At 57.5% G+C, this 110546-nt stretch carries 120 protein-coding genes and 1 pseudogene (2 of these 121 running past the window's edge); 53 read left to right on the forward strand and 68 right to left on the reverse strand.

Annotation, left to right across the window (positions count from 1 at the left end; genetic code table 11):
• Positions 1 to 794, forward strand: partial view of a two-component system response regulator RssB gene (gene rssB, locus JMV15_RS03950; protein ID WP_014717527.1) — the 3' portion only. Its footprint begins 388 nt before the window's first position; only the last 794 of its 1182 coding nucleotides appear in the window; the start codon falls outside the window, past its left edge; its stop codon occupies positions 792 to 794.
• Positions 794 to 1276, forward strand: coding sequence for an anti-sigma factor antagonist RssC (rssC, locus tag JMV15_RS03955; protein WP_010212025.1), 483 nt, complete (start codon positions 794 to 796; stop codon positions 1274 to 1276). The genes rssB and rssC overlap by 1 nt, the downstream gene beginning before the upstream one ends.
• 196 nt (positions 1277 to 1472) lie before the next feature.
• Here the strand turns inward: rssC and tal are convergent, their stop codons facing one another.
• The gene (tal, locus tag JMV15_RS03960) at positions 1473 to 2399 is read right to left on the reverse strand and encodes a transaldolase (protein WP_019818234.1); all 927 of its coding nucleotides are present in this window, start codon (positions 2397 to 2399) and stop codon (positions 1473 to 1475) included.
• Between the two features lie 614 nt (positions 2400 to 3013).
• Positions 3014 to 4024, reverse strand: coding sequence for a tRNA dihydrouridine(20/20a) synthase DusA (gene dusA / locus JMV15_RS03965; RefSeq protein WP_201491274.1), 1011 nt, complete (start codon positions 4022 to 4024; stop codon positions 3014 to 3016).
• Between the two features lie 103 nt (positions 4025 to 4127).
• Here dusA and JMV15_RS03970 point away from each other — a divergent pair, with 103 nt between their 5' ends.
• A complete protein-coding gene (locus JMV15_RS03970) occupies positions 4128 to 5279 on the forward strand; it encodes a site-specific integrase (RefSeq protein WP_201491307.1) in 1152 nt (383 codons plus the stop codon).
• Here JMV15_RS03970 and JMV15_RS03975 read toward each other — a convergent pair.
• From JMV15_RS03975 to JMV15_RS04040, 14 genes are all read right to left on the reverse strand, one after another.
• Entirely contained in the window at positions 5254 to 5529 is a 276-nt protein-coding gene (locus tag JMV15_RS03975; protein ID WP_201491275.1) for a pyocin activator PrtN family protein, read from the reverse strand. The two genes, JMV15_RS03970 and JMV15_RS03975, sit on opposite strands and share 26 nt — an antisense overlap.
• A 10-nt stretch (positions 5530 to 5539) precedes the next feature.
• On the reverse strand, positions 5540 to 5791 hold the full coding sequence (locus tag JMV15_RS03980; protein ID WP_201491276.1) for a hypothetical protein: 252 nt from the start codon (positions 5789 to 5791) through the stop codon (positions 5540 to 5542).
• Positions 5788 to 6414, reverse strand: a complete 627-nt coding sequence (locus JMV15_RS03985; protein ID WP_201491277.1) for a hypothetical protein — start codon at positions 6412 to 6414, stop codon at positions 5788 to 5790. The genes JMV15_RS03980 and JMV15_RS03985 overlap by 4 nt, the downstream gene beginning before the upstream one ends.
• Positions 6407 to 8161, reverse strand: coding sequence for a class I SAM-dependent methyltransferase (locus JMV15_RS03990; RefSeq protein ID WP_201491278.1), 1755 nt, complete (start codon positions 8159 to 8161; stop codon positions 6407 to 6409). The genes JMV15_RS03985 and JMV15_RS03990 overlap by 8 nt, the downstream gene beginning before the upstream one ends.
• Positions 8154 to 8621, reverse strand: a complete 468-nt coding sequence (locus JMV15_RS03995; protein WP_201491279.1) for a DUF2528 family protein — start codon at positions 8619 to 8621, stop codon at positions 8154 to 8156. The genes JMV15_RS03990 and JMV15_RS03995 overlap by 8 nt, the downstream gene beginning before the upstream one ends.
• Before the next feature lie 58 nt (positions 8622 to 8679).
• Positions 8680 to 8886 carry a hypothetical protein gene (locus tag JMV15_RS04000; RefSeq protein WP_080519936.1) on the reverse strand — a complete coding sequence of 69 codons (207 nt, stop codon included), beginning with the start codon at positions 8884 to 8886 and terminating at the stop codon, positions 8680 to 8682.
• Positions 8883 to 9230, reverse strand: a complete 348-nt coding sequence (locus tag JMV15_RS04005) for a DUF7673 family protein (RefSeq protein WP_201491280.1) — start codon at positions 9228 to 9230, stop codon at positions 8883 to 8885. The genes JMV15_RS04000 and JMV15_RS04005 overlap by 4 nt, the downstream gene beginning before the upstream one ends.
• Positions 9231 to 9255: 25 nt before the next feature.
• Entirely contained in the window at positions 9256 to 10074 is an 819-nt protein-coding gene (locus JMV15_RS04010) for a DUF5906 domain-containing protein (protein WP_201491281.1), read from the reverse strand.
• 25 nt (positions 10075 to 10099) lie between these two features.
• Positions 10100 to 12817: a toprim domain-containing protein gene (locus JMV15_RS04015; protein ID WP_201491308.1), complete on the reverse strand. Its 2718-nt coding sequence runs from the start codon at positions 12815 to 12817 to the stop codon at positions 10100 to 10102.
• Between the two features lie 12 nt (positions 12818 to 12829).
• On the reverse strand, positions 12830 to 13063 hold the full coding sequence (locus tag JMV15_RS04020; RefSeq protein WP_201491282.1) for a hypothetical protein: 234 nt from the start codon (positions 13061 to 13063) through the stop codon (positions 12830 to 12832).
• Between the two features lie 71 nt (positions 13064 to 13134).
• On the reverse strand, positions 13135 to 13506 hold the full coding sequence (locus tag JMV15_RS04025; protein WP_019818221.1) for a hypothetical protein: 372 nt from the start codon (positions 13504 to 13506) through the stop codon (positions 13135 to 13137).
• Complete coding sequence (locus JMV15_RS04030; protein ID WP_201491283.1) at positions 13506 to 13802, reverse strand: ogr/Delta-like zinc finger family protein; 297 nt, start codon at positions 13800 to 13802, stop codon at positions 13506 to 13508. The genes JMV15_RS04025 and JMV15_RS04030 overlap by 1 nt, the downstream gene beginning before the upstream one ends.
• Positions 13799 to 14272: a YmfL family putative regulatory protein gene (locus JMV15_RS04035; protein ID WP_154906836.1), complete on the reverse strand. Its 474-nt coding sequence runs from the start codon at positions 14270 to 14272 to the stop codon at positions 13799 to 13801. Before JMV15_RS04035 ends, JMV15_RS04030 begins: the two co-directional genes overlap by 4 nt.
• A 29-nt stretch (positions 14273 to 14301) precedes the next feature.
• Entirely contained in the window at positions 14302 to 14514 is a 213-nt protein-coding gene (locus tag JMV15_RS04040; protein ID WP_092231667.1) for a DNA-binding protein, read from the reverse strand.
• 84 nt (positions 14515 to 14598) lie between these two features.
• On the opposite strand from JMV15_RS04040, the gene JMV15_RS04045 reads away from it, so the two are divergent.
• The 3 genes from JMV15_RS04045 to JMV15_RS04055 all read left to right on the forward strand — a co-directional run bounded on the left by JMV15_RS04045 (position 14599) and on the right by JMV15_RS04055 (position 16124).
• The gene (locus JMV15_RS04045; protein ID WP_198832802.1) at positions 14599 to 14952 is read left to right on the forward strand and encodes a helix-turn-helix domain-containing protein; all 354 of its coding nucleotides are present in this window, start codon (positions 14599 to 14601) and stop codon (positions 14950 to 14952) included.
• Positions 14953 to 15030: 78 nt separating this feature from the next.
• Positions 15031 to 15825: a zinc ribbon domain-containing protein gene (locus JMV15_RS04050; protein ID WP_201491284.1), complete on the forward strand. Its 795-nt coding sequence runs from the start codon at positions 15031 to 15033 to the stop codon at positions 15823 to 15825.
• Positions 15826 to 15959: 134 nt separating this feature from the next.
• Positions 15960 to 16124, forward strand: a complete 165-nt coding sequence (locus tag JMV15_RS04055; RefSeq protein WP_198832804.1) for a hypothetical protein — start codon at positions 15960 to 15962, stop codon at positions 16122 to 16124.
• 32 nt (positions 16125 to 16156) lie between these two features.
• Here the strand turns inward: JMV15_RS04055 and JMV15_RS04060 are convergent, their stop codons facing one another.
• The 29 genes and pseudogenes from JMV15_RS04060 to JMV15_RS04190 form a co-directional block, all read right to left on the reverse strand.
• Positions 16157 to 17428 (reverse strand): phage late control D family protein, encoded by a 1272-nt coding sequence (locus JMV15_RS04060; protein WP_201491285.1) that lies wholly within the window; start codon positions 17426 to 17428, stop codon positions 16157 to 16159.
• On the reverse strand, positions 17425 to 17865 hold the full coding sequence (locus tag JMV15_RS04065) for a phage tail protein (RefSeq protein WP_201491286.1): 441 nt from the start codon (positions 17863 to 17865) through the stop codon (positions 17425 to 17427). Before JMV15_RS04065 ends, JMV15_RS04060 begins: the two co-directional genes overlap by 4 nt.
• Positions 17866 to 17870: 5 nt before the next feature.
• Positions 17871 to 21185, reverse strand: coding sequence for a phage tail tape measure protein (locus JMV15_RS04070; protein ID WP_201491287.1), 3315 nt, complete (start codon positions 21183 to 21185; stop codon positions 17871 to 17873).
• Positions 21175 to 21294 carry a GpE family phage tail protein gene (locus JMV15_RS04075; protein WP_082430453.1) on the reverse strand — a complete coding sequence of 40 codons (120 nt, stop codon included), beginning with the start codon at positions 21292 to 21294 and terminating at the stop codon, positions 21175 to 21177. Before JMV15_RS04075 ends, JMV15_RS04070 begins: the two co-directional genes overlap by 11 nt.
• Before the next feature lie 8 nt (positions 21295 to 21302).
• Entirely contained in the window at positions 21303 to 21641 is a 339-nt protein-coding gene (locus tag JMV15_RS04080; RefSeq protein WP_201491288.1) for a phage tail assembly protein, read from the reverse strand.
• Between the two features lie 47 nt (positions 21642 to 21688).
• Positions 21689 to 22204, reverse strand: coding sequence for a phage major tail tube protein (locus JMV15_RS04085; RefSeq protein WP_201491289.1), 516 nt, complete (start codon positions 22202 to 22204; stop codon positions 21689 to 21691).
• Between the two features lie 57 nt (positions 22205 to 22261).
• Positions 22262 to 23431, reverse strand: coding sequence for a phage tail sheath protein (locus tag JMV15_RS04090; protein ID WP_201491290.1), 1170 nt, complete (start codon positions 23429 to 23431; stop codon positions 22262 to 22264).
• Positions 23432 to 23533: 102 nt separating this feature from the next.
• On the reverse strand, positions 23534 to 23959 hold the full coding sequence (locus tag JMV15_RS04095) for a tail fiber assembly protein (protein WP_200657477.1): 426 nt from the start codon (positions 23957 to 23959) through the stop codon (positions 23534 to 23536).
• A gap of 8 nt (positions 23960 to 23967) precedes the next feature.
• On the reverse strand, positions 23968 to 24630 hold the full coding sequence (locus JMV15_RS28865; RefSeq protein WP_456239185.1) for a gp53-like domain-containing protein: 663 nt from the start codon (positions 24628 to 24630) through the stop codon (positions 23968 to 23970).
• A gap of 306 nt (positions 24631 to 24936) precedes the next feature.
• Positions 24937 to 25413 (reverse strand): annotated as a pseudogene (locus tag JMV15_RS28660) (phage tail protein); the annotation flags it as partial.
• Positions 25410 to 26027 (reverse strand): phage tail protein I, encoded by a 618-nt coding sequence (locus JMV15_RS04105; RefSeq protein ID WP_201491291.1) that lies wholly within the window; start codon positions 26025 to 26027, stop codon positions 25410 to 25412. The gene JMV15_RS04105 and the pseudogene JMV15_RS28660, both read right to left, overlap by 4 nt.
• Positions 26027 to 26938 carry a baseplate assembly protein gene (locus JMV15_RS04110; RefSeq protein ID WP_019818205.1) on the reverse strand — a complete coding sequence of 304 codons (912 nt, stop codon included), beginning with the start codon at positions 26936 to 26938 and terminating at the stop codon, positions 26027 to 26029. The genes JMV15_RS04105 and JMV15_RS04110 overlap by 1 nt, the downstream gene beginning before the upstream one ends.
• Positions 26935 to 27279 carry a GPW/gp25 family protein gene (locus JMV15_RS04115; protein WP_014717558.1) on the reverse strand — a complete coding sequence of 115 codons (345 nt, stop codon included), beginning with the start codon at positions 27277 to 27279 and terminating at the stop codon, positions 26935 to 26937. Before JMV15_RS04115 ends, JMV15_RS04110 begins: the two co-directional genes overlap by 4 nt.
• Positions 27276 to 27854, reverse strand: coding sequence for a phage baseplate assembly protein V (locus JMV15_RS04120; protein WP_201491292.1), 579 nt, complete (start codon positions 27852 to 27854; stop codon positions 27276 to 27278). The genes JMV15_RS04115 and JMV15_RS04120 overlap by 4 nt, the downstream gene beginning before the upstream one ends.
• A 61-nt stretch (positions 27855 to 27915) precedes the next feature.
• Positions 27916 to 28374 carry a phage virion morphogenesis protein gene (locus tag JMV15_RS04125; protein ID WP_153870516.1) on the reverse strand — a complete coding sequence of 153 codons (459 nt, stop codon included), beginning with the start codon at positions 28372 to 28374 and terminating at the stop codon, positions 27916 to 27918.
• Positions 28364 to 28846, reverse strand: coding sequence for a phage tail protein (locus JMV15_RS04130; protein WP_201491293.1), 483 nt, complete (start codon positions 28844 to 28846; stop codon positions 28364 to 28366). Before JMV15_RS04130 ends, JMV15_RS04125 begins: the two co-directional genes overlap by 11 nt.
• Entirely contained in the window at positions 28843 to 29037 is a 195-nt protein-coding gene (gene lysC / locus JMV15_RS28255; protein WP_235991930.1) for an Rz1-like lysis system protein LysC, read from the reverse strand. Before lysC ends, JMV15_RS04130 begins: the two co-directional genes overlap by 4 nt.
• The gene (gene lysB / locus JMV15_RS04135) at positions 28943 to 29386 is read right to left on the reverse strand and encodes an Rz-like lysis system protein LysB (protein WP_201491294.1); all 444 of its coding nucleotides are present in this window, start codon (positions 29384 to 29386) and stop codon (positions 28943 to 28945) included. Before lysB ends, lysC begins: the two co-directional genes overlap by 95 nt.
• The gene (locus JMV15_RS04140; protein ID WP_201491295.1) at positions 29383 to 29862 is read right to left on the reverse strand and encodes a hypothetical protein; all 480 of its coding nucleotides are present in this window, start codon (positions 29860 to 29862) and stop codon (positions 29383 to 29385) included. Before JMV15_RS04140 ends, lysB begins: the two co-directional genes overlap by 4 nt.
• Positions 29859 to 30062 carry a hypothetical protein gene (locus tag JMV15_RS04145; RefSeq protein ID WP_153870520.1) on the reverse strand — a complete coding sequence of 68 codons (204 nt, stop codon included), beginning with the start codon at positions 30060 to 30062 and terminating at the stop codon, positions 29859 to 29861. The genes JMV15_RS04140 and JMV15_RS04145 overlap by 4 nt, the downstream gene beginning before the upstream one ends.
• Complete coding sequence (locus tag JMV15_RS04150) at positions 30059 to 30313, reverse strand: hypothetical protein (RefSeq protein WP_019818198.1); 255 nt, start codon at positions 30311 to 30313, stop codon at positions 30059 to 30061. Before JMV15_RS04150 ends, JMV15_RS04145 begins: the two co-directional genes overlap by 4 nt.
• Positions 30310 to 31155 carry an N-acetylmuramidase domain-containing protein gene (locus JMV15_RS04155; protein ID WP_200646240.1) on the reverse strand — a complete coding sequence of 282 codons (846 nt, stop codon included), beginning with the start codon at positions 31153 to 31155 and terminating at the stop codon, positions 30310 to 30312. Before JMV15_RS04155 ends, JMV15_RS04150 begins: the two co-directional genes overlap by 4 nt.
• Entirely contained in the window at positions 31152 to 31430 is a 279-nt protein-coding gene (locus JMV15_RS04160; RefSeq protein ID WP_065932284.1) for a phage holin family protein, read from the reverse strand. Before JMV15_RS04160 ends, JMV15_RS04155 begins: the two co-directional genes overlap by 4 nt.
• Position 31431: 1 nt before the next feature.
• Complete coding sequence (locus JMV15_RS04165) at positions 31432 to 31785, reverse strand: putative holin (RefSeq protein WP_019818195.1); 354 nt, start codon at positions 31783 to 31785, stop codon at positions 31432 to 31434.
• Positions 31786 to 31812: 27 nt separating this feature from the next.
• Entirely contained in the window at positions 31813 to 32025 is a 213-nt protein-coding gene (locus JMV15_RS04170) for a tail protein X (protein WP_065932283.1), read from the reverse strand.
• A complete protein-coding gene (locus JMV15_RS04175) occupies positions 32025 to 32486 on the reverse strand; it encodes a head completion/stabilization protein (protein ID WP_169867512.1) in 462 nt (153 codons plus the stop codon). Before JMV15_RS04175 ends, JMV15_RS04170 begins: the two co-directional genes overlap by 1 nt.
• Before the next feature lie 100 nt (positions 32487 to 32586).
• The gene (gene gpM, locus JMV15_RS04180; protein WP_124414150.1) at positions 32587 to 33306 is read right to left on the reverse strand and encodes a phage terminase small subunit; all 720 of its coding nucleotides are present in this window, start codon (positions 33304 to 33306) and stop codon (positions 32587 to 32589) included.
• A gap of 11 nt (positions 33307 to 33317) precedes the next feature.
• On the reverse strand, positions 33318 to 34325 hold the full coding sequence (locus JMV15_RS04185) for a phage major capsid protein, P2 family (RefSeq protein WP_019818191.1): 1008 nt from the start codon (positions 34323 to 34325) through the stop codon (positions 33318 to 33320).
• A 45-nt stretch (positions 34326 to 34370) separates the two neighbouring features.
• Complete coding sequence (locus tag JMV15_RS04190) at positions 34371 to 35249, reverse strand: GPO family capsid scaffolding protein (RefSeq protein ID WP_201491296.1); 879 nt, start codon at positions 35247 to 35249, stop codon at positions 34371 to 34373.
• Between the two features lie 152 nt (positions 35250 to 35401).
• Between JMV15_RS04190 and JMV15_RS04195 the strand changes: the two genes are divergently transcribed.
• Together JMV15_RS04195 and JMV15_RS04200 are read left to right on the forward strand one after the other, a co-directional pair.
• On the forward strand, positions 35402 to 37159 hold the full coding sequence (locus JMV15_RS04195; RefSeq protein ID WP_201491297.1) for a terminase ATPase subunit family protein: 1758 nt from the start codon (positions 35402 to 35404) through the stop codon (positions 37157 to 37159).
• Positions 37159 to 38226: a phage portal protein gene (locus tag JMV15_RS04200; RefSeq protein ID WP_201491298.1), complete on the forward strand. Its 1068-nt coding sequence runs from the start codon at positions 37159 to 37161 to the stop codon at positions 38224 to 38226. Before JMV15_RS04195 ends, JMV15_RS04200 begins: the two co-directional genes overlap by 1 nt.
• 147 nt (positions 38227 to 38373) lie before the next feature.
• Here JMV15_RS04200 and JMV15_RS04205 read toward each other — a convergent pair whose 3' ends face one another.
• From JMV15_RS04205 to JMV15_RS04225, 5 genes are all read right to left on the reverse strand, one after another.
• Positions 38374 to 39258 carry an alpha/beta hydrolase family protein gene (locus tag JMV15_RS04205; protein ID WP_201491299.1) on the reverse strand — a complete coding sequence of 295 codons (885 nt, stop codon included), beginning with the start codon at positions 39256 to 39258 and terminating at the stop codon, positions 38374 to 38376.
• Positions 39245 to 39631 (reverse strand): hypothetical protein, encoded by a 387-nt coding sequence (locus JMV15_RS04210; RefSeq protein ID WP_201491300.1) that lies wholly within the window; start codon positions 39629 to 39631, stop codon positions 39245 to 39247. The genes JMV15_RS04205 and JMV15_RS04210 overlap by 14 nt, the downstream gene beginning before the upstream one ends.
• A complete protein-coding gene (locus tag JMV15_RS04215) occupies positions 39600 to 40628 on the reverse strand; it encodes a hypothetical protein (protein WP_201491301.1) in 1029 nt (342 codons plus the stop codon). Before JMV15_RS04215 ends, JMV15_RS04210 begins: the two co-directional genes overlap by 32 nt.
• A 1323-nt stretch (positions 40629 to 41951) precedes the next feature.
• Positions 41952 to 42962 (reverse strand): hypothetical protein, encoded by a 1011-nt coding sequence (locus JMV15_RS04220; protein ID WP_201491302.1) that lies wholly within the window; start codon positions 42960 to 42962, stop codon positions 41952 to 41954.
• A gap of 516 nt (positions 42963 to 43478) precedes the next feature.
• Positions 43479 to 43721, reverse strand: a complete 243-nt coding sequence (locus JMV15_RS04225; protein ID WP_038449478.1) for a CopG family ribbon-helix-helix protein — start codon at positions 43719 to 43721, stop codon at positions 43479 to 43481.
• Here JMV15_RS04225 and JMV15_RS04230 point away from each other — a divergent pair.
• The 3 genes from JMV15_RS04230 to JMV15_RS04240 all read left to right on the forward strand — a co-directional run bounded on the left by JMV15_RS04230 (position 43720) and on the right by JMV15_RS04240 (position 45300).
• Entirely contained in the window at positions 43720 to 44136 is a 417-nt protein-coding gene (locus tag JMV15_RS04230) for a hypothetical protein (protein WP_196770410.1), read from the forward strand. The two genes, JMV15_RS04225 and JMV15_RS04230, sit on opposite strands and share 2 nt — an antisense overlap.
• A 432-nt stretch (positions 44137 to 44568) precedes the next feature.
• On the forward strand, positions 44569 to 44934 hold the full coding sequence (locus tag JMV15_RS04235; protein ID WP_038449480.1) for a DUF6124 family protein: 366 nt from the start codon (positions 44569 to 44571) through the stop codon (positions 44932 to 44934).
• A 147-nt stretch (positions 44935 to 45081) separates the two neighbouring features.
• Positions 45082 to 45300 (forward strand): hypothetical protein, encoded by a 219-nt coding sequence (locus JMV15_RS04240; RefSeq protein WP_081339059.1) that lies wholly within the window; start codon positions 45082 to 45084, stop codon positions 45298 to 45300.
• A gap of 670 nt (positions 45301 to 45970) precedes the next feature.
• On the opposite strand, the gene JMV15_RS04245 is transcribed toward JMV15_RS04240, so the two are convergent.
• Positions 45971 to 47158, reverse strand: a complete 1188-nt coding sequence (locus JMV15_RS04245) for an MFS transporter (protein WP_014717589.1) — start codon at positions 47156 to 47158, stop codon at positions 45971 to 45973.
• 481 nt (positions 47159 to 47639) lie between these two features.
• Here JMV15_RS04245 and mqo point away from each other — a divergent pair, with 481 nt between their 5' ends.
• Positions 47640 to 49286 (forward strand): malate dehydrogenase (quinone), encoded by a 1647-nt coding sequence (gene mqo, locus JMV15_RS04250; RefSeq protein WP_014717590.1) that lies wholly within the window; start codon positions 47640 to 47642, stop codon positions 49284 to 49286.
• 64 nt (positions 49287 to 49350) lie between these two features.
• Here the strand turns inward: mqo and JMV15_RS04255 are convergent, their stop codons facing one another.
• Positions 49351 to 50022: an NADPH-dependent F420 reductase gene (locus JMV15_RS04255; RefSeq protein WP_014717591.1), complete on the reverse strand. Its 672-nt coding sequence runs from the start codon at positions 50020 to 50022 to the stop codon at positions 49351 to 49353.
• 99 nt (positions 50023 to 50121) lie between these two features.
• Here JMV15_RS04255 and JMV15_RS04260 point away from each other — a divergent pair, with 99 nt between their 5' ends.
• Both JMV15_RS04260 and JMV15_RS04265 read left to right on the forward strand, forming a co-directional pair.
• Positions 50122 to 51018: a LysR family transcriptional regulator gene (locus JMV15_RS04260; protein ID WP_038449482.1), complete on the forward strand. Its 897-nt coding sequence runs from the start codon at positions 50122 to 50124 to the stop codon at positions 51016 to 51018.
• A gap of 170 nt (positions 51019 to 51188) precedes the next feature.
• Positions 51189 to 51518, forward strand: a complete 330-nt coding sequence (locus JMV15_RS04265) for a YXWGXW repeat-containing protein (RefSeq protein ID WP_014717593.1) — start codon at positions 51189 to 51191, stop codon at positions 51516 to 51518.
• Between the two features lie 129 nt (positions 51519 to 51647).
• Here the strand turns inward: JMV15_RS04265 and JMV15_RS04270 are convergent, their stop codons facing one another.
• The 4 genes from JMV15_RS04270 to JMV15_RS04285 all read right to left on the reverse strand — a co-directional run bounded on the left by JMV15_RS04270 (position 51648) and on the right by JMV15_RS04285 (position 54816).
• On the reverse strand, positions 51648 to 52043 hold the full coding sequence (locus tag JMV15_RS04270) for a PIN domain-containing protein (RefSeq protein ID WP_014717594.1): 396 nt from the start codon (positions 52041 to 52043) through the stop codon (positions 51648 to 51650).
• Positions 52040 to 52297, reverse strand: coding sequence for an AbrB/MazE/SpoVT family DNA-binding domain-containing protein (locus JMV15_RS04275; RefSeq protein WP_014717595.1), 258 nt, complete (start codon positions 52295 to 52297; stop codon positions 52040 to 52042). Before JMV15_RS04275 ends, JMV15_RS04270 begins: the two co-directional genes overlap by 4 nt.
• Positions 52298 to 52469: 172 nt before the next feature.
• On the reverse strand, positions 52470 to 53843 hold the full coding sequence (gene ppnN / locus JMV15_RS04280) for a nucleotide 5'-monophosphate nucleosidase PpnN (protein WP_014717596.1): 1374 nt from the start codon (positions 53841 to 53843) through the stop codon (positions 52470 to 52472).
• A 148-nt stretch (positions 53844 to 53991) separates the two neighbouring features.
• A complete protein-coding gene (locus JMV15_RS04285) occupies positions 53992 to 54816 on the reverse strand; it encodes an aspartyl/asparaginyl beta-hydroxylase domain-containing protein (RefSeq protein WP_038449487.1) in 825 nt (274 codons plus the stop codon).
• A 276-nt stretch (positions 54817 to 55092) separates the two neighbouring features.
• Between JMV15_RS04285 and fabV the strand changes: the two genes are divergently transcribed.
• Positions 55093 to 56286 carry an enoyl-ACP reductase FabV gene (gene fabV / locus JMV15_RS04290; protein ID WP_201491303.1) on the forward strand — a complete coding sequence of 398 codons (1194 nt, stop codon included), beginning with the start codon at positions 55093 to 55095 and terminating at the stop codon, positions 56284 to 56286.
• Between the two features lie 292 nt (positions 56287 to 56578).
• Positions 56579 to 57202: an HAD family hydrolase gene (locus JMV15_RS04295; RefSeq protein WP_032902659.1), complete on the forward strand. Its 624-nt coding sequence runs from the start codon at positions 56579 to 56581 to the stop codon at positions 57200 to 57202.
• Here the strand turns inward: JMV15_RS04295 and JMV15_RS04300 are convergent.
• Complete coding sequence (locus JMV15_RS04300) at positions 57199 to 58104, reverse strand: LysR family transcriptional regulator (RefSeq protein ID WP_014717600.1); 906 nt, start codon at positions 58102 to 58104, stop codon at positions 57199 to 57201. The genes JMV15_RS04295 and JMV15_RS04300 overlap by 4 nt on opposite strands.
• Before the next feature lie 102 nt (positions 58105 to 58206).
• Between JMV15_RS04300 and JMV15_RS04305 the strand changes: the two genes are divergently transcribed.
• Positions 58207 to 59376 (forward strand): acetylornithine transaminase, encoded by a 1170-nt coding sequence (locus tag JMV15_RS04305; protein WP_038449490.1) that lies wholly within the window; start codon positions 58207 to 58209, stop codon positions 59374 to 59376.
• Positions 59377 to 59507: 131 nt separating this feature from the next.
• Here the strand turns inward: JMV15_RS04305 and punR are convergent, their stop codons facing one another.
• Positions 59508 to 60422 carry a DNA-binding transcriptional activator PunR gene (gene punR, locus JMV15_RS04310; protein WP_038449492.1) on the reverse strand — a complete coding sequence of 305 codons (915 nt, stop codon included), beginning with the start codon at positions 60420 to 60422 and terminating at the stop codon, positions 59508 to 59510.
• Positions 60423 to 60544: 122 nt separating this feature from the next.
• Here punR and punC point away from each other — a divergent pair, with 122 nt between their 5' ends.
• A complete protein-coding gene (punC, locus tag JMV15_RS04315) occupies positions 60545 to 61729 on the forward strand; it encodes a purine nucleoside transporter PunC (RefSeq protein ID WP_014717603.1) in 1185 nt (394 codons plus the stop codon).
• 127 nt (positions 61730 to 61856) lie between these two features.
• Here punC and JMV15_RS04320 read toward each other — a convergent pair whose 3' ends face one another.
• Complete coding sequence (locus JMV15_RS04320) at positions 61857 to 62690, reverse strand: nucleoside-binding protein (protein ID WP_069868326.1); 834 nt, start codon at positions 62688 to 62690, stop codon at positions 61857 to 61859.
• Between the two features lie 157 nt (positions 62691 to 62847).
• Here JMV15_RS04320 and JMV15_RS04325 point away from each other — a divergent pair, with 157 nt between their 5' ends.
• Complete coding sequence (locus JMV15_RS04325; RefSeq protein WP_014717605.1) at positions 62848 to 64350, forward strand: nucleobase:cation symporter-2 family protein; 1503 nt, start codon at positions 62848 to 62850, stop codon at positions 64348 to 64350.
• A gap of 95 nt (positions 64351 to 64445) precedes the next feature.
• Here the strand turns inward: JMV15_RS04325 and JMV15_RS04330 are convergent, their stop codons facing one another.
• Both JMV15_RS04330 and JMV15_RS04335 read right to left on the reverse strand, forming a co-directional pair.
• Positions 64446 to 65378, reverse strand: a complete 933-nt coding sequence (locus tag JMV15_RS04330; protein ID WP_019820652.1) for a proline iminopeptidase-family hydrolase — start codon at positions 65376 to 65378, stop codon at positions 64446 to 64448.
• 94 nt (positions 65379 to 65472) lie between these two features.
• The gene (locus JMV15_RS04335; RefSeq protein ID WP_019820650.1) at positions 65473 to 66237 is read right to left on the reverse strand and encodes a LuxR family transcriptional regulator; all 765 of its coding nucleotides are present in this window, start codon (positions 66235 to 66237) and stop codon (positions 65473 to 65475) included.
• Positions 66238 to 66420: 183 nt separating this feature from the next.
• On the opposite strand from JMV15_RS04335, the gene JMV15_RS04340 reads away from it, so the two are divergent.
• The 6 genes from JMV15_RS04340 to JMV15_RS04365 are packed head-to-tail and all read left to right on the forward strand — an operon-like array spanning position 66421 to position 72581.
• Positions 66421 to 67308 carry a proline iminopeptidase-family hydrolase gene (locus JMV15_RS04340; protein WP_019820648.1) on the forward strand — a complete coding sequence of 296 codons (888 nt, stop codon included), beginning with the start codon at positions 66421 to 66423 and terminating at the stop codon, positions 67306 to 67308.
• Positions 67309 to 67311: 3 nt separating this feature from the next.
• Positions 67312 to 68259: an ABC transporter permease gene (locus JMV15_RS04345; RefSeq protein WP_003189752.1), complete on the forward strand. Its 948-nt coding sequence runs from the start codon at positions 67312 to 67314 to the stop codon at positions 68257 to 68259.
• Complete coding sequence (locus tag JMV15_RS04350; protein ID WP_032902665.1) at positions 68256 to 69113, forward strand: ABC transporter permease; 858 nt, start codon at positions 68256 to 68258, stop codon at positions 69111 to 69113. The genes JMV15_RS04345 and JMV15_RS04350 overlap by 4 nt, the downstream gene beginning before the upstream one ends.
• The gene (locus JMV15_RS04355) at positions 69110 to 70066 is read left to right on the forward strand and encodes an ABC transporter ATP-binding protein (RefSeq protein ID WP_019820646.1); all 957 of its coding nucleotides are present in this window, start codon (positions 69110 to 69112) and stop codon (positions 70064 to 70066) included. The genes JMV15_RS04350 and JMV15_RS04355 overlap by 4 nt, the downstream gene beginning before the upstream one ends.
• Entirely contained in the window at positions 70063 to 71034 is a 972-nt protein-coding gene (locus JMV15_RS04360) for an ABC transporter ATP-binding protein (RefSeq protein ID WP_020302500.1), read from the forward strand. Before JMV15_RS04355 ends, JMV15_RS04360 begins: the two co-directional genes overlap by 4 nt.
• 32 nt (positions 71035 to 71066) lie before the next feature.
• Positions 71067 to 72581 (forward strand): ABC transporter substrate-binding protein, encoded by a 1515-nt coding sequence (locus tag JMV15_RS04365; protein ID WP_014717612.1) that lies wholly within the window; start codon positions 71067 to 71069, stop codon positions 72579 to 72581.
• Positions 72582 to 72715: 134 nt separating this feature from the next.
• Here the strand turns inward: JMV15_RS04365 and JMV15_RS04370 are convergent, their stop codons facing one another.
• The 4 genes from JMV15_RS04370 to JMV15_RS04385 form a co-directional block, all read right to left on the reverse strand.
• Positions 72716 to 73456 (reverse strand): YciK family oxidoreductase, encoded by a 741-nt coding sequence (locus tag JMV15_RS04370; protein WP_014717613.1) that lies wholly within the window; start codon positions 73454 to 73456, stop codon positions 72716 to 72718.
• A 158-nt stretch (positions 73457 to 73614) separates the two neighbouring features.
• Positions 73615 to 74286 (reverse strand): N-acetylmuramic acid 6-phosphate phosphatase MupP, encoded by a 672-nt coding sequence (mupP, locus tag JMV15_RS04375; protein ID WP_003189759.1) that lies wholly within the window; start codon positions 74284 to 74286, stop codon positions 73615 to 73617.
• Positions 74287 to 74290: 4 nt separating this feature from the next.
• On the reverse strand, positions 74291 to 74989 hold the full coding sequence (gene ubiG, locus JMV15_RS04380; protein ID WP_003189760.1) for a bifunctional 2-polyprenyl-6-hydroxyphenol methylase/3-demethylubiquinol 3-O-methyltransferase UbiG: 699 nt from the start codon (positions 74987 to 74989) through the stop codon (positions 74291 to 74293).
• Between the two features lie 64 nt (positions 74990 to 75053).
• Entirely contained in the window at positions 75054 to 76385 is a 1332-nt protein-coding gene (locus JMV15_RS04385; protein WP_038449503.1) for a TRZ/ATZ family hydrolase, read from the reverse strand.
• Between the two features lie 109 nt (positions 76386 to 76494).
• Here JMV15_RS04385 and mtnA point away from each other — a divergent pair, with 109 nt between their 5' ends.
• The 23 genes from mtnA (at position 76495) to JMV15_RS04500 (ending at position 104888) form a co-directional block, all read left to right on the forward strand.
• Positions 76495 to 77565 carry an S-methyl-5-thioribose-1-phosphate isomerase gene (gene mtnA / locus JMV15_RS04390; RefSeq protein WP_069868330.1) on the forward strand — a complete coding sequence of 357 codons (1071 nt, stop codon included), beginning with the start codon at positions 76495 to 76497 and terminating at the stop codon, positions 77563 to 77565.
• Positions 77566 to 77989: 424 nt separating this feature from the next.
• Complete coding sequence (gyrA, locus tag JMV15_RS04395; RefSeq protein ID WP_014717617.1) at positions 77990 to 80644, forward strand: DNA gyrase subunit A; 2655 nt, start codon at positions 77990 to 77992, stop codon at positions 80642 to 80644.
• A gap of 242 nt (positions 80645 to 80886) precedes the next feature.
• Positions 80887 to 81972, forward strand: a complete 1086-nt coding sequence (gene serC / locus JMV15_RS04400; protein WP_019820637.1) for a 3-phosphoserine/phosphohydroxythreonine transaminase — start codon at positions 80887 to 80889, stop codon at positions 81970 to 81972.
• On the forward strand, positions 81972 to 83066 hold the full coding sequence (gene pheA, locus JMV15_RS04405; RefSeq protein ID WP_003172650.1) for a prephenate dehydratase: 1095 nt from the start codon (positions 81972 to 81974) through the stop codon (positions 83064 to 83066). Before serC ends, pheA begins: the two co-directional genes overlap by 1 nt.
• Positions 83067 to 83075: 9 nt before the next feature.
• Complete coding sequence (gene hisC / locus JMV15_RS04410) at positions 83076 to 84188, forward strand: histidinol-phosphate transaminase (RefSeq protein ID WP_038449507.1); 1113 nt, start codon at positions 83076 to 83078, stop codon at positions 84186 to 84188.
• A 28-nt stretch (positions 84189 to 84216) separates the two neighbouring features.
• Complete coding sequence (locus JMV15_RS04415) at positions 84217 to 86427, forward strand: bifunctional prephenate dehydrogenase/3-phosphoshikimate 1-carboxyvinyltransferase (RefSeq protein ID WP_038449508.1); 2211 nt, start codon at positions 84217 to 84219, stop codon at positions 86425 to 86427.
• Complete coding sequence (gene cmk, locus JMV15_RS04420; protein ID WP_003189772.1) at positions 86424 to 87113, forward strand: (d)CMP kinase; 690 nt, start codon at positions 86424 to 86426, stop codon at positions 87111 to 87113. The genes JMV15_RS04415 and cmk overlap by 4 nt, the downstream gene beginning before the upstream one ends.
• A 120-nt stretch (positions 87114 to 87233) precedes the next feature.
• Positions 87234 to 88919, forward strand: coding sequence for a 30S ribosomal protein S1 (gene rpsA / locus JMV15_RS04425; protein WP_003189774.1), 1686 nt, complete (start codon positions 87234 to 87236; stop codon positions 88917 to 88919).
• Between the two features lie 160 nt (positions 88920 to 89079).
• Positions 89080 to 89364 (forward strand): hypothetical protein, encoded by a 285-nt coding sequence (locus tag JMV15_RS04430; RefSeq protein ID WP_003189775.1) that lies wholly within the window; start codon positions 89080 to 89082, stop codon positions 89362 to 89364.
• A 130-nt stretch (positions 89365 to 89494) separates the two neighbouring features.
• Positions 89495 to 89791 carry an integration host factor subunit beta gene (ihfB, locus tag JMV15_RS04435; RefSeq protein ID WP_003189779.1) on the forward strand — a complete coding sequence of 99 codons (297 nt, stop codon included), beginning with the start codon at positions 89495 to 89497 and terminating at the stop codon, positions 89789 to 89791.
• Between the two features lie 24 nt (positions 89792 to 89815).
• A complete protein-coding gene (locus JMV15_RS04440) occupies positions 89816 to 90046 on the forward strand; it encodes a LapA family protein (protein ID WP_014717622.1) in 231 nt (76 codons plus the stop codon).
• Between the two features lie 325 nt (positions 90047 to 90371).
• Positions 90372 to 91676 carry a Wzz/FepE/Etk N-terminal domain-containing protein gene (locus JMV15_RS04445; RefSeq protein WP_014717623.1) on the forward strand — a complete coding sequence of 435 codons (1305 nt, stop codon included), beginning with the start codon at positions 90372 to 90374 and terminating at the stop codon, positions 91674 to 91676.
• A 410-nt stretch (positions 91677 to 92086) separates the two neighbouring features.
• A complete protein-coding gene (rfbA, locus tag JMV15_RS04450) occupies positions 92087 to 92959 on the forward strand; it encodes a glucose-1-phosphate thymidylyltransferase RfbA (RefSeq protein WP_014717624.1) in 873 nt (290 codons plus the stop codon).
• Positions 92960 to 93152: 193 nt separating this feature from the next.
• Positions 93153 to 94289 carry a dTDP-4-amino-4,6-dideoxygalactose transaminase gene (gene rffA / locus JMV15_RS04455; protein WP_014717625.1) on the forward strand — a complete coding sequence of 379 codons (1137 nt, stop codon included), beginning with the start codon at positions 93153 to 93155 and terminating at the stop codon, positions 94287 to 94289.
• A gap of 45 nt (positions 94290 to 94334) precedes the next feature.
• A complete protein-coding gene (locus tag JMV15_RS04460) occupies positions 94335 to 95600 on the forward strand; it encodes an O-antigen translocase (protein ID WP_014717626.1) in 1266 nt (421 codons plus the stop codon).
• 21 nt (positions 95601 to 95621) lie between these two features.
• Entirely contained in the window at positions 95622 to 96881 is a 1260-nt protein-coding gene (locus tag JMV15_RS04465) for a glycosyltransferase family 4 protein (RefSeq protein WP_014717627.1), read from the forward strand.
• Between the two features lie 58 nt (positions 96882 to 96939).
• Positions 96940 to 97986 carry a hypothetical protein gene (locus JMV15_RS04470; protein ID WP_231125704.1) on the forward strand — a complete coding sequence of 349 codons (1047 nt, stop codon included), beginning with the start codon at positions 96940 to 96942 and terminating at the stop codon, positions 97984 to 97986.
• Positions 97987 to 98036: 50 nt separating this feature from the next.
• Positions 98037 to 99011 (forward strand): NAD-dependent epimerase/dehydratase family protein, encoded by a 975-nt coding sequence (locus JMV15_RS04475; RefSeq protein WP_014717629.1) that lies wholly within the window; start codon positions 98037 to 98039, stop codon positions 99009 to 99011.
• A 17-nt stretch (positions 99012 to 99028) separates the two neighbouring features.
• Positions 99029 to 100180 carry a glycosyltransferase family 4 protein gene (locus tag JMV15_RS04480; RefSeq protein WP_014717630.1) on the forward strand — a complete coding sequence of 384 codons (1152 nt, stop codon included), beginning with the start codon at positions 99029 to 99031 and terminating at the stop codon, positions 100178 to 100180.
• Positions 100181 to 100264: 84 nt separating this feature from the next.
• Positions 100265 to 100861, forward strand: a complete 597-nt coding sequence (locus JMV15_RS04485) for a sugar transferase (RefSeq protein ID WP_014717631.1) — start codon at positions 100265 to 100267, stop codon at positions 100859 to 100861.
• Positions 100858 to 101481 (forward strand): acetyltransferase, encoded by a 624-nt coding sequence (locus JMV15_RS04490; protein ID WP_014717632.1) that lies wholly within the window; start codon positions 100858 to 100860, stop codon positions 101479 to 101481. Before JMV15_RS04485 ends, JMV15_RS04490 begins: the two co-directional genes overlap by 4 nt.
• A gap of 106 nt (positions 101482 to 101587) precedes the next feature.
• Positions 101588 to 102766 (forward strand): DegT/DnrJ/EryC1/StrS family aminotransferase, encoded by a 1179-nt coding sequence (locus tag JMV15_RS04495; RefSeq protein WP_014717633.1) that lies wholly within the window; start codon positions 101588 to 101590, stop codon positions 102764 to 102766.
• 127 nt (positions 102767 to 102893) lie between these two features.
• Positions 102894 to 104888 (forward strand): polysaccharide biosynthesis protein, encoded by a 1995-nt coding sequence (locus tag JMV15_RS04500; protein ID WP_014717634.1) that lies wholly within the window; start codon positions 102894 to 102896, stop codon positions 104886 to 104888.
• 238 nt (positions 104889 to 105126) lie between these two features.
• Here the strand turns inward: JMV15_RS04500 and JMV15_RS04505 are convergent, their stop codons facing one another.
• Entirely contained in the window at positions 105127 to 105687 is a 561-nt protein-coding gene (locus tag JMV15_RS04505) for an acyltransferase (RefSeq protein ID WP_014717635.1), read from the reverse strand.
• Positions 105688 to 106220: 533 nt separating this feature from the next.
• Between JMV15_RS04505 and JMV15_RS04510 the strand changes: the two genes are divergently transcribed.
• The 3 genes from JMV15_RS04510 (at position 106221) to JMV15_RS04520 (ending at position 108200) form a co-directional block, all read left to right on the forward strand.
• Positions 106221 to 106553, forward strand: coding sequence for a ComEA family DNA-binding protein (locus JMV15_RS04510; protein WP_014717636.1), 333 nt, complete (start codon positions 106221 to 106223; stop codon positions 106551 to 106553).
• A gap of 139 nt (positions 106554 to 106692) precedes the next feature.
• A complete protein-coding gene (locus JMV15_RS04515; RefSeq protein ID WP_014717637.1) occupies positions 106693 to 107337 on the forward strand; it encodes a GntR family transcriptional regulator in 645 nt (214 codons plus the stop codon).
• 14 nt (positions 107338 to 107351) lie between these two features.
• Positions 107352 to 108200: an urea carboxylase-associated family protein gene (locus JMV15_RS04520; RefSeq protein ID WP_014717638.1), complete on the forward strand. Its 849-nt coding sequence runs from the start codon at positions 107352 to 107354 to the stop codon at positions 108198 to 108200.
• Between the two features lie 8 nt (positions 108201 to 108208).
• Here JMV15_RS04520 and JMV15_RS04525 read toward each other — a convergent pair whose 3' ends face one another.
• Positions 108209 to 108376, reverse strand: a complete 168-nt coding sequence (locus tag JMV15_RS04525; RefSeq protein ID WP_003172675.1) for a DUF2897 family protein — start codon at positions 108374 to 108376, stop codon at positions 108209 to 108211.
• 111 nt (positions 108377 to 108487) lie between these two features.
• Positions 108488 to 109852, reverse strand: a complete 1365-nt coding sequence (gene eat, locus JMV15_RS04530; protein ID WP_014717639.1) for an ethanolamine permease — start codon at positions 109850 to 109852, stop codon at positions 108488 to 108490.
• Positions 109853 to 110265: 413 nt separating this feature from the next.
• Here eat and kdpF point away from each other — a divergent pair, with 413 nt between their 5' ends.
• Entirely contained in the window at positions 110266 to 110355 is a 90-nt protein-coding gene (gene kdpF / locus JMV15_RS04535; RefSeq protein ID WP_003218754.1) for a K(+)-transporting ATPase subunit F, read from the forward strand.
• 8 nt (positions 110356 to 110363) lie between these two features.
• Positions 110364 to 110546, forward strand: the 5' portion of a protein-coding gene (kdpA, locus tag JMV15_RS04540) for a potassium-transporting ATPase subunit KdpA (RefSeq protein ID WP_038449514.1). The gene runs 1512 nt beyond the window's last position; the window shows 183 of its 1695 coding nt (coding positions 1-183); it begins with the start codon at positions 110364 to 110366; the stop codon falls past the right edge of the window.

Below are 110546 nucleotides of genomic sequence, written 5' to 3' on the forward strand. Positions count from 1 at the left end.
AAAACCAGCGCTACCGCGAAAAGCTCGAGACCGCCAACCGCGAGCTCGAAGCCAGCCTGAACCTGCTACAGGAAGACCAGAACGCCGGTCGCCAGGTGCAGATGAACATGCTGCCGGTGAGCCCCTGGACGATTGACGAATTCAAGTTTGCCCACCAGATCATCCCGTCGTTGTACCTGTCGGGTGATTTTGTCGACTATTTCCGCGTCGATGAACGCCGCGTTGCGTTCTACCTGGCCGACGTTTCGGGCCACGGCGCGTCTTCGGCTTTTGTCACCGTGTTGTTGAAGTTCATGACCACACGGCTGTTGTTCGAGTCCAAGCGCAATGGCACCTTGCCGGAGTTCACCCCCTCCGAGGTGCTGGGCCACATCAACCGGGGCCTGATCAGCTGCAAGCTGGGCAAGCACGTGACGATGGTCGGCGGCGTGATCGACGAAGAAACCGGTCTTTTGACCTACAGCATTGGCGGTCACCTGCCGATGCCTGTTTTGTACACTCCTGACAGTGTGCGCTACCTGGAAGGGCGTGGCCTGCCCGTAGGCTTGTTTAACGAAGCCACCTACGAAGACCACATCCTGGAACTGCCGCCGACTTTCAGCCTGACGCTGATGTCCGACGGCATCCTGGACCTTTTGCCAGAGCCTACACTCAAAGAGAAAGAAGCCGCCTTGCCCCAAAAGGTCAAGTCGGCGGGCGGCAGCCTGGATGGCCTGCGGCAGGTTTTTGGATTGGCCACGCTAGGGGAGATGCCGGATGATATCGCCCTATTGGTGTTGAGCAGGAATCTTTGATGAGTACCGGAAGAATCCAATTCGCCGAGCAAGACGGGACCTTCGTCCTGAAATTTGTCGGTGAAGTGCGCCTGACCTTGTGTTCGGCCCTGGATGCGACGATCGAGCGGATCTTCACCGCGCTGAACTTCTCGGCGATCGTGATCGACCTGACCGAAACGCGCAGCATCGATAGCACCACCCTGGGCCTGTTGGCCAAGTTGTCCATTCTGTCGCGGCAGAAGGTCGGCCTGTTGCCGACCGTGGTCACCACCCATGAAGACATCACTCGTCTGTTGCAGTCCATGGGCTTTGACCAGGTGTTCAACATCGTTGATCGCCCCATCCCGTGCCCGGAATGCCTCACCGACCTGCCGTCCCAGGACCAGTCCGAAGAGATCGTACGGGTCAAGGTGCTGGAAGCGCACAAGATCCTGATGGGCCTCAACGAGTCCAACCGCGAAGCCTTCCACGACCTCGTCAACGCACTCGAGCGGCACTAACAGCTTCCCTGCTCAAACACACACAGTCCAATGTGGGAGCTGGCTTGCCTGCGATTGCGCAGTGTCAGTCGATTAAGTGTTGACTGGCCCACCGCTATCGCAGGCAAGCCAGCTCCCACATAGGGCGGCGGTGACACCGACGCACAAAAAAGGGCGGCACCCTCACAGGTACCGCCCTTTTTGCCGCTATCTGCCTTTACAGCTTGGCCGACAACAACGCCTCCAGCTTCTCCTGGTCCCGCGCAAACTGGCGAATGCCCTCTGCCAGCTTCTCAGTCGCCATCGCATCCTCGTTGGACTCCCAACGGAACTGCGCTTCAGTCATATGCACCCGTGCCTCACCGGCATGGCCTGGCGCCAACTTGCGCTCCAGCTTGCCTTCATCGGCTGCCAGCTTCTCCAGCAGGTCCGGGCTGATGGTCAGGCGATCACACCCGGCCAGCTCCTCGATCTGGCTGAGGTTACGGAAGCTCGCACCCATCACCACCGTCTTGTAGCCGTTAGCCTTGTAGTAGTTATAGATGCGTGTCACCGACTGCACGCCCGGGTCATCGGAACCGGTGTAGTCGTTGCCGTTGGCCTTCTTGTACCAGTCGTAGATACGGCCCACGAACGGCGAAATCAGGAACACACCCGCTTCGGCACAAGCCACGGCTTGGGCAAACGAGAAAAGCAGCGTCAGGTTGGTCTGGATGCCTTCTTTTTCCAGCTTCTCAGCAGCGCGGATGCCTTCCCAGGTGGAGGCGATCTTGATCAGCACGCGGTCACGGCCAACCCCAGCCTTGTCGTACAGGTCGATCAGACGGTGCGCACGCTTGAGAATCGCGGCCTCGTCGAACGACAGACGCGCATCCACCTCAGTGGAAATACGGCCCGGCACGACTTTGAGAATCTCTTGACCCACCGCCACCGCAAAGCGGTCACTGGCCAGGCCCACATCGCCGTTGCAGTCCTGCACACACTCATCCAGCAGCTTGGCATAGCCAGGAATCGACGCAGCCTTGAGCAGCAGGGAAGGGTTGGTGGTCGCGTCTTGCGGCTTGAGCTTGGCGAGCGTGGAGAAATCGCCGGTATCGGCTACGACGGTGGTGAATTGCTTGAGTTGTTCCAGCTTGGAAGTCATGGGCGTGCTCTGTCCTGTGGGTCTGATGACATTACCCGAGCGCTGGCAGGCGCTCAAGGGCGCAAATGCGTTAGGTCGTTTGCGAGGGCAATAACCTGGAAACGGCCGTTTGAATCATCGGCAGTGGTGCTAACTAGGAGGCCAGAATCGCCGACAGGTTCCCCCCAACTGCTCGATGTCCTCCGATCAAACTGTGGGAGCCAACTTGCCTGCATGACGCCAGCCCAGCCACTGAGATTCACCTAGCCCCCATCGGTCAAACTGTGGGAGCTGGCTTGCCTGCGATAACGCCAGCCCAGCCACTGATATTAACCTGACCCCCATCAGTCAAACTGTGGGAGCTGGTTTGCCTGCGATGACGCCAGCCCAGCCACTGAGATTCATCTGACCCCTATCAGTCAAACTGTGGGGAGCTGGCTTGCCTGCATGACGCCAGTCCAGCCACTGATATTCACCTGACCCCCATCAGTCAAACTGTGGGAGCTGGCTTGCCTGCGATGACGCCAGCCCAGCCAATGATATTCACCTGACACACATCGCTCAAAACTGTGGGAGTGGGCTTGCTCGCGAAAGCAGCCTGTCAGCCCCAAATACCCCCACTGACACCCAACCCGTCACCGCCCCTCCAACAATTCCCCCGCCTGATCCAGCAACGCCAACGGATCACTCGCCTTATGAATATCCACCGACAACAACTGCCGAAACTTGCGCGCTCCCGGGAAACCGGTCCCCAGCCCCAGAACATGGCGCGTAATGTGATGCATCAAGCCACCTGTCGCCAAGTGCTCGGCTATATACGGACGCAACTGCGCCAACGCCTCAGCGCGGGTGATCACAGGCGCGGTGCTGCCAAACAGCTGCTGATCCACCTCCGCCAGCAAATACGGATTGTGATAAGCCTCCCGCCCCAACATCACCCCATCAAACGTCTGCAAATGTTCCTGGCACTGCTCCAACGTCTTGATCCCACCGTTGAGATTAATCTCCAACTCCGGAAAATCCCGCTTCAACTGCGCCGCCACGTCATAGCGCAACGGCGGAATGTCCCGGTTCTCCTTGGGCGACAACCCCTCCAGAATCGCAATCCGTGCATGCACGGTAAAACTGGTGCAACCGGCATCCTTTACCGTCCCGACGAAATCACACAACTGGGCATAACTGTCCCGCCCATTGATGCCGATACGGTGCTTCACCGTCACCGGGATCGACACCGCATCGCGCATGGCCTTCACACAATCCGCCACCAGGGCAGGGTGCGCCATGAGGATCGCGCCGATCATGTTGTTCTGCACCCGGTCGCTGGGGCAACCGACGTTCAGGTTCACCTCGTCGTAACCGGCGGCCTCGGCCATACGGGCGCAGGCGGCCAGATCAGCCGGAACACTGCCGCCCAACTGCAGCGCCAGCGGGTGCTCGGCTTCGTTGTGGCGCAGGAAGCGGTCGTGGTCGCCATGGAGGATAGCGCCGGTGGTGACCATCTCGGTGTAGAGCAGGGCGTGTTTGGAGAGCAGGCGTAGGAAGAACCGGCAGTGGCGGTCGGTCCAGTCCATCATGGGGGCAACACTAAAGCGCCGAGACAGCGTGGGCCTTGCGTTTACGGGGCTAAAGGTCTGTTTATCTAGCATTTTACTCAACGTGTTCTTGGCGTGTTTTCGGGCGTTTTCAGGCGTTTTTAAAGGCTCGGTGGTACGATGTACCACTTCAAAACTGACGCGTACCACTTTCAATATGGCGACTATCAGGGCAAGAAAACTGGCGGATGGGACTGTGAGCTACACGGCACAGATCCGCATCAAGCGCGACGGAGTGCAAGTCTACCAAGAGAGCCAGACCTTCGCCCGAAAACAGGCCGCCCAGGCGTGGGCACGCAAGCGCGGGTCAGAGCTGGATGAGCCTGGTGCGATTGAGCGCGCAAACCGCAAGGGCGCCACGCTCAAAGACATGACAGATCGCTACCTGGTCGAAGTTGAGAAAGCCAAGCCGCTGGGTAAGACCAAGCGCGCCACACTCAATGCGATTAGCGAAACTTACCTGGGCAAGTTGACCGATACGGATATCAACACCCAGTGCCTGGTCGATTATGCACTTTGGCGAATGAGCGGGGAGGGCGGTGGCGTTCAGCCACAAACCGCTGGCAATGACCTGGCGCACCTCGGTGCAGTGCTGGCGATAGCCAAAGATGCATGGGGCTACCAAGTCGACCCGCTCGCCATGGGCGGTGCGCGGCGTGTATTACGCAAGCTGGGCTACAACCTGAAAAGCCGTGAGCGTGACCGCCGACCGACATTGGATGAGCTGGGACGGGTGCTGACGCACTACCAGGCCATGCAGGTGAGGCGCCCGACCGTCATAAATATGCTGAAGGTCGTGGGCTTCGCCCTGTTCTCCACGCGCCGGCTCGATGAAATAACCCGAATTCGCTGGGCAGACGTCGACGAGGCCGGCCAGCGGGTGCTGGTGCGCGACATGAAAAACCCCGGGCAGAAGATCGGCAACGATGTTTGGTGCTACCTGCCGGACGAGGCGTGGTACATCCTCCAGACGATGCCGAAGGCCGGCGAAGACATCTTCCCCTACAGCCCTGAGTCGATCTCCACGTCCTGGACGAAAGCCTGCAAGTTTTTGACCATCGCGGATCTGCACTTCCACGACCTCCGGCATGAAGGTGTCAGCCGCCTGTTCGAAATGGACTGGGATATTCCGCGTGTGGCGAGCGTTTCCGGCCACAGGGATTGGAATTCAATGAGGCGCTATACGCACCTGCGCGGCAAGGGTGACCGGTATAAAGGGTGGGAGTGGCACGAGAAGATATTGCAGGCGCCCGTCCAACTGGGCGCCGCGTCAATGAAGTGGCTTAAACGACGTGTTTTAACCCGTTGAGTTGGTTGTGTTCTTTAACAGCAGCTGCGCGCTGTTGATCCAGGTAAACGGCCAGGTCAGTGAGGTGGATGCCCTTGGCAGACTTCTGGCTTGGCTCCAGTCGGGTGATGGGCAGCTTGATCTGACTGCTCATCACCTTGCGTTCGAACATTTTTGGCGTCAGGTGCGTGAAGTAATCCCGGCACACCAGCTCCAGCGGGATGATCGCCTGGCCGTCGTATTGGGCCATCAGGATAAAGGCTGTGTTCATGATGCCCCCCTTACATACGAAACGATTGATGAATGAACGCCGGCTGAGCCTTATGCTCTGTTGGTTTCGCACCATCACCCTGAATCTCGCAAACAAACCTATGCCGTTTCCGGTTGGGCTCGGTCAACGCCTTGGTCAGACCTGGCACGACGTCGGTGCATTGCTCATAGGCGTGAGCGCCGTTCCAGCTATCAGCCATTATCACCTGGCAATCCGTCCTGGTTGCATCCGCGCATAGATAAAGCAAAAGGAATACGGTCATGGTGCATTCCTCGCGCCGCAGTTAGGGCAGTCGTCGAAGCGCTGACGCTCGCTGAGGAAACGCCCGCAGCCCTCGCAGTTGTTGAGGTTGTTGTATGTCCTTGTGCGCTCAACCTTGATATGGGGCAACCGCAGGCCGGCAGCCCGGAGCGCCTGTTTGTGATCGAGCAGCGAGGCCCGTACAACCGGGCGTGAACGAGTAGCAATATAGCCGCAAGGCCATAGATCAAAGCCTTGCTTTCGGTAGCTCAGTGCGTCCTCGCCTCCGGGGTGAATTGCGTATTCCAGATTGGCCGTCGGACCAGTTCCACCGAGCCAGACCAAATCGTTACCATCCCAATCACGTGCGTAGGCCACATAAAAACGGCCGTCCGTGTCGCGGTAGGCTTCAGCTTCGGAGCGGGTGAGGTACTGACAATCAACTCCAGTTTCTGACTGAGCCCGCGTGTAGCTCACGGGTAATGGCAAATCGGTTTGTCTGCTCTCGTACTGCTTCAATGCGCGTTCCCGTGTGAACTGCTCTGCCTCGTCGAGATTCGAGGTGTAGCCGCCACCGTTGCGCCAGAACATTGCCCGGCTGCCGACGTTACTGCGGCTGTCCTGCAAGAAGAAGACGTCAGACATGATCAACCTCCTGCTGAGCCACGCTCAACGCGATAGCCGCGGGTTGAACCCAAACCGGCATACTGTTGAGCATGAAAGTCTCACCAGCCTCGGCCAGTAAGATGGTGGTACCCATTACGTAGCCGATTGCCTCGGCCGCGTCTGGTGGTACGGCATTACCGATCCGTTCGCGCCAGGCCTGGTCGCTGGCTCCGTCCAACTCGAAGAAACGAGCCTGCTCAATTTTTCGAACGTACTGCTCAACATGAATTTCGTGGGTGGTCTTGGGATCGGCAGACCAAAGCTCGTCAGGGTTAATGAGCGATTGAAGCGCAGCCAGTTCGAGTGTGGTGAACGGGCGATGCCAGGTGCCGTCGAGGCTTTCGATAACGCAGGTGAGCCGGTCATTGGCCCCGGGCATACGAGGATCTGCGACAGACCACCGGCCATTGTCCTGGCGGGCACTGGCAGAAACGGCGCCACACTGATCATTCCAGTCAACAACCCCATAGTGCCCACCGGTCAGGTAGGCATCGCCCTTGCCACGTTTCATTCCTGGGCGCGGATCTTGAACGGCAAAAGCACCTTGGCCTGTGGTGCTGCCGGCGATGACCGTGCGTGAGGTGCCATCCCATTGGGCTACGTTGTACTTGGCATGTCCAATGCCGGGATCGCGTGGGTCAGCAACGCTGAATGTCCCTTGCCCGGGCGACTTGACGCCGATCACCGCGCCGCTGGTTTCATCCCAGCGCCGTACACCGTACTGCTGATATTGCAAGGCTCCGGCCCTGGCCCGTGGATCAGCCACCGAGAATTTGCCGCTTGTTGGGCCGCTGCGTGCGGCGACGGTACCGGCCGTTTCGTTCCAGTCGTGCACACCCAGGAAACCGTCGCGGAATTGCGGGACGATAACCAGGTCGCGCAGATAGCCGTCCTCGATCACTAAATCGTTCAGGCAACGCCAGTCCTTGCCAGCATCGACCAGGGCCAGTCGTACCCATGTTTTCCATTGCAGCGCTGGCACTCGGTGCATCGGCCCTGCGGCTTCCATGTCTCCGGCCATAGGCATACGGCCGAGGACCGAACCTACAGACATGAGGGTTTTCTTTTCCGGCTCGTACAGGAAGGGCGGCACCTTCTCGATATGGCGAGCCACCAACAAGAAGCGCTTGCGGCTTTGGGCCAGGCCACCGATGACGCCGCAGTCGTGGGTGGTTTCCGCCACTGCATAACGGTAGTGGTTCAGCAACTTATTGATCTGATCCAAAAGGTGTCGGCCACGGGTTGCAAGGCGGGGCACGTTCTCGAAAACGATCAACAGCACTGGATCATCTTTCCAGGCTTCGCACATCAGCCAAACGCAGCGCAACGTCAGTTCGTTGAGAGCCTGATATTTCGGTGTCAGGCTCATGGATTCGGACAGCAAGCCCGACGCGCCTTTACAGGGGCTGGAAATAAATACGGCGTCCGGTCTACGTCCTCCGGCGGCACGGCGGATATCTTCCGGGGTTGCTTCACGCCACCCAGGCGGTGGTTCTTTACCGTGGAAACGAATGTATTGATCGCGGGTGAACAGGTCCAACAGCGTGCCTTTCACACCGCTCAAGCGTTCGAAGTCACGCAGCCCGGCCGGGTCTACATCGATGCCACCAATGCATTCCCATTCCGCCTGAACGTTACCAACCTTGGGTTTTGCCCGATTGAAGCCTTTGGCTCCGCCACCGACACCGCAGCAAAAATGGAAGTGAGTGAGGGTGCGCTTAAGCATTGGACACCTCCACCAGCTCGACGTCGTCGTAACCAGGTGCGTCCACGTCAGCTGCAATTACGCGGATTCCGCATACGCCGTATGGCCCAGGCTCAGTGCCACCCCAGCCTTCCTCGTTGTGAATGTCTTCGGTCCAAAAGGGTCCAGGGTGTTCACCCGTCATACGGTTTTTGGTGGCGATGCTGAAGCTTGCTCCGCCTTCGCTCAGCATCCGATAGATCATCGTCTGACCAAACAACCGGATAACGGTCCTGATGACATCACCGTTTTCAGCGGCGAGCCGGTCAGCGGCGTTCGACCAAAAGCCATTGATCATGGAGGCGATTTCTTCGGTCAATACGTCGTGATTCACCTCAAGTGTGACTTCGTATTCCTTCCACGTTTCCTTGACCAGGTATCGCTTGATGCTCGGTGGGGTGCTAGCCTCTACGGCGCTGCTGCTTGGGTTCTGTGCTTGCATGGTGCTGCTCCTTAGTAGTGGTAGGTGTCGGGGAGTTGGCGCTCCTCGACACCATCTTTCAGGCCGGTTTGGCCTGGTCTTGCTCAATGATCGTTATGACTTCGTCTCTGTCCTTCGCATAAGCGAAAGGCAGTTCGCCTCCTGGGCGAGTTACGGGGTAGCGCGACTCCGGCAACCGGCACAGCGCCACGGTGTAGCCGTTGTCGGTAACCCAGCAGTTCTGCTGGACTTGCCCGTCCCTATTGCGTTTCGGCGCCCATTTCATGCCCATGTCCCGATCAGTTGCTCCCAGATGGCGTCGCCGTCAGGGAGGTACGTGTGCACCTCTTGCTCTGGCGAATAGTCCAGTTGCTTCACTGCCAGGCAGTCGTCGAAAAGAGTAGTGTCGAGGCCGCGCAGGCTGGTCAGCACGAAGGGGTAGTCGCGGCCGTTGTAGAGCCCTAGCAGAAAGCGACCGATCACTGCGCTCTGCCCTGTTTCACGCTGGGCGACAGGGACCAGTCGGGCCAGCGCTTCGATACCGGCCTTGCGGACGGCAGGGCGCTTGGCTTCGAACTCCTGCAGTTGTTGGAACCAGTTGGGCTGCTGTTTTTGGGCAGGCGTAGTCATACGGATTCTCCTTTCGAAGGCCGGATCAATAGGGAATGGTGTCGAGGAAGGCGATGTCGTGAACCAGCTTCCTGGTCTCAAGCTGAAGGCTCTGTGGGATCGCGAGAAAATTGCACAGCAGATCAATCAGACAGATCATTTGCGCGCAGTTGAGGGCTGTACGGCCGTTCAGGCATTCCCCATATTTCCGCGTGAGTTGGCCTTGGTATGCGGGTAAAAATGCTTTGAGGCTGCTGCAAATCCAGTCTCCGGACTGGGCAATTTCGATACCGAATGCACTTGCCTCAGCTGCGTTGAGGCCAGCGATGAATTCTGGCCGGACTCTGGGCGTATGGGCGTCGGCAGAAGAAAGATCGAGCGTAACCATTCTGCTGGTGACCGCATCACTGCATTCCAGCGGTTGATTTGCGGTGATCACCAGAGCGCCGCGAAATGTCACTTCTTCACTGCGGCCATCCCCTGAGCGCAGACTCACGCTGCCCGAGCTAAAAAGCGGCTTCAATTCATCCCAATCAATGGACTGGCCTAACTCGCCTTGTTCCTCGCAAATGACAATCCGTTGCCCCGCGCTGGCAAACGTGCGCGCTCGCCCGGCTGGAGTGGAGTGCCCCAGAAAATTGGAATACGGCGTTTGCCCGTTCAGCTTTTGGAGGTAGTCCAGCAGCAGACTCTTGCCACTGCCGGCGGCGCCGACGATCTGCAGAAACGGGAAGCTGGTTTGGTCCTCACGAATTCGGCCGGCATGCACAGCCCCCATCCACCAGGCCATAGCCAGTACCCCCCGCGCGCCGAAGTAGGCGACAAAGTCGTTGAAGCGAATGGCCGATTTGAGTTCGTTTTGCATGGTGCTGCTCCTGTTGTTGCTGTGGTTACACGCCCTGGAATACCCAGCAGCGAATGGTTTTCGGTTTGTCAAACGCGTCGAGCAACCGGGCTGAGTTGACGGCTTTGTTCGAATCCAGAAACTTGGGTGATTTACTGGTCTTGAGCAGGCGCTTCAGGTCACTGAGGGCGGGCACCTGCTGGCGTTTGTTGGCTGCCATCTCCACGAACTCGTTGAGGTTCACGGCGATCAGGCCATCACGGCGCGCGTGGTTCAGTGCCCCTTTCTCGTCCATGCCATTCAGGAAGTCGTACAGGTCCCAAAACTCAGTGACGGTCGGGTGGTCGGCGTTGATTGCCTGCTGCCGCTCCAAGGCCATGCGGCTGATTTCGGCGTGAGCGAGGGCCTTGCGGCGCTCGCCGAGCGGCACTACCCCGGCCAGCGCATCCACCAGGCTGCGCAGTTGGGCGTGGTTCTTGGCGATACGCACGGTGCGTACGCCAGGTTGGGCCAGCAGCTCTTGTTCGTAGCCGGAGGTGTTTTCTTCCATCAGCCGCATGGTTTCGCTTTCGCGCTGCAGCGCCTTGACCAAGAAGCCGCTGATACTGTCCATCGGCATGCGCTCCAGCTGCTCGGCGTACTGCTTGGTTTCCGGCGTGTGGTGTTCGCGTGTCAGATGGACGTGGCAGATCCGCTGCAGGATTGGTTCCGATGCGTTCACCGGGTTGTTCTGCGCGATTAGCAGGGCGGCGCGAAACGGCGGTTCGTGGGTGTCGTTGCCGTTGTTTTTCACGCCAGTGGAGCGGACGCTGCGGCCGTTGTAGGCGGTTTTCAGTTCGTCCCAATCGAAGTGTTTAACCGGCTGGCCTTCCTTTTGTTCACGCTCCGACTCGATCAGTACCACTGGTAAGTTGCTGACCTGTGAGAAGTTGCGCGCACGGCTGGCGGCTGTGGCTTTGGACGGGTCGAAGCCTTCGTAATCAGTACGCCCGGCCGACTTCCATAGCAGTTCGACTAGGGTGGTCTTACCCGAGCCGGCTTCACCCACAAGCTCTAGGAACATAAAAGATTTGTGGATCTGGCGGATCTGTTCGGCGTGCAGTGCGCCCAGCCACCAGGCCAGCACTACCAGGCCCTGTACGCCAAAGCAGCGCCAGTAGATGTCGAACCAACCTTCGTTGTAGGCGTTGAGGTCGGTGTTGATATGCAGGACCGGCGACTGGCTCTGCGACTTGATGCTCAGCTTGCCGAGGTCAAAAAAATCTTCCTTGTTGCGCGCCTGCGCCTTGCCACCATGAAACGCCACGTCGTTGAAGACATAGGCGCCGTGGTCGCGGCTGTAGCCGATCCATTCGATGGTGTTGACGGCTTTCAGGCAGTCCAGCTGGGGCGCCAAGATCCGTTTCAGTTGCTGGGCGCTGCCATCAAACCAAGCACCATTAGCGACGTTGAGCAGACGATTCGAGAACTCAGGTGCTGACGTGAGTTGTTTGGCCGTAAACGTGCTTTTGATGGCAGCACCTTGTGGGCGCTCAATGCGGAAGTAATACCAGGCCTCGTCAGTCAGGTCGTTGCGCATGTAGTAGAGCGCCTGAAAATTACAGTTGGCGATGCTGGTAACTGAGGCTGACAGGCGCAAAGCCTTGTAGCGACGTTGATCGTCACTGAGTAATTGGTCCTCATGCCGTTCTGAACTCTCCAGATCGCTCATGGCGCGGTCGTACTTATCAAGATCCAGCCGAAACCAGTACAGGCGTTTGCGGAACGTGAAGTTGAATTCCTTTCGCTCGTCGCGCAGGTAAATGAGAAACCCTTTTTCCTCTGCCGAGTCAGCCAGCAGCAGATCGCCATGGTGGCGGGCCTCATCAAGGTCTTGCGCGATCCGCTCGGCGCGCTTGTCGTCTCCCTCAATTGACTTCCACCGTAGGTGCAGGTCGTTCCAGTCAACCTTTTTGCTATTGGGCTGTGGGATCACCGCAGCCTTGCAGATGAAGCCCAGGTCGTTGGCTTCCTTCGCCCAGCGGCGCATGTTCGCCATGGCGACGGGCTCGTTATCCAGTGCCCACACCAGCAGCGGTAAGCGCTTGTCGGCGTCGTGGCGCAGTTTGACCAGGGCCTTGAGTGAGTCAGTCGGGCAGGGGGCGCTGGACATCATCGATACCGCCGACACGTCGTTATGCAGCAGCGCGATAGCGTCGAAGATACCCTCTGTTATCCAGAGTTCGTCGACCTCCAGCAGGTCCACGCTTGGTGGGCACCACCAGACGCCTTTGTAACCGGGCTGGCCCTCACCAGTCGGCCGGAACCGAGCTTTCATCTTGCCAAACCGGTCTGGCCGATCTATCAGGCGCTCCCAGTAGCCCCCTTTCTCAAGGGGGAAACGTACCGTGGCGCTGCCAATGTTCAGCCTGCCATCCCAGTAGTTATCCTGGCTGAACCAACCAGCAATCAGCTCGAACTTGAAGCCCCGGGCAAACTCAAGGTAAGCGCGTGCCGTGGCAAGAGGGTTGTCGGGTGTAGACGGGGCGGTCTTGCTCCAGTCGTTGAACAGGTCGTCGTAGACGTCCTTTACGTGAACACGGTGGTCGCACTTTTCCGGCCGTCCGCATATCAGCGTCCAGGGCGAGTTGTAGAAGGTGTATAGGGTCTTCTGGCCGCAGGCCGGGCAAACACCCTTACGCATATAGTCAGTGCCGCGCATGTGCTTGAGCTGGTAATCCCGCTCAATGCGTTGGATGACGTCGGCGCGCAGCCTTTCTTTCATTTCCATCGTGGCTTACTTCGCTTCGTCGAGGCTGTGTTTAAGGGCGCCAATCAGGCTTTTTCGTGCGGCCAGCGCAGGGAAGGCCACCAGCAACGAGCCATGCCGCAAACCCTCAGGGATCCTGCGAAAGCGGTCGTCATACCAATGCTCGGTGAACAGCGCCGCGTACTGCGCGCGCAGGTCCTGGAGCAGTGCCTCGGCCTGGTCGCGGGGCAGTTTTGCGGTGATGGCGATGTCGATTTCCATGGTCCACCTCGGATTGCGGGCAAAGCTCACCCAAACCCATTGGGAATGGGGTAGGGCGGGTTAGTTGGGGGTTACGGTGTTACGAGACGCAGCCGGCGGTTTTCCGGTGCATTGATGATGCGTTGGTAGATGAGGCTGACCGGTACAGCCCAGGTCATGCCGCTGGCGGGGTCGGTGATAACTGCCACCGCCCCGGAGCTGGCGTCGACGTCCAGTTGGTGGCGGTCGTTGTTGGATTTGAGTTCACCGTAAGCACGGCTGATCAGCTTTTCCGCCATGTGCAATGGCACTTCTAAACTGCCCACCAGGTGCTGCACCGCACGGCAGAACAGTAACTGGTCGTTGCCCAGATGTTCGCCCTGGTGGCGTTGCAAGAAGGACAGGCCAGCGGCTTGCATGGTTGCCTGGTATTCCTGGTAGTCGGTGTGGGTAGCTGTATTCATCACGCACGCTCCATTTCCATTTGGTCCAGCAGATCGGGTTGATTGTTTTTTGCCGTGAGGTTCTGTCGAGCAAGGAGGCGCACTTTGGTGGGCGCCATGGGCAAAACGGTAAGTGGGCGCTCGATGCCTGATGGGCTGAGCTGGTATTCCCAAACCAAAGAGCCGGAGAACGTGGCGCCGCACAGCAGGTTGGTGCATTCCGAGTACATCGAGCGGAAGCAGGGCGTCTGACCCTCGGAGGTCCGAATACGCATCGAGCTGCTGCAGCAGGGACAGACCAGCTTGTAGGTGCTCAATGCTTTTGCCCCCGGCTGTGCAACAGAATCGTTGCCAGGACTTCGGAATGACGAGCCGCCATGTAATGGCTATGAGCGCGCAAAATCGCCTCGGCTTCGTCCCGCTCAATGACGCCATCGTCCAGTGCTTTCGCAATGATCTGGTCAACCACTCCGCGTTTGGCTGCAGCACGTACCGAACGGTTGTAAAGGTCTACGTTGTCCAATGTTTCAGGCTTGGCGAGGGGGACGAACATGCCGCCGTACATGGCCGCGATGTATTCCGGCAGGTAGGTGGTGCCCATGTCCTGCTCTAACAGGTGGATCTGTTCGTCACTCAAGGGCCGACTGCCGGCGTTTTCGTAGATGTGGTTATCGAACTTCTTGAGTTCGTATCCAAGGCGGGCTGCAGCGCATTCCCGGCCACCTTCGTAGTCGTTGATCACTGCGCTCATTACTTGGCGCTTGGTCGCTAGAACTGGGCGTTTCATCTTCTGGTTTCCCCTTGGAGCCAGAGGCCCTAATTTGTAATCACGCCGTCTTTGATTCCGAGCAGTACGGCCGCGCGGTGAGCCTCACCACGCAAGCACTTCTTCTGCCCGTTCAAAACCGCATAGACCGTCGATGGGTTGAACTCATTTTTTTCGGCCCAGTCTTTGGCCGAGATCCCGAGACGTGCGAGACGATCACGGGCCTCTTGGCATGCTTGCTCGATGGGGGATGCGTTCGGCATAGTCTCGTTTCGTGTGGTTTCGTGTGATGACAGGCGAAGTATTTCCCATGATCGTGGGATCGTCAAGTCTTGATGGAGACAAATGTGGGAATTGGTGACCGCCTCAAAGAGGAACGGGAGCGCCTAGGGTTCAGTCAGACTGAATTTGCGGCAGTTGCTGGGGCTTCGAAAAACAGTCAGTACAACTACGAAAAAGGTGATCGAAGCCCTGACGCGGACTACCTCGCGGCTGTTGCAGAAAGAGGCGTCGATATTCTTTACGTGGTAACTGGCGAGCGTAAGCGTCAAGCAGCCGAGAGCATTAGCGACGGTGCATCGGAATTTCTCCAGGTCTACGAGCAAGTGGGTCCTGCTGACCGGCAGGTACTCCTTCGCATGGCTTCGGCATTCGCCAATGCAGCGGACTCAACCGGAAAAAAACCAGCACCTCAGAAGTAGCAGTCGGTATCCGGTAATAGGGCGCAGTACGCCGACCAAGAAGGTCGGTTTTTTAATGGAAGTTCTAAGGAGAAAGGAATGGCTTTGAAGCCTTGTAAATCCTGTAGGCACACAGTGGATGCCTCAGCAAAAGTCTGCCCCAGCTGTGGCGTTAAAAAACCCGGCGTAACGTTAGGGCGCGAGGTATTTGGGGTTGTAATCATGCTCGCTGTCATTGCTGGCGCGTTTTCATTGTTTTCGGGCGGAAGCGATACCAAGCCCGTGGAAAAGGCCACACAGCAGGCTGCACCAATTGCTGCTGTGCCGCAGTCCTACTCAATCACACAGGACGATTTTCGTGAAGGTAGGCCTCGCAAAGTAGAGGTCATGTTGCCTAAGCGGTTAAACGACGCAGATTTGGCGGAAGTGGCAAAAGCTATTCGTGCTGATTCAGAATTCAAGGCCGACAAAACCTTCATAGGATTCCGTGTCGAAGGGCAAACCGACAGCGCTTTCTGGGCCATCGCCAATTTTGACCCCGACTACAGGACCTCGCTGATCGGCCTGAGCGTAAAGGATTACCAAGCTCTGAAAGCGCTGGACCTCAAGGCATATCCGAACAGGATCGGTAGCTGGTTGCAGGATGGCGTGTTGGGTCATGTGATGGTGTTGTACAAGCAAAACGACAAGTATTTTCTCGACTCTGTTTTTGCCAGCGGTGGGAAAAATACCGAGCACTATGAAGGAAAAAAACTACCTGATGGCGGACTGCGTCTGGACGATCCCGAGGCCGGTTTTAATGAGCATTACGTTGTTGATGCCAAGGGCAATTTGCAAGGCTGGGGGGAGAACGGCGTGTACATGACGTTGCCCCCGTTTGAGCCAGCGCAGTGACGTAATAACACACATTTTTTTTGCTTGCCGTCCGATGACACAGCAGAACGTGATGGAAATTGGCTGTTCCCCGGGAGACTTTAACGGCGCCATGTAGGTGCCGAGTTCCCGTTGCGTGTGAAAGGAGTATTCGCATGATGGAGAACAGCGGTGTGTCGGAAAGCCAAGTGTCAGTCGTAGATGCGAACTGCCTTAGCGATCAGGAAGTGAAGTTGCTAGCAATGTTCCGGGCCATCAGTGCCCAGCGGCAACAAGATGTGCTGCGACTGTTGGAGGTTTTTTCGGTCGCACCTGAGTAGTAATCGTGCTGACCCCGGACATGTTCCGGGGTTTATGCTGTTTTATCGGCCTGAGCTTTTTTCCACTCTCGATCCACCGCCCGCTTGGCCGTTTTTTCACTTGCGTACAGCCAACGTAAACGCCTTGGCTTCGATTGATCACCTGCTGTAATCGTCTTTTCCTTCCCTGTTTTCTGATCGCGGTAATACGCGATTATCCCCGTGTAATCGCCCTTGTTCTCTTCCGCCAGATCTTCAACGTTGTCCTCCGGCAACTTGCTCTCCAGCTCCAGGCTGACGGTGTATCCGCCGTCCGGGCTTAGGTTGTGCTGCACGTTGCCGCCGTACCAGATGATCTCGTCGATTTCCGCTTTAACGCCCTGGAGTGTGTAGGTCAGTTCGGGGATCAGATCCGGCCGGCCCATCGCGAGCGTGTAGCTGAGCGTGGCGCTGCCGCGTTGCAGGCGTCGAAACTCGGCCCTTGCAGCCCGCAGCGCTGATTGCTGGTCACTGTAGGTATGGCGCAGGTCTTTGAGGTTCTCGCCGCCGCCGGCAATCGCTTCCTGTTTCTTGGCACTGTGCACATCATAGAAATAGGCGCGTACGCCGTCGTAGCTATCGCGATCCGCCTGCAAGTACCGGTGCTGGTCACCGTCAGCGCGAGTAAGCGTAATGTGGGGCAGGAGAAGCCCGCTGGCGGTCTTGCCGCCGCCTGCAGGGATGCACAGCAAACACCCGGCCTTTACGCTCGCCACCGCGTCGAATTCTTCGCCCAGGCGCGTGATCAGGTTGGCGTCCGATTCATTGGCCTGGTCAAGCTGCAGGATCGGCAACGCACCGAGCGCGCCGGCCACGGTCGAGGTGAGGTTGTTTCCCATGGCGATATCGCCGATGACTTTGCCCAGCGTAGTGTTGCTCCAGCTGCGCTCGCGTTTGGTCTTCAGCCCTTTGCGCAGGTCTGCTGATCGAGCGCGGATGCTGAGTACATCCGGCGCGCCGCAGTGCTCTGTCTCGTCGACGGTGTAGGTGCCCTTGTCCACCAGGCCGGTGTCGCTCCAGCCCAACCACAAGCGTAGTACTGCGCCCTTTGGCGGTATCGACAGCAGGCCGTCATGGTCGCTCAATGTGATCGTGAGCTGGTCGGCCTCAACGCCACGGTTGTCGGTTAGATCCAGGTTCATCAGCCGCGGGCTTACCTTCATGGCGATATCGTTGCCGTCCACCGTGAGACGGAAGGCCGGAACAGGATAGGCGGCATCCCGGAAGAAGCGTTCCGCCGTATCCACGAGGTAACCGGTGACTTTGGACAGCGCCGCCTCTATCACAGCAGCCCCCGCAGAATATTGAGCCCGGTGCTGGTAGCGGCGCCGAGCAGGTCGATACGGTCATCATCGGTACGCTTGAGCGTGAGGGTGAACTCAATACGTCGTGGCGTGCCGTCTCTGAAGAACACAGTTTTGGTCTCGCTCAGGCTCTCGATTACCCACAACCCGTAAATCCGGCCGGTGCCCTCGACCATCGGCCAGGCCTTGCCGGTGTTCGCCATCAAGCGCAATGCATCCAGGCTGAGCACGCTGCCGGCCAGCTCGGGCAGGATGATGCCGGGGAGGGTAATAGTGTCGTCACCACGGCCGACAAATTGCAGCGCGGGTGGTGCACCGACGCGGCTGTTGCTGGCATAGCGCCAATTGGTTTGGCGCTGCAGCTCCTGGTAAGCGAGGGTTGATAGGCTGAATACGAACATGCCGAGGCTTAACATCATGGTGGTTATTCCCGGTCAGATAGCTTGCTGCGACTACGCGCTTTCTTCTCGCGGTCGATGCGGACAAGTTCAGCTCGCACAGCGCGAGCGACGGCTTGGGCGTCGAGCCCTGGAGTCGCTGGAATGTTGATGTTGATGACGTCGTGGCTGTCGTAGACCGCTTTTACCGGAGCACTGGCGATAGGTGGGCGATCATCGACCGCCAGCGCCGGGAGGCTGAATGCACTCATGGCGAGCGCTCCGGCAGCGGCGATCCGCTTGCTAAGGTCCATCAGGCTCACCCGCCCGTCGTTGAGTGGGAGCGTTGTCTTGGGTGCCTGCACGGTGGGGCCCAGAGGCAATTGCGGCATTTGCTGGATTCGCTGGCGGGCGTCTTCAGCCCCGATGGGCGGAACAGGCAGCTTAGGCTGGGGCAGGTGCTGTGTTCGCTCACGAGCATTCTCGGTGTCAATGGGCGGGATCGGCAGCAAGGGTTGCGGCAGCGTTCGGGTGCGTTGGCGGGCCTCTTTCACGGCAACAGGTTCGGGTTGAATCGGTACGCTGAGCGATACGCTTCCGGCTGCGGTCAGTTTCTCGCTGATTTGGGTGAGAGCCTTCAGTGGTCCGTTCTCGGCACCTTCCAATCCCTGGGTCAGGCCGGCCATGGTGAAACCGCCCAGTTCGGCGAACACTCGCGAAGGGCTGTGGATGCCGAGCTTTTCCTTGAACCAACCGATGCTTGCGTCGCCGATTGAGCCTATGGCGTTTTTCACCCCACTGAGGCCGGCGGTCAACCCGTTGATCAACCCATTGACGATCATGTTGCCGAACTCGGTAAAGCGGCTGGGCAAGTCCACGCCCAGGTAGCTCAGTACGCCAGCAAAGGCCTGGTAGATCAGGCCGATAGGGCTGAAGTTGGCAAGGGTGTTGATGATCCCGACTATCCCACCGCTGAACCCCGCCTTGATTTCCGTCCAGGCATTGGCGAAGTAGTTCTTCACTGCATCCCAGTTTTTGTAGATCAGGTAGGCGCCGCCGGCCAGAGCGGCCACGACGGCGGCGATGACCAGGACAATCGGATTGGCAGAAAGCCCCCACAGCGCAATCCCCACAATGCGTAATGCGGATACCAGGGGACCGATCAGAATGCCGCCCAAGGTACGCATTACGGTGCCGAACACCTTGAATACCGCAATGATGCCGGGCAGGCGAATGCCGAGCATTGCCAGGCCAAATCGCAGGAACAGGAACGGAGCCAGGATGCCCCCCAAGGTAAGAGCAAGCCCGCCGAACACGGCCGATAACGCCGCCACGCTGGCTACGATTTTCAGCAGAGTCGCGGTCAGAACCGGGTTTGCCTGGACCCACCCATTGACCTTGTCCAGCACACCACCGATAGCGTCCATGACGTCGACCATCGTCGCTCGTACGGCCTCACCTGCGCCGCTTTTGGTGTTGAACAGCTTGTTCTGCAGCACCTGCCAACGGCCTTCGATAGCGTCGGCCCGGACGTCCATTTCCCTTTGCATAGAGCCTTTGGCAGCAGCGTCATCCACCAATTTGAGCTGGCGGCGCAGTTCATCCAGGTTGTTGACCAGCTTGCCGGCATCTTTGCCGAATTCTTTACCGAACAACCGGGTGGAGGCTTCGGTCTGCTGTTCGGGCGACAGCTTCTTGATGCGCTCGAGGACGCCCATCATCGTGCCCATGGCGTCTTTGGTCATGCCGGTCTGCACGGCCTTTGAATCCAGGCCGACCATCGCCATGCCTTCCTGAAACTTTTTACCCTGCATGGTGGCGATAGCCAGCTCACGCACCATCGCCCGCGAAGCGCTGGCGGCGACTTCTGGTGCAGAACCTAACGACAGGAATGTACTGCCGAGCGCCGCTGCCTTGCGGTAGTCGAGCTTGTCGGCCACATCGCTCATGCGAGTCAGCGTCTCGATGATGTCGCCGCCCTTGGAGCGCGTGTTGTCGTCCAGATAGTTGAGTGCGTCGCCCAGCTCGGCGATGTTCTTAATCGGCACCTTGTACAAGCCGGCAATCCGGCCCATATCTTCGCCGACCTGCTCGGCGGGCAAGTCGAAGGCAACGGCTGCAGTAGCCGAGACCTTCGCCATCGCCAGTAGGTTTTCCTTACCCTGGATACCGGCCCGGGCCTGGGCTTCGACCAGGGCCGCAAACTCGGTGGTGGCGATGGGCATTTCATTGCTGGCCGCTTTGATCGCGGCGGCGAACTCGTAATAGGTGCTTGTGAGTTTGCCATTGCTGTCCCGTGCGCCATCGACCTGCTTAGCAACGCCCATCATGGCGCTTTCGAAGTCGACGTATTCCTTGACCACGCTGATAACCGGGCGGCTGGCTGTATAGGCCACACCCAAGCTGGCACCACCCGCGACAGCGGCGCTGCCGGCGAATTGTTTACCTTGGTCGTAAGCACCACGGGCCTTGGCGAGGCTTTCCTGCTTGTGTCGTAGAGCGTCCAGCTTGTCCATCTGGGCTTTCATGGCTCGCGTGGTGTTGTCCATATCACGCTTGAGCCTCAATTCCGACGCGCCCAGGGCGTTGGTGTTGATGCCAACGCTCTTAAGCCGCGCGCCCAGGCTGGATAGCTTGTTTTGCTGTTGGCCGTAGAGTTCGCCCAGTCGTTTCGATTCGGTACTGTGTTGCTTGAGTAGCGTTAGTTGGGCTTTGAACGGAGCTTCCAGGCGGCGGATCTCGTCGCGCAGACTGGCATGGCCTGCACGGCTGGTGCGCAGTTGCGCGTTGTTCAGAGTGAAGCGGTCGGCCAGCGTTTTTTCCTTGGCCGCTAGCTGATCCAACTGAGCCTTACGGTCCCGTTGAGCCGCTGTGAGCCGCGTATATTCAGCGTGTTGCTCGCGGGTCAGCGCGTTACCCTTTTGAACCACTGCGTTCAGGGCGGCGATCTGATTGCCGGATTTTCGGTGTTCGTCTCCTAGTAAACCTAGGGCGTTTCGTGCTCCGGTGAGTTCCCGCTTGAGTTCGTGCTGGCTGGTTTTGAGGGCGTCGACCTTGTGGCGTGACTGCTCGAAAAGTGTCTGGGTCGGCGCGAGCTGCTGCCGGACTTTTGCCGTAACGCGGGAGAGTTCCCCCACCTTGGCGTTGTTGGCGGCGAGTGCCTCGGATGTTGCGCGGGTCTCAGCCTGCAGTTCGCGCCAGGCACTGACGTCGCGTTGTTGGGTGTTGAGTTCTTTGAGTCGGTCACGGGCGGCTTTGAGGGCGCGGGCGGTCTCTTGGCTTCCCCCCGTAATTTGCTTCAACGGACCTGTGGCCTTGTCGATGGCGCTGAGCAGCACCTGAAGTCTCAGATCATTCGCCATCGTTGGAACTCCGCACCCTGGCGCGTTCGCGCCAGTCCATCAGGTCTTGCAGGCCCAGCTGATCCATATCAGCCGGCGCCCAGTGAAAAACCACGGCCAGATCAGCCATCGCGTCCTCTACGCAACGAGGGATGCATCCGTCTTCGCCGACTTCTGCAACAAAAAACCGCTGATCTTGCTACCAAGTTCAAGCAGGTCTGCTGGATCCATCCCTGAAACTTCAACGGCGGTGAGACTGGGCGTGCTGATGCGCGGCAGTACCTTGATAACGCTGGCGACGTCCATTCGTAGCAGATCCACCAGGCTCACGCCGCGCAGCTCGCCGGAGTTCGGCTTGCGCAGTGTGATGCTGTCAATGCTGGTGGTGCCGCGACGGATTGGGGTGTCGAGCGTGACGGTGTTGTCATCGGCCAGTTGCTGCACATCAGGTTGTTCGGTGGCTGCTTTGGTGGTCATTGGGAAAACTCCGGGTGGTTAAGGTTTGGTGTTTGATCTAAGGCGGGTCAGATGCCTATGGCGGTGCGGTGCTTCTCCAGCATGTCCACGCCGTTGACCTTCTCGACGAAGTTGAGCAGGTCGATTTCGATGATTTCTTCGCCATCCACGGTCAGCTTGTAGTAGCTGCAGGTGGTGGTCATGGAGTGCTCAGTGTCCTCACCGGGCTGGGCGTCGCCCATCTCGATGGTTTCGTGGCGACCTCGCACGACCACTTCCACGTTGCTGACTTCGCCGGTGTCGTCCTGCTGGTAGGGGCCAGAGAACCGCAGGGCCACGCTGGAGGCGTTTACGGCACCGAACTGGCGCAGAGAGATCAGATCGAGGCCACCGGTCTTCCATTCGAACTGGATACCGTCATCGGAAAAGCCGAGGTCAGCTTTAACCGGGCCGTTCATGCCGCCGCCGCGATAGGCTTCCATCTTGCGGCCGAGGGCGGGCAGGGTGAGGGACTTCACCAAACCGAGGTAGCTGTTGCCGTCATTGAACAGGTTGAGGTTTTTGAGTTTGCGTGGCATTGCCATGGCGGTGTTCTCCGGGGTACGGGGTCAGGGTGAACTCCCCTTGCGGGGAGGCCCGGTTTAGCTGTTGATGCCCTTGGCGAAGTCGATCAAGTAGCGGTCGGTGATTCGCTGGCGGAAGGTGAGGTCTTCAAGCGGTGGCACGGGGGTGTAGTCGTAATCAACCCAGAGCTTGCCGGCCTTGAGGGTGTCCTTGGTGTTGATGTCGTCCGGGTACCAGCAGCTGCCGCCGATCAGGTAGCCCTGGGACTTCAACTCGCGCATCTTGGCGTTCACGCCTTCGACCAGGTCGCGTACCAGGGAGGCGTGCATCGGGCGGTCGATGGCCCACATGTGCGCTTCGGCCATGGTGTCCGCGAGGATCTGCGCGGTGCGGGTGTAGTTTTCGAAGGCGAACAACGGGTCATCGCTGCAAGTGCGGCTACCCCAGAAGCGGAAGCCGTTGGCGTTGATCAGCGTGGTGACTTCGTTGCTGTTGAGGTAGTTGGCGTCGGTGGCTGGGTTCTGTAGATCCCAGAATACGTCGGCGCTGATACCGGTCACGCCGCTGACGGCCACGTTGGAGAGGGTCTTGTGCCAGCCTGTCTCCTGATCGATCTTGGCGCGTAGGCCCAGCGCACGGGCCACTGCCGAGGCGGTGGTGGTCTTGTTGGCGACGGTGTCCCAGTTCTGGAAGTCCGGCCAGATCACCATCATCTCGCGGGCGCCGAAGTTCTCGCGGTACGCCACCACCTCTTCCTTGGTTTTGCAGCCCCAGGCGCTGACGTAGGCAAAGGCACGAAGGTCTTTGGCAATGGCGCCAAGGGCGGTGGCCACCGGCAAACTGTCCAGGCCAGGCACGCCGAGAATGCGCGGAGTCATGCCCACGCGGGACTTGGCGGCGAGCAAGGCTTTCATGCCGGTGTATTGGCCGTTCGGGGTCGTGCCGCCGATCAGGGCGCTGGTGGTGGCCGCTTCGTCCGCGCCTTCCTTGACTCGCACAACGATAACGTAGGGCTTGGTCTGGTCGGCGATGCCTTGCAGGCTCGCGGCCAGGGTGCCTTTGACGCCAGCTTTGCCAACGGCAGTTTGCACGTTGGTGAGCAGGACGGGCGTGTCCAGGGGGAAAACGAGTGGGTCCGCATCTTCAGCCGTGCAAACCATGCCGATAACTGCGGTGGGAATAGTGCGAATGGGGCGGGTGCCGTCGTTGAGTTCGATGACCCGCACGCCGTGGAGATAATCGGCCATGGGTTGGTGCCTGCGCTGTGATGGAATGACAGTGCAGAGGTTGCCGCGCGCGCGCCGTATGAGCGAGGTGCAGGGCTTGTACAGCCCTGCCTTACAAGGTGTTCAGTCTGTTTGAGTGGTGCCAGGTTGCGCCGGCCATTGAGTGTCGCGCGGAAAACCTGGCTGCTGGTCTATCCGCATTAGCGCAATGCGGTAGCGCTTCCACTCAATCAATGCAGCTTGTTCCTCGGTGGTTGCTTCGCCCAGATCGACCGCATCCTGTAGCGTGGCAATCTTGGTGCTGGCCTCTCTGACCAGGTCGTCGCGCTTCGCCAACGCTACCGCACGCAGTTCTTGTTCTGATGGCGGTTGGACGTCTATCAGCACGGGATAGCCTTTATCATCAGCGACGATGCACTGCCCTTGTACCTGGCCTTTGAGGAGTTCCAGACGATACGCAGCACTGATTTCAACCTTATCGTCAGGGATCGCTTTTTTGTTCACCTGGTCCTCATAAAAACCGCCCGTGCTTTCACAGTAGTAAATCATGTTGCCTCCTAATATCCGATGGAAATCCAGGGCGAGTTGGGCTGGCCCGAGGTGCCCACAGCGCTGATTCTGAACCGTGACTCGTTGATGTATGCGACGCCAAGCGAGCTGGACCCCGTGGTGTTACCGGACGAGTAGGAGTTGCTGACCATGGTCATCAAGTGAGCGTTGGGGTAGGACACGGGATAGTTCACTTCTACCGATGCACCAGGGGCAATCGAGCCGCCAGTACCCCATTGAATGGTCAACCCTTTAAGCCACGCCGGGAAACAAATGTAACCCTGTGAGCCAATCATGATGGCGAAGCCAAAAAGCAGCTTCTTAGGGGTGATGCTCGAGCGGTCATCCTCGCCGGCAACCGTCTGAGTTAACGTCGCAATCCGGGTCAGGCCCAATAGCGATTCAGTCGCCTGAACCACTTTTGCCGCGATGGCCTGCCATACGCGCAATGCGCTCATAGGTTTGTTGGTGTCGGCGCCTGTTTCGGCTTCTGCCTGAGTGGCAAACGCAACGCCGTAGCCACTCAGCGAGTTCGGTAAGCCGTTGAGAGATGCAAACTTGAGGCCTGTCAGCCCTGCGCCGTTGCCGTTGACGACACCGGTAATGTCCACCCCGGCCGAGGTCACCCGCACGCCGTTACCAGATGCCCAAGGCGAGCTACCCAGGCCCATAAAGGCACAGCGCACGGCGTTGCCGTTACCCCAGACGCCCACGCCGCCGATAACGTTCTGGCCGTCGCGTGATTTGGTCAGCACGCCACCGGCCCACGATTCGGATTCGTTTGCCAGGACGAACAGGCTGCGCCCGCCGATCAGACGGAGTTCGCCGTCCACATCGCCCCCCGACAATGACAAGGCATCGGTAATGCCGTAGCCCTCAAGCGTCGTCGGGTTGTAGCCCTTGACCACTACGCCGCGTTTGTCGATGGTCACCCGGTGAAACGTGCCGGGTGCTTTGTTCGGCGGCAGTACTGTGTCAATCGACAGGTCAACATATTCTCGGGTTGCCAGGACCACGGCCGGATCGATCTTCAACACGATGTTGCCGGTGCTGGAAACAATGAAGTTCATCCGCACAATTTGCGTGCGCCCGGAGCCTTGGGACAATAGCGACTTGTAGCTAGGGGCACAGTTGGCGACGGCGACTAAATCACCGTCTTCGTCATACAACCCCATCTCCCTAATCCACCAGCCCCCTACCTCTGCGGGAATGACCTGCTCGGCGATGATGACGGCGGGGTTTACCGGGTCGATCATGAGTTGATTCAGGGGCGCTCGGCGCCGCTCGTTGATCAGCTTGGTTTGGGTCGGATTGGGAACCGGGTTAGTGTCGTTTGCATCGCCCACCCCCAGCGCCGTGAGCTTCCAAGGGAGCCCCAATGAATTTGCGTTTGCCAGTTTGGCCGCCCCCACATTGGTGAGGATCGCCATAAATTGCGAGTTCTGATCGATCATGGGTACACGTCCAGGGTGTCAATGCTGTGTTCGCGGCCTACCACACCGATGTAGCCAGTGACTTCAATGTCACGCTGCACAGGCGGGTAGACGTCGATTACGTCGCCTTCATAAACGGCGACACCAATGTTGAGAACGCCTTGCGTTTCCAGACTGATGGCGAGGCCGGTCAAGTGACGGGTGAGGGGCTTGGCGTCGTCGATTAGCCAGGTCAGTTCCAGGTACATTTCTTCGGTGATGCCGGTGTCCAGCACGCCGACCTTTAAGGCAAACGTTCCCGGCACCCCCTCGGGCACGGTCTCCCACCACTCCATCACTTCAATCAGGTAGCCCAGAGGCTCGACTACTCGGCGCAGTGCGCCGATGGTGCCTTTGCGCGAGTGGATGTAATGGGATGAACGAATGGCGGTGCGCTTAGCTGCCTCGGTCCATTTGCTGTCCCAGCGGTCGACTGAGAAAGCCCAAGCCAGGTACGGCAGCAGTTCAAGCGGGCATTTATTCGGGTCGCAGAGTTGACGCAAGGGAATGGGGACGCGCTGGATCTGTGCAAGTGCCTGCGCCGCTTGGCGTTCTAGCGGCGTATCGTTACCCGGTAACAGCTGCTGCGTGCTCATCACTCAACGCCTCGGATCAATGTGATGCCGGTGCAATAGGGCGCTTGAGCCTTGGTCGCGACAATGTCCACCCAACCTTCGAGTTCGACCTTGCGCACGCCTTCGACGTGGAGCGCGGCATGCAGGGCCGATTCCGAAACTTCCATCCCCAGGCGGCGCCGTTGATGAACGTAGGCCAGCAGGCGCTGTTCGGCAGCGGCCAGGATAGGTTCCGACTCCGGACCGCTCGACAACAAATAGAGCTTGGCCTTGACCTGGTAATTCAGGATTTGCGCGCCCTGAACGGTGAGACGGTCGGCCACGGGCCGGCGGTCGTCGTCGCTCAGGTAAGCGTTGACGACGGCAAGCAGCTCGGGGGGCGCCGTGCCATCGCCCAGCAATGATTGAACCGTGACCACGGCGACGGCAGGAGAGGGGCTTTCGGCGGTGGCGTCGGCCACGCGACCGTCCGCTGCCCTAGCATGGAAGATGTAGCTGTTGCGTGGGCCGGCAGTGCTCAACCCTTCCCAGGCCATCTGCGCACGCTCGCGCAGGCTGTCGTCGCTTTCCATCAAAGTAGGGATCGGCGGTACGGCATTGGCTTTGCCTTGCTGAATCACCAGGCGCTTGACGTTGAAGTTACCGGCCAACTGTTCCAGGTCAGTGCCACGCGCGGTGGCGAGCAGGTTGGCAAGCGACGCTTCGTTGACCCGTTGACGCCACACGGTCTCGCGGTAGGCGTTTTCCTGCAGCAACTTGGTCAGTGGCTCCGAATCTTTTGCCAGGCGGGCCGCGATTTGGGCCTGCTCTTCCACCGGCCACAAGCTGATCATGTAGGCCCTTCGTTCAGCCAGGATCAGTTCGAAGTCAATTTGCTCGACGATCTGCGGCGGCGGTAGCTGACTGAGGTCAATGGCGGCGAAACTGTTCATACACTGCCTCCCAGCTGCAACGGCACGCTGAGGCTTAGTGGCTCATTGGTGTCCACCACAGTGCCCTCCAGATCGATCGAGGCCTGGCCCTGCATGTTTGCTCCCGCGAACTGCACACGGCTCAGGCTGATGCGGGTTTCCCAGCGCATAAGGGCCATGACCGTGGCGGCGTAAACGCGCAGACGGTTGACGTCGTTGAAGGGGTGATCCACCAGCTCGGGTACCAAGCTGCCGTATTCGCGGCGCATTACACGCGTGCCAATGCGGGTGGTGAGAATGTCGGTGATTGCCTGACTGATGTGCTCGCGCTCGCTGATGGCGCCGCCGGTATGTCGGTTCATGATGGTATGGGCGCCCCGGATTGGTCGCCACCGGCCTTGACCCCGGTGTGCGGGTGTTTGACCAAGCTGACGCCGGCCGCGATCACATCAATAGAAACCTGGACCTGGCCGGTGACGGTCTGATTCCCGGTTTGGATGTAGTCGCCCTGGTGCGTGATGTCGCCTACCAGGTTGATACCGCCCTTGCTGATCAGATTGGTGGTGCCGCCGTCGACCAGCGTGGCGTTGAGGTGATGGGCGATGCTGTCGTACTCGATCACCGTGCCGTCGGCGTAGGTGCGGCGGTGCAGGCCGGCGCGGTTACCGTTGGCCGGGACATGGTCGCTGAATACGCCTGTCACGACGATGCCGTTGGCGAGCTGGCCGGATGGGCTGACCAGCATCACTTGCTCCCCGACGGTGGGCGGGTCCCACTCGCGATCAGCCCCAGCACGTAAAGCGAGCCAAGGAAGCCAGGCGGTGGTCAGCTTTCCGGTTGTTACCTGCACGCGCGGGGGCTCCATCTGCACGGCGGCGATGACGCCGAAGCGGATGAGGTTTTCGAGCAGGCGGGCGAGGGCGGCTAAGTCGTTCATGGCGCCGATGGTGGCGCCACGCGCGTGCGGGCGCAGCTTCGGCGCCTTGTAGGAGGGGGATCTACAGTGTCAGGTGGGCCAACAAGCTGTCGCGGATCAGATCAAGGTCTTCGTCCGTAAAGCCCAGTACCTCGCGTTGTTCGTAGCGCACTTCGGGCGCGTCACGTTCCGCGCGGTCTTTCAAACCGAATTGGTGCACCCTGGCGATGCGGGAGATTCGCCCTGTGAAACCCACGGTCACAGCGTTGCTATCGCCTCGGGCCTTCATGTAGGTCGCGGTACGCAGCTTTTTGAACATCTCAACTTTGCGCCGGATGCGGCCTTGCTTGCCGCGCAAGTCCCGCTTTTTTCGTGGTGCGAACTTGCTGCCGTCCGGGTTTTGCTGTGTCAGCACCCGCTTTTGCTGGCTGCGCCGCAGTTCCTGGCCGATGGATCGGGCGAGCTGATTGCGGGCGGCTGGCTGGAGTTGCTCCAGCAGGCCGGACGCCCAGGTCTCCAGGGCTTCAAGCTTACTTGTCATCAGGCACTACCCATTCGCTGTCGTTGCCCTGGGAACCTGGCACCCAATTCGGATCGAGGTAACCCGCCACTCGCTGCGGCTCGCCGGCATGCTTCACGGTTGTATTGCCTTGTGCATCCGTGCCTACCACCACCCGCTCTGTCAGGCGCAATGTGAGGCCGAGATCCACCTTGTCTTTATCGAGAATGTCGGCTTCGAACTGAATACCGGTCTGCATTTTTTCGTAGTTTTCGAGCAGCTCCGGTTGGTTGATGCTGATCCACCCCAGCACGGGCAGTATTACGCTGTCAGGGTGCCCCGCGAAGGCGGTAAAGATGATCTGCAGATCGTAGCTGTACTCAAAAGAAAGGGTTGCCGCAGCGGTGCAGCGGACCTTGCCGTTGTCGATGAAGATCAGCAACAGGTCGGGGTTGTGCTGCAGCTCGGCAACGGTGGTCAACAGGTGAGCGCGCAGGCTCTCGGGCTTGTTCATGGGTGGGCCTGCTGGTGTTTGTAGACCATGTCGACCTGGGCGGCGCAATCGGCCCAGGCGGCTTCGGCGCGGTCTTCGTCGGTGAGTAGGTCGCCGTTATCGGCCGGGCTTGTCGCTGGCAGCTGGCACGGCACCACGGCCGGACAGCCAGTCACGGTAAGCTGCGGCGCCGGTGAGGGCGGGGCGTTCACGCAGCCGGCGAGCAACGTCAGGCAAAGGCTGAGCAGCCCAGTCGCGTAGTTCGTCGTTTTCACGTTTCAGTTCCTCTATGGTTCGTGCGCGCTTTGCCAGGGCCAGGCGCAGTTGATCCTGCTGGGCGCGCAGAGCTGACTGGTTTTCGCGCTCTTGCTTCAGGGTGGCGGTGAGCGTGGTAGCGGTCGCCAGGTTGCGGTCGGCGTCTTTGCGGGCAGTCTTGACAGCGTCATTTGCCCGCTCGGTTTGGCCTTCAGCGACGTCGATGCGCTGTTGCTGGCCCCAAATTAGCAGCGCCAGGGCGCCGAGCAGGGCAAAGCCGTACAGGGCCTGGCGCAGGGTACTCATGACAGGAACTCGCCCAAGATAAATGCGCGGAATTCCTCGGGGCTGTACGTGGCTCTGCACTCAGTTAACCAACTGTCTGGCTTCAGGCCGAAAAACCAGAAGTGCCGCTGAAAGTGCAAGCCATTGACTTCTATCAACCTCAGTAGCAAGTCATTTTCAGGGGTGTCGACTCCGAGTCGCCTTACCTTCTTTGCAGTCGTTGCGTAGTAAGCCCCAGCGCGAATCTTTGTTGATTTGAGCCAGTCGAACTCGTCGTAAAACCAGACGGCGTTCGATAAATCAATGCCTGGAGGAGGGCTTTTACCATCTGAAAGAACAATGACACCCGGTACCAATCCGAGATCAAATTTAGCGAGGTAGGTGACAAAAATTACAGTCCTACCCTGACCATAGAGTTCGTTCGCAAACTGGACCAGGCGCTTGGTTTTGCCTGTTTGGCGAGGAGAGATTTCGAGGTAGGCGATTTTCGGATTCATGCGCGGTACCAGCCGAGTTTGTTCATGGCAGCGGTGTCGAGCTGCTTAATCGGGCCGCGCACGATTACAGCCCTTGCGTTGTTCATCAGTTGGATGCACTCGGCTAGCCGTACCATGTCGTCCTGTTCGGTCGATTCCGGGACCACCAAAAGGTCACCGTCCTGCACTCGCAGCTTCTGAACCGCTTTAAAGTCGATCATTTGTGCTGACTCTCCGGTGCGCGGTACCAACCAAGTGCGTTCATCGCTGTTTCGTCCAGTAACTGAACATCACCCCGGACAGCCAGGGTGTGGTGGGGAAGCATGTATCCTGCCGCACTCACGATTTTCTGCATTTCTTCGTTGGTGGTCTCAGCGGGTAGCAGCAGTACGTCAAATGGCCTTGGGCGAAGGACGGCGAGCTTTTCGAACAGCTCGTGATAAGGAAAACGCTGGGGCAAGGGAGTGCTCATGCCGCCACCGCTTGCCCGCACTCGCAGCTGGCGTGCCGCTCATAGGCGCGCTGGAGCTTGGTGTCGTAGAGATTGCGCAGGTAGTCCGAGCCGTTGTAGAGACGGGCAAACTCGGCCCATTTGCGGGCTTTCAGTGCCTTGTGCAGCACCGGGTCGGTTTCGATGAAGCGCGTGAAGGCTTCGAATTGCTGCGATTCGCTGGCACTCATCGCCGTCACGAAGTCCTGCACGCTCGCGTAGCCAAGGCGCTGCCAGTGGTAGCCCATGATTTGAAAGGCGCCCCAGGACGCCGATTCCAGTGCGGCCGTGTCGTCGATCTGGCGGGCCATGGCCAGGCGTTGGTGCTCGGCGGTACCGCCGATGTAACCGCCGGCCTTCGGGTTGACCAGGGCGGGATTGGTCGCGGCGAGTTCATCGGCATGGCGCTTGACGTCCGCCGGATCGTCACCAGGGTGTCGAACCTTCGCGAGCTGTCGGTACATGATGTGTCGTTCGAACAGGATCACCGGCTTGCCGTTTTCCAGGAAGCCTCTTCCTTTCGATTCCACTTCGTTGACGGCGTAGATAGTCGCCAGCGGCACACCGAGGCGTTCAGCAGCGGTTACCAGGTCGTGGTTGCGCAGCAGTTGGGCACAGTCGCCGCCTGCCAGGCTGGATTGGGTCTTGGTACCGGCAACGCCATCGGCTACCAAGCCAACTTTCAACTGGTAGGCGCGTACGGCGATCTCGGTGGCGTCACCGTAGTGGCCGTCCGGTACCAGGTTGGCACCGTACCTGTTGAGGTTCTTTTGCAGAATAAGCACCGCCTGCGAGCGGTCGCCGTGGCGAAGGGTGGTGGTCATGCACTGGGCCTCAACAGGGCGGCGACGTTGCCGCGTGAACGGAAAATCAGGATGCAGAGCAGCACGATGGCTGCGGCCTGGCCGAAGCTCGTCGGCTGACGGTCCAGTAGGATTTCCAGACCGCAGATGCAGAGCACTCCGCCAAACAGGCTTGCCAGCAGGGAGATGCTGCGCCGGTAACGCGCATCCCCTCGGGTGTAACAGGCCAGGCGCAGAGCGCTCAACAAGTAGGCGATTGCCGCGATCAACTGCACGGCCAGTTCGATGTTCGGCATATCAGGTGCCCCCTCGGATGCGACGCCAGATGTCCCAGATGTCCGCCTTTTCCACCCACACCATCAGTTTGATGCTGATCGGGATGACCACCAGGGCACAGAGGAAAGCGCTACCGCCGCTGGTGATGAACGGGATTGCTTGCAAGGCCATGGGGGCGAACAGGTAGCCCACCCCGGCCGATAGGAACAGAGAGCCCAGGCGCTGCCAGACCTTGAGGTCGCGCTTGGTGCTGGTGACCAGCCAAGCGCCGAGGATGGCGCCGAACAGCGCCCCGTCGTCGATGACTGGCGTGACGCTCGCCAGGCCCAGGCCAATAAGCAGGCCGGACACAACGCTGGAAGTCGGATCAGCCATGGTATGGGTTTCCTTGGTAGCGGTGGGTCAGTCCCATAGGTTCACCATCTGCCGTTGGGGCGCGCTGGTTTGGGCTTCGGGCATGTTGATAACGAGGCCTTGTGGCAGGACGGGGCCGTAGTCGGCCAGGCCGGGGTTCGCCTGCAGCACTGCTTCGGTGACGCCTGCGGTTCGGCCGTAATACCGCCAGCACAGGGCGTCGACGGTGTCGTTTTGATTGGCGCGGACGGCGACGGCCATCAGATCAGCTCCACGGTGGTGCGGCTTTTTTCGAGAAAGTCACGCACCGCCCAACGCAGATCGCGGCGGTAGTCATCGATGGTAGGTGCGACCTCTTCGGCCTTGTTGTTGCCGGTGTTGGTGGCGCTGTAGTCGCGAAAGCGTTCGCAGACCTCGGCGCCGGTACCGGCCTCGATCGCGCGGCGGTAGAGGTGTGCCTTTACCGATACGTCTTTGATCCGATCACCTGGTACAGCGTCCAACGTGGCGTAACCAGCTGCCTGTTGAGCTGCTCGCCAGTCACTCAGCTCGCGATTGAGGTTGATAGCGGCAGAGATCACGGCGGTTTCCAAGCGGGCCGGGGTGACGCTGGAGTCGATGCGCAGTGTGGCGCGCAGGCTATCCAGGTCAATCGACGGCCAGAACGGGTCGGTGTTGATGTGGCCGCTGGCGACGGTGCCGCTGGCTACAAATGCGCTCATGAGACTGCACTCAAAAATAGATCGCCGGTGGTCGGGGCTTCACGTTCAGGAGGAGCGGCCTGGCCGATCCGCCCCGAGCCGGCGGGGTGCGTGGGGACGCTCAGTTAGCTGCTGGAGCAGCGTATTTTTTGAGGAGACGCTCGACGCGCTCCAAATCCTTCTTGCCACCGCAGTTGGTGTTCAGCTCGATGGCACGGGACAGATATTTTTTCGAGGACTCCAGGTGACACAGGGCGGCCACCTTGCTTTCCGATGTGTCGTCGTCCGAAACCATCTCTGCGAACGCTTTGCCCAGGGCCAGATGCAGCTTGGCTTTAGCCTGGTCGGGCATGTCTTCTTCACCCGCGATTTGCTCAGTACGCAGCAGCAGCTTCACGTCGAACGTGCCACCGGCCTTCTGCGCCTTCAGGGCGACTTCGGCAATTTCTTCGGCAACGATGGTGCCGGTAGTGCGTTCGAAGCGGTCAGGCATGAGCAAGGCGTGCTGGATGACGTACTCGGCAATGTCCAGGGCGCCGGCAAAGTCGCCGGCATCCATTCGCCAAACCATCAAAGTGGTTAGCACCTGGTCCTGCGCGCCTTTGCCGCCTGCCAGCACGCCTTCCACGTATGGGACGTATTCGGGCAGCAGTTGCTTTTTCAGCTCTGCTTTGCCCTCGGTGGACTGCACCTGTTTCAGGCGCAAGTAGTCCTGCTGGAGCTTCGCCAGGTGCAGTTCGTAAACAGTGGAACCTTCCATGGTCATGGCTGGTCCGGCCACAGCAGCCGCTGCAACGGCTGCTGTGACGCGCTGGAAGTGACGACGGCAAGGGTTGGTCATGGTTGCTCGCCTTAGCTCAGGGTGATGTTTTCGGCCATGGCAGCGCAGCCAAGGTCTTCGATCACGTAGGCTTCATTGACCGACTCGTAGTTTTCAATACGGTCGCGTTTGGCGTTATCCACCACCGTGCGGCGGCGGGTGCCTTCCTGCCAGTAGATCGACAGGTTGTCGAGGCGGGTAACCAGCAGGCCGTTCGGCGGGAAGTGAGGCACTCGCACCGCCGGCAGGTTGCCGATGCGCTTCTGGCTGGTGACGATATCGGCCGCAAGCATTTCGGTCGGCGCTTGGGTTTTGTTGATGATCGGGAAGTACTTGTCGGCCAGCAGCTGGCGACCGCAGATCACCACCAGGTCAGTATCTTCCTGGTACCAGGGCTCGATGAACTCGTTGACCATGCTCACGACCAGGGCGTCGATGTTTTCGAAGTCTTTGCCCGCGCCGATCTGGATCTTGCCGCTGCCGTCGACCACTTCTTTCATAACGCGTGCAGGGTTCTCCAGGCGCATCTTTTGCAGCCATCCGACGTTAACGTCCTGCAGCAGCTTGTTGATGTCCGGTTTAGAGGTCGCCGCACGGCTGGTACCGTTCCAGCCAATCATGATCCGGTTGAGCGCCTGGGCCCGGATGATGGCGTCACGGATACGCGCCTGGAAGTCTTTGAACTTGGCCCATTGATCCAGCTTCTGGTAACGCAGGCCCGTATCGAAGTTGGTTTGGGTGCAGGTGTAACTACGGTTGTCGAGGCCGGTAGGATCGCGTGGCTCACGGTCTTGCTGGGTGGTATCGGTAGTGCCGGCAATAGTGCCGTCGATACCGATGCCGATTTTTTCGCCCGACTGCTCGGACACGCCGTAGACGTTGATCGAGCTGAGAAACGCGCTCGACTCCTGCATCCGGGTTTCCAGCGTCTGGGCAACGGATGGAGCGGCTGTGAATTTGGTGGTGACGTCGCTCACGCCGTGCAATTGGGCGAGTTGTTGCAGGTAAGCGTTAAAAAGAACGCGAGTATCGTTACGCATGGTGTTCTCCGATGTTCCTTGGCTGGGTGTTGTCCGTGATCTGGATCAGCAGTCGGTGACGAGTGCGCCGTCACCGCCCGTAGCCGGCGGGCGAACGGAGTACTGCGGTTTCTGGCCGGTGGTGTCCGGGGTTTTTTCGAGCTGTTGAACCAACGCGGTGAAGTCGGCAGACAGATTCTCGTGAGCGGTCTGCAGCTTTTCGCGGGCGTTTTTTTCGGCGGTAAAGGCTTCGCCCTGACCGGCGACATGCTCGGCCATGGCCTCAACAGCCTGGCCGAGTTCAGTAAATAGGGCGGCGTCCTTGCCTTCCTTGTCCTTGCTCTTGCCGATTAGGTCGAGAACGCGGCTGAAAAGCCCTGCGACTTTGCCGCCTTCGTCCTCGACTTCTTCGAATTCAAGTTCAATCTCGACGACCTCTGAGAAGAGGTTGCCGGGATCGCGTTTGCGACTGGTCAGCGGGTTCATGTCCGGGTGCTGGGCGCTGAACGTCAGCATCTCAGTACCCAGGCTGGCCGGGGTATCGGTAACGGCGATGCCGTCCAAATAGGCGCGGCCGGTGTCGGCAAACTTCGGCCGAATCTCGATGCTGGTGTATAGCTTCTGCCGTGCTTTGTTCATGGCGATCAAGTCGGAGGTCGGTTCGATTTGCGCGAACAAGGCCAATTTTTTGGCCCCGGCAATCTCGACCTCTTCCGTCTTCAACGCGACGACATCGCCGTAAGCGCGAAAAGGGCTATCCGGCAGCAAGCTGCGCATGTGCTCAATCCAAACCCGCGCACCGTAGGTGTTCTGGCTGTAGGTTTCGGCAGCGTCGACCAGCCATTGGCGCTCGATCTGACGACCATCGGTGGTGGCGCCTTCAACGGCGACGCGGAAGAACTTGGAGCGTTGTTTCTTGGCTGGGTTGTCGGTTTTGCCGGCCATGCGTGAATCCCTCAGTGCGGTGGCAGTCTGCCTTGGCGATGAGCGCATGTTGTTGAGCGCGGGCGCGACGGGCAACGAGGCGCTGTTGTAGATCGTTGATCTACAAGGGGCGGAGGGGGAACTGTTCGCGCGCGGGCGGCAGCATCTGCGCCATGAATGCCATCGTCGAACTACCTACCGATCACCGCCGCCACTCCAAGCACCTGTATTGGCAGGGCTATCGCGTGTGCGAGATCGCTGAGTTGATCGGGGAGAAGGAAAAAACGCTGCACAGCTGGAAAGCCCGGGACGAATGGGACCGCGCGACGCCGCTGGAGCGTATCCAGGCGGCGACCGAAGCCCGCCTGGTGCAGCTGATCTTAAAAGACCCGAAGTCAGGGGCCGACTACAAGGAAATTGACCTTCTGCACCGCCAGCTGGAGCGGCAAGCCCGTATTCAGCGCTTCAACGACGGCGGTACCGAAACCGAGTTGAATCCGAACCTGGCAAAGCGCAACGAGGGACCGAAAAAAGCACCGAAACGCAACGAGTTCGACGAAGAACACATTGAAAAACTGACGGAAGCGTTCATCGACGGCTGTTTCGGGTACCAGTTGGATTGGTACAAAGCCGGCAATCAGCGAACCCGCGCAATACTCAAATCACGGCAGATCGGCGCGACATACTATTTCGCCCGTGAAGCGCTGATCGATGCGCTGACGACAGGCCGTAACCAAATCTTCCTGTCAGCCTCGAAAAACCAGGCGCACATTTTCAAGGCCTACATTCAGGCCTTTGCCCGTGAAGTAGTCGGTGTTGAGCTGACGGGCGATCCGATCATTTTGGGCAATGGCGCCGAGCTGCATTTCCTGGGTACCAACGCTCGGACGGCCCAGGGCTATCACGGCAACTTCTACTTCGACGAATTTTTCTGGACGTTCAAGTTCAAGGAACTCAACAAGGTCGCCAGCGGCATGGCGATGCAGAAGCAATACCGCCGAACGTACTTTTCGACGCCTTCAAGCATGGCCCACGAGGCCTATACGTTCTGGACTGGTGAGCGGTTCAACAAAGGCAAGCCGGCGGCGCAACGGGTCAAAATCGACGTCTCTCATGATGTTCTGCAGCAGGGCCGACTGTGTGAAGACCGGGTATGGCGACAGATCGTCACCATCCTGGACGCGGAGGACCGTGGCTGCGACTTGTTCGACCTGGACGAACTGCGCCAGGAATACGATGCCGAGGCTTTCCAGAACCTGCTGATGTGCCAATTCATCGACGACGGGGCCAGTATTTTCCCGTTAGCGATGCTACAGCCTTGCATGGTTGACAGCTGGGATCTATGGGCCGAGGACTACAAACCATTTGCAGCGCGTCCGTTTGGCGACCGTCAGGTCTGGGTTGGCTATGACCCGGCGGAGAACGGTGACAGCGCCGCACTGGTGGTAATAGCTCCACCAACGGTTCCCGGCGGCAAGTTCCGCGTACTGGAACGACACCAATTCCGCGGAATGGACTTCGCCGCCCAGGCGGAAGCGATCCGCCAGGTCACCAGACGATACTGGGTGACCTACATCGGTATCGACATCACTGGTATGGGGTCCGGTGTGGCGCAGCTGGTGAAACAGTTTTTCCCGAACATCACCACCTTCAGCTACTCGCCCGAGGTCAAAACGCGCCTGGTGTTGAAGGCTTACGACGTCATCAAGAACGGTCGCCTGGAGTTCGATGCCGGCTGGACAGACATGGCGCAGTCGTTGATGGCTATCCGCAAAACAGTCACCGCCTCCGGGCGCATGTTCACTTACACGGCCGGTCGCACTGACGAGACAGGCCATGCCGACTTGGCGTGGGCGACCTTCCACGCCCTGCATAACGAGCCTCTTGAAGGGCAGACCACGGCGAATACCGGATTTATGGAGTCCTACTGATGAGCAAACGTAAGCGCGGAACCCAACTGACCACCGTTCAGCCACCCATTGAGGGGGACGTGCTGTCAGCTGAATCCGGGCCGGTGGAGGCGTTCACCTTCGGTGACCCGGCGCCTGTGCTCGATAGCAGGGAGATCCTCGACTATTTGGAATGCTGGGCCAATGGGCGTTGGTTCGAAACACCTATGTCCATGGATGGGTTAGCCAAAACGACCCGCGCCAGTGTGTACCTGCAGTCCGGCCTCAATTTCAAGCGGAACATGCTGGCCCGCACGTTCGTTCCTCATCGATTGCTGAGCCGTCAGGCCTTTGAACAGTTCGCCCTGGACTGGCTCTGGTGCGGCAACTGCTACTTGGAAAAGCGCAACAACATGCTGCGCAGCACCATGGGCTTGCTGCCACCGCTGGCGAAGTACATGCGTCGAGGTGTGGACATGGAAACCTATTACCAGGTGCGCGGCTGGAAGGATGAGCACGAGTTTGCACCCGGTTCGATTTGCCACCTACGTGAGGCCGATATCAATCAAGAGATTTATGGGTTGCCGGAGTGGCTGGCAGCGCTGCAGAGCGCGCTGCTCAACGAGAGCGCCACGCTTTTTCGCCGCAAGTACTACAACAACGGTAGTCACGCCGGTTTCATCCTGTACATGACCGACGCGGCGCAGAAGGAAGAAGACATCGACTCACTGCGCACCGCGCTGAAGAACTCGAAAGGGCCGGGTAACTTTCGCAACCTATTCGTGTACGCGCCGGCCGGGAAGAAGGACGGCATCCAGCTCATCCCGGTGAGCGAGGTTGCTGCCAAGGACGAATTCAGTTCAATCAAGAACATCAGCCGCGACGACTTGCTCGCGGCGTTGCGCATTCCGCCGCAGTTGATGGGCATCGTGCCGCAGAACGCTGGCGGTTTTGGGTCGTTGCGGGAGGCAGCTGAGGTTTGGGCGGTGAACGAACTGGAGCCGTTGCAGGCGAGGTTGGCTCAGGTAAACGAGTGGCTTGGCGAGGAGGTTGTGCGCTTTCGGCCTTTTGAACTGGTTACCGACAACTCTCGTCTCAATCCGAAGTAAGGATCACTAATGTCTACACCGATTTTCCCTTGGAGGGGCCGGAAGGGCATTGAGGTGGAGAGCTGGTTTACTTCAGCTTGTGATAAACAATTCGGCGGAAGGCACGCCTAACCTAACTTGGCGTGCCTTCCGCCTTACACAGTGCATCTAGAAGAATACGAAATATACGCTGAGTGCTATGGACAACAGAAGTAATCCTGCAAGACCGGTCTTTTGATGGGCTGCGAAGAGAGTCAAAAACCCGGTTTTAGGGCGGTCCGGATTAAGTTCCCACTCAGATGGAACAATTTCGTCGGATTCAAATAACGGTCGCCAGTACTTCTTAATGTGCTGTACATGGTTTTCGAAAAACTCGCTGTGAGAGTAATTGAAGTATCTGTCTGTTACAGTCGCGTTCTTAAATCCAACACGCCCAGTACTCCCATATCCCCAAGTACAGCAGCTGGCTATTAGCGGCCAGATATCTCTTACGCCCACATCATTAATAATCGAGCTCTTTCGCATGTTTCGAGCATTGCGGTCCCACGGGTAGCTGCGTTTAATAAGACACCCACTCAGCACAATTTTATCAAAGCTAATGTCTGGATGATCCTCTAGGATTCTGCTTACTACATACGTGCCAAAGCTGTGAGCAATTACTGAAATTCGAGCGAGCGGCTCTTCGTCTTTCAGTTTTCTGATGTCACGAACAATTTTATTAATAGGCCCTGCCCGAAACGGGCCAGCTAATTGCATTCCAGTGACTACGTCATAGCCTAAGTCATGCACTTGCAAGTTCGGTACGCCAAGAAACTCTCTTTGGACGTCACGTTGCCAAGCACCATCCGTTCGAATTCCGTGGATGAGTACTAGTATCCTGGAGTCTGCACTGTCGCGAATGCCACTGCGTTTGTTATCGACTAACGCATCGAACAAATCTTTTTGATCTTTGGGTATTGTGGTGCGCAGCAAACTAAATACTTCTTTTCTTTTGTTATTGTCAGTTGCGGCCCACAATGTTTCAACTAGTTTGATAACTTCAGTGGAGTTCATCTTTTGCCACGCTGTACATGGTTTCTAGATCGCTATCACTGACTTCCATTTCAACTCCCCTCAAAGGGTCGAAGACAAGCGAAGGGCATTCGTACCAGCTATCAACCTGCATAATTTCAGGGCCTAGCGGTGATCTGATCACCAAGCGACGTTCCATGATTCCTGCCTGCACAAGCAGTGTTGTCAATTTCGCGAAGCGCGCGGAGCTTCCTGCTTGGGAAATATCAAACAGGCGATTGATGTTCATGGTTACCTCATAAACTCTTGCGCCGCTGGCCCTTTCGATATCTTCAAAGTGCTCAGCAACCCTAACGAGAGCATCTGCAATTTGCGGATTTTCTTCAATTAAGGGAGAGAATCTTTTCGATAACATAAGAATATTCCCCAGGCGTGCAAGTAGCGGTTATTGCAAACTCATTCCGCTCGCCGCTCAAATATACGTGTATTTGCCGACTGGCGTCATCTGGCATTATAAACCAAATGTTAGAACCCGTCACAAAACCTTTTTCTGCCATGAAGCTCTTCATCGCGGCGGAAGAACCGCCATCTTCCGAAAGGTTCTTAGACAAATTGGATGCAGCGAGGTTCATCGATATTCCGAAATCGTTCATGGCGGTGGTAGTGCTATATCGAATAATTCCGGTGAAATCTTGCTGTTTATTATATAGCGTATCTTTTGCTTTGCTCAAAGATACCGGCTCAAAGACACTGATCGGTACAAATTTGAGAATCATGCTGATAATTGCAGATAATTGTTCGTGATACTTTGTCGAGGTGTCTCTCGAAGCAATTCGTATCTGTAAGAGGCCATCACGATCCAAGTGAGCGATACTAATAGCCCTTTTCTTGGTTATCTGATAGGTCTTAGTTCGCTGGCTCATCGCAGCATTCAAACTATCATCTACAAGTTTGCTGCTTTCCCGAGTTTCGCAAATTTTCACAGTCAGTGAGATTGGACCGGAGCCATTAGGGGCATCTTCCAGTCTAATATCAACTATCTCGGGGGCTTCTGGCATTTCGAGGTGCAAAGGAATAGACATGCGCTCGAGGACACCAAGTTCTGTGGCAACCGCTTCCACCCGAGCTCTACCTAGTATTTTTTGCGCATCAGCAGGGAGGCACTTAAAGAGAAAAATGTGCTGTTTTCCGAACTCTTCCACTTGCCGCAACAGGACGGAGAGGTCTTCGATTGTTAGTTTTTTCGATTCTAGTGCAGGCAGAATTCTTTGAGTGTAAAGCTCGTCCCAATTGGGCGCGGTAATGGGGACTTTGCGGTCGCGCAAAAAATCACGAACTACTTCGAGGCTACTGGCCTCTTTGATCAACCCAAACACCATTTTTGCTTGTTTCTGTTCTGCCGGGCTAAGCACTCGCTTACTCCATATCTGGAAAACTTTTGAGTGGCCGTCAACAGATGGCCGACTTCGTTTTACAGAGATGGCAACGGTCGCTCATAGGCAACCCACCTGGCTCACGTATAGACGCCGCTTCCCTGCCGGTGAATTTTCGCCTTTAACACGAATGAACACAATCGTTACATCGAAAAATATCAGTTAACGGCTCGCGAGCTGTGCCGATTTTGGCCTCTCAAGCAGGCTGATCTGCGCTATTTCTGGAGCAATCACCCCGTATGCCGGCGGCTGGCGCTCGAGGTTGAGCGTTACCGCCGTGTGATCGAAGTCCACCCACTAGGCGCGGCGCGAATACTTCGGCGGCAATTTGACGGCCCTGCATCTGTTACAGCAGGTGATGACCGAGGAATGCGAGCGTTTACCTGCGGAGCTCTCTGACAGGGATTGAAGGCAGTAAAAAGTCCAAGAAGTCTTCGACCACGTCCGCCAGAGGGGACCGACGGCGCCAAGAATGATCCAGATCAGGACGGGCAGGCCCAGCCGCGGCTGGATAGGCTGTCGCGCACCATTTTGGGGCGCTTTTGATTGGACGTGGTAGGCCGTCACCTGGCGCGCGCCGTCGTCCCCCCACCTCGCCTGCGGGCTAAATGGGTCGTTTTTTCTGCAGCCCTGCGGACCGCTCAACACGGCGCCGGCTGGGGGGCTGAACAAGGTTGTGGGGTGGTCAAAAGCCTGCGGAACCCTGCACCGAGGGGGTATTTCGTTGAAGGCGTGTCTGGAGGCTCTGCTGTTGAGGGGGGAGGGGGGGAGTTTCAAAAAGAGTAATTTCAGTAATCTCCCCACCGAAACGGCCTGGAGGCCACGTATTCCGTGGGAATTGAGATTACAAAAAGGAGTAACAGAGAAGTAATTGAAAAGGTAATTTCCTGCCAACCTATTGATTTTAAAGGGCTTTATGAAAGTAGAGAATTACATTTATAAAGAGTAATCAGATTACCTCAATATTACTTAAAGATTACCTTTTGCTCGAAACGTAAAACCCCTTATTTTCAATGGCTTGGGCGTGAAAAATGGTCAAGATTACTTATGTTACTCTTTTTTCTAGCCCAAAAAATTCTGGACTACCTGCCCCCTACATGTAGGCGCAGGCGTACGATCAGTGCAGTCGGCTTGCGCGATGATTTGTAGGGTCGATGCCTGGTGCTGAGAGGTGTGTGAATAGGCTCGGGACGGAGCGAAATGCTTCACAGAGGGATTAGGTGGGAATTTGGCTTGAGTGTGACCGGCTTCGTATGAGTGGTCGAAGCCAGCACGGGGCCCTGGGGCAGGATTACTTGCTCTCTAAGTGACTGGATCCCGAGGAAGGGAGTTTTTTCGGGTGAGACCAAGGCTCAGACCGTTAGGGAGTTGTTCGATTGTGATGAGGGCGAGATCGTCAGTAATCATCCGGTCATCATCTAGAACTGCAAAGGACGGGGCCCAGCGGAGCATCTCTTTATCAAACTCGTAGATCAATTGGCGACTGGGCGTGCCTTGGGCTCTTAACCTCTCAACGAGCTGAGCTGCTTGAGTTGCCGCATTCGGCAAGGCGTCCATAGCAGCACTATGCTTACCCTTATCAGTTCCGCGAAAAAGGAAAGAAACTTGGCAGCCATTTTGGAAGGAGTGAAGGTCGAGTACAGGATTGCGCCGATCATCGAAGTGCGCCAACAGTTGTCTAACCCATCCATTAATTCCCGCATAGGTTGCTTTGCCCGCCTCCGTCGCAATTGCCGTCACGTACGGGACGAAGACTAAAGCTACGAAGGGCAAGGCAACTCTAATCAGCTCAAGTGCTGACGACTCAGCGTTATGCGACAGTTCCGTACGTTGTATCGGGACCGGTGCGTCGTTGGTGACCGCATCAACCCACGCCTCATCGAGCTCCCTGGGGTCAATTGCGAATTCAATCACCAAATTTTCAAACAGCTCGGGTAGCTCTCTTGGTAGCGGTACTGTCGTGGATGCATCGAATCCAATGTCCGCAAAAGACAGAACGTCACCACCTGCATACAACCCTAATACAGCAGCAACAAACTGGTGGCCGTCCTCCGTTTCAAAGTACGCACTTTCTATCACCTTTCCTTTTGGTCGGCCCGGATCATGCTCATGCAGAAGGATATGTGGATGATTGTTGATTTTGAAAACCAGCTCCTGCGGATCAGTAGGAACAATATGGTTGCCATCGGGACCGCAAGCATTTGTCCAAATTACTCCGCTGACGATTTTGCCGAAAACACCATCGGAATGCCGACGTATGGCATTGGTGACCCATTCGTGGGCAGCAGCATTTTCATTTATGAGTTCGGACATAGAGCCTCCATACCTTCTGCGTCGGCCCATTTAGGCCTGGTGCCTTCCCAGATGGGTCTTCTTTCATTGCAGAGCGGGAGCTGTCAGTGAGCTACAGCGTATTTGCTTGAATCTTGACTCGGTTCGGATGGGTTTGGCTACGGGGGAAGGTGAGAGATCGAAGGAAGGAAGAATGGAGGTGGTACAGAAGTGGTACGGAAACTTTTATGGTGCGCTACAGGGTGCGTATTTAAAGGCCTGTAGAGTTAGTAGCTCCAATCCATCATGGGGGCGACGGAGAAGCGGCGGGAGAGGGCTTTCGGTGGAGCTATGGCTGAAGGCATTGGAGTCTTGGATGGAGAATGCGAAGGGTGGGCAGTTTATCAGGAATGGGTCGGAGGGGCTGGGTGATGATCGGGTGGCGCGAGACCCTAATATTAAACAAATCTGTCTTCCTTTTCCGTCCCCCTTTTCCTTTGGATTTTCGAGAGCTATTTCGCTTCGTCTTCCAGATTTTTGAATGCTTTTTCAAGCCACTCAACCCGGATTCATGCTCCAGCGCCTAGCGCGTATGGCTGCTACTTGGTCATTGGTGGCGAATTTGCCTTGGCCGGCTTCCTTTACTGCCAGCTCAATTTGGGCGGTCAGCGTTTTTTTGTGCTCGATGTAGTCGCGAAGAACGTCCATTGCTAGGTAGCTTGCTGTCTGACCGTTGGTTTTTGCTAGGTCGGCGAGAGAATTGGATAAGTCTTCCGGCAGGTTTAGGGATATTCCAGTCATGGCAGCCTCGATGAAAGAAGGTTTTGGGGCATCTTACGCCTTGGAGCGGTGGGTTGAATCGACAGGTCGTGGTGAGGTGTGTCTGGGAGTGAATCGTTTGCTTTTCCTATACCAACTCAAAACCGGTTATGGTGGTCTGATACGATATCTCGGTAAATTTGAACAGGTATTTATGATTACAAGAGAGGATATGAAACCTTGGGTTGTTACCGCGTTGAAATCCATGGGTGGGGTTGGCTGGCCGAGGGATGTCGCCAAATATATATGGGATCATTATGAGTCTGATATAAAGCGGTCCGGCTCGCTTCTCTATACTTGGCAGTACGACGTTCGGTGGACGGCAATGGCGATGAGAAAGGATGGGGTGTTGAAGCCAGTCGATGGCCGAAATGATAAACCTTGGGAGCTTGCTTAGGTAATTGTCTTGAATGTTCAATGGGGGAGTTGTTCGCTTCCACTGTGTATTAAAAGTCTAGGCTTCCTTTCAGCGAATAATAGGTATTGGTCGCGCTTCGGAGTCAGACCACCATACCTTCATCTCTGATCCAAAACCCAGCGGGAAACTTCCCACACTTTTCTCGGCTTGCCCCTCAGACCTCCTCTGGCTAACCTCCCTAAACCGCTGGAAAACCAGCGGTCGGATGTGGAAGTCCGTACCGAGCTAAGACGCAATCGTCATAAACACCTACCGGCGTTTTTTAACGTCTGTATCATGTGTTTCGGCGGCTGTGCGCGGGGCACTTCGGTGCGCCGGGTCCTTAGCCCTGGTCTTCCACACCTGCGTACAGCTGCCACCTCTCATGTGGAAGTGAGACTGGTAGTTCCTGAATAGTTAAGGAGCTTCGCCATGTACAAGGTCACACCTAATCCGCCTTATGCTTCAAACGCTGCATCCTCTGATCCCAAGCTTCAAGCCGCAGCCCAGCGAGCAATCCATCATCACTTGCCCCCATCCGACGACGCTGCGCCCACCGAGCGCCCAAGCGACAACCTATTCATCGTCAACCCGTCCACCGACTCCGAAACCCTCCTGGCCAACGCCGCCGAAAACCTCGCATCCGCCAACGAAATGGCCGTCACCTTGGCGTTCGATCTCGACGACTCCCAGCGTGCCATCGCCCTGGGCATCCAGCAGTTAATCGAGTTGAGCTCGCTGCTCGTTGACCGAGCCCAGGAGCAGGTTGCGCCTGTAACCGCCTCAGTTAAAGCCTGACAACTAACCCTGCCGCCTTGCCCTAAGGCGGCAACCTGAACTTATGCTGTCTTCCAGCAAAGTTTCATAATTCCCTGCGCCGTTGAGGTCTACGATTCCCTGCGAGAGAGGACCCCAGCGCCTCCAGCCCATAGGGAACTGAAAACCATGATCTCGAACCTCGTCAAAGTCGTGATGATCACCGGCACGTTGTTGTTAAGCGCTTGTTCATCTTCACCCGCCGTGAGCAGTGACCCGTGCTTTTCAGGTGGATGCCAGGCGTTTGGTGACCATAGCCCCAACAAGGCCGCGAAGATGAATTTCGGTGGCAGTGGGCTGGGGAGTAGTTATGGGGAGTATGGTTCGGGGTTGTTGCATGATGATTGATGGGGTGGTGGGGCGAGAGTGTTTCGCTTGCTTTGCTGCTTTGCAAAGTGAGCAGCCGTTGGGGTGGAACGCTAAGTAGCCGTTGCCTGAGTAACGGATAGGTACGCGGTCTGATCCCGCATTTTCGTCGGCTGTCGGGCCGTCTTCGCGAGCAAGCCCGCTCCCACAGTTGGAGCGTGGGAGTCAGGGAGATAAGCGTCGGCTGTCAGGTCTTCACGGGAGCAAGCTCCCTCGCCACAGGTGCAGCGTCGTGCCGAAGTTATTTAGATATTTATGCTGCGATGGCGGTGGGTCAGTTAATTCATCGGTCACTGATATACCGCTATCGCAGGCAAGCCAGCTCCCACATTGGCCATGTATCGTTCGCAGAATCAGCGCCCGGCTCGGATCCCTATGGGAGAGGGCTTGCTCGCGATGGCGGTGGGTCAGTTAACTCATCTGTTACTGATATACCGCTATCGCAGGCAAGCCAGCTCCCACATTGGCCATGTATCGCTCGCAGAATCAGCGCCCGGCTCGGATCCCTGTGGGAGAGGGCTTGCTCGCGAAGGCGGCGTGTCAGTCACTGGATCTATAACTGAACCAATGCTTTCGTAGGCAAGCTCCACACATTGGATCTTCGTTGTGTGGAATATTGTGTTCGCGTAGCTGATCGGTATTAGGCGCGCCGTTAATGGCCGCCTTTCATACGCCGGGCGATCAGGTAGAGGCCCAGGCCCACCAGCGCTGTCGCGGCGCCGATGTAGCCGGTGCTGGTCCAGCCGAGGCCAGCTGTAATCGCCATCCCCCCAAACCACGGCCCCAGCGCATTCGCCAGGTTGAACGCCGCATGGTTCGATGCTGCCGCCAGGCTCGGTGCTTCGTGGGCAATGTCCATCAGACGAATCTGCAACGGTGCCGCCAACGCGACCATGGTGCCCACCAACCCCATGCTCAGCAGCACGCCCCACAGCGAAGACGCGGCGAAGGGGAAGAACAGCAGCACGGCCATCGACCATACCAATATCAAACCCACCGCCCGAAACTGCATGCGATCAAACAGCTTGCCACCGGCAATGTTGCCGATGATGCCGCCCACGCCAAAGGCGGCGAGGCCGAAGGGGATCCATTGCGGCGAGACCTTGGTCACTTCCAGCATGGTCGGCGCCAGGTAGCTGAATACGCAGAACATCCCGGCAAAGCCAATCGCGCCGATGGACAGGGCCATCCATACCTGGGGTTTGGTGAAGGCGCGCAGTTCTTTGCGTGGGTCGCTGCGTTGTTCGTCGTGGCGGTGGGGCACGAATTGCCAGACCAGGGCGATGGTGAGCAGGGCGATCACGCTGACCAGGGCGAACGCCGAGCGCCAGCCCAGGTGTTGGCCGAGGAAGGTGGCGATGGGGTTGCCCAGCAGCATGGCCAGGGTCAGGCCCATCATCACGCGGGCCACGGCGCCGGCGCGTTTGTCGGTGGGCACCATGCTGGAGGCGACCACGGCGGCGATGCCGAAGTAGGCGCCGTGGGGCAGGCCGCTGATAAAGCGGAAGGCCACCAGCGAGCCGAAGGTCGGGGTGAAGGCGGTGGCGAAGTTGCCCAGGGCGTACAGGCCCATCAGCAACAGCAGCATGTGTTTGCGCAGCAGCTTGGCGCCGAGGATGGCCAGCAGTGGGGCGCCGACCATGACGCCCAGGGCGTAGGCGCTGATGGCGTGGCCCACCTGGGGTTCGCTCAGGCCCAGGTTCTGGGCGATGTCGGGCATCAGGCCCATGATGGCGAATTCGCCGGTGCCGATCGCGAAGGCGCCCACGGCCATGGCCGCTTCCATTTTGGCGGCGCTGCGCGCGGGCAGTACGTGCCCGGGTGTTTGCTGGATTGTCATGGGTAACTCTGTGTGGAGGGTGTGCACGAAGGACGTCGCCGATGCTACGCAAGCCGCGACGAAGGTGTCTAGAACCGCCATTTTCGGCAGAGTTCCACGCCTGTGACCGCAGGTCGCGGCTGCCAGGCTTGACAGGGGCGCATTAAAACCCGCGATTTAGGCCTGTCAATTGGCCAAACGGCGCATAAACGCTGTTTAGCGTGATATTCTGCGCGCCGTCTTGGGCTAGTCTTTCCCTGGTGCGTACACCCGTATACGTCCCAGCGGTTGGCTGTCGCCCAGGTAGCTGAAGCCAATAATGATAAGAAGTCAGCGCAGAAGGGACATAACAGTGAGGTCGATCCATCGGCCTTGTGTGCCCACCCTGCAGCCTTTATGTGACTGTGCAGACCCCGCGGTACGTTGCCTGACGTAGCGTGAACGAGGGTTACTCATGATCGGGGGCGGTAGGGCGGATGGCGTTTTATCATAGGTGCTACTGATGTTTAAAAAAGTAAACACTGCCCTGCTGGGGCTGGCTTTGTCGATGGGGATCACGTCCGTTCACGCGGAAGAGGCAAAGAAAGTCGATGTGCTGCTGATCGGCGGCGGCATCATGAGTGCAACCCTGGGTGTCTGGCTCAATGAGCTGGAACCGGATTGGTCGATGGAGATGGTCGAGCGCCTCGATGGCGTGGCCGAAGAAAGCTCCAACGGCTGGAACAACGCCGGTACCGGTCACTCGGCCCTGGCTGAGCTGAACTACACCCCGGAAGACAAGAACGGCAACGTTGAGATCCCGAAAGCGGTCGAGATCAACGAAGCGTTCCAGATCTCCCGTCAGTTCTGGTCCTGGCAGGTTCAGCAGGGCGTGTTGAAGAACCCGCGTTCGTTCATCAACTCCACTCCGCACATGAGTTTTGTGTGGGGCGATGACAACATCAAGTTCCTGAAAAAACGCTACGAAGCCCTGAAGGCCAGCCCGCTGTTCGCTGGCATGCAGTACTCCGAAGACCCGGCGCAAATCGCCAAGTGGGTTCCGTTGATGATGGAAGGGCGTGATCCCAACCAGAAAATCGCGGCCACCTGGAGCCCGATCGGTACCGACGTGAACTTCGGCGAGATCACCCGCCAGTTCGTCGCTCACCTGCAAACCACGCCGAAGTTTGACTTGAAGCTGTCGAGCGAAGTGCAGGACATCACCCGCAACGACGACGGTTCGTGGCGTGTGAGCTACAAAAACCTCAAAGACGGCACCAAGACTGAAACCGACGCCAAGTTCGTGTTCATCGGCGCCGGCGGCGGTGCCCTGCACTTGCTGCAGAAGTCGGGCATTCCTGAAGCCAAGGAATACGCAGGCTTCCCGGTGGGTGGTTCGTTCCTGGTGACCGAGAACCCGACCATCGCCGAGCAGCACCTGGCCAAGGCCTACGGCAAGGCTTCGGTAGGTTCGCCACCGATGTCGGTTCCGCACCTGGACACCCGTGTGCTGGATGGCAAGCGCGTGATTCTGTTTGGCCCATTCGCGACCTTCTCGACTAAGTTCCTGAAGGAAGGCTCGTACCTGGACCTGCTGACCAGCACCACCACCCACAACATCTGGCCGATGACCAAAGTCGGTATTCGTGAATACCCACTGGTCGAGTACCTCGCCGGCCAACTGATGCTGTCTGATGATGACCGCTTCAAGGCGCTGCAAGAGTACTTCCCGAACGCCAAGCAGTCCGACTGGCGCCTGTGGCAAGCCGGCCAGCGCGTGCAGATCATCAAGCGTGATGAAGAGCAAGGCGGCGTGCTGAAGCTGGGTACCGAAGTGGTCAGCTCTGCCGACAACACCATCGCAGGCCTGCTGGGTGCATCGCCAGGCGCGTCCACCGCGGCTCCGATCATGCTGACCGTGCTGCAAAAGGTGTTCAAGGACAAAGTAGCCAGCCCGGCCTGGCAGGAAAAACTGCACCAGATCGTGCCAAGCTACGGCACCAAGCTGAACGACAGCCCTGAAGCTGTTGCCAAGGAATGGGCCTACACTGCCGGTGTGCTGCAACTGACCCCGCCACCTGCGATCCCGCAACTGGCTGCTCCACAGGCTACCGAGGCTGCCAAGCCTGCGGCTGAGCCAAGCAAGCCGGCGTCTGATCTGGCGCTGTAAGCAACACCCACGAAAAAGCCCGCTGAACCGGTGACGGTCAGCGGGCTTTTTTGTGCGCTAACGATCAGGCGCGCGGCGGGTGTCGCTCCACCGGAGGCAGCTCAACCGTACGCTCGGCCGCTGCCAGCGCCGCCTTCAAGCCCGCTTGGTTAAGGGGTACGCAATACGCCGGTTTAGCCCGCTCGAATCGCCAGCTTTCATCCAGCCCTCCAGCATCCACGGCATCGAAACCCAGTTGGTCGAGTAACGTCATCACTTGCGCCTTTGCCGTCGCGTCATCTGCTGCCACTGGCAATGCGCGGCGGTCAGGCGCGCCGTGCGGGCGAGCATCCTGCGTCAGGTCTGGGGCGAAGATCGCATTAAATACTTTCACCACATGTGATTGCGGCAAATGGTCAGCCAGCAATCGGCTGGTGGTGGTTTCAAACCGGTCCAGGGGCGGGATATGCCCATCACGATCGGGGTAGTAATTGTTGGCGTCCATCACTGTCTTGCCCTCCAGCCATTGGGCGGGGACGCTGCGGTAGTGCTCCAGGGGGATCGCCACCAGTACCAGGTCACCAAACCTGGCAGCGTCATCTGCGCTGCCCACTTGCACACCGAGTATGCCGCTCACCACGCTGCTCATGGTGTGTGGGCCGCGGGAATTGCTCAGCATCACGTTATGTCCGGCGGCAAGCGCCAGTTGCGCCACGGCACGCCCGATAAAACCTGCTCCAATCACGCCAATCTTCATGTGCTTGCTCCAGTGGAAGTAGGAAGTGGCTATGATGATTAGCAACCATAACGTGATAAATCGTCATTTTGATGTGGATGTTGTTACTGGGAGTGGGGAATGATGGATCGCCTGTCAAGCATGAACGCCTTCGTGATAGCCGCTGAATTAGGCTCCTATGCGAGGGCCGCCGAACGCTTGGGCATGTCGCCGCAGATGGTGGCCAAGCATGTCACCGCGTTGGAACAACGCCTGGGCGCGCGATTGCTCAACCGCACAACCCGTCGACAAAGCCTGACTGAACTGGGAGGGGAGTATTACGAACGCTGCAAACATATCCTGACGGAGGCCGAGGCCGCCGACGCCCTGGCACAGGTCATGAACGACACGCCGCGTGGCAAGCTGAAAGTCACCGCCCCGGTGACCTTTGGCTCCTACAGCCTGATGCCGTTGATCACCGGGTTTTTACGTGACAATCCACAGGTAGAAGTCGATTTGCACCTGACGGATCGTTTCGTCGACTTGGTGGAGGAGGGCTACGACGCCGCGTTTCGCATTGGTCCGTTGGGCACGAGCGGCCTCACTGCGAGACCTTTGGCACCGTATCGGTTGGTGGCCTGCGCTGCACCGGCTTACCTGATGGCGCGAGGCACACCGCAGAAGCCGGCAGATCTTGAGCGTCATGAGTGCCTGGGGTACGCCTTTTCATCGCGTCCGGCGGATCGAGAGTGGGTGTTTTTCCAGGGCACGGTTTCCTACAAGGTACGAGTGGCCAGCCGTTTGCTCATCAATGAAAGCCGGGCATTGATGTCGGCGGCATTGGATGGTTTTGGCATTGTGCTCGGCCCGCAAGACTTTCTGCGAACGGCGTTGGCGAGTGGCGAGTTGGTGCGGGTGTTGCCGGAGTTTGAGGCTCCGAGTCGGTCGATGCATTTGGTCTACACCGCAAACCGCCAGCGTACCGCCAAGTTGCGCTGCTTTGTCGAGACTGTGCTGGGACGTTTTGGTCCGGTATGAAGGAGCACCACCGTGGCGGTCGCCGGGAGGCACGCTAAAGATCTACAGGTTCAGCCATCTGACAGACATCTCCTGTTAAAAATAACCCAGGCCCAAGCAGGGCCCGGCTGCAACAAAGGAAGGACTTCTTTCTGATGCAGGTGTTGGGCGTGCGCGCCCGAGGGTTTTGTATGTGGCTACGTTATGCAGCATTGGCCGCCATGGTGGTCGCGGCTTCCGGGTGTGTGCAAGAGCGTGTTGTGCATGAGCGCAGGCCGGTGCAACACGAGTACGTGGATGTGGTGGCGCCGCAACCGCCGCCGGTGCAGGTGATTGAAGTCGAGCCGGCGGTGCGCGAAGGTTATATCTGGTCACGCGGTTACTGGCGCTGGGAAGGTGGGCGCTATGTGGCAGTGCACGGCCATTGGGAACCGGTGCGCCAGGGGTATCGTTATGTACACCCGCATTGGGTGCAGCGTAATGATGGCTACCACTGGCAGATCGGCGGTTGGGTTCGCTAGCCCAACTTCCTCTCCCTCTGTAGGCACGAGCTTGCTCGCAAAAAACTCATAGGCACCGCGTGCCACCTGACTGCTCGCGTTATCGTTGAAGTTTTTCGCGAGCAAGCTCGCTCCTACAAAAAAGCCGCTCTAACCGAGCCGTTTCATCCCTGCTGCCTTGGCTGCGTGCAGATCAAACGTGGCGGTGTACTCGCAACCGGCCGCATGGCCACAGCGTTCGATCAGGCAGTCGGCAAAGTCCGCTTTGCTTGCGGTGAACTTGCGCAGGGCCTGCCAGATGATATCGGCGTGCTCGACGGTCAGTTCCCGTGTGTGCAGCAAGGTCTCCAGTACCGTCACCACATCGCTTTTGGCCGACTGGTAGCAGGACTGCAACACCCACACCAGTTCCGTAAGCGTCACCAGGCTGACAAAACCTGGTGAGGCGGCGGTGAGCGATTCGATCAGTTGGGACGCCTTGGCGGATTGAACCGGGTCATCCTGGGTCACATAACGCACCAGCACATTGGTATCCAGGCCGATCATCCAGCGCTTGCTCCCTGGGCCGCGATGGCGCGGTTCATGTCTTCGATAGACACGGCATGGGCGGGCTTGCGGATCAAACCCTTGAGGTCCTTGACGGTTTTGCTGGCGGCAATCATGGAAAACTTGCCGTCTTCCATTTCGACGAATTCCACCCGGTCGCCTGTTTCCAGGCCCAGGGCTGTCCTGACCTGAACAGGGATGGTGATTTGCCCTTTTGAAGTGAGTGTGGCGGTGGCCATAGTGAAGATCTCCATCGTGATATTCCTTACCTTAGGGTAAGGAATGACGGAGGACAATATCCGTTGGTCCATAGGTCGCTCGCTGAGGTGAATGAGTTGGAATAGTAAAACCCTAGTCCGAACTCTTGTTCCTCACACGCGTTGCTATGTCCCAAACGAATACAAACTATGACCGACCGCCGCTGGCTTACTGCACCACGCGATAGCACGGCACATACGCCGCGCCGCCCGGCAGTTTCATGCGGTGCTGGGCCACGAACGCCTTCAATAATTCATCCAACGGTTTCATGATCGCCGGGTCGCCGTGGATCTCATACGGGCCGTTCTCCTCGATCAGGCGAATACCCTTGTCCTTGACGTTACCCGCCACGATCCCCGAGAACGCCCGGCGCAGGTTGGCCGCCAATTCATGGGGCGGCAGTGCGTGGCTCAGTTGCAGGCTGGCCATGTTTTCGTGGGTGGGGTCGAACGGGCGCTGGAAGCCTTCGTCGATCTTCAGCAGCCAGTTGAAGTGGAACGCGTCGTTACGCTCGCGGCGGAACTGCTTCACCGCCTTGAGGCCGGTGGTCATCTGGCGGGCCACTTCGGCCGGGTCGTCGATGATGATCTGGTAATGCTTCTGCGCCGCTTCGCCCAGGGTGGCACCGACGAACGCGTGCAATTGTTCCAGGTAAGGCGCGGCATGTTTGGGCCCGGTAAGCACCACCGGGAACGGCAGGTCGCGGTTGTCCGGGTGCATGAGGATGCCCAGCAGGTACAGGAACTCCTCGGCCGTACCGGCGCCGCCGGGGAAGATGATGATGCCGTGGCCGACACGCACGAAGGCTTCCAGGCGTTTTTCGATGTCCGGCAAAATCACCAGCTCGTTGACGATGGGGTTCGGCGCTTCGGCGGCGATGATGCCTGGCTCGGTCAAGCCTAGGTAACGGCCATTGGTGATGCGTTGCTTGGCGTGGGAAATGGTCGCGCCCTTCATTGGGCCTTTCATCACGCCTGGGCCGCAACCGGTGCACACGTCGAGGCTGCGCAGGCCCAGTTCGTGCCCGACTTTCTTGGTGTATTTGTATTCTTCGGTGTTGATCGAATGGCCGCCCCAGCACACCACGATCTTGGGCTCCACACCCGGGCGCAGCGTACGGGCGTTGCGCAGCAGGTGGAACACGTAGTCGGTGATGCCTTGGGAGTTGCTCAGGTCGATACGCTGGCTGTCCAGCTCGTTCTCGGTGTAGACGATGTCACGCAGGGCGCTGAACAGCATCTCGCGGGTGCTGGCGATCATCTCGCCATCGACAAAGGCATCGGCCGGGGCGTTGAGCAGTTCCAGGCGTACGCCGCGGTCTTGCTGGTGAATACGCACTTCAAAGTCTTTATAGGCGTCGAGGATGGTCTTGGCGTTGTCGATGTGCGCGCCGGTGTTGAGAATCGCCAGGGCGCATTGGCGGAACAGAGTGTAGATGCTGCCGGTACCGGCTTCGCTCAGTTGCTGCACTTCACGTTGGGACAGGGTTTCGAGGCTGCCCTTGGGGCTGACGGAGGCGTTGATGACTTGACGTTGGGGCATTCTGATTCCTTGAAAGCACAGCCACCGCGTCCGCTTGGGGGCGATGGCTTGAGAAGGGTGAGCGCCAATTAAGGTCGCACGAGACGGTTATTTACCTCAGGCGCAAGGCCTAGCGCAAATGCCGTCCAACACCATCATGCCGCAGAACTTACTGAATCAGCTTCCAGTTTTTGTAGAAAACCCGACGCAGGGTAAAGACCAGACCGGCAAACCCTGCGATCACGGCGTTGAGCACCGAGGGCAGCAGGGTCGGGCGCACAATATCAATGAACAGGCAGTAGCGTTTGGCGTCGTTTTTGTTGAAGGAGGCGTGCATCAGCGTGTCATCGAAGATAAACAGCGGGTCGTCGTGCCAGTAGTGCTTGTGCTTACCCACCTGGATATACACGCCCTCATGGTGCGGTGCCGGCGCCATGTTGTAGAGCACACGGAACATCATGCGCAGGGGGCCGAAGTGGAACGACGTCGAGCGGTTCTCGTTGAACACCGAGACGCCGATGGTTTTCACGAACGGCAGTTTCTTGCGCAGCTGCGGGATATCCAGGGTGGTTTCGATCGGGCGGCCGTACCACTGGAAAAACAACATGCCGCGTTTCTTCTCGGCCATGCGTTCGTCCAGGTAGCTGATGATTTCATCCTTGCGGGCCATGGCGTCGTCGATCACCTGTTGCAGGTCTTCGCGCCAGGCCAGCGGCAGGTCTTGCAGGGTATAGACATGCCGGTTGCGGCTGCTCAGCAGGTCGAGCAGGGTGTTGAACGGTGCCAGCACCCAGGTATTACGACCGTTGCCGATAAAATACTTCTTGATGGTGTCGCGGTCGTACAGGCCGTTACGCAGGAAGTCATAAACGCCGCAGCACACCACCAACAGCAGAAACACCAGGCAACTGCGCGGGAAACAATAGATCAACAGCAGAACGCCGAGCGCCCACGCCAGGGACACCAGCTTTTTGCCGACAGCATTTTTGTTCATGAAACGAGGCTCCAAAGCCGAAATATATTGAAACAATATCGTCATCATAGGGCTTTCTGACACCGGCAAGCGTTTTTAAATAGGGCGAAATTGTGAAGCCACTGCACAATTTGTAACCGTTACCGTGCAGGCTCCGACGTTTTGTGGATTGAATTTTGAGAACAGAAGATTTGCGACTATCGTGACGCTTCGGTTTTTCAGGCGTCATAGACCGGTACGATTGAAGTTGAATGGCCACTATTGGCCTTCGGCACCTTGGAAGAGGCAGAAATTTTTATGATCATCAAACCGCGGGTTCGTGGCTTTATCTGTGTGACCGCTCACCCTGTTGGCTGTGAAGCGAACGTCAAAGAGCAGATCGACTACGTAACCAAAAACGGCGTCATCGAGGGCGGCCCTAAAAAGGTACTGGTCCTCGGTGCCTCCACCGGCTACGGCCTGGCCGCGCGCATCAGTGCTGCGTTTGGCTGCGGCGCCGACACCCTGGGCGTGTTTTTTGAGAAAGAAGGCGAAGAAGGCAAGCTGAGCTCCGCCGGCTGGTACAACAGCGCGGCGTTCGAGAAGTTTGCTGTGGAAAAAGGCCTGTACGCCAAGAGCATCAACGGCGACGCGTTCTCCGACGAAATCAAGCGCCTGACCATCGAAACCATCAAGAAAGACCTGGGCAAGATCGACCTGGTGGTCTACAGCCTGGCCGCCCCACGCCGTACCGACCCGCAAGGCGTGGTGCACAACTCCACCCTCAAGCCAATCGGCAAGGCCGTGACCCTGCGCGGTATCAACACCGACAAGGGCGTGGTGGTCGACACCACGCTTGAGCCTGCGACCCAGGAAGAAATCGACGGTACCGTGAAGGTCATGGGCGGCGAAGACTGGCAGCTGTGGATCGACGCCCTGCGTGACGCCGATGTATTGGCCGAAGGCGCCAAGACCACCGCGTTCACCTACCTGGGTGAGAAGCTGACCCAGGACATCTACTGGAACGGCTCCATCGGCGAAGCCAAGAAAGACCTGGACAAGAAAGTTTTGACCCTGCGCGAAAACCTCGCTGCGCTCAAGGGCGACGCCCGTGTGTCGGTGCTCAAGGCCGTGGTTACCCAGGCCAGCTCGGCAATCCCGATCATGCCGCTGTACCTGTCGCTGCTGTTCAAGGTGATGAAAGAGCAGGGCACCCACGAAGGCTGCATCGAGCAGGTCTACGGCCTGTTCAAGGACAGCCTGTACGGCAGCGAGCCGAAACTCGACGCCGATGGCCGCCTGCGTGCCGACCTGGCCGAGCTGGAACCGAAGGTCCAGGACGCCGTGGCCGCGCTGTGGAACCAGGTGACCGACGACAACGTCAACGAGATCAGCGGTTTTGCCGGTTACAAGGCCGAGTTCCTGCGCTTGTTTGGCTTTGAGGTCGACGGCGTGGATTACGACGCGGATGTGAACCCGACCGTCAAAATCAACGGGCTGATTCAAGCTTAAAACCCGGTCAATAAGGTGGGAGCTGGCTTGCCCTGATGTCAGTCAGTTAACGCAAATCCCCTGTGGGAGCGGGCTTGCCCGCGAAGGCGGTGCGTCAGTCGCGGCATCTGTGACTGCACGACCGCTTTCGCAGGCAAGCCAGCTCCCACATGTGATCTTCGTTGCTTTGAGCATTGCGTTCGCTCAATTTGGCTGTGCCTACTCCCTCTTTCTTTTCAGCCCCTTCTTACGCCTCCCTCTTTTAGATCTGTCAGACTCCAGCAGCTATCAAGCCACGCTAACGGAGGATCTGATGACGATTCGTGCAGTAGTTTTTGATTTCGGCGGTGTCCTGTTCGACTGGAGCCCGCAGCATCTGTACCGCAAGCTGATTGCCAACGACGTCGAGCGCCAGTGGTTCCTCGACACCATCTGCACCCAGGCCTGGAACACCGAGCAAGATGCCGGTCGCTCCCTGGCTGAAGCCACCCGCACCCTGGTTGCCCAATACCCCGAACACAAGACCCTGATCCAGGCTTATTACGAGCGCTGGCCCGAAATGCTGCGTGCTGAATTACCCGAGGGCGTGGCGATTCTCGAAGCGTTGCACCAGGTTGAGATGCCGCTGTTCGGGCTTACCAACTGGTCGGCTGAAACCTTCCCTTACGCCCGGGCCAACTACCCGTTCCTGAAGCGTTTTCGCGACATCTTGGTGTCTGGCGAGGTGAAGCTGATCAAGCCTGACCCGGCGATCTACCACGCCAGCCTCAGTCAGGTGCGTGAACACCTGCCAGACATCCAAGCCAGTGAAGTGGTGTTCATCGACGACGTCGCCGGCAATATCGAGGCCGCCATCGCATTGGGCTGGCAGGGCATTCACCATGTATCGGCCGAGCGCACCGCCGCGCGTTTGCGCGAGTTGGGCGTGGCGTTCTAGCGCGCCCATTTCTCCATTACAAAGTCGACGAACGCCCGCAGCTTGGGCAGGCGGTAGCGGTCTTGGCGATACATCAGGTGCATGGGGCGGCTGGGCAGTTTATAGGTGGTCAGCAAGGCCACCAGCTTGCCGCTCTCCAGGTCCGGTTGCACCAGGGCATCGGCCAGCATAATGATGCCCATGCCGTTGATGGCGGCCTGACGCAAGCCTTGGGAGCTGTTGATGGTCAATGAACCAGACACCGGCACCTGCACCTCACCTTCATCGCCGGTCATGCGCCAGAGTTTATCGGTGTCGCGCCAGTTGTCGTTCGCGGGGTAGGCGAATGCCAGGCAGTCATGCTGCTGCAGGTCATCCGGGGTGTGCGGTGTGCCGCGTCGCGCCAGGTAGGCAGGGGAGGCGCAAAGGGTGAGGGTATAGGCCTGCAGAGGCCGGGCGATCAGGCTGGAGCTTTCCAGTTCGCCGAGACGGATCGCCACGTCAAAACCGCTGTCGACGAGATCCATGCGCTCATTGCTCAGCACCACGTACAGGTCGATAAGGGGGTAGCGCTGGGAAAACTCACTCAAGGCCGGCACCAGGCGTTCGGTGCCGAACACCGGGGGGGCGGTGATGCGCAGGCTGCCTTTGGGGGCTTCGCTGTGGACCTGCTCGGCCAGTAGCTCCGAGTCGGCCACCAGCCCCAGCACTTCCAGGCAGCGCTGATAATACTGCCCGCCAAATTCGGTGAGGTTCTGTTTGCGCGTGGTGCGTTTGAGCAAGCTGACGCCAAGCCGTTGTTCCAGCGCTCGCAGATGGTTGCCCACCATGGTGGTCGAAATCCCGCATTCCTGCGCGGCGGCGGTCATGCTGCCGGTCTCGACGACTTTCACGTACACCGACATTGCCTGGAACAGATCCATTATCAAGCCCTGGTTTAAAGTTATTGCAGTAATTCTGCGTTTATCCAGCGAGGGTGGTTAACCATACTTGATCCACCCCAACGATGCACTGGAGCCGCCACCATGACCGCCGCCTGCCTGATGAGCACTTATCAACCCCTGGCCCTGAGCTTCACCCGCGGCCTTGGCACGCGCCTGTGGGACCAACAGGGCCGCGAATACCTGGACGCCGTGGCCGGCGTGGCGGTGACCAATGTTGGTCATTCCCACCCCAGGTTAGTGGCGGCCATCAGCGAACAGGCCGGCTTGCTGCTGCACACCTCCAACCTCTACAGCATCGACTGGCAACAACAATTGGCCCGGCGCCTGGCCCAACTGTCCGGGCTGGACCGCGCGTTCTTCAACAATTCCGGCGCCGAGGCCAACGAGACGGCGCTGAAGCTGGCGCGTTTGCATGGCTGGAAAAAAGGCATCGAACAGCCGCTGGTGGTGGTGATGGAGAACGCCTTCCACGGCCGCACACTGGGCACCATGGCCGCCAGCGACGGGCCCTCGGTGCGCCTGGGGTTCCAGCGTCTGCCCGGCGATTTCATCAAGGTTGGCTTTGGCGACATGGCGGCCCTGGAGGCGGTCACCGAACAGTTCGGCACGCGCATCGCGGCGGTGCTGCTTGAACCGATCCAGGGTGAAAGTGGTGTGTTGGTGGCGCCGTCGGGCTACCTCAAAGCCCTGCGCGAGCACTGTACGCGCCACGGCTGGCTGATGATGCTCGACGAAATCCAGACCGGCATCGGGCGCACCGGCACCTGGTTTGCCTTCCAGCACGAAGGCATCGTGCCGGACGTGATGACCCTGGCCAAAGGCCTCGGTAATGGCGTGCCCATCGGCGCTTGTCTTGCCCGCGCCGCTGTCGCTGAACTGTTCACCCCAGGCAGCCATGGCAGTACCTTTGGCGGTAACCCGCTGGCGTGCCGTGTGGGGTGTACGGTACTGGAGATTATCCAGGAGCAAGGCTTGCTGGAAAACGCCGCACGCCAGGGCGAACACTTGCTGGCGCGTTTACGCATTGAGTTGGAGGACCATCCGCAGGTGCGGGCGATTCGTGGCAAGGGCTTGATGATCGGCATTGAACTGGCCAGCCCTTACCGCGACCTAGCCCAACGGGCCGCCCAGGAGCACGGGCTGTTGATCAACGTCACGCGGGGCAAGATCATTCGGCTGTTGCCGCCGCTGACGCTGGAGCGCAAGGAAGTGGAGATGATCGTGCGAGCCATCACCCGCCTACTGGACTGAAAAAGTGCGGAAGGGGGCGATGCTCGTTCCCACGCTCTGCGTGGTAACGCCTCCTGTGACGCTCTGCGTCACGCCTTAAGAGCGGACGCGGAGCGTCCAGGGCAGCGTTACCACGCGGAGCGTGGGAACGATCAGAGGGAGGGGCCATTCAGCCATTCCTGGTTCATGGTCTCCGTATCGCCCAAGTATTCCAGCAACCACGCCATGGCTGGCGACAGCTTGTTCTGCGCCCACGCCACACACGACGGGCTGGCCGGAAATGGCCGGCTCAACTGCAGCGCGACCAAGTCCCCGCGCTCGATCCATAGCAATACCTGATGGGCCGGTGCCATCCCTACACACAGGCCATCGCGCAGGCAATCCAGAGCCGACGCCCAGTTGGGCACCACCAGGCGGCGCTGGTTATCCAGGGTCCAGGTGTCGCGCTTGGGCAGGTTGCGTGAGGTGTCGGTCATGCACAGCGAGGCAAAGGGGCGCAGTTGGTCATCACTGAGTAAACCTTCCGCCGCAGCTAAGGGGTGCCGGGCGCTGACCACGCACAGCCAGTTCAACAGGCCCATGTCGCGGAAGCTGAAGTGGCTGGCCACCGGCACCGCGCTGGTGGCGCCGATCACGATGTCGGTGCGTTCATCCGCCAGCGCATCCCACACGCCGTTGTACACCTCGTATTCGAGCAGCAATTCCACTTCGGGAAACTGCCGATAGAAGTCGAGCACCAACTGCCGGCAGCGCTGGGGTTTGACGATGGAGTCCACGGCCACCTTCAACTGGCCGCTCCAACCATTGGCCACCTGTTGGCACAGGCGCCGGGTGCCGAGCATTTTTTTCATCACGCCGCGGGCTTCGTCGATAAATAAACGGCCGGCGGGGGTCAGTTCTACGTCGCGATGCCGCCGCACAAACAGCGGCACGGCTAGCCATTCTTCAAGCTGGCGCACGGTGTAGCTGATGGCCGACGGTACGCGGTGCAGTTCCTGGGCGGCGGCGCTGAAGCTGCCGTGACGGGCAACGGCGTCGACCACATCCAGGGAATATTCCGACCACATGAGCGCTGCCTTCAAAATTATTGATGAGAGTGTCCAATTATTATCGCTTCACACAGATATTGTCAGCTTCATAATGGGCGCCAGTCAGCAAATAGTTTGATGGCAGTCTCTACAAGGCTTCGATGAAAAATTCTTTTGGTTTTACCTGGTATCTGGCGGGGCTGAGCATGCTCGGTTATCTGGCCATGGACATGTACTTGCCGGCGTTTGGCGCCATGGGCGAGCAGTTGAACATTGGTGCTGGCGCGGTGGGCGCCAGCTTGAGTATTTTCCTTGCCGGCTTTGCGCTGGGGCAGTTGCTGTGGGGGCCGCTCTCGGACCGCCTGGGGCGCAAACCGATTCTGATCGCGGGCCTGAGCCTGTTTGTGCTCGGTTGCCTGGGCATGTTCTGGGTTCAGAGCGCGCCGCAACTGCTGGCCCTGCGCTTTATGCAGGCGATTGGCGTGTGTGCCGCCGCCGTCAGTTGGCAGGCCTTGGTGATTGATCGCTACCCGGCCGACAAGGCTCACCGCGTCTTCGCCAGCATCATGCCGTTGATGTCGCTGTCTCCGGCCCTGGCTCCGCTGCTGGGTGCCATGGTGCTGAATCACTTTGGTTGGCAGGCGATCTTCGGCGTGTTGCTGGTGGTGTCGTTGTTGCTGTTGTTGCCGACCTTGTTCCTGCGCAATGTGCCCAAGCGTTCGGAGCACAAGGGCAGCCCGGTGCGCCTGGGCTATGGGCAATTGCTCACCTCGCGGGTGTTTACCGGCAATGTAATGATCTTCGCCGCCTGTTCGGCCAGCTTCTTCGCTTGGCTGACCGCCTCGCCGTTCATCCTCGGTGGCATGGGCTACAGCCCGAATGACATCGGCCTCAGCTACGTACTGCCGACCCTGGCGTTTCTCGTTGGCGGCTACAGTTGCCGCAGCGCCTTGCAGCGCCTGCCGGGTAAAACCCTGCTGCCGTGGTTGCTGGTCGCCTATTGCTTGAGCATGGTGGCGTTGTACCTGGTGGCCACCTTGAGTGTGCCGACCCTGACTACCTTATTGATCCCGTTCTGCCTGATGGCGCTGTGCAACGGCGCCAGCTACCCGATTGTGGTGGCGAATGCGCTGATGCCCTTTGCGGAAAATTCCGGCAAGGCGGCGGCCCTGCAAAACACCCTGCAGTTGGGCCTGTGCTTCCTGGCCAGCCTGTTGGTGTCGTCGATGATCGAGCAACCACTGTTGATCACGGTGATTGTGATGCTGGCGACCGCGCCGCTGGCGGTGTTGGGGTATTGGCTGGCACGGCCGAAGGGCAATTCTTCCGAACTGGCCAACGCCTGAGCTGACAATACGATCAAAGTGTGGGAGCTGGCTTGCCTGCGATAGCGGTGTATCAGTGCCAGATGGGCTAACTGAAACACCGCTATCGCAGGCAAGCCAGCTCCCACATTGTTTTGCGTTTCTTCAGTTAGAACGTCACTTCCATGTTCAGCGTCGGCGTTGAGGTGCGGCTGCCACGCCCACCGTCCACGCCGAATTTGTTATGCCAGTACTCATACCCCACCCCCAGGTACAAGTTCGGCTTGACGCTTTTACCCGGTCGCACCGCCACCATCAGCGCCGTACGCATCAGCGCTTCCGGTGCGGTATCGCGGCCATGGTAGTCCTCGCCTTTTTCCCCGACGTAGTTAATGAACCCCTGGAATTTCGCCGCATGGTTGCCCACCTCGAACGGTCGCATCCAGGTCAGGTTGAGCATGTAGGTAGCGTCGAAGGTGTGGTTCGACTCTTGCGCGCCGGGAATGCCGGTGTGGTTCTTTTCCTTGTAGTACATCAGGCTCAGGTCCAGCACGCCGACAGTGTTGAACTTCAACGTAGGGCCAATCACCAGGGCGCGCTTCTTGGCGGAAGCGAAGTTGTTGTTGCGGTTGGCGTCGAAGCCCAGGGTCAGCGCGTAATCCCTGATCAGCCCCGTGCCCGGCGGCAAGTCGAACACGCGTGAGGCATACAGCTGATGCCGGTACACGGCGTACACCTCGCTGCCCCCGTGGTCGGTGCCTTTGCGCGGGTCGCTGCTGTCGGACAGGAATACGTCGAGGTTGAGGAAGTTGCTGCCGTAACGATAGCCGCTGGCGTGGGTAAAACTGTAGATGCGCTTGCTGAATTCGTCGGGGTTGTTCGGGTTGGTGAAGTGCTGCCCGTAGCGAAACCCGACGCTGTTGTTCATCCATTCCACCGCAACGGCCTCCCCGCCGCCGAGAAGGGTCAATGCGACGGTGGCGCCCTGTAGTGCCTTTTTCATTCTTTTTGTCCTTTAGCGTTCTGGCTCGTGACGGCCGGATTGTTTTTGTAACGCCGTTGGAGGGTATCTTGTTCGATTGATTGTATACAACTCTATGGACATAGAGTCTGAACATTGCATACAGTGAGCGCACAACAAAAACAGAGAACCCCTCACCATGACTATCCCGAAGGCGTCACCGCAGCGGCCCGAAGATGAAAATCTGGGCGTCGCCGCCAACATGGCTTACGGCCTGCAGCATGTGCTCACCATGTATGGCGGTATCGTCGCCGTGCCGTTGATCGTCGGCCAGGCAGCCGGGTTATCGCCGGCGGATATCGGCTTGCTGATCGCTGCATCGCTGTTTGCCGGTGGCCTGGCCACGCTGCTGCAAACCCTGGGCCTGCCGTTTTTCGGCTGTCAGTTGCCGCTGGTGCAGGGCGTGTCGTTCGCGGGTGTGGCGACCATGGTGGCGATTGTCGGCAGCGACGGTGCCGGTGGTGTGCCAGCGATACTCGGGGCGGTGATGGCCGCATCCTTTATCGGTTTGTTGATCACCCCGGTGTTCTCAAGGATCACCAAGTTTTTTCCGCCGCTGGTGACGGGCATTGTGATTACCACCATCGGCCTGACCCTGATGCCCGTAGCGGCGCGCTGGGCCATGGGTGGCAACAGCCGGGCGGCGGATTTTGGCAGCATGTCCAACATCGGCCTGGCCGCGCTGACCCTGGTGCTGGTGCTGCTACTGAGCAAGATCGGCAGCGCAACCATCTCTCGCTTGTCGATCCTGCTGGCCATGGTGATCGGCACCGTGATCGCGGTGCTGCTTGGCATGGCGGACTTCTCTGGCGTCATGCAGGGGCCGATGTTCGGTTTCCCCACGCCATTTCACTTCGGCATGCCCACCTTCCATGTGGCAGCGATTATTTCCATGTGCATCGTGGTGATGGTGACGCTGGTGGAAACGTCAGCGGATATCCTGGCGGTGGGCGAGATCATCGACACCAAAGTGGACTCCAAGCGCCTGGGCAACGGCCTGCGCGCCGACATGCTGTCGAGCATGTTCGCGCCGATCTTCGGTTCGTTTACCCAGAGCGCGTTCGCCCAGAACGTCGGCCTGGTGGCGGTGACCGGGGTCAAGAGTCGGTTTGTGGTGGCCACTGGCGGGGTATTCCTAGTGGTGCTCGGCCTGCTGCCATTCATGGGCCGTGTGATCGCGGCCGTGCCCACCTCCGTGTTGGGCGGCGCCGGGATTGTATTGTTCGGCACGGTGGCGGCCAGCGGGATTCGCACGCTGTCCAAGGTGGATTACCGCAACAACATGAACCTGATCATCGTCGCCACATCCATCGGCTTCGGCATGATCCCCATCGCCGCGCCCAGCTTCTACGATCAGTTTCCAAGCTGGTTCGCGACCATCTTCCACTCGGGCATCAGCTCGTCGGCAATCATGGCGATATTGCTGAACCTGGCATTCAACCACTTCACCGCCGGCAACTCGGACCAGCAGTCAGTGTTTGTGGCGGGGACTGAGCGCAGCTTGTGCTTTCGCGACGTGGCCGCGTTGCGCGATGGCGATTACTACCGGGGTGGGAAGTTGTTTGATGCCGAGGGCAAGGAAATTCCCCTGGTAGCGGATACCTTGAGGAAAGCATCCAAGGCTGAGACCAGCGAGGTTTAACGAGCGACCCGTGTACCCTGTGGGAGCTGGCTTGCCTGCGATAGCGATGTTGAATTCACCGGTGCTATCGCAGGCAAGCCAGCTCCCACAGGGATTCAGCCGGCCTTGAGGGCTTTGTGCGGCAACGAACACGCCTCATCCAGAAACTTCACCACCGTCCCCATGCATGCCTGGCGTTCTTCCACATGGGGCATGTGGCTGGAGTCTTCAAACAGTGCCCAGCGCACGTCCGCTATCTCATCCAGGAACGGCTTGACCACCAACGGTGTGGCTTCGTCATGTCGACCGGAAATCACCAGGGTTGGCACCTTGATGGCTGACAGGCGGCCGATCACATTCCAGTCCTTCAAGCTGCCGATCACGTGGAATTCGGTCGGGCCGCTCATGGCGTGGTACACCGTCGGGTCGGCATCCACCTGGGCGAAGGTGCGTGCCACTTCTTCGGGCCATGGGTTGACCCGGCACACATGCTGGTCATAGAAAATCCGAGAGGCCGCGAGGTATTGCGGGTCTTGGTAGGTGCCGGCCTGCTCGTGCTTGAGCAGGGTTTCGTGCACGCCTTCAGGCAACAGCTTACGCAGGCGATTGGCTTCGCTGACCCAGGTGCGCATGCAGGTGGGCGAATTTGCAGGGATAAACGCGCGCAGGCCTTTGGGTTGCAAGATCGCGTGTTCGCTGCCGAGCATGCCGCCCCAAGATTGCCCCAGGATCGCGTAGTTCTCACTGATTTGCAGGTGGTCCAGCAGGTTGTTCAACTCGTCGAGGAACAGGCCGATGGTCCAGAACGACGGATCTTTTTCCGGCAAATGCGTGGAGCGGCCGTTGCCCAACTGGTCGTAATGGATGACTGCGTGGCCGCTGGCGGCGACGTCCTTGAAGGCGTCGACGTAATCGTGGGTGCAGCCCGGGCCGCCATGGATGATCACCAAGGGCGTGCGGCCTGTGCTCAGGTCGCCCGTGACGCGATACCAGGTCTGATAGGCGCCAAAGGGCGCGTAGCCTTCGCGAACTTTTTCGATGAATTCCATTTCGTACCCTGCTCTGAAAAAAAGGATCAGGGTTACGATAGTCTGAACAAAAAGTTTAGGTAACTAGCAAAACAGATAGGTTTTTGCCGAAAGCTCAATCTTCCAGCAAGCGGTAATGGGTGGCTCGAACCACCGCTTGAACACGGTTTTTGGCCCCCAGTTTGTGCATGGCCGAGGCCAGGTGCAGGGTGACCACTGCCAGGGAGCGGCTCAATTGCGTGGCGATTTCAGCGGCGGTCAGGCCTTCTGCCGCCCATTTCAGGCATTCGCGCTCGCGCTTGGTCAGGCGGATATGCGGATAAGCCCGCACCTCCTTGCTGAACAGCGGGTACGCCGCTTCCTGGAGGGCATGGGTAATCAGACTGAAATCGGCCAGCGTATGTTGGGCGTCCTTCAATACCGTGCGCGCCTTGCCGGTGCGTAAGCCGGTGAGCGAGGCAAAACCGCCCTTGGGCAGATGAATCGGCACACTGACGCCGCAGGTCAGCTGGCGTTCATGCAGGTAGGAGGAAACGGGAGCGTGGCACGGGTCGATGATCTTTTGCAGGGCGGTCTCAGTCTTGGCCTCATAGGACCAGACAAACGGTGATACCGAACTCAATGCCAGGTGTTGCACCGGGTCGATCTGGTAAAACCCTTCGCTGCACCATAAGGCGTGCCAGTCGGCCGGTGTGTTGCGCAGTTGCAACAGCGAAGGCGTGATCAGTGCGCCGTTGAGATCGATGGGCACCGGGCTGTAGTCATACACCAGCGCATCGAAGCCCAGTTGTTGGGCCAGGATAAACGTATTGTCCATCTGTTCATCCAGGCTCCTGCCCGGTATGAGGCGATTATTGAAGGCGGTCAGCTTGGCCAGCATCCGTTCTGCTCCCGAATTCATTTGAATCTCGACTTGCTGCAAGTAGAATGCCACGCCCCGGCGAAGGACTGCCAGGCCAAACCTATAAGAAATACTAGGTTATGGACGCACGGCATCCTCGGTAGTGTTGACCTGATAAACGGCCGCTACCCGCCAGGCCGATACAACACAAGGAATGTATGCATGTGGCGTGAAATTGCCCCCGACCAGCAATACAACGTGCAAGTCGACGGCCATAACCTCGTGGTCTACAGCTTTGGCGAAGGCGATGAGGTGCTGCTGTGTCTCAACGGCGGGCCGGGCCTGCCGTGTGACTATCTGCGTGACGCCCATGGCTGGCTCAAAGCGCATAACCTGCGAGTGGTTGCATTCGACCAGCTTGGCACAGGCGCATCAGCCAGACCGACCGATGCCGCACTGTGGGAAATCCGCCGTTATGTCGAAGAAGTCGAGACCGTGCGCCAGGCGCTGGGCCTGGGCCGCGTGCATTTGCTCGGGCACTCCTGGGGCGGTTGGCTGGGGATCGAATATGCCGTGCATTATCCCGGTGCGCTCAAAAGCCTGATCCTGGAAAACACCGTCGGCGACATTCCCCACCTGTCCCAGGAGCTGGAGCGCCTGCGCGGCGCCCTGGGCAGCGAAACCGTGGCCATGATGCAACGCCACGAAGCCATGGGCACCCTCGACCACCCGCAGTACCAGGCCGCCATCACCTTGCTCAACTACCGCCACGTGTGTCGGCTCGACGAATGGCCGGAGCCGGTCAAGCGCTCCCTGGGCGACTGGAACATGGGGCCGTACGAAACCATGCAAGGCCCCAACGAGTTCCTCTATATCGGCAACCTCAAGGACTGGAACCGCCTCAAGGAAATGGCCGAGTTCACGATGCCGATCCTGATCACCACCGGCCAACATGACGAACTTACCCCCGCTTGCGCAATGCGCATGAAACTAGCAGCACCCCACGCCGAGTTGCATGTGTTCCCCAACAGCAGTCATATGCCGTTTTACGAGGAGCCGCAGGCGTACTTCCCGGTGCTGCTGGACTTCCTCGCTCGCCACCGAGACTGACGCATGAACCTGGCGCGCTACCGTTTTGTGTTGTCCCGGCCCCTGCAATTGCTGCCGGTGCTGCTGGGCATCAGCCTGATCACCTTCGTGTTGGTGCGCTCGATTCCTGGCGACCCGGCGCGCGCCTTGCTGGGTTCGCGCAGCACGCCGGATGCGCTGCTGAAGATCCGCGCCCAGTTCGGCCTCGACCAGCCTTTGTGGTTGCAATACTTTTACTTCCTGAAAAACCTGCTCAAGGGCGACCTCGGCCAATCGCTGCTGTACAAGGTCGACGCCCTGAAACTGATCGTCACCCGGATCGAGCCGACCCTGGTGCTGGTGCTGGGCAGCGTGGTGCTCGCGTTGTTGATAGCGGTGCCACTGGCAACGATTGCGGCGCGCCAGCAAGGCCGTTGGGCAGACAAGCTGATCCGCGTGTTCACCACGGTCGGCCTGGGCATGCCGGCGTTCTGGCTGGGGTTGATGCTGATCCTGCTGCTCAGCGTGAAATGGGGCTTGTTCCCGGTGTCTGGTTACGGGCGCACCTGGCTGGACAAGGCGCACCACATGCTCTTGCCGTGCCTGACCATCGCCCTGGCGCTGTCGGCGGTGCTGGTGCGTAACCTGCGGGCGAGCATGTTGATGGAATTGCAGGCGGATCACGTCACCGCCGCACGCGCACGCGGGCTGTCGGAAGGCGCGGTGTTTCGCCGGCATGTGCTGCCCAACGCTCTGGTGCCGGCGGTCAACCTGCTGGCGGTCAACATCGGTTGGCTGATCAGCGGCACGGTGGTCATCGAAAGCCTGTTCGCGATTCCAGGCATCGGCCAGTTGCTGGTGCGCGGCATTTTCACCCGTGACTACATGGTGGTGCAGGGCGTGGCGATGGTGCTGGCCTGTGCCACGGTGGTGGTCAACTTCATGGCTGACCTGGTGACAGTGGCCCTCGACCCACGGGTGAAGATGCAATGAGCAGTCGCCCCCTGATTGCCCCATGGCGCTTGCGCCTGCGCTTTGGTTTTCGCAATGGCCGACTGACCGCCGCATGGGGGTTGTTGATCCTGTTCGCGTGGTTGGCCCTGGCGCTGTTTGCGCCGTGGGTCGCGCCCTATGACCCCATCGCGCAGGACACCGGCATGAGTTTGCTGGCCCCCAGCCTTGCCCATCCGTTGGGTACGGACAATTACGGAAGGGACATTCTGTCGAGGGTGATCTGGGGTGCGCGCATCGACCTGCAGTTGGCGGTTATCGGGGTGATCTTCCCTTTCATCATTGGCACCTTTATCGGTGCGGTCTCGGGTTATATCGGCGGGCGTTTCGACAGTGTCTGCATGCGTGTGATCGACGTGGTGCTGGCGTTCCCGTTCCTGGTGCTGATGCTGGCGATCATGGCCATCCTCGGGCCGGGCTTACAGAGTTTTTACATCGCCATGGCGCTGGTGGGCTGGGTGTCGTATGCGCGCCTGATTCGCTCGCAGATCCTGGTGCTCAAGGAAAGCGAGTTCGCCCTGGCCGCCAAGAGCCTGGGCTTTGGCCATGGACGCATTCTGTTCCGGCATTTGTTGCCCAATGCGCTGTTTGGCTCCATCGTGTTTTCCATGTCCGACGCGGTGCTGGTGCTGCTCAACGGCGCCGCCGTCAGCTACCTGGGCCTGGGGGTGCAGCCACCGACCGCCGAATGGGGGACGATGGTGGCCGAGGGGCAAGCCTTTATCACCACCGCCTGGTGGATCTGCACCTTTCCGGGCCTGGCCATCGTGACCTTGGCCATGGGCTTCAGCCTGTTGGCCGATGGTGTTGCACAGGTATTGGGGGAGCGCTCATGAGCCTGCTGAAGGTGCGCGACCTCAGTGTGATCGCCAACAACGCCGGGCGTGAGGTCACCTTGGTGGACCGGGTGTCTTTCGACCTGGCCGAGGGTGAAATCCTCGGCCTGGTGGGCGAGAGCGGTTCGGGCAAGACCATGGCCTGTCGCGGCCTGATGCGTCTGTTGCCATCGCCCAACCTGCGGGTGCAGGGCGGCGCGGTGCAGTTGGCCGGCCAGGACTTATTGGCACTGGATGATGCCGGTATGCGCGCCGTGCGCGGCGGGCAGTTGGGCATGGTCTTCCAGAACCCCAGCAGCCACCTGGACCCGTTGATGCGTATCGGTGAGCAGATCGCCGAGGGCATCCGCCTGCATCAAGGCGCGTCGAAAAAAGACGCGCGCTTGCAGGCGATCGAGGTATTGCGTCAGGTCGGGATTCCCGATCCGCAGGCCCGGGTCGACAACTACCCCCATGAGTTTTCCGGCGGCATGCGCCAGCGCGCAATGATCGCCGTGGCCCTGGGCTGCAACCCGAAGGTGTTGATCGCCGACGAACCGACCACGGCCCTGGATGTGACGGTGCAGGCGCAAATCCTGCGGCTGTTGCTCGACCTGCGCGACCAGCGTGGCCTGTCGATCATCATGATCACCCATGACCTGGGCGTGGTGGCGCAAACCTGCGATGCCATCGCCGTGATGTACGCCGGGCGCCTGTGCGAGCACGGCAGCAAATACGAACTGCTGGCCCAACCGCAACATCCGTATACCGCAGGCCTGATCGACTGCCAGCCGGCCCACAGCAGCGGGCATGCGTTGTTGCGCACCATTGCTGGCCAGCCGCCGTTGCTCGATGCATTGCCCGACGGCTGCCGCTTCCACCCGCGCTGCCCGCAGGCAGGCGCCTTGTGCACCGAGTTGCTGCCCCAGGGCGCACGTGTGGCCTGTCACTACCCGTTGGGAGCGCGCCCATGAGCTTGTTACAGGTCAAGGATCTGGAAGTGCGCTTTGCCGCGTCCGGCAGCGGCCTGCTGGGCCTCAACCGCCAGTGGGTGAGGGCGGTGAACGGGGTGTCGCTGAACCTCGCTGCCGGTGAAACCCTGGGTTTGGTGGGCGAGTCCGGCAGTGGCAAGAGCACCCTGGGCCGGGCAATTCTGCACCTCAACCCGATCAGCGCCGGGCAGGTGTTGTTCGACGGTATCGACATGGCCCATGGCAGCGCCATCGACATTGCCCGGCTGCGGCATGAAACCGCGATGATTTTCCAGGACCCCTACGCCGCACTCAATCCACGGCACAGCATTGGCGAAACCCTCGCCGAGGTACTGCGTGTGCAGCGTAAGGTGGCGGCGCAGCAGATTCCTGAGCGTGTGAATGAGTTGCTCGAACTGGTCGGCTTGCGTCCTGAGCTGGCTTCACGCAAGCCCGGCTCTCTCAGTGGCGGCCAGTGCCAGCGCGTGGGTATCGCCCGGGCGCTGGCGGTGGAGCCGCGCTTGATCATTGCCGATGAATGTGTGGCCGCGCTGGATGTGTCGATCCAGGGCCAGATCATCAACCTGCTGCTGGAACTGCAACAACGCATGAACCTGGCGATCCTGTTTATCGCCCATGACCTGGCCATCGTGCGACGCCTGTGCGACCGCGTGGCGGTGATGTACTTGGGCAAGATCGTCGAGGAAGGCCCGGTGGAAGCGGTGTTCACCGCGCCGCGTCACCCGTATACGGCAGCGCTGATCCAGGCCATCCCGGAGATCGATCCGCACCGGCCATTGCCTGCGCAGCCATTGCCCGGCGAACCGCCGAGCCCGCTGAATCTGCCGACTGGTTGTGCCTTTCACCCGCGTTGCCGGTATGCGCAAGCCAAGTGTTCCTCGGTATTGCCCCCCACCCATTTCCTGCACGAGCATCGGTACAGTTGCGTGCTTGAAGACCCTTTGCTTTGACCTTCTGCCATTCATTAACAAGGAGTTGTGATATGCACTCGCGCCACTTGAAATTGCTCGCCGCCGCTACCCTCACGGCCTGGTCGCTGACCGCCGGCCTGGCACAGGCCGCCGGTGTGCTCACCATCGGCTGCCGTGAAGACAGCACCACCTTCGACCCGATCAAAAGCGCGCAAAACCGCGACACCTGGGTATTTGCCAACGTCTACGACACCCTGGTGCGCGTGGATAACCTGGGCACCAAAATGGAACCGGGCCTGGCCGAAAGCTGGGACATTTCCAAGGATGGCCTGACCTACACCTTCAAGCTGCGCGAGGCGAAGTTCTCTGACGGCTCGCCGATCACTGCCGCCGACGCCGCATTCAGCCTGCTGCGCATCCGCGACAACAAGGCCTCCTTGTGGAGCGACCCGTTCAGCCTGATCAACACCGCCACGGCCAGCGATGCCAAGACCCTGGTGGTCACCTTGAAAACCCCGGCGGTGGCCTTCCTCTCGCAACTGGCGTCGCCAACGGTGTCGATCCTGTCGGAAAAAGCCATGACCAAGATGGGCGAAGACGCCTACTCGGAAAACCCGGTGACCTCCGGCGCGTTTACCGTGGACGAGTGGCGCAAGGGCGACCGCGTGATCCTGAAGAAAAACCCGAATTTCTGGCAGGCCGGCAGCGTGAGCCTGGACGGCGTGGAATGGGTGTCGGTGACCGATGACAACACGCGCATGCGCATGGTGCAGAACAACGAACTCGACACGGCGATCTTCGTGCCGTTCTCCCGGGTCGAAGAACTGAAAAAAGACCAGAACGTGGTGATCCACGCCGACCCGTCCACCCGTGAAGATCACCTGTTGATCAACCACGAGCACGGCTTGTTGGCCAAGCCGCAAGTGCGCCAGGCCCTGGACATGGCCATCGACAAGCAATCGCTGGTCAAAGCCGTCACTTACGGTCAAGGCACCGTGGCTTATTCCTACATTCCAAAGGGCTCGCTGTACCACTACGCCAACAACCTGCAACGCCCGTACGACCCGGCCGAAGCCAAGAAGCTGCTGGCCGCTGCAGGTGCCCAGGATTTGAAGCTCAACTACGTGGTCAACGCCGGCAACGAGGCCGACGAGCAGATCGCGGTGATCATCAAAGACCAGCTGGCCAAGGTCGGTGTGACCGCCAACCTGCAAAAAGTCGACCCCACCCAAAGCTGGCAGATGCTGGTGGACGGTGAGTACGATATTTCGGTGATGTACTGGACCAACGACATCCTCGACCCCGACCAGAAAACCACCTTCGTGCTGGGCCACGATACCAACCAGAACTACATGACCCGCTACAAGAACGACCAGGTCAAGGCCTTGGTGGCGGCTGCGCGGATCGAGGCAGACCCGGCCAAGCGTGAGCAAATGTATGTGGAGTTGCAGAAACTGGCCAAACAGGATGTGAACTGGATTGACCTGTACTACAGCCCGTACATCAATATCTCACGCAAGAACGTAAGCAACTTCCTGCAGAACCCGTTGGGGCGCTTCACCCTTGAGGAAGTGGTCAAAAACTGAGTATTTGAGTACACCACAAAGCAATGTGGAAGCTGGCTTGCCTGCGATACAGACACCTCGGTGCTTCAGTGACACCGCGGTGATGCTATCGCAGGCAAGCCAGCTCCCACCTTTGTTTTGCGGTGTGTCAGGGCTTATTGCGCATCGAAGGCCTGGCCGTTGATGCCCGCACTGTCCGGCCCCATCAGGTACAGGTACACCGGCATGATCTCTTCCGGCGCCGGCCTTTCCATCGGGTTTTCCCCTGGGTACGCCTGGGCGCGCATGCTGGTGCGGGTGCCGCCCGGGTTGATGCTGTTGGCGCGCACTGCGGCCACATCTTCCAGTTCATCGGCCAGGGTTTGCATCAGCCCCTCGGTGGCGAACTTGGACACGCCATAGGCACCCCAATAAGCACGGCCCTTGCGCCCGACGCTGCTGGAGGTGAATACCACCGACGCATCCTGGGACAGCTTGAGCAACGGCAGTAAAGTGCTGGTCAGCATGAACATCGCGTTGACGTTGACGTGCATCACCCGCATGAAGTTCTCGCCGGACAACTGCTCGATGGGCGTGCGCGGGCCGATGATCGAGGCGTTGTGCAACAAACCGTCGAGGTGGCCGAATGCCTTTTCGATCATCGCTGCCAGCTCATCGTATTGATGGGGCAGGGCGGTCTCCAGGTTGAACGGGATCACCACCGGCTGTGGGTGGCCGGCGGCTTCGATCTCGTCATACACCTGGGCCAGGTTGGCTTCGGTCTTGCCCAGCAACAGCACGGTGGCGCCATGGGCGGCATAGGTCTTCGCCGCTGCCGCGCCAATCCCGCGACCGGCGCCGGTTACCAGGATGATCCGGCCTTTGAGCAGTTCTGGAGGGGCAGAGTAATCAAACATAAATAGCCTCGACAAATTTCAAGGTGATACAGCTCTCGAAGTGGAGTCCATATCCTGTGGGAGCTGGCTTGCCTGCGATGGCGGACGACCTGTCGCCAAATGTGCTGGCTGGCAAACCGCTATCGCAGGCAAGCCAGCTCCCACATTGCTTCGAACCATCAGCAACTGCACAGGGCGTTATCCAGCACCTTGCGCAATTCCAGCGGGTGATCCACCACCACATCCGCGCCCCAGTGGCGGGGGTTGTCGTCCGGGTGGATATAGCCATAAGTGACCGCCGCCGTGCGCGTACCAGCATCGCGGCCGGATTCGATGTCGCGCAGGTCATCGCCCACGAACAGCACGCTGGCCGGGTCCAGGTCGAGCATCTTGCACGCCAGAATCATCGGCTCCGGGTCCGGCTTGCTGTTTTTCACGTGGTCCGGGCAGATCAGCACGGCCGAACGCTCGGCCAGGCCCAGCCGTTGCATGATCGGTTCGGCAAAGCGCACCGGCTTGTTGGTGACCACACCCCAGATCAACTTGGCTTTCTCGATGTCTTCCAGCAGCTCGGCCATGCCGTCGAACAGCTTGCTGTGGACTGCGCAATCCTTGAGGTAACGCTCCAGGAATTCCTGGCGCAGTTCCTCAAAACCCGGCGACTCCGGGTCCATCGAGAAGGTCACCGCGACCATCGCCCGCGCACCACCGGAAATTTCATCGCGGATGTGCTGCGGGTTGATCGGCGCCAGGCCACGGTCGGCGCGCATGGCCTGGCAGATGGCGATAAAGTCCGGCGCGGTGTCCAGCAGGGTACCGTCCATGTCGAAGAGAACCGCTCGCAACTTCACAGGCTTACTCCTCGCGCAGGGTCTGGATCATGTAGTTGACGTCAACATCGTTGGCCAGCTTGTAGTGCTTGGTCAGCGGGTTGTAGGTCAGGCCGATGATGTCCTTGACGGTCAGCCCGGCTTGGCGGCTCCACGCACCCAGCTCGGAAGGGCGGATGAATTTCTTGAAATCATGGGTGCCGCGCGGCAGCAGCTTCATGATGTATTCAGCGCCGATGATCGCGAACAGGTAGGCCTTGGGGTTGCGGTTGATGGTGGAGAAGAACACCTGGCCGCCGGGCTTGACCATACGGAAGCACGCACGGATCACCGAGGACGGGTCTGGCACGTGTTCGAGCATTTCCAGGCAGGTGACCACGTCGAACTGCTCGGGCATTTCCTCGGCCAGGGCTTCGGCAGTGATCTGGCGGTATTCCACGCTCACGCCAGATTCGAGCTGGTGCAACTGGGCCACGGCCAGCGGCGCTTCGCCCATGTCGATACCCATCACGGTGGCGCCGCGCTGGGCCATGGCTTCGCTGAGGATGCCGCCGCCGCAACCGACGTCCAGCACTTTTTTGCCGGCCAGGTTGACGCGCTCGTCAATCCAGTTGACCCGCAGTGGGTTGATGTCGTGCAAGGGCTTGAATTCGCTCTCGCGGTCCCACCAGCGATGGGCAAGGGCTTCAAACTTGGCGATTTCGGCGTGGTCGACGTTGCTCATGGTGAATCCTCTGAATCTGATAAGTCGGTGTGTCGCGGCTGAACCCAAGGCTTCAGCCGCGTCGTTATTCGCTGTGCCCGCTGATGCGTTGGCCCCAGGCAATGGCCGTGGCGGTCAACTGTTGTTCATCCATGCGGGTCAATTGCCGGTCGTCGAGCAATGGCTTGCCGGCAACCCAAAGGTGTTTCACGCAATCGCGCCCGGTGGCATATATAAGCTGTGAGACCGGATCGTAGATCGGTTGTTGCGCCAGCCCGGAAAGATCAAAAGCGACGATGTCTGCCGCCTTGCCGACTTCCAGGGAGCCAATCTGGCTGTCCAGGCCCATCGCCCTGGCGCCGTTGAGTGTGGCCATGCGCAAGGCGCGGTGGGCATCCAGCGCAGTGGCCGAACCGGCCACGGCCTTGGCCAGCATCGCCGCCGTGCGGGTTTCGCCAAGCAGATCCAGGTCATTGTTGCTGGCGGCGCCGTCGGTGCCGATGGCCACGTTGACGCCAGCCTGCCACAAGCGCTCCACCGGGCAAAAGCCGCTGGCCAGTTTCAGGTTCGATTCCGGGCAGTGAATGACGCTGGTGTTGCTTTCTACCAGTAAAGCCAGGTCGTCTTCGCTGATTTGGGTCATGTGCACGGCCTGAAAGCGCGGGCCCAGCAAGCCAAGGCGAGCCAGGCGCGCCAATGGCCGCTCGCCGGTCTGCTCGATGGCTTGCTGCACTTCAAAGGCGGTTTCGTGAACGTGCATATGGATCGCGGCGTCCAGCTCTTCGGCGATCACCCGGATTTTTTCCAGGTTGGCATCGCACACGGTGTACGGGGCGTGGGGGCCGAAGGTGATTTTGATGCGCGGGTGGTGCTTGAGGTCGCCGAACAACTCGATACCCTGGCGGATCGCCTCGTCGGCACTGCTGGCGCCGGGGATCGGGAAGTCGAGGATCGGCAGCGCGATCTGCGCACGCATACCGCTGTTGTGCACGCAGTCACTGGCGACCTTGGGGTAGAAATACATGTCCGAGAAGCAGCTGATGCCGCCCTTGATCTGCTCGGCAATGGCCAGGTTGGTGCCGTCGCGCACGAACGCTTCATCGACCCACTTGGCTTCGGCGGGCCAGATGTGCTTTTCCAGCCAGGTCATCAGTGGCAAATCGTCGGCCAAGCCGCGGAACAGGGTCATGGCGGCATGGCCGTGGGCATTGACCAGGCCGGGGCTGAGCAGCATGCCGGGCAGTTCACGCACTTCTCGCGCCGCCAGCTTCAACGCCGCGTCCCGTGGCCCGATAAAGGCAATGCAGCCATCGCGGATACCCAGGCCGTGCTCCTTGAGCACCACGCCAGCGGGCTCGACGGGTACCAGCCAGGTCGGCAGCAGCAACAAGTCGAGCGGGGCGGCAGTGGAGGTCATCGCAGGCTTCTTCCCAGGCAGCTATAAAAGAAGGGCGAAGTATACCCGAGCGTCCTGGCTGGCGGATCGCTATAATCGGCGGCTTTTGTTCATGAGTGCGGGGTAAGGGATGCGCGACCGACTGTTGGCTGCAGACAAAGTGAAGGCCATCGAATGGCGTGATGGCGCGCTGCACCTGCTCGATCAGCGCGTTTTGCCGTCCCGGACGCACTGGGTGGCCTGCAGTACCGTTGAGTCGGTGGCCGACGCCATTCGCACCATGGTGGTGCGGGGCGCGCCGGCTATCGGCATCTGCGCCGCCTATGGCTTGGTCCTGGCCGCCCGCGAGCGTATCGCCGAGGGTGGTGACTGGCAGGCTGCATGGGAAGAAGACTACGGCTTGCTGGCCCATACCCGACCGACCGCATCGAACCTGTTCTGGGCCTTGCAGCGCATGCGCGACCGCCTCGATCACCTCAAGCAGCACGCCGACCCGCTGGTGGCGCTGGAAGCCGAAGCCGTCGCGATCCATGAGAGCGACCGGGAGGCCAATGTGGTCATGGCCCAGTTGGGCATGGAGCGGATTCGCAAGCACCAGGGCAATGCCCAGGCGATCCTCACCCATGGCAATGCCGGCGCGTTGGCCTCCGGCGGCGTTGGCACAGCTCTCGGGGTGATTCATGCCGCGTATCTGGAGGGGCTGGTCGAGCAGGTCTATGTCAATGAAACCCGCCCCTGGCTGCAAGGCTCCCGTCTTACAGCGTGGGAGTTGGCGGGCCAGGGCATCCCGGTGGCGGTGAATGCCGACTCCGCCGGGGCACATATCCTCAAGACCAAAGGCGTGACCTGGGTGGTGGTGGGGGCTGACTGTATTGCGGCCAATGGCGATGTGATCAGTAAGATCGGCACTTATCAGTTGGCCGTGTGTGCCATGCACCATGGCGTGCGCTTTATGGTGGTGGCGTCGAGTTCGACCCTGGATTTGATGATGGCTACGGGGGAGGATGTTGCGCTGGAGCAGCGCGATATGGGTGAGTTGCTTGAGGTGGATGGGCAGCGGTTGGATATCGCGGCGTTTAACCCTGTGTTTGATGTGACCCCTGCGGACCTGATCGACGTGATCGTCACCGAAAAAGGCATTGTCGAGCGGCCAGACACTGCCAAACTGGCCAAGTTGATGTGTCGTAAGCGCCTGCATTGAGGGTGTCGGTGGCTGTGGGGGCTCTATCGCAGGCAAGCCAGCTCCCACCTTCAACCGTGTTCACACATCAAAGGTGGGAGCTGGCTTGCCTGCGATTGGCCCTTGAAGTCAATAAAACGTCTGCATTCCACCCTCGCAAAAAAGCACCATCGCGCCTCTGAGCCCCTCTCGTCCCCTTCAAGCCTGTCATCCGTCAAATTACTAGCCTCCATGCGCATCAGGGGGATAGGTGCGTGGCGGCGATTGTGATAACATCCGGCGGTTTCCAGGGCTGCCCCGAGGGGTGGCCTATAACGTGCAGATCCGTGTCATAACTCGTTGATTTGTCGTAAGTCGTTGTCAGGCACCGTGCCGGCAGCGGCGAGCTTCGTTCGTCCCGAATGGATGTGACGAGGTTTCACCCGAAAAAGGAATCAGGCTTCTCATGGGCGAACTGGCCAAAGAAATCCTCCCGGTCAATATCGAAGACGAGCTGAAACAGTCCTACCTCGACTACGCGATGAGCGTAATTGTCGGTCGGGCACTGCCTGATGCGCGCGATGGCTTGAAGCCCGTGCACCGGCGTGTGCTGTTCGCGATGAGCGAGCTGGGTAACGACTGGAACAAGCCGTACAAGAAATCTGCCCGTGTTGTCGGTGACGTGATCGGTAAGTATCACCCTCACGGCGACACTGCGGTGTACGACACCATCGTTCGGATGGCGCAGCCGTTTTCCCTGCGCTACCTGCTGGTAGACGGCCAGGGTAACTTCGGTTCGGTGGACGGCGACAACGCCGCGGCCATGCGATACACCGAAGTGCGCATGACCAAGCTGGCGCACGAGCTACTGGCCGACCTGCATAAAGAAACCGTGGACTGGGTGCCGAACTACGACGGCACCGAAATGATCCCGGCTGTCATGCCCACCAGGATTCCCAACCTGCTGGTCAACGGTTCCAGCGGTATCGCCGTGGGCATGGCCACCAACATCCCGCCGCACAACCTCGGTGAAGTCATCGACGGTTGCCTGGCCCTTATCGACAACCCTGAGCTGACCGTCGATGAGCTGATGCAATACATTCCCGGCCCGGACTTCCCGACCGCCGCGATCATCAACGGTCGCGCCGGCATCATCGAAGCCTACCGCACCGGCCGTGGGCGCATTTACATGCGCGCCCGCTCGATCATCGAAGACATCGACAAGGTCGGTGGCCGCCAGCAGATCGTCATCACCGAACTCCCTTACCAGTTGAACAAGGCACGCCTGATCGAGAAGATCGCCGAGCTGGTTAAAGAGAAGAAGCTGGAAGGCATCACCGAGCTGCGCGACGAGTCCGACAAAGACGGCATGCGCGTGGTCATCGAGCTGCGCCGCGGCGAAGTGCCGGAGGTGATCCTCAACAACCTCTACGCCCAGACCCAGCTGCAAAGCGTGTTTGGTATCAACGTGGTTGCCCTGATCGACGGCCGCCCGCGCATCCTGAACCTCAAGGACCTGCTGGAAGCCTTCGTGCGTCACCGTCGCGAAGTGGTCACCCGCCGCACCGTGTTCGAACTGCGCAAGGCCCGTGAGCGTGGCCATATCCTGGAAGGCCAGGCGGTTGCGCTGTCGAACATCGACCCGGTGATCGCCCTCATCAAGGCCTCGCCAACCCCGTCGGAAGCCAAGGAAGCGCTGATCAGCACACCTTGGGAATCCAGTGCCGTGGTCGCGATGGTTGAGCGCGCTGGCGCCGACTCGTGCCGCCCCGAGACCCTGGACCCGCAATACGGTCTGCGTGAAGGCAAGTACTTCCTGTCGCCAGAACAGGCCCAGGCCATCCTGGAACTGCGCCTGCACCGCCTCACCGGCCTTGAACACGAGAAGCTGCTGGCCGAGTACCAGGAGATCCTCAACCAGATCGGCGAGTTGATCCGCATCCTCAGCAGCGCTGTGCGCCTGATGGAAGTGATCCGCGAAGAACTGGAAGTGATCCGCGCCGAATACGGCGACGTGCGCCGCACCGAAATCCTCGATGCGCGCCTGGACCTGACCCTGGGTGACATGATCCCGGAAGAAGAGCGCGTGGTGACCATCTCCCACGGTGGCTATGCCAAGACCCAACCGTTGGCGGCCTACCAGGCCCAGCGTCGTGGCGGTAAAGGTAAATCGGCTACCGGCGTGAAGGATGAGGACTACATCGCTCACCTGCTGGTCGCCAACAGCCACACCACGCTGCTGCTGTTCTCCAGCAAAGGCAAGGTGTACTGGCTCAAGACCTACGAAATCCCGGAGGCCTCCCGCGCTGCCCGTGGTCGTCCGTTGGTCAACCTGCTGCCGCTGGACAGTGACGAATACATCACCACCATGCTGCCGGTCGAGGAATACACCGAAGGTCACTTCATCTTCATGGCCACCGCCAAAGGCACCGTGAAGAAGACCCCGCTGGAATCCTTCAGCCGTCAACGCAGCGTGGGCCTGATCGCCTTGGAACTGGACGAAGGCGACGTGCTGATTTCCGCAGCCATCACCGATGGCGAGCGCGAAGTCATGCTGTTCTCCGATGGCGGCAAGGTCACACGCTTCAAGGAATCCGACGTACGAGCCATGGGCCGTACCGCCCGCGGTGTACGCGGCATGCGCCTGCCGGAAGGGCAGAAGCTGATTTCGATGCTGATCCCGGAAGAAGGCAGCCAGATCCTCACCGCTTCCGAGCGTGGTTATGGCAAGCGCACCGCCATCAGTGAGTTCCCGGAGTACAAGCGTGGCGGCCAGGGCGTGATCGCCATGGTCAGCAACGACCGCAACGGCCGTCTCGTCGGCGCGGTGCAGGTGCTCGACGGCGAGGAGATCATGCTGATTTCCGACCAGGGCACCCTGGTGCGTACCCGTGTGGCGGAAGTGTCGAGCCTGGGCCGTAACACCCAGGGCGTGACCCTGATCAAGCTGGCCAAGGACGAAAAACTGGTCGGCCTGGAGCGTGTGCAGGAGCCTTCGGAAGTCGAAGGCGAAGAGCTCGAAGGTGAGGAATTCGAAGGCGAGGTGATCGCAGCTGGCGATGACAACGTTGACGAGCCAACCCTCGACGCTGCCGCAGACGAAGAAGAACCGCAGGAATAAGCGGACACACAGGGGGCGGATGAAGATTCGCCCCCTTGTTGTTTGTCCCCTATGAAACACAGCGCCCTTTGCCTGGACGCGGTCCATGTGGGAGCTGGCTTGCCTGCGATGCAGGCGCCTCGGTCATTCAGTGATACCGCGGCGCTGCTATCGCAGGAAAGCCAGCTCCCACAGATGTCCGCTCCAGAATGAGGGCGTTGCTGACATGATTGCAGCCCCACCAGATCAGAGTGAGATTGGATGTGAGCAAGAGAGCCTATAACTTCTGTGCCGGTCCCGCGGCGCTTCCTGAAGCAGTCCTGCAGCGTGCGCAGGGTGAACTCCTCGACTGGCATGGAAAAGGCCTCTCCGTGATGGAAATGAGCCATCGCAGCGATGAGTTCGTGTCCATCGCCAACAAGGCCGAGCAGGACCTGCGCGACTTGCTGGACATCCCATCCCATTACAAAGTGCTGTTCCTGCAAGGTGGTGCGAGCCAGCAGTTCGCCCAGTTACCGCTGAACCTGCTGCCAGAAGGCGGGACTGCCGACTATATCGACACCGGTATCTGGGGTCAGAAGGCTATCGAAGAAGCCTCGCGCTACGGCCATGTCAACGTGGCAGGCACCGCCAAGCCCTACGACTACTTCGCCATTCCCGGTCAGAACGAGTGGAAGCTGTCCAAAGACGCGGCCTACGTTCACTACGTCGCGAACGAAACCATCGGTGGCCTGGAATTTGATTGGGTGCCGCAAGTCGGTGACGTTCCGCTGGTGTGCGACATGTCCTCGGACATCCTCTCGCGTCCGATCGATGTGTCCAAATACGGCATGATCTACGCCGGCGCGCAAAAGAACATCGGCCCAAGCGGCATCCTGGTCAATATCATCCGCGAAGACCTGCTGGGCCGCGCCCGTTCCCTGTGCCCCACTATGCTCAACTACAAGGTCGCGGCTGATAACGGCTCGATGTACAACACCCCGCCGGCGTTTGCCTGGTACCTGTCGGGCCTGGTGTTCGAATGGCTCAAGGAGCAGGGTGGTGTGGCGGCCATGGGTAAGTTGAACGAAGAGAAGAAGCGCACCCTGTACGACTTCATCGACGCCAGCGGCCTGTACAGCAACCCGATCAACCTCACCGACCGCTCGTGGATGAACGTGCCGTTCCGCCTGGCGGACGACCGCCTGGACAAGCCGTTCCTGGCTGGCGCCGACGAGCGCGGCCTGCTGAACCTCAAGGGCCACCGCTCGGTGGGTGGCATGCGCGCCTCCATTTATAACGCCGTCGACATCCACGCCATCAATGCGCTGGTTGCCTACATGGCAGAGTTCGAGAAGGAACACGGCTAATGTCTGAGCAAGAACTCAAGGCCCTGCGCGTACGCATTGACAGCCTGGACGAGAAGGTCCTGGAACTGATCAGTGAGCGTGCGCGCTGCGCCCAGGAAGTAGCCCGGGTGAAAATGGCGTCGCTGGCGGAAGGCGAAGTGCCGGTGTTCTACCGCCCCGAGCGTGAAGCCCAGGTGCTCAAGCGCGTGATGGAGCGCAACAAGGGCCCGTTGGGCAACGAAGAGATGGCGCGGTTGTTCCGTGAAATCATGTCCTCGTGCCTGGCGCTGGAGCAGCCACTGAAAGTGGCTTACCTCGGCCCTGAGGGCACCTTCACCCAGGCAGCGGCCATGAAGCACTTCGGCCATGCGGTGATCAGCAAGCCGATGGCGGCCATCGACGAAGTTTTCCGTGAAGTCGCCGCCGGTGCGGTGAATTTTGGCGTGGTGCCGGTGGAAAACTCCACCGAAGGTGCGGTCAACCACACGCTGGACAGCTTCCTCGAACACGACATGGTGATCTGCGGTGAGGTGGAGTTGCGTATCCACCACCACCTGCTGGTGGGTGAAAACACCAAGACCGACAGCATCAGCCGTATCTATTCCCACGCCCAGTCCCTGGCCCAGTGCCGCAAGTGGCTGGACGCCCATTACCCGAATGTCGAGCGCGTGGCGGTGTCCAGCAACGCCGAAGCGGCCAAGCGGGTCAAGGGTGAGTGGAACTCGGCGGCGATTGCCGGCGATATGGCCGCGGGCCTCTACGGCCTGACGCGCCTGGCTGAGAAGATCGAAGACCGCCCGGATAACTCCACGCGCTTTTTGATGATCGGCAGCCAGGAAGTGCCGCCCACCGGCGACGACAAGACTTCAATTATCGTTTCCATGAGCAACAAACCCGGCGCGTTGCATGAGCTGCTGGTGCCGTTCCACGATAACGGGATTGACCTGACGCGCATCGAGACTCGTCCTTCGCGCAGCGGTAAGTGGACCTATGTGTTCTTTATCGACTTCATCGGCCATCACCGCGACCCGCTGGTCAAGGGCGTGCTGGAGAAGATCAGTCAGGAAGCCGTGGCACTCAAGGTGCTGGGCTCTTACCCGAAAGCGGTTTTGTGAGGCTTTGACATGAGTGGCAATTTCCTCGCCCTGGCGCAGCCGGGCGTGCAACAACTCTCGCCTTACGTTCCAGGCAAGCCTGTGGACGAGTTGGCCCGCGAGTTGAATCTGGACCCGTCCAAGATCGTCAAACTGGCGAGTAACGAAAACCCGCAGGGCCCGAGCCCCAAAGTGTTGGCGGCGATTCGTGAAGAGCTGGCCGAGCTGACCCGTTATCCCGATGGCAACGGTTTTGCCCTCAAGTCGCTACTGGCGGACAAGTGCCGGGTCGAGTTGAATCAAGTGACCTTGGGCAACGGCTCCAACGACATCCTTGAGCTGGTCGGCCGTGCCTACCTGGCGCCAGGTTTGAATGCGGTGTTCAGCGAGCACGCGTTTGCGGTCTACCCGATTGTGACCCAGGCGGTGGGGGCAGATGCTCGCGTGATTCCTGCCAAGGACTGGGGCCATGACCTGCCGGCGATGCTGGCGGCCATCGATGCCCAGACTCGCGTGGTGTTTATCGCCAACCCGAACAACCCGACCGGCACCTGGTTTGACGAGCAGGCACTGAACGAATTCCTGCAGGACGTGCCCCAGCATGTGCTGGTCGTGCTGGACGAAGCCTACATCGAGTACGCCGAAGGCAGCGACCTGCCCGACGGCCTGGATTTCCTTGCGGCCTACCCGAACCTGCTGGTGTCGCGTACGTTCTCCAAGGCTTATGGCCTAGCGTCGTTGCGGGTCGGTTATGGCTTGTCCACGCCTGTGGTGGCCGATGTGCTGAACCGCGTGCGCCAGCCGTTCAACGTCAACAGTCTGGCCCTGGCGGCCGCCTGTGCGGCGGTGAAGGATGCCGAATACCTGGAAGAAGGCCGTCGCCTCAACGAAAGCGGCATGCTGCAATTGCAGGAAGGCTTTCGTGAGCTGGGCCTGGGCTGGATTCCGTCCAAGGGCAACTTCATCTGCGTCGACCTCGGCCAAGTGGCCGCGCCGGTGTTCCAGGGCTTGCTGCGCGAGGGTGTGATCGTACGCCCGGTAGCCAACTACGGGATGCCGAACCACCTGCGTATCACCATCGGTTTGCCGGCTGAGAACAGCCGCTTCCTTGAGGCGCTGGCCAAGGTTCTGGCCCGTGGTTGATGTCACTGCATTGCAACCTGCTGTGCCTATGATCGGTCGCCTGGTGGTGGTCGGACTGGGGTTGATCGGTGGTTCCTTCGCCAAAGGCCTGCGTGAAAGCGGGCTATGTGGCGAAGTGGTGGGGGTGGACCTCGACCCGCAATCGCGCACGTTGGCGGTGGAGTTGGGGGTGGTGGACCGCTGTGAGGCGGACCTGGCCGTTGCGTGCCAGGGCGCGGATGTGATCCAGCTTGCCGTGCCGATCCTGGCCATGGAGAAGTTGCTGGCGGTACTGGCGGGCATGGACCTCGGGCAAGCGATCCTTACCGATGTGGGTAGCGCCAAAGGCAACGTGGTGCGCGCGGCACGATTGGCGTTTGGTGGCATGCCGCCGCGCTTTGTGCCGGGTCATCCCATCGCGGGTTCCGAGCAGAGCGGGGTGGAGGCCTCCAATGCGCAGTTGTTTCGTCGGCATAAGGTCATCCTGACGCCGCTTGCGCAAACCGATCCCACGGCGTTGGCGGTGGTGGATCGTCTCTGGCGCGAGCTGGGCGCGGATGTGGAGCATATGCAGGTCGAGCGTCACGACGAAGTGTTGGCGGCCACCAGCCACTTGCCGCATCTGCTGGCATTTGGCTTGGTGGATTCTTTGGCCAAGCGCAACGAGAACCTCGAGATTTTCCGTTACGCCGCCGGCGGCTTCCGCGATTTTACGCGGATTGCCGGCAGCGATCCGGTGATGTGGCACGACATCTTCCTCGCCAATCGCGAAGCGGTGTTGCGCACCCTGGACACCTTCCGCAGTGACCTCGACGCCTTGCGCGACGCGGTGGATGCGGGAGACGGCCATCAGCTGCTGGGCGTGTTCACCCGTGCGCGGGTGGCGCGTGAACATTTCAGCAAAATCCTTGCGCGCCGGGCCTATATGGAAACCGCAGTGAACACCGATGACCTGACCTTCATCGCCAGTCCGGGTGGCCGCTTGAGCGGGCGCATTCGCGTGCCGGGTGACAAGTCGATCTCTCACCGATCGATCATGTTGGGGTCGTTGGCCGAGGGTGTGACCGAGGTGGAAGGCTTCCTTGAGGGTGAAGACGCCCTGGCGACCTTGCAGGCCTTTCGCGACATGGGCGTGGTGATCGAGGGGCCGCACCATGGGCGCGTGACCATTCATGGCGTCGGCCTGCAGGGCCTGAAGGCTGCGCCGGGGCCGATCTATGTAGGCAATTCCGGCACGTCGATGCGCCTGTTGGCCGGTGTGTTGGCAGCGCAGAGCTTCGACAGCGTGCTGACCGGCGATGCCTCGCTGTCCAAGCGCCCGATGAACCGCGTGGCCAAGCCGCTGCGGGAAATGGGCGCGATCATCGAAACCGGGCCGGACGGGCGTCCGCCGCTGAGTATTCGTGGCGGGCAATCGCTCAAGGGCTTGAACTATGTACTGCCCATGGCCAGTGCCCAGGTGAAATCCTGCCTGTTGTTGGCGGGGTTATACGCTGAGGGTAAAACCTCGGTGACCGAGCCCGCACCGACCCGCGACCACACCGAGCGCATGCTGCGCGGCTTTGGCTACCCGGTGGCGGTGCAGGGCGCGACGGCGTCGCTGGCGTCGGGGCATGGGTTGACCGCTACGCGTATTGAAGTGCCAGGGGATATTTCGTCTTCGGCGTTTTTCCTGGTGGCGGCCTCGATTGCCGAAGGCTCCGAGCTGTTGCTGGAGCATGTCGGTATCAACCCGACCCGCACCGGTGTGATCGACATCCTGCGGCTGATGGGGGCTGATATCACCCTCGAAAATCAGCGTGAGGTGGGCGGCGAGCCGGTTGCGGATTTACGTGTGCGTGCTGCCGCGCTCAAGGGTATCGAGATTCCAGAGGCCCTGGTGCCGTTGGCGATTGATGAGTTTCCCGTGCTGTTTATTGCCGCAGCCTGCGCTCAGGGGCGTACTGTTTTACGCGGGGCCGAAGAGCTGCGCCTCAAGGAGTCCGATCGCATCCAGGTGATGGCCGACCGTCTGTTGGCTCTGGGCGTGAAGTGTGAACCCACGCCTGATGGGCTTATCATTGACGGTGGCCCGATGGGCGGCGGTGAAGTGCATGCCCATGGCGATCATCGGATTGCCATGGCGTTCAGTGTGGCTTCCCTGCGGGCGACGGCGCCTATTCGTATCCTTGACTGTGCCAATGTTGCTACGTCTTTTCCGAACTTTCTGACACTGTGTGCCCAAGTCGGCATCCGTGTTGCCCAAGAGGCTCAATTGTGAATATCAAAGCACCGGTGATTACCATCGACGGGCCTAGCGGCTCGGGCAAAGGCACAATCGCTGGCATTCTGGCCAAGCGCCTGGGTTGGTGCCTGCTGGATTCTGGCGCGCTGTACCGCCTGCTGGCGTTTGCTGCGCACAACCATGGTGTGGACCTGACCAACGAAGAATTGCTGACGAAACTTGCCGCCCATCTGGATGTGCAGTTCATTGCGGCGACCGAGGGTCAGTTGCAGCGCATCATTCTGGAAGGTGATGAAGTCAGCGATGTGATTCGCACCGAGAGTATCGGTGCGGGTGCCTCCCAAGTGGCCGCGTTGCCCGCCGTGCGCGAGGCGCTGCTGCAGCGCCAGCGCGCATTCCAGGAGGCGCCGGGCCTGGTGGCCGATGGCCGCGACATGGGCACGGTGGTATTTCCCGAGGCGCCGCTGAAGATTTTCCTGACCGCCAGCGCCGAGGAACGGGCACGCCGCCGATACTTGCAGTTGAAGGGCAAAGTCGATGGTGTTAGTCTGTCGAGTCTGCTAGATGAGATCCGTGCACGCGATGAGCGTGATACCCAGCGTGCGGTAGCCCCGCTCAAGCCGGCGGCTGACGCCATACAGCTGGATTCCACGGAGTTGTCCATCGAGCAGGTGCTGGAACGCATCATGAGTGAAATCGCCATTCGCGATATCGCCGGGTGATCAAGAAGGCCGCAGGGGACCAGTCATAGTCCTGCGGTGGCTTCTTTTAACTGAAACTGACCCACACCGTCTGGGGTGTGGAGATGGGCGTATTCTTCGCCCTTATCAACAGGAATTAAAATGAGCGAAAGCTTTGCGGAACTCTTTGAAGAAAGCCTAAAAACCCTGAACCTTCAGGCAGGCTCCATCATCACCGGTGTTATCGTTGATATCGATTACCAAGCTCGCTGGGTAACCGTTCACGCTGGTCTGAAGTCTGAAGCTCTGATCCCGCTGGAACAGTTCTACAACGATGCTGGTGACCTGACTATCAATGTCGGTGACGAAGTTCACGTTGCTCTGGACTCGGTTGAAGACGGTTTCGGTGAAACCAAGCTGTCCCGTGAAAAAGCCAAGCGCGCTGAATGCTGGATTGTTCTCGAAGCAGCCTTCGCAGCTGAAGAAGTGGTCAAGGGCGTTATCAACGGTAAGGTTAAAGGCGGCTTCACTGTCGACGTTAACGGCATCCGTGCGTTCCTGCCAGGTTCTTTGGTCGACGTTCGTCCAGTGCGCGACACCACGCACCTGGAAGGCAAAGAACTGGAATTCAAAGTCATCAAGCTCGACCAGAAGCGCAACAACGTTGTCGTTTCCCGTCGCAGCGTGCTGGAAGCAGAGAACTCCGCCGAGCGTGAAGCTCTGCTGGAATCCCTGCAGGAAGGCCAACAAGTCAAAGGTATCGTCAAGAACCTCACCGATTACGGCGCATTCGTCGATCTGGGTGGCGTCGATGGCCTGCTGCACATTACCGACATGGCTTGGAAGCGTATCAAGCATCCTTCCGAAATCGTCAACGTTGGCGACGAGATCGATGTCAAGGTTCTGAAGTACGATCGTGAGCGTAACCGCGTTTCCCTGGGCTTGAAGCAGCTGGGCGAAGATCCATGGGTTGCTATCAAAGCTCGTTACCCAGAAAGCACCCGCGTAACCGCGCGTGTTACCAACCTGACCGACTACGGCTGCTTCGCAGAGCTGGAAGAAGGCGTGGAAGGCCTGGTACACGTTTCCGAAATGGACTGGACCAACAAGAACATCCACCCTTCGAAAGTCGTACAAGTCGGCGACGAAGTGGAAGTTATGGTTCTGGACATCGACGAAGAGCGTCGTCGTATCTCCCTGGGCATCAAGCAGTGCAAATCTAACCCATGGGAAGATTTCTCTGGCCAGTTCAACAAGGGCGATAAAATCTCCGGCACCATCAAGTCGATCACCGATTTCGGTATCTTCATTGGTCTGGACGGCGGCATCGACGGCCTGGTTCACCTGTCCGACATCTCCTGGAACGAAGTTGGCGAAGAAGCTGTTCGTCGTTTCAAGAAGGGCGACGAGCTGGACACCGTTATCCTGTCTGTTGACCCAGAGCGCGAGCGCATCTCCCTGGGCATCAAGCAACTGGAAAGCGATCCGTTCTCCGAGTACGTTCAAGAGAACGACAAAGGCGCCATCGTTAAAGGCACTGTGAAAGAAGTTGACGCCAAAGGCGCCATCATCGTTCTGGCCGACGATATCGAAGCGACTCTGAAAGCCTCCGAAATCAGCCGTGACCGCGTTGAAGACGCGCGCAACGTACTGAAAGAAGGCCAGGAAGTAGAAGCCAAGATCATCAGCGTTGACCGCAAGAGCCGCGTGATTCAGCTCTCCATCAAGTCGAAAGACGAAGTGGAAGAGAAAGAAGCTATCCAGAGCCTGAAAGAAGCTGCTCCGGAAGCTGCTGCTGACACCACTATGGCGGCACTGCTGCGCCAGGCAATGGCTAAGCAGAACTAAGTTCTGTAAAGCTGTAGAAAAAGGGCGACTTCGGTCGCCCTTTTTTGTGCCTGAAATTTGATGAAGCAACTGCACCGAACCAAGGCATTCAGCCCAATGTCAGAACTGACTATAGTCTTGAAAACGGCTATTTCGCGTTGCTGACTCAATAAGGGTTTGAATGAACAGAATTATCGTAATACTCGCCTTGCTCGTGCTTGCAGGCTGCTCCTCCACCAGTGCCAAGACCCACGCCAAGCGTGGCGTCAGTGGCATCGAGATCGACTGCTCAGGCCTGGGCAACAAGTGGGAAAAGTGCGAGAAGCGCGCCGCCCGTGAGTGCAAGATGCAGGGCTACAAGGTCATAACCCGCTCCAGCGATGCAGAGGACGAAGAGGGCGACTACCTGTTCGGCTGGAACCCTGCTGGCGCGGTGACGCGGACCATGTTGGTGATCTGTAAGTAAGGAGTTGGCTGCTTGCTGAACGTGTTTATTCAGCCTCAGATAAGTTGACACATGGGCTGTTCAAATTCATCAACTCATGCTAAAACCTTCGGAGCGCTTTTCCTAGCTGCTTGAAAAAGAAGGGAAAAATATGACGAAGTCGGAGTTGATCGAACGAATTGTCACCCATCAAGGGCTGCTCTCATCCAAGGATGTAGAGCTGGCTATCAAGACCATGCTTGAGCAAATGTCCCAATGCCTGGCCACCGGAGATCGCATCGAAATCCGCGGCTTCGGCAGCTTCTCCCTGCACTACCGCGCACCCCGCGTAGGCCGCAACCCAAAAACCGGCCAATCCGTCAGCCTCGACGGCAAATTCGTTCCCCACTTCAAACCGGGCAAGGAATTGCGCGATCGGGTGAACGAAGAAGAGGAAGAAGGCGTCTGAGTGTTTTTGGGGAAGGAGAAGAGTATGCGTGGGGTTAAGCGCGTTGTTGCGGTGTTGATTGCAGTGCTTGCGGCTTTGGTGGTTCTGGCGTTTGTGCTGGAGAACCAGCAGGGCGTGGCGCTGTCATTCCTGGGGTGGAGTACTGCGCAGATGCCGGTGGCGGTGTTTGTGGTGGTGGCTTTGATTGTGGGGATGGTGATTGGGCCGGTGTTGGCGGCATTTGTTCGTAGGCGTCCGAATAAGGCGATTGCCTAGAGGCCCTGGGAATAGAGGATTGATAGACCGTTTGTCAGAAAATTCTTTGTAATGGATCGGTTTGAGTTTTTCCCCGACTGCCCGTATGCTTAGCCTGGCTGGTTCAGACGGTTCCCCTTGAAAATCAGAATTTTCTTACATACATGTCAAGACTTGTAATATGTCGGAGAGATGGCAGAATGGAATCTGTTCTCGATAACGGGCATTTTGTGCGCTTAAAATTCGGCAGAGACGCTGTTTTTTGACGATTATCCAATTAGTATAAAAATACACAATTTTGTCTGCATAACGAGCCCGCAGTTTCTCTTGAAGGCAGGTTTTTGTTGTGAGTAGTAGTTTTCGCGCCCCCCCGGTTCCTCAGTTTGAAATCAGCTTTATGGCAGTTTCTGAGGCTGTCCTCAGGCAGAAGGTATTCATCGTTTTAGTCACTGCCGCGGTAGGCTTGGTTGCTTTGGCATACGCTTTTATCGCCACTCCTGTGTATCAGGTCAGCAGTGTGTTGAGACCTGCTGCTCTTAATGAGCTGGACGCCCTAAATCGCTCGGAGATTTACTCCCTGCCTCCTGGTGAGGCATTGACAAGAGTGGGCGCTGCGCTGGAGTCCTATGAAACTAGGCTTGGTTTCTTTCGCGAAAATCAGAAGCTCTTCAGGGCGTTTGAGCGTCCAGGTAGGACACTTGAGCAGAGCTTCGAGGAGTTCAATCGCAACTCGATCAGTTTGTCCCTCCCTGATCCAAAGAAAACAGATATTCTCAGTTCCTTCATTCGAATTGAGATGAATTACCCTAAAGATGTTGATGGCGTTTCCATCTTAAATGGATTTGTGAATTACGCTATAAATACGGAAAGAGAACATATAGCGGCAGACCTGAATGTTATTGTAAAAAATCGACTGAACGAATTGAATGGTAAACTTGATGCTGCGCGTTCTAATTATAATAATGACAAAGAAGCCAGAGTTGCCTCATTGCAAGAGTCCAATAACTTACGGCGTGCTCAACTGCGCGATGAACTTAAGGCTCTTCGTGCTCAACTCAAGACAGAACGCTACGACCGAGTCGCGTATCTAAACGAGGCTATCGGCATCGCCAAGTCTTTGGGGATTCGTAAGCCAACTACACCTACCTCATTAGGTGAGGCGGATCGTGCGGGTTCGTCCACTACTATGCGAACCGAAGTCAATAATCAGCAGATCCCGCTTTATTTCATGGGGACAGAGGCTTTGGAGGCTGAGCGTAGTGTTCTGCAGCAGCGTAAATCAGACGACTTCACTGCTAAGAGGGTTGGAGAAATTGCCAAGGAATTGCAGTTGCTCGAAAATAATCGCGAAATTGAAATTTTAAATAGCCGCCAGAATGAAGATATTTTTCTTGCGGGCGTTCAGTCTTTGCGCGCCGAAGCTGTGCGGTTGCAGGGGCTCGCTATTGACATGAGTCGCTTAAAGTTGGTGACAATTGATAAGCAAGCTTTGGAGCCCATTAATCCAATCAAGCCCAATCGGAAGCTGATAATCATATTCGGTTTGTTATTAGGGGGTGTGCTCGGTATTGCAATTGTTGCCATCCGCTCTATCCTTAGCCAGCAGCGAGCTGCGAGACCTGTCTTGTTGGTAAGTAATACGGTTGTTTGAAGCTTGTGTCGGTTTGCCTGAAACTATCAGCTTGGTTTCAGGTGAACTCAATTTTTAATGTGATACATTATCCTTGAAAGCTTCGATACTTATTCATGGGTGTATATGTCAAATGGCGAGCGGTAGTGTTCCTATACTTGTCAGGCTCAGCCATGCTCGATTTTTATCGGCTTGTCTGGTTTTTCGAACGCGGCTTCAATAACTCTACTAGGCTTGTATTTGCTGTGCTGCACTTGCAATTGGCGCGAGCGCGCTCTGGCTCAGGTCCGAGGTGATGAAGGTGTGCCTTCGTACAACCGCGAAGTCTGACGTCGCCAGCATTTGCCCCCCCTGCACACTCGTTAGCAATATTCAAGGGCAGCACCGCTGCCCGATAATTTTATCGGCTTGACAAAGGAAGTTTAAAACCAATGAAAGGTATTGTTTTGGCGGGTGGTTCCGGTACGCGGCTTTATCCGATAACCAAAGGCGTCTCCAAGCAGCTGTTACCTGTATATGACAAGCCAATGATTTATTATCCATTGTCCGTCCTTTTTCTGGCGGGTATCCGCGATATCTTACTGATCAGCACACCCGTGGATATCGATGGCTTCAAGCGCTTGCTTGGCGACGGAAGTGATTTTGGCGTGAATATCAGCTATGCAGTTCAACCGCAGCCTGATGGCCTTGCTCAAGCTTTCATTATCGGCCAAGAGTTCATTGGCGATGATTCGGTGTGCCTGGTGCTAGGCGACAATATTTTTTATGGTCAAGGTTTCAGCCCGATGCTCCGTTCGGCTGCTGGGCAGGCGAGTGGCGCAAGCGTATTCGGTTATCAGGTAAAAGACCCGGAGCGTTTCGGCGTCGTAGAGTTTGACGAGCAAAAGCGTGCGATTTCGATCGAAGAAAAGCCGTCCAAACCCAAGTCCAATTTTGCCGTGACCGGACTTTATTTTTACGACAATGATGTTGTGGAAATAGCTAAGCAGGTGAAACCATCTCTTCGTGGGGAGCTGGAAATCACTAGCATCAATGAGGCCTACCTGAATCGAGGAGACCTTAGGGTGGAGCTTCTCGGACGTGGTTTTGCATGGCTCGATACAGGGACGCATGAAAGCCTGCTCGAGGCCGCCCATTTCGTTGAGACCCTGGAGAAGCGCCAAGGGTACAAGGTCGCATGCCTTGAAGAAATTGCCTTTACTAACGGCTGGCTGACGGCTAATCAGTTGGGTCAGATCGGAGAAAGTCTCAGTAAAAACGCTTACGGTCAGTATTTGCTAAGCATCGCACGAGAAAAAAAATAAGGTATACGCCGATCAACTCAGATCAGGCTTGCTGTGTGGCATAATTTTCCAGGCGCTGACTCAGCGCTTGGGATTTTTCAGAGCGTACCCTGAAAATGCTGAGTCGAGGCGCGAGCTGGTCGTATACTGGTCTGCTGAATATGGAAAAAAGCTAGACTTTTTGAGGCTTCGAACTGAGTTTTAAGAGAAAATGATGATTGCATTTAATAGACCACCCTACACTGGCAGTGAAGATCAATATGTTCTAGCTGCGATGAGAAGCGAAAAAATATCAGGTGATGGCGAGTATTCTGCCTTATGCAAAAATTGGTTTGAGGAGACGCTAGGCTGCGACAAATTCCTGCTGACGCCTTCCTGTACCCAGGCTTTGGAAATGGCGGCATTGCTGATCGATATCCAGCCCGGTGACGAAGTCATCATGCCGAGTTATACGTTTGTCAGCACCGCAAACGCTTTCGTGTTACGCGGCGCTCGTATTGTGTTCGTGGACGTGCGCCCCGATACCATGAATCTTGACGAGACCCTTATTGAAGCGGCCATTACGGACAAGACCAAGGCGATTGTCCCTGTTCACTACGCCGGTGTAGCGTGCGAAATGGATACGATCATGGATATTGCTCGGCGGCACGATCTATTCGTTATTGAAGACGCGGCACAAGCGATGATGTCAACTTATAAAGGGCGTCCGTTGGGCACGATAGGTCATTTGGCTGCCTTTAGTTTTCACGAAACCAAGAACTATACAAGCGCGGGTGAGGGCGGAGGCTTAATCATCAACGATGAGCGGTTTTCCTCGCGTGCTGAAATCATTCGTGAAAAGGGTACCAATCGCAATCAATACTTCCGAGGTATGGTTGATAAATACAGCTGGGTCGATGTAGGAAGTAGTTACCTTCCATCAGATATTCAAGCTGCCTATCTTTGGGGGCAACTCGATAATAGTATTCTGATTAATGAAACGAGATTGAAAATTTGGAACTCGTACAAGGTCGGCTTACAGGGTCTGGCGGAGGCAGGCAAGTTGGTATTGCCTACCATTCCGACCGATTGTGAGCACAATGGCCATATGTTTTATATTAAAGTCAGCGATCTCAGTACGCGAGCAGCGCTGCTGGCGCACTTGAAATCGGCAGGTGTTGGTGCCGTTTTTCACTATGTTCCGCTTCACTCGGCACTTGCAGGCGAGAAGTTCAGTCGATTTGAAGGTGTAGATCGTTTCACTACGGCTGAAAGCGAAAAGCTGATTCGTCTGCCAGTATGGTATGGATTGAGCGAACAGCAGGTCCAGACGGTTATAGCTGCGGTAACAAGCTTTTACGGCTCTCTCTGAGGCGGGTCTGTGTAATTGTAGTCTTATAACGCTCGGGTGGGTTTTGTGTCTGGTTTATATAGTGCCATGTGGACGGGGTTCGCTCATTTAACAAAAATACTTGCTGGATTCATCGTGCTAAAATTAGTAGCGGTGTATTTGGGAGCTGAAGGCCTGGGTAGCTTAGGCCAGTTAATGAGTTTAATTACCATCTTGTCTCTGATTGCGGGGGGAGGGATAACCAATGGCGTCATTAAATATGTAGCTGAATACAAAATCCTGCCACCGAAGATGCTCCATTTTGTATCTGGGGCATTTTCGTATGCATCGTATTTCTCTGTCGCCTTGTTGGTTATCTGCCTATTTTTCTCAGGCCCCCTTGCCAAAGTTATTATGGGGGATGTGAAATATTTTTGGATAATTATCTTAGTTGGTTTTGCCCAATATGGCTTTGCATTAACGAATTTGATAGTTGGCGTAGTTAACGGTTTAAAGGAGACAAGGGTTTTTGCGATCATCCAAATCGTTGGTGGTTTCTTGGCCATTCCCGTTGCCTGGGCACTCATTGCAAAGTTTGGTTGGAATGGTGCAGTTATCGCGCTCTGCGTGATAGTGGTTTCTCCGTTGCTCCCGGGTATAATGGTCTTTTTCAAGTCGAGCTTTAAAGGGCAAGTAAAATTATTGGCTCTGCGTCAGTTGCCAGTAAAGTTGTTGGCACCGTTTTCGCTTATGTTGTTTACCAGTGCGGTTGCTTTTCCGGTAGTCGAGATGGTGGTAAGGAATTATCTCATTACGAGTGAGGGGTATCATCAAGCAGGTCTATGGCAAGGTGCGATAAAGCTCTCAAGTGCCTACCTTGGTTTTTTTAGTATGTTTCTTGGGTATTATTTCATGCCCATGATATCCGAGCAGCATGATAAGAAAGTTATAGCACGGTTAGTGTTTAGATATCTGGCTTTTGTGATGCTGCTGTTTATCCTTGGCGGTACCGTTTTGTATGTTGGGCGATCTTTTTTTCTGGTGCTGGCTTTGTCGTCCGATTTCAAAGAGCTTGAAGAGTTAATCATATATCAATTGGCCGGTGATTTTTTTAGGATATCCGCATATGTGATCGGTTATGTGGCTGTGGCCAAAGCTGCCACGAAGCTCTATGTAGTAGCTGAGTTTTTTCAAAGCATTGTATTTTTAGGAGCAGTGTTCACTGCATCATTTTTGTATAATGGTGTACAGGGAGTGATGCTCGGATACATGGCTACGTATATAATTTATTTCATCGTTTGTGTTGTGGGTTTCTGGATTTATCTAGGGAAATCAGTTCGGCGTCTTGAATAATAAATTGATATTGGAGATAGTATGAAAAAGGTCTTGTTTGTACAGTCGTCACTGGGGTTAGGGGGTATTGAGACTTTTTTCGTCCGCCTAGTTAAAGAGTTGAGCGCCAAAGGCGTACGCCCACAGTTTGTGTTTCTCTATAAAAAACTCATTAATCCAAAGCTGTTGATTGAGCTTCAAAAGTTTTCCGATGTCTATTATTGGCAAGATTTGTTGAGCCTTTCTGTCGACGGGGTGGGCGAGAAAGCAAAGCTGATGCTTCCGCTGAGCTCAAAAAAGGTCGAAGCGCTGTTTTCCGACTGTGAGGCTATACACGTCTCTAATGCATTGACTTATCTGTGTGCTCAACGGCTCGCTTCCTGTTTATCTCAAAATCTTAAATGCGTATTTGGGATTTATCATGCTAACGAACTTTCATGGGGTGGAGACAAACTTCCAATTTACGAGAGCTACTTTCGAAACAAGCTGTTTGGCGCGCCGCCAATGGTTTTATTTTTTAATCAGTCCTCCGTAGATAAAACCGCGAAGGCTAATAATTTCCCTGCGTACCCGTTTAAGCTGTTCCCCCTCGGAGTGGATATGCCCAGCCTTCGTGGCGAATCGAAGGTGTCAGGCGATAAGCTTCGACTTGTTTCAGTGGGGCGCCTTGTAGAGTTCAAGACCTACAATTTATATATGTTGGATGTTGCCCGAGAGCTAAAAGACAATGGCATCGACTTTACTTATAGTATCTTCGGTTCCGGACCTTTAAGCGAAATTATGGCCGCCAGGATTGCGGAGTTGAATTTGCAGGATAGCGTCATCCTCGAAGGCGATCTAGAATATTCGCGGCTTGATGAGGAACTCTCAACGCACCACCTGTTTATTGGTACAGGTACAGCTTTGCTGCATGCAGCAGCAAATGGACTGGCATGCATTACAGCTATTGAAAACGAACAAGCCGCCACATCCTATGGGTACTTTTCTGAACTGCCTGGATATGATTACCATGAGCAGGGCATGGATTTCGAAAAATTTAAGTTCTACGACTTGATCGCGCAATACAGTGTGCTTGATGCCGCAGATAGAGAGACATTGTCACAGCGGCATCTTGTGAGAAGCAAAGCGTTCAATATGAATGCCTGTGCGGATAATTTTGTTGATGCTTTCGAGACGTCTCCACCCATTAAAAAGTCGTCGTTTATATTTTACTCCTTCATGTTTCGTTTTGTTGCCTGTGAGCTCAGCGCGAAAATTACTTCTGGTGAAAGATATAGCAAAAAATATGAGCATGTTCTGTGATTACTAAAGACTCTGCGCTCTGTTTTTCTTCCGTTTGCTTGAGTGTCGGAGCATGGTGATGTTGTTTATCTTTATAGCGCTCGTCATTGTAAAAGTCGGCTTTTTCTTTATGTTTATCTCCAGTCCGACGACACTGTTTTCGGGCGGCAGCGATGCAGACTTCTATGACGCTTATGCCTTGGGTGAGGAATCTCTGACATCTAGCGTCTGGCCTGACTGGTTGAGAGCGCTGAATGAGGTAGGGCTCTATTCGCGGGTGGGCGTTAGTATTTTTTTGATGGTGCTGGGTGTCTTGGTCATTCCGATTTTGTGTGGCCGTCTTGCGTTGGTTAAAGGCTACCCCTACAAAACAAAGATTTACTTGGGCATTGCCATCGCTGTCAGTATGTATCCAACACTTTTTTACTATACGCTCGATATCTATCGAGACGTGTTCATGTTGTTCGTTTTTTTGTCGGGATTACTGTTTGTGAAATGGTCAATCCACTCTGAGTCTCCGTTGAAAAAGCTGTTCTATATGGTTGTTGTATTTGGCCATGGTTACTTACTTTATCTGTTTCGAGGGTACCTCGGTTTCGCGTTTTTGATTTCCTATTTTGGCTTTTTTATGTTTCGTGTGCGGAAATTGTCATTCTTTCTGCATGTGATCCCTATGCTTCTTGCGTTGAATGTTTTTTATATTTTGGGTTTTTTTGAGCCGCTAATGGCTTATAGAGGGCTGTTCGATGGTGTGGAGGGTGGTGCAAGTTTGGGGATTCGTTTCGACTCTGCGTTAATGTTTATCCCCGATTTTACACTAAACCTGCTTTACCAGTTGTTTGGTCTCTACTTCCCAAATATTATGGCAGTGTTTGTGTTTTTATTAGAAAGTATCCCTTTTTCGATAGCGTTTGTTTATGTTGTTAGGAATCGGATATACGCAAATTCTTTTGTTAACTTCATGTTTGTATTTTCGGTTGTTTACTCGATTATATGGTTGCTAGGTAATGATAATCTTGGTACGGCTATGAGGCTGCGTATGTATGCTTATGTCAGCTTTATCATCTGTAGTGTGATTATTTATCAGCGCAAGAAACTATTTCTACAAGGGCAAACTGCCAGCTGAACGTTGCGGGTAGAGTTTTAGTTGGGCCTCACTACAGCGGAGTTGTATGCATGAACGTTTCAATAACGGGGGGAAGTGGTTTTATCGGGAAGCTGCTGTTAGCAGCGTTATCTGCGCGTGGTGACCGTATTACTCAGCTTTCTCGTCGTGATGACATGCAGGGGGGGGCTGCGCGTTGCATTAAGGGCGACCTTGTATCAGGGGGGAAAGCACTGGTCGAATTTGTCCAGGGCTGCGACGTTGTTTACCATTGTGCAGGAGAAGTCAAAAATACAGCGCTGATGTACGCTCTGCATGTTGGGGGTACCAGAAACTTGCTTCAAGCGGTGAGCGAAGAAATCATGCGTACGGGCCGAGCCATTCATTGGGTCCAGCTCAGCAGCACTGGCGCATATGGGCCGCAAGCCAAAGGTGCATCTCTTCCCACAACCGTGGACGAGAGCTTCACTCCCGCCCCGGTCGGGGAGTATGAGGTGACCAAGACAATTGCTGATGAATTGGTTGTGGCTCTAGCCTCCATACAGCCCCTATTTACCTACACGATCATCAGACCCTCGATCGTCATTGGGAAAGACATGTCTAACCAGTCTTTCTTTCAAATGGCGAGTGTCGTACGCAAGCGATTATTCTTCTATATAGGCGTCGAAGGGGCTTTGTCCACCTATGTTCACGTGGACGATGTCGTCCGAGCGCTATTGATATGCTCAATTGATCGTAGGGCTGTCGGGGAGACGTTCATACTGTCAAATGACTGCCTATTGAAGGAGGTTATTGATCAAATGGCCAGGAGTCAGGGGGTGTCGATCCCGCGCTTGAGGTTGCCCGAACGAGGAGTACGAATATTGATTCGTCTACTTTCTCCTTTCATGCGATTGCCTTTGACCCCGGAGCGTGTGGATGCGTTAACTAAGCGTGTTGGCTACAGCGCCGCGCGTATCAAGAGCACCTTGGGCTTCGATTTTGGTAGCTCTATTCCTGAAGCTGTTCCTGGCTTGATTACAGCTCGAACTGAGCAAGTTTCCTGAATTTATGGTGGTAGCGCATGGCTCATCTTAAAAAAATCTGTATCGTCGCAACAGTGCCCGTCGCCCTCCGAGCGTTCATGCTTGAGCATGTGAATAAGCTGGCAGAAACCCACAGCATTACACTTATGGCAAATGGTACGGAGGCCGACGTAGTTGGAATGTTGGGTGAGAACGTCCGGTTCTTACCGCTTCCGATTGAAAGGCAAGTGTCACTGCTCAGCGACTTGAAGTCATTGATCGCGCTGTACCGGATCTTTTCTAAAGAGAAGTTCGACTGCGTTTTGTCGATCATGCCCAAGTCGGGCCTTCTTTCTATGTTGGCAGGATTCTTTGCGCGTACGCCTGTACGTGTGCATATTTTCACAGGCCAAGTCTGGTTTACCAAGCAGGGAATTGCGCGCATTGGACTCAAAAATCTGGATAGGCTGTTATCGTTCTGCGCTACCAGCTTACTAGCCGACAGCCCTTCTCAACGGGAGTTTCTTGTTTCGCAAAGAGTCGTCAGCCCGAGCAAAATCAGCGTCCTGGGTCAGGGGTCCATCAGTGGTGTTGACGTTGCGCGTTTCAAGCCGAGCGCGCAATTGCGTCGGGATATACGTGAATCGCTTGGCATACCTGAGGCGGATGTGGTTTATCTATTCATGGCGCGCCTTACCCATGTGAAGGGTGTTCCGGAATTGGGGCAGGCTTTCAGGGCCCTAGCTGCTAATCTGCCAAACGCCCACCTGTTGGTAGTGGGTCCCGATGAGGATGGCCTTGATGGTCGCCTGAAGGAGTTGATGGTACCGTTTGGTAACCGCTATCACCGGATTGGTTACACCCAAGTGCCAGAAAGCTACATGGCGGCTGCGGATGTATTTTGTATTCCCAGTTATCGTGAAGGCTTTAGCCTGGCGACGATCCAGGCAGCCGGTGTCGGCCTGCCTGCCATTGCGTCCCGGATTTATGGGCTGACTGACGCTGTGAAAGAGGGTGTGACGGGGATCTTTCACCGCGCGGGCTCGGTTGGTGAATTGAGCGCTGCCATCTTGAAGTTTTATTCCGATGAGGCAATGCGAAAGCGGATGTCCAAGGCCGCGGAGCTCAGGGCTCATAAAGATTTTTCTCAAGCATTCATTGTTCAAGAGATGTATAGCTATATAACATCCTTATTGAACAAGGCTCGCTAAGTGGCTATGGCAAGGCTTCTGTTGAGTTAGCCTGGGGTTCGAAACTCTAGTAATTGAATGGCATGATTTAATGTGGGTAGATGGATGAAACGGTGTTTTGATTTTTTCGCTTCTTTTGCCGCGTTGTTTTTTCTGTGGCCTGTCCTCGCGCTGGTTGCCTGGCGAATCAAGAAAAACCTCGGTTCGCCAGTCTTGTTCAGACAGGTAAGACCTGGCCTCAATGGCGTCCCTTTCGAGATGATAAAGTTTCGAACCATGCGCGATGCAACGGATGAACAGGGCAATACATTGCCTGATTCGGAGCGTATGACGCCTTTTGGCTCGTTTTTGCGCTCCTCCAGCTTGGACGAGCTACCTGGCTTATGGAATGTGCTCAAGGGTGATATGAGTCTGGTGGGGCCAAGGCCACTGTTGATGGAGTATCTGCCTTTGTATTCGCCTGAGCAGTTGCGTCGTCATGAGGTCCGTCCTGGCCTTAGCGGCTGGGCCCAAGTAAATGGACGCAATGCGATCAGTTGGGAGGAAAAGTTCAAGCTGGATGTGTGGTATGTGGACAACGCCAGCTTTTTGCTCGACCTCAAGATCATTTACCTGACGGTGAAGAAGGTGATTGTCAGGGACGGTATCAGTGCTGAAGGCGAGGCTACCATGTCCAAATTCACTGGAGGTGACCCCCTATGAAATTGGCTGTACTGGGGGCTAGTGGGCATGGCAAGGTGGTGGCTGATACAGCCCAAGCCTGCGGCTGGAAACAAGTAGATTTCTTTGATGACGCCTGGCCCACTCGGCAGCAAAATGGCCATTGGGAGGTCATCGGCGGTTCAGCCCAGCTGTTAACTCGCCTGGACGATTATGACGGGGTGTTCATCGCCATCGGTAATAATAGGATACGCTATGGCAAGTTGAACGAATTGAAATCAGTCGGCGCAAAGATCGTCTCGCTAATTCATCCCCATGCGGTCATCAGTCAATACGCCTCGATCGGTATCGGTTCTCTGGTTCTGGCTGGCGTCGTCGTCAATGTAGATGCTGTGATTGGTCGTGGTGTAATACTCAACACCGGCTGCAGTGTCGATCATGATTGTGTCATACACGATGGCGTGCATATTTGCCCAGGCGCACGGCTTGCTGGCGGGATTGAGGTTGGCAAGCTGAGTTGGGTTGGTATTGGGTCCAGCGTTCGACAGTCGCTACGCATAGGTACAGAAGTAGTGATTGGCGCCGGTGCGGCGGTAGTGACTGATATCGCTGACGCTTTGACGGTTGTCGGTGTACCTGCACGTGTTCTTTTCAAGACATGAGGCTTCGTGCTGTTCTAATTGGCTGCTCCGGACGATAATGTCATTCTTGCGGCGCCCCTGATAGTTCTTATTCTTCACTTAATTGTCATCTCGACGGGTATTCACAGTGCTAAATACACCTTTTTCTCCTTGGCCATCTTTCAGTCACGAAGAGGCCGATGCTGTCCGCGATGTGATTCTTTCCAATAAAGTCAACTATTGGACTGGGCAGGAAACCCGAACCTTTGAGAAGGAGTTCGCGGCTTGGTCGGAAACGGAATACGCGGTTGCGCTGGCCAACGGCACTGTAGCTCTGGATGTGGCATTCAAGGCGCTTGGGATCGGTAGCGGTGATGAGGTCATTGTTACGTCCCGTACGTTTCTGGCATCTGTTTCGAGTATTGTCAACACAGGTGCCGTGCCTGTATTCGCTGATATTGATTTAGATTCACAGAATATTACGGTCGAAACCATCCGTGCCGTATTGACCCCCCGTACTCGGGCTATCGTTTGTGTTCACTTGGCCGGCTGGCCATGTGATATGGATCCAATCATGGATCTTGCCGCAGAAAACGGCCTCAAGGTAATTGAAGACTGCGCGCAGGCGCACGGCGCGTTCTACAAAGGGCGTCGCGTCGGCTCGATCGGCCATATTGGCGCGTGGTCGTTTTGTCAGGACAAGATTATGACCACTGGGGGAGAAGGTGGCATGGTTACCACCAATGACCGCGAGTTATGGTCGTCGATGTGGTCATACAAGGATCATGGCAAGAGTTGGGAGGCCGTTTATGAGCGCCAGCATGCTCCCGGCTTCCGTTGGCTACACGAAAGTTTCGGCACTAATTGGCGGATGCTCGAAGTGCAGGCAGTGATAGGCAGGATCCAACTACGACGCATGGCTGATTGGGCAGCGCGCCGTAGTGCCAATGCGATGCGTATCTGGGATGCAGCCGGTCAGGTTGCTGGCCTGCGCGTCCCTCAAATACCCGCACATATCACTCATGCGGCATATAAATGCTATGTCTTTGTAGAGCCATCGTCTCTGAAGGACGGGTGGAATCGCGACCGAATTCTCGAAATGCTCGTTGCTCGAGGCGTCCCGGCGTTTTCCGGTTCCTGCTCTGAGGTTTATCTGGAAAAAGCTTTCGACAATACCGGATGGCGCCCCACTATTCGCTTACCTAATGCAGTTGAGCTAGGTGAGACCAGCCTGATGTTCCTGGTTCATCCAACGCTGACGGATAAGGAAATTGAGCTGACCTGTGAGGTCTTGGCGCAGGTAATGCGCGAGGCAACGGTAATATAGGTGCTGCAGGCTCTAATCTAATCAAAGAACCTGAGGTCCGGCATGTGATGAAGAATCAAGCCGTATTCAAACGTTCAATTGTTACATATGAATCGTTTCAGTTTTAGCAAGGGTGTTTAGAGGGGTTATGGATAAGATACGTGCGTACCTGGTGGGATTGCCCCGACGACAAAAACGCGTCCTGCAACTGATAACTGACGTGTTAGTGGTCTGGTTTGCGTTATGGATGGCTTTTGTAGTACGTCTTGGCGTAGATGAGATGATCAATCCTGTCGCGATGCACTTATGGCTGTTTATCTGCGCCCCGGTGGTTGCCATTCCCTTGTTTATCCGCTTTGGTATGTATCGTGCGGTGATGCGTTACTTCGGTAATGATGCGCTGATTGCGATTATCAAGGCTGTGAGCCTTTCGTCACTCATACTTGGTGTTGTTGTCTATTGGTACAGCAACCACCAAAATGTTGTCCCGCGCTCTATCATATTCAACTATTGGTGGCTAAGCCTCATCATGGTGGGCGGTCTGCGCTTGGGGATGCGTCAATATTTTCTGGGCGATTGGTTCGCCGCTGCACAACACGTGCCTTTCACCAATCGTGAGGATGGCTTGCCCCGTGTTGCTATCTACGGTGCTGGCGCAGCGGGTAATCAGTTGGTAGCAGCCCTGCGTATGGGTAGAGTGATGCGCCCGGTAGCATTCATCGACGACGACGCCAGTATCTCTGATCGTATTATTTCCGGTCTTCAGGTTTACAAGCCCAAACATATTCAGCGGATGATCGACGCCACAGGCGCTCAGGAAATTCTTTTGGCTATACCCTCGTCTAATCGTGGGCGTCGCCGGGAAATCCTCGGGTTTCTTGAAGGTTTCCCCCTGCATGTGCGCAGTGTCCCTGGCTTTATGGATTTGGCGAGCGGCAGGGTGAAGGTCGACGACATCCAGGAAGTTGATATCGCTGACCTTCTGGGCCGCGATGCCGTGCCTGCTCAAGACGAACTATTGGAGCATTGCATCAAAGGGCAGTGCGTTTTAGTGACCGGCGCTGGTGGTTCAATCGGCTCTGAGCTTTGTCGACAAATACTTGCTTTGCACCCTACGACACTGCTGTTGTTCGAACATAGTGAGTTCAACCTTTACAGCATTCTTTCCGAGCTTGAGCAACGTATTATTCGTGAGTCCTTACCGGTTAAGCTGTTGCCAATCCTGGGGTCCATACGTAATCCGTCCAAGCTAATCGACGTCATGAGCACTTGGCGGGTCGATACTGTGTATCACGCCGCTGCCTATAAGCATGTTCCGATGGTAGAACATAATATAGCCGAGGGAGTGTTCAATAATGTGATAGGTACGCTCAATACGGCGCAGGCTGCTTTACAGACTGGCGTTGCCAACTTTGTATTGATTTCAACAGACAAGGCCGTACGTCCGACCAATATCATGGGTAGCACGAAACGGTTGGCTGAGTTGGTCTTGCAGGCACTGAGCCGTGAAGTCGCCCCCGTATTGTTCGGCGATAATGACTGTTTACCCAGAGTCAATAAAACGCGCTTTACCATGGTTCGTTTCGGTAACGTACTTGGTTCTTCGGGTTCTGTGATCCCGCTGTTCCATAGACAGATCAAGTCGGGTGGACCCTTGACGGTGACTCACCCGAAGATTACCCGTTACTTCATGACAATCCCCGAAGCGGCGCAGTTGGTAATCCAAGCCGGCTCCATGGGCCATGGGGGAGATGTATTTGTGCTGGATATGGGAGAGCCCGTAAGAATCATCGAGCTGGCTGAGAAGATGATTCACTTGTCTGGTCTGAGTGTGCGCTCTGAGAAGAATCCTCATGGCGACATTGCCATCGAGTTTTCCGGCTTGCGTCCCGGCGAAAAACTGTATGAAGAGTTGCTGATCGGTGACAACGTAGTGGCTACCCAGCACCCGATGATCATGAGCGCTGATGAAGATAATCTCGCTTGGGATGTGCTCAAGGTCAAGTTGACGGAGTTGCTTTCTGCTTTGGACCAGGATGATTACACGCGTGTTCGGCAATTGCTGCGCGATACTGTCAGCGGCTATGCACCAGATGGCGAAATAGTTGATTGGATCTACCAGCAGCGTCGTCTTGAGCCTTAAGGACATGACTTTTATCGTGTGCGTCGGAAATGCCTCCTAGAGGCCTGCGTTGATGAGCATTGGCGGAGAATCTGGCCGTTAGCATCTCCTTAAGACTCATGCGCATCAACGGTAACCTGATCTGGTCCCCGGTAGCCTTGGCAAGCCCATCTGTGATTTATTCGTGGTATGGCTAACTGAGAGCGTATTCTATTCGGAATATCTGATGCCAGATTTCTGGCATCAGGGTGGTGCAAAATTATTTTTCCGATTCTAAATAATGTTTTTCGAACTCCAAAAGTTCTTGGCTTCGATTTTTAAGCCTTTTCGCCGGTACGCCGAAATAAATGCCCCAAGGGTCTGTCGACTTTGTAATCATTGACATTGCCCCTACTGAACAACCTTCTGCCAGCGTTACACCTGGCAAAACAATGGAGGAGGTTCCGATGATAACGTGACGACCGATATGTACCGGTAACTTTGCTTCGTTCTTGTACTGGCTGGGTACAGTTGGATTAGTCAGGGTTTTTCCGCTGTAATCATCGGATTGAGCAAAAACATGACAACCATATGCCAGGCCTGAGAAATCCTCCATGGTGATGCCAAGCTCGCCCCCCGCCACATTATTGAAAATGGCTATATGGACATTTCGCCCTAGTGTGACGGTTCCTGAGATAACACAAAAGTCATCAATGCGTGTATTGTCGCCGATTGAAATTCGATCACAGTTATATATTGAAGCCTTGTCGCTTATCTTTACATTTTTTCCAAGGCTTTTAAAGCCCATTTCTTTTAACTTTTCTTCTGGAATAAAAGCCATTTTGATAACTCTTTTAGTTTGCTGTGGTAATTTTTATAAGATGTATGTGTATGTGTATGTGTATGTGTATGGGTTTATAGAGGTGCATGCACTTCGTACAGTAATTGGACTCTTAAGACTTGTACGAGCAACGGCGTCCAAGATTATGAAATCATCTGCGGTGACGCTCCAATGGTGGGCGCAAAGAATGCTATGCCTTGCGCGCCACAGAGCTTTACTAGGTACTGTGCGATTCGATCGGCGATTTTTATCCGTTTGAAAAAAGCGTTCACACATTAGTTTTGGGCCTTGTGAGCACAGGTCTATGGCGTATTCCCATTGCGATTCTAGACCATGAGCGTTTCTATGTCCGTTGATATTCGAGGACACAATACCTAGCTTATCCGAATATTGGTCAAGGCGTACAAGAGCGAGTGTGACATGTTCACACCCTGTTACTCATCCATTTTTGACACCCTCGACCCATCGCCTAACGTGGAAAAGCAGCTTCGGAAAAGCTGCTTTTCTCTCACCGATGTCATGGAGCGTCATCAATGCAAAACCTCTACATATCCTCCCTAGTATTCGCCTTCCTCACCAGCCTCTCCGTCGCCACCAATGCTGCCCCTTCCGTCAAGCCAGAAGCCCCAACCCCAATCTCCACCCAAATGACCAAGTCTGAGCAATCCACCAAGGTCAACCTCAACGCAGCCGACGCCGAAACCCTGCGCCGCGATCTGTTCGGTATTGGTGCTTCCAAGGCGAAGGCAATCGTGGCTTATCGGGAAAGCAACGGTCCGTTCACAGCGGTGGATGAGTTACTGGAAGTGAAGGGCATCGGCAAGGCACTGCTGGAGAAGAATCGCGACAGGTTGGTTATTAATTGAGGATGTGAAATAGCTTAGAAGGCCGGTCAATGACCGGCCCTTTCTTTGTCGGAGGCGCGCGCCTTTAGACTTCCAAGCGATATTGGCATGAAACGTGATTACATCTCTCCAATGATTGTTCAACAATCCTGAGGTAGTGATGACGCTCAGCATGTCTTTAGCCGATCAAATAGCCCTGGAACTACGTGCCGACATAATCGGTGGGCGGTTATTGCGAGGTATGCCGTTAATCGAGAAGGATCTCGTCACCGCCTACAACGCCTCGCGCAACACTATCCGTGAAGCGCTGCATCGTCTGGGCCAGGAGGGCCTTACTCGCTATGTACGTAATAAGGGCGTAATGGTTCGGCGCCTGGAGCGGGAGGAAGTCCGCGATCTGTTTGTAGTCCGCCGCACCCTGGAATTGCAGGCCATAGCCCAAAGCGGCCCGCTGACGGACGCTCAATCAGGGCGTATGCAAAGCGCTATTGAGGCCACCACCCTGGCTCGTGAGCGTGAAGATTGGCGAGCGGTGGCCACCCACAGTCTGGTGTTCCATCAACAGATTGTTGCGTTGATGGCCAGCCCCCTGTTCGACGAGTTTTTCGCCCAGGTGATTGCCCAGTTACGCCTGGTGTTCTGCGCTGCACCTGACGAGCAACGTTTCCAGTCGCCCTGGCTGGAGCGCGATCAAGAGATATACGGCTTATTAGCCAGGCACAACAGACCAGCAGCCAGCGAGGCGATCAGCCTTTACCTGGATGACTCGGAACACCTTTCTCTCGCCTTGTTTGATCACCCATGATAGAGGATTGCCCCATGTACAAAGACTATCCCGCCGCGTACCAGGTCAGCAAAGGTTCGGCGTTGCAGGTGGATACGGCGTTCTATGAGCGCATTCGTGATCAGAAAACCCAGCGCACGTTGATCGAACAGTTCGAGGTGCCGATCCGCACGGGGAGGGCGTGGAAGGTGCCGGCCGGGCATGTGTTTCGTGTGACCACGCCGGTGGGTCCGCAGGTGGGGGATTTCAATGTCTGGAACGCTAACGACCCACGCGAACGTTTGTGGGCCGCGCGCACCCGGCAGCTTCAAGGCGCCCATGTCAGCACTCATGATCGGTTGTGGTCGAACCTGCCTTTTCTACGGCCCTTGGTCACGATCACCGATGACAGCCTGGCCAGCTACGGCATTGATGAGCACGGTGGGCGTTTGCACGATTTGTTGGGCACGCGATGCGACCCCTATGTGAACCGTATGTTGACCGGGGAGGACTTTCATCACCATTGCCACTCGAACCTGACGCGTGCGGTATTGCCCCATGGGCTGACGGAGTTCGATGTGCATGACGTGTTGAATATTTTCCAGTGCACCGGGCTCAATCAGGATGACATGTACTTTATGAAAGCCTGTCCGGCGAAGAAGGGCGATTACCTGGAGTTTTTTGCCGAGATTGATCTGCTCTGTGCGTTGTCGACGTGCCCTGGCGGGGATTTGTCGCTACCGATGTGGGGGCCGGATGCGCAGGATCCGCTGACGGTGTGCCGTCCGTTGGGGGTGGAGATCTACCGGTTGGAGGATGAGTTGCTCAATGGCTGGAGCCAACCGGAACGTGCTGCCTACAAGGGGCAGCACGGCTTGCATATTGCCAAGGCGGATTGGGAGTAACGCAAGATTTAGCGATCCTGCGCATCCTTGGCATCTGCCTGCGCATTGCGCTCGGCTACGCGTTTACGTTGTTCGTCGGTGAGTTCCACCTTGTTGGCGCTGTCACGCAGCATCATCAGGCCACCGACGATCGACCCGATCGCTACTACCATAATCAACCATGCATACCACGGCATAAGACGCTCCTTGAGGCAGAGGTTCGTGGGAGAATTTTCCCACGGTAATCACTGCTTTGAGTGACGGGCTTTCTGAGTAGTTCAGTGTAGGCCCGTTCTGCCTCATAGGCGCTACTGTCCGGTCAACATTGCATCCGCCGGCGCATCGATGCGGTCTTGTGCGGTCATCTGGAAGTAGATAAAGCCCACCGCCATAAAGCCCAGGAAGATCAGCCCGATCAAGGCATTGAACCAGGCCATCGCCACCAGGCATACCACCGCTAGCGCCAGCGCAATGCCCGGCACGATGGGGTAGCCCGGCGCGCGGAAGGTGCGTTCCAGTAGTGGCTCGGTCTTACGCAGTTTGAACAGGCTGAGCATGCTCATGATGTACATGACGATGGCACCGAACACCGCCATGGTGATCATCGCGGCGGTCAGGGTCATGCCGCCCAGGTTGATCAGGCCGTCGCTGTAGATGGCGGCGATACCCACCACGCCGCCGGCGAGGATGGCCCGGTGCGGCGTCTGGAAGCGTGAAAGTTTGGCCAGGAAGGAGGGGAGGTAACCGGCGCGGGCCAGGGCGAAGAACTGGCGCGAGTAGCCGAGAATGATGCCGTGGAAGCTTGCCACCAGGCCGAACAGGCCAATCCATACCAGCATGTGCAGCCAGCCGGAGCTGTCGCCCACCACGGTTTTCATCGCCTGGGGCAGTGGGTCGTTGATGTTCGAGAGGGTGCGCCAGTCACCCACCCCGCCAGCGAAGAACATCACGCCCATGGCCAGGATCACCAGGGTGAGGATGCCGCTGATGTAGGCCTTCGGAATGGTGCGCTTGGGGTCCTTGGCTTCTTCGGCGGCCATGGCCGCGCCTTCGATGGCGAGGAAGAACCAGATCGCGAAGGGGATGGCGGCAAACATACCGGCAATCGCCGGGGCACTGAAGGTGTCGGAACCGGCCCAGCCATTGAGGGCAAAATTGCTGAAGCTGAACGCCGGGGCGACTACGCCCATGAATACCAGCAGTTCGGCGACGGCCAGCACGCAGACCACCAACTCAAAGGTGGCGGCAAGTTTCACCCCGAGGATATTCAGGCCCATGAACACGATATATGCACCGACGGCGGCGTGCTTGGGGTCGAGTGCCGGGAATTGCACGTTCAGGTACGCGCCAATGGCCAGGGCAATCGCGGGCGGGGCGAAGACGAATTCGATCAAAGTGGCCAGGCCGGCAATCAAGCCGCCTTTCTCACCGAAGGCGCGACGGCTGTAGGCAAAGGGGCCTCCGGCGTGGGGAATCGCAGTGGTCAGTTCGGTGAAGCTGAAGATAAAGCAGGTGTACATCGCGGCGACCATTAATGATGTCACCAGAAACCCTAAGGTCCCGGCGACGCCCCAGCCATAGCTCCAGCCGAAATATTCGCCAGAGATCACCAGCCCGACGGCGATGCCCCATAGGTGCAGGGTGCCCAAGGTGGGTTTGAGTTGTGTGTTCATTGTGGGGTGCTCCCTGAACCGTTTGGAATGATTCAAGGTGTTGCAGTGGTTATGCCAAGCCTCAGAACTATGTCGTAAAGCAGTGCCTATGTCGCCGGGGGGACGGTTTGGCGTTTGAATGTGGCATGAGTTGCACCACATAAGTGCGGTGGTGACTTGGCGGGCGCTTTCGCGGGCAAGCCCGCTCCCACACTTGACCGAGTGTTAACTGAAAGAACGCAGTCGAATGTGGGAGCCGGGCTTGCCCGCGAAGAGGCCCTCCCAGCCACTGCAAATCCCGCTGTAAACCCCGCGTAAACCCACTCTTTACGCCATCTTTACGCCCCACCCACCACCTCGCTCTCGTTCCTTTACACCCCTCCTGCGGACAATGCCCCCACACGCGGCAATCGCCGCAAGACGGGGAGACTTCCATGAGTGTTCTGGACGGGGTGTCACTGCTATTGGCCGTGGCGCTGTTCATTTATCTGCTGGTTGCGCTGTTACGCGCGGATCGGAACTAGGAGCGGCTATGCACAGTTATGACTATTGGCTGATCATCGCCTTCTTTGCGGTGGTACTGGTGCCGGCACCGTTTCTGGGACGGTTCTACTACAAGGTGATGGAAGGCCAGCGCACCTGGCTCACGCCCGTATTGGGGCCTGTCGAAAAGGCCTGTTATCGCCTCTCGGGCGTGGATGCGCAGCAGGAACAA

The sequence above is a fragment of the Pseudomonas paracarnis genome (assembly GCF_904063055.1).
Classification (GTDB): Bacteria; Pseudomonadota; Gammaproteobacteria; order Pseudomonadales; family Pseudomonadaceae; genus Aquipseudomonas; species Aquipseudomonas paracarnis.

What these genes read in the sequence shown, in the direction of transcription:
- JMV15_RS04010 (WP_201491281.1), bottom strand. Translation starts at nt 10,074, where the DNA reads ATGCAAAACGAACTCAAATCGGCCATTCGCTTCAACGACTTTGTCGCC.
- punC (WP_014717603.1), top strand. Translation starts at nt 60,545, where the DNA reads ATGAAAAATTCTTTTGGTTTTACCTGGTATCTGGCGGGGCTGAGCATG.
- JMV15_RS03995 (WP_201491279.1), bottom strand. Translation starts at nt 8,621, where the DNA reads ATGCAAGCACAGAACCCAAGCAGCAGCGCCGTAGAGGCTAGCACCCCA.
- mqo (WP_014717590.1), top strand. Translation starts at nt 47,640, where the DNA reads ATGTTTAAAAAAGTAAACACTGCCCTGCTGGGGCTGGCTTTGTCGATG.
- rffA (WP_014717625.1), top strand. Translation starts at nt 93,153, where the DNA reads ATGATTGCATTTAATAGACCACCCTACACTGGCAGTGAAGATCAATAT.
- JMV15_RS04430 (WP_003189775.1), top strand. Translation starts at nt 89,080, where the DNA reads ATGAACAGAATTATCGTAATACTCGCCTTGCTCGTGCTTGCAGGCTGC.
- JMV15_RS04115 (WP_014717558.1), bottom strand. Translation starts at nt 27,279, where the DNA reads ATGAACCGACATACCGGCGGCGCCATCAGCGAGCGCGAGCACATCAGT.
- gyrA (WP_014717617.1), top strand. Translation starts at nt 77,990, where the DNA reads ATGGGCGAACTGGCCAAAGAAATCCTCCCGGTCAATATCGAAGACGAG.
- JMV15_RS04470 (WP_231125704.1), top strand. Translation starts at nt 96,940, where the DNA reads ATGTTGTTTATCTTTATAGCGCTCGTCATTGTAAAAGTCGGCTTTTTC.
- JMV15_RS04085 (WP_201491289.1), bottom strand. Translation starts at nt 22,204, where the DNA reads ATGGCAATGCCACGCAAACTCAAAAACCTCAACCTGTTCAATGACGGC.
- JMV15_RS04510 (WP_014717636.1), top strand. Translation starts at nt 106,221, where the DNA reads ATGCAAAACCTCTACATATCCTCCCTAGTATTCGCCTTCCTCACCAGC.
- JMV15_RS04075 (WP_082430453.1), bottom strand. Translation starts at nt 21,294, where the DNA reads ATGGCTGATCTGGCCGTGGTTTTTCACTGGGCGCCGGCTGATATGGAT.
- JMV15_RS04020 (WP_201491282.1), bottom strand. Translation starts at nt 13,063, where the DNA reads ATGGAAATCGACATCGCCATCACCGCAAAACTGCCCCGCGACCAGGCC.
- JMV15_RS04285 (WP_038449487.1), bottom strand. Translation starts at nt 54,816, where the DNA reads ATGAACAAAAATGCTGTCGGCAAAAAGCTGGTGTCCCTGGCGTGGGCG.
- JMV15_RS04000 (WP_080519936.1), bottom strand. Translation starts at nt 8,886, where the DNA reads ATGAAATGGGCGCCGAAACGCAATAGGGACGGGCAAGTCCAGCAGAAC.
- JMV15_RS04225 (WP_038449478.1), bottom strand. Translation starts at nt 43,721, where the DNA reads ATGACTGGAATATCCCTAAACCTGCCGGAAGACTTATCCAATTCTCTC.
- JMV15_RS04120 (WP_201491292.1), bottom strand. Translation starts at nt 27,854, where the DNA reads ATGAACGACTTAGCCGCCCTCGCCCGCCTGCTCGAAAACCTCATCCGC.
- JMV15_RS04145 (WP_153870520.1), bottom strand. Translation starts at nt 30,062, where the DNA reads ATGATCGACTTTAAAGCGGTTCAGAAGCTGCGAGTGCAGGACGGTGAC.
- JMV15_RS04110 (WP_019818205.1), bottom strand. Translation starts at nt 26,938, where the DNA reads ATGAACAGTTTCGCCGCCATTGACCTCAGTCAGCTACCGCCGCCGCAG.
- ppnN (WP_014717596.1), bottom strand. Translation starts at nt 53,843, where the DNA reads ATGCCCCAACGTCAAGTCATCAACGCCTCCGTCAGCCCCAAGGGCAGC.
- JMV15_RS04300 (WP_014717600.1), bottom strand. Translation starts at nt 58,104, where the DNA reads ATGGATCTGTTCCAGGCAATGTCGGTGTACGTGAAAGTCGTCGAGACC.
- ihfB (WP_003189779.1), top strand. Translation starts at nt 89,495, where the DNA reads ATGACGAAGTCGGAGTTGATCGAACGAATTGTCACCCATCAAGGGCTG.
- rfbA (WP_014717624.1), top strand. Translation starts at nt 92,087, where the DNA reads ATGAAAGGTATTGTTTTGGCGGGTGGTTCCGGTACGCGGCTTTATCCG.
- ubiG (WP_003189760.1), bottom strand. Translation starts at nt 74,989, where the DNA reads ATGAGCAACGTCGACCACGCCGAAATCGCCAAGTTTGAAGCCCTTGCC.
- JMV15_RS03985 (WP_201491277.1), bottom strand. Translation starts at nt 6,414, where the DNA reads ATGTCTGACGTCTTCTTCTTGCAGGACAGCCGCAGTAACGTCGGCAGC.
- JMV15_RS04505 (WP_014717635.1), bottom strand. Translation starts at nt 105,687, where the DNA reads ATGGCTTTTATTCCAGAAGAAAAGTTAAAAGAAATGGGCTTTAAAAGC.
- JMV15_RS03990 (WP_201491278.1), bottom strand. Translation starts at nt 8,161, where the DNA reads ATGCTTAAGCGCACCCTCACTCACTTCCATTTTTGCTGCGGTGTCGGT.
- punR (WP_038449492.1), bottom strand. Translation starts at nt 60,422, where the DNA reads ATGTGGTCGGAATATTCCCTGGATGTGGTCGACGCCGTTGCCCGTCAC.
- JMV15_RS03975 (WP_201491275.1), bottom strand. Translation starts at nt 5,529, where the DNA reads ATGAACACAGCCTTTATCCTGATGGCCCAATACGACGGCCAGGCGATC.
- JMV15_RS04340 (WP_019820648.1), top strand. Translation starts at nt 66,421, where the DNA reads ATGTGGCGTGAAATTGCCCCCGACCAGCAATACAACGTGCAAGTCGAC.
- JMV15_RS04235 (WP_038449480.1), top strand. Translation starts at nt 44,569, where the DNA reads ATGTACAAGGTCACACCTAATCCGCCTTATGCTTCAAACGCTGCATCC.
- JMV15_RS04165 (WP_019818195.1), bottom strand. Translation starts at nt 31,785, where the DNA reads ATGGCTGATCCGACTTCCAGCGTTGTGTCCGGCCTGCTTATTGGCCTG.
- dusA (WP_201491274.1), bottom strand. Translation starts at nt 4,024, where the DNA reads ATGCTAGATAAACAGACCTTTAGCCCCGTAAACGCAAGGCCCACGCTG.
- JMV15_RS28865 (WP_456239185.1), bottom strand. Translation starts at nt 24,630, where the DNA reads ATGGGCCTGGGTAGCTCGCCTTGGGCATCTGGTAACGGCGTGCGGGTG.
- JMV15_RS04230 (WP_196770410.1), top strand. Translation starts at nt 43,720, where the DNA reads ATGGCAGCCTCGATGAAAGAAGGTTTTGGGGCATCTTACGCCTTGGAG.
- JMV15_RS04200 (WP_201491298.1), top strand. Translation starts at nt 37,159, where the DNA reads ATGAGCAAACGTAAGCGCGGAACCCAACTGACCACCGTTCAGCCACCC.
- JMV15_RS04465 (WP_014717627.1), top strand. Translation starts at nt 95,622, where the DNA reads ATGAAAAAGGTCTTGTTTGTACAGTCGTCACTGGGGTTAGGGGGTATT.
- rssC (WP_010212025.1), top strand. Translation starts at nt 794, where the DNA reads ATGAGTACCGGAAGAATCCAATTCGCCGAGCAAGACGGGACCTTCGTC.
- JMV15_RS04140 (WP_201491295.1), bottom strand. Translation starts at nt 29,862, where the DNA reads ATGAATCCGAAAATCGCCTACCTCGAAATCTCTCCTCGCCAAACAGGC.
- JMV15_RS04205 (WP_201491299.1), bottom strand. Translation starts at nt 39,258, where the DNA reads ATGAACTCCACTGAAGTTATCAAACTAGTTGAAACATTGTGGGCCGCA.
- pheA (WP_003172650.1), top strand. Translation starts at nt 81,972, where the DNA reads ATGTCTGAGCAAGAACTCAAGGCCCTGCGCGTACGCATTGACAGCCTG.
- eat (WP_014717639.1), bottom strand. Translation starts at nt 109,852, where the DNA reads ATGAACACACAACTCAAACCCACCTTGGGCACCCTGCACCTATGGGGC.
- JMV15_RS04490 (WP_014717632.1), top strand. Translation starts at nt 100,858, where the DNA reads ATGAAATTGGCTGTACTGGGGGCTAGTGGGCATGGCAAGGTGGTGGCT.
- lysB (WP_201491294.1), bottom strand. Translation starts at nt 29,386, where the DNA reads ATGAGTACCCTGCGCCAGGCCCTGTACGGCTTTGCCCTGCTCGGCGCC.
- tal (WP_019818234.1), bottom strand. Translation starts at nt 2,399, where the DNA reads ATGACTTCCAAGCTGGAACAACTCAAGCAATTCACCACCGTCGTAGCC.
- hisC (WP_038449507.1), top strand. Translation starts at nt 83,076, where the DNA reads ATGAGTGGCAATTTCCTCGCCCTGGCGCAGCCGGGCGTGCAACAACTC.
- JMV15_RS04320 (WP_069868326.1), bottom strand. Translation starts at nt 62,690, where the DNA reads ATGAAAAAGGCACTACAGGGCGCCACCGTCGCATTGACCCTTCTCGGC.
- JMV15_RS04090 (WP_201491290.1), bottom strand. Translation starts at nt 23,431, where the DNA reads ATGGCCGATTATCTCCACGGCGTGCGGGTCATCGAACTCAACGACGGC.
- JMV15_RS04150 (WP_019818198.1), bottom strand. Translation starts at nt 30,313, where the DNA reads ATGAGCACTCCCTTGCCCCAGCGTTTTCCTTATCACGAGCTGTTCGAA.
- JMV15_RS04515 (WP_014717637.1), top strand. Translation starts at nt 106,693, where the DNA reads ATGACGCTCAGCATGTCTTTAGCCGATCAAATAGCCCTGGAACTACGT.
- JMV15_RS04365 (WP_014717612.1), top strand. Translation starts at nt 71,067, where the DNA reads ATGCACTCGCGCCACTTGAAATTGCTCGCCGCCGCTACCCTCACGGCC.
- JMV15_RS04055 (WP_198832804.1), top strand. Translation starts at nt 15,960, where the DNA reads ATGATGGAGAACAGCGGTGTGTCGGAAAGCCAAGTGTCAGTCGTAGAT.
- JMV15_RS04335 (WP_019820650.1), bottom strand. Translation starts at nt 66,237, where the DNA reads ATGCTGGCCAAGCTGACCGCCTTCAATAATCGCCTCATACCGGGCAGG.
- JMV15_RS04040 (WP_092231667.1), bottom strand. Translation starts at nt 14,514, where the DNA reads ATGCCGAACGCATCCCCCATCGAGCAAGCATGCCAAGAGGCCCGTGAT.
- JMV15_RS04295 (WP_032902659.1), top strand. Translation starts at nt 56,579, where the DNA reads ATGACGATTCGTGCAGTAGTTTTTGATTTCGGCGGTGTCCTGTTCGAC.
- JMV15_RS03980 (WP_201491276.1), bottom strand. Translation starts at nt 5,791, where the DNA reads ATGACCGTATTCCTTTTGCTTTATCTATGCGCGGATGCAACCAGGACG.
- JMV15_RS04160 (WP_065932284.1), bottom strand. Translation starts at nt 31,430, where the DNA reads ATGCCGAACATCGAACTGGCCGTGCAGTTGATCGCGGCAATCGCCTAC.
- JMV15_RS04185 (WP_019818191.1), bottom strand. Translation starts at nt 34,325, where the DNA reads ATGCGTAACGATACTCGCGTTCTTTTTAACGCTTACCTGCAACAACTC.
- JMV15_RS04385 (WP_038449503.1), bottom strand. Translation starts at nt 76,385, where the DNA reads ATGACCTCCACTGCCGCCCCGCTCGACTTGTTGCTGCTGCCGACCTGG.
- JMV15_RS04175 (WP_169867512.1), bottom strand. Translation starts at nt 32,486, where the DNA reads ATGAGCGCATTTGTAGCCAGCGGCACCGTCGCCAGCGGCCACATCAAC.
- JMV15_RS04210 (WP_201491300.1), bottom strand. Translation starts at nt 39,631, where the DNA reads ATGTTATCGAAAAGATTCTCTCCCTTAATTGAAGAAAATCCGCAAATT.
- JMV15_RS04345 (WP_003189752.1), top strand. Translation starts at nt 67,312, where the DNA reads ATGAACCTGGCGCGCTACCGTTTTGTGTTGTCCCGGCCCCTGCAATTG.
- JMV15_RS04270 (WP_014717594.1), bottom strand. Translation starts at nt 52,043, where the DNA reads ATGATCGGCCTGGATACCAATGTGCTGGTGCGTTATGTGACCCAGGAT.
- JMV15_RS04015 (WP_201491308.1), bottom strand. Translation starts at nt 12,817, where the DNA reads ATGAAAGAAAGGCTGCGCGCCGACGTCATCCAACGCATTGAGCGGGAT.
- JMV15_RS04265 (WP_014717593.1), top strand. Translation starts at nt 51,189, where the DNA reads ATGTGGCTACGTTATGCAGCATTGGCCGCCATGGTGGTCGCGGCTTCC.
- JMV15_RS04325 (WP_014717605.1), top strand. Translation starts at nt 62,848, where the DNA reads ATGACTATCCCGAAGGCGTCACCGCAGCGGCCCGAAGATGAAAATCTG.
- JMV15_RS04240 (WP_081339059.1), top strand. Translation starts at nt 45,082, where the DNA reads ATGATCTCGAACCTCGTCAAAGTCGTGATGATCACCGGCACGTTGTTG.
- JMV15_RS04330 (WP_019820652.1), bottom strand. Translation starts at nt 65,378, where the DNA reads ATGGAATTCATCGAAAAAGTTCGCGAAGGCTACGCGCCCTTTGGCGCC.
- JMV15_RS04220 (WP_201491302.1), bottom strand. Translation starts at nt 42,962, where the DNA reads ATGTCCGAACTCATAAATGAAAATGCTGCTGCCCACGAATGGGTCACC.
- JMV15_RS04475 (WP_014717629.1), top strand. Translation starts at nt 98,037, where the DNA reads ATGAACGTTTCAATAACGGGGGGAAGTGGTTTTATCGGGAAGCTGCTG.
- JMV15_RS04500 (WP_014717634.1), top strand. Translation starts at nt 102,894, where the DNA reads ATGGATAAGATACGTGCGTACCTGGTGGGATTGCCCCGACGACAAAAA.
- JMV15_RS04520 (WP_014717638.1), top strand. Translation starts at nt 107,352, where the DNA reads ATGTACAAAGACTATCCCGCCGCGTACCAGGTCAGCAAAGGTTCGGCG.
- JMV15_RS04440 (WP_014717622.1), top strand. Translation starts at nt 89,816, where the DNA reads ATGCGTGGGGTTAAGCGCGTTGTTGCGGTGTTGATTGCAGTGCTTGCG.
- rpsA (WP_003189774.1), top strand. Translation starts at nt 87,234, where the DNA reads ATGAGCGAAAGCTTTGCGGAACTCTTTGAAGAAAGCCTAAAAACCCTG.
- JMV15_RS04485 (WP_014717631.1), top strand. Translation starts at nt 100,265, where the DNA reads ATGAAACGGTGTTTTGATTTTTTCGCTTCTTTTGCCGCGTTGTTTTTT.
- JMV15_RS04005 (WP_201491280.1), bottom strand. Translation starts at nt 9,230, where the DNA reads ATGACTACGCCTGCCCAAAAACAGCAGCCCAACTGGTTCCAACAACTG.
- JMV15_RS04245 (WP_014717589.1), bottom strand. Translation starts at nt 47,158, where the DNA reads ATGACAATCCAGCAAACACCCGGGCACGTACTGCCCGCGCGCAGCGCC.
- JMV15_RS04260 (WP_038449482.1), top strand. Translation starts at nt 50,122, where the DNA reads ATGATGGATCGCCTGTCAAGCATGAACGCCTTCGTGATAGCCGCTGAA.
- JMV15_RS04170 (WP_065932283.1), bottom strand. Translation starts at nt 32,025, where the DNA reads ATGGCCGTCGCCGTCCGCGCCAATCAAAACGACACCGTCGACGCCCTG.
- JMV15_RS04525 (WP_003172675.1), bottom strand. Translation starts at nt 108,376, where the DNA reads ATGCCGTGGTATGCATGGTTGATTATGGTAGTAGCGATCGGGTCGATC.
- JMV15_RS04415 (WP_038449508.1), top strand. Translation starts at nt 84,217, where the DNA reads ATGATCGGTCGCCTGGTGGTGGTCGGACTGGGGTTGATCGGTGGTTCC.
- JMV15_RS04105 (WP_201491291.1), bottom strand. Translation starts at nt 26,027, where the DNA reads ATGAGCACGCAGCAGCTGTTACCGGGTAACGATACGCCGCTAGAACGC.
- JMV15_RS04035 (WP_154906836.1), bottom strand. Translation starts at nt 14,272, where the DNA reads ATGAAACGCCCAGTTCTAGCGACCAAGCGCCAAGTAATGAGCGCAGTG.
- JMV15_RS04360 (WP_020302500.1), top strand. Translation starts at nt 70,063, where the DNA reads ATGAGCTTGTTACAGGTCAAGGATCTGGAAGTGCGCTTTGCCGCGTCC.
- JMV15_RS04130 (WP_201491293.1), bottom strand. Translation starts at nt 28,846, where the DNA reads ATGAACAAGCCCGAGAGCCTGCGCGCTCACCTGTTGACCACCGTTGCC.
- JMV15_RS04355 (WP_019820646.1), top strand. Translation starts at nt 69,110, where the DNA reads ATGAGCCTGCTGAAGGTGCGCGACCTCAGTGTGATCGCCAACAACGCC.
- JMV15_RS04155 (WP_200646240.1), bottom strand. Translation starts at nt 31,155, where the DNA reads ATGACCACCACCCTTCGCCACGGCGACCGCTCGCAGGCGGTGCTTATT.
- JMV15_RS04095 (WP_200657477.1), bottom strand. Translation starts at nt 23,959, where the DNA reads ATGATTTACTACTGTGAAAGCACGGGCGGTTTTTATGAGGACCAGGTG.
- JMV15_RS04275 (WP_014717595.1), bottom strand. Translation starts at nt 52,297, where the DNA reads ATGGAGATCTTCACTATGGCCACCGCCACACTCACTTCAAAAGGGCAA.
- kdpF (WP_003218754.1), top strand. Translation starts at nt 110,266, where the DNA reads ATGAGTGTTCTGGACGGGGTGTCACTGCTATTGGCCGTGGCGCTGTTC.
- JMV15_RS04195 (WP_201491297.1), top strand. Translation starts at nt 35,402, where the DNA reads ATGAATGCCATCGTCGAACTACCTACCGATCACCGCCGCCACTCCAAG.
- JMV15_RS04370 (WP_014717613.1), bottom strand. Translation starts at nt 73,456, where the DNA reads ATGTTTGATTACTCTGCCCCTCCAGAACTGCTCAAAGGCCGGATCATC.
- JMV15_RS04070 (WP_201491287.1), bottom strand. Translation starts at nt 21,185, where the DNA reads ATGGCGAATGATCTGAGACTTCAGGTGCTGCTCAGCGCCATCGACAAG.
- mtnA (WP_069868330.1), top strand. Translation starts at nt 76,495, where the DNA reads ATGCGCGACCGACTGTTGGCTGCAGACAAAGTGAAGGCCATCGAATGG.
- JMV15_RS03970 (WP_201491307.1), top strand. Translation starts at nt 4,128, where the DNA reads ATGGCGACTATCAGGGCAAGAAAACTGGCGGATGGGACTGTGAGCTAC.
- fabV (WP_201491303.1), top strand. Translation starts at nt 55,093, where the DNA reads ATGATCATCAAACCGCGGGTTCGTGGCTTTATCTGTGTGACCGCTCAC.
- JMV15_RS04125 (WP_153870516.1), bottom strand. Translation starts at nt 28,374, where the DNA reads ATGACAAGTAAGCTTGAAGCCCTGGAGACCTGGGCGTCCGGCCTGCTG.
- JMV15_RS04025 (WP_019818221.1), bottom strand. Translation starts at nt 13,506, where the DNA reads ATGAATACAGCTACCCACACCGACTACCAGGAATACCAGGCAACCATG.
- JMV15_RS04065 (WP_201491286.1), bottom strand. Translation starts at nt 17,865, where the DNA reads ATGATGTTAAGCCTCGGCATGTTCGTATTCAGCCTATCAACCCTCGCT.
- gpM (WP_124414150.1), bottom strand. Translation starts at nt 33,306, where the DNA reads ATGACCAACCCTTGCCGTCGTCACTTCCAGCGCGTCACAGCAGCCGTT.
- JMV15_RS04080 (WP_201491288.1), bottom strand. Translation starts at nt 21,641, where the DNA reads ATGACCACCAAAGCAGCCACCGAACAACCTGATGTGCAGCAACTGGCC.
- JMV15_RS04305 (WP_038449490.1), top strand. Translation starts at nt 58,207, where the DNA reads ATGACCGCCGCCTGCCTGATGAGCACTTATCAACCCCTGGCCCTGAGC.
- JMV15_RS04255 (WP_014717591.1), bottom strand. Translation starts at nt 50,022, where the DNA reads ATGAAGATTGGCGTGATTGGAGCAGGTTTTATCGGGCGTGCCGTGGCG.
- JMV15_RS04480 (WP_014717630.1), top strand. Translation starts at nt 99,029, where the DNA reads ATGGCTCATCTTAAAAAAATCTGTATCGTCGCAACAGTGCCCGTCGCC.
- JMV15_RS04050 (WP_201491284.1), top strand. Translation starts at nt 15,031, where the DNA reads ATGGCTTTGAAGCCTTGTAAATCCTGTAGGCACACAGTGGATGCCTCA.
- JMV15_RS04190 (WP_201491296.1), bottom strand. Translation starts at nt 35,249, where the DNA reads ATGGCCGGCAAAACCGACAACCCAGCCAAGAAACAACGCTCCAAGTTC.
- JMV15_RS04350 (WP_032902665.1), top strand. Translation starts at nt 68,256, where the DNA reads ATGAGCAGTCGCCCCCTGATTGCCCCATGGCGCTTGCGCCTGCGCTTT.